Origin of the sequence: Lacrimispora amygdalina (assembly GCF_003432035.1) — a bacterium.
In the GTDB taxonomy this organism is placed as follows: domain Bacteria; phylum Bacillota; class Clostridia; order Lachnospirales; family Lachnospiraceae; genus Lacrimispora; species Lacrimispora amygdalina.
In genome coordinates this window covers 1-115343 of record NZ_QOHO01000012.1, presented here as the reverse complement: position 1 = coordinate 115343, position 115343 = coordinate 1, and the positions used below count along the sequence as shown (strand labels likewise).

Genomic DNA, 115343 nt, shown 5'->3' with positions numbered 1-115343 from the left:
TGCTACACTGGCAAGAATCTGTGCATGTTCCGTTTTGAGATTCTCAAGCACCTGGTCTTTATAATTTAAAACAGTATCAAGAGGAAAATTGAATTTTTTCATCTTCAGCCTTCTTTCACAGAGTTTACTTTAAAATTGCTCTCATCTTCTCAAGTATTTCTTCATAGCTGTCATTCTCATTGATCCCCTGACACAAAAAATTATTGATCTTCTCTATCTTAGCTATGGCAACATCCAGTTTCGGATTGGTTCCCGACTTATAGGCGCCAATGGAAATTAAATCTTCATTCTTTTCATACAGGCTCAAAATATCTCTGATTTCAGAGGCCATCTTTCTGTGCTCATCAGATACAATATTGGTCATAAGACGTGATATACTGGCACTTACATCGATTGCCGGAAAATGATTGGCATTCGCCAGCTTTCTGCTCAGTACAATATGGCCGTCTACAATACCACGCACGGTATCGGCAATGGGTTCGTTGGTGTCATCACCTTCTACCAGAACTGTATAAATTCCGGTAATGGAACCTTCTTTAAAATTACCGCTTCGTTCCAGAAGTTTTGGAAATTCAGCATATATGGAAGGGGTATAACCTCTTGCTACCGGAGGTTCACCGATGGCAAGACCAATCTCTCTCTGAGCCATCGCAAAACGTGTGAGAGAATCCATCATAAGGAGTACGTCTTTCCCCTGGTTTTTGAAATACTCTGCAATCGTGGTAGCAACCAGCGGGCATTTCATGCGAAGCATAGCCGGCTGGTCCGAAGTCGCCACTATCAAAACAGATCGTTTCATTCCTTCCGGACCCAAGTCCTTTTCAATAAACTCTCTTACCTCACGGCCACGCTCTCCAACCAGTGCCACAACATTGATATCTGCCTTGACATTTCTGGCGATCATTCCAAGCAAAGTACTTTTTCCAACACCGCTGCCTGCAAAGATACCGATACGCTGGCCCTTACCGATGGTATTCATACCATCGATTGCCTTGACACCGAATTCCAGCGGATCTGTAATGGGAGGGCGGGTCATGGGATTGATATAAGGATTCTCAACATAATAATACTTGGGATTTTCAAAAGGTCCTTTCCCATCCATGGGTTCTCCCTTGGCATCTATAATCCGGCCTCTTAAAAAATCTCCCACAGGGATCTTCAAACGTCTTCTTGTATTTCTTACAAAGCTTCCTGCTGCTATTCCGCTCATGTTTTCATAGGCCATAAGCTGAATCTTATCATCTTTAAATCCAACCACTTCCACAGGGATCTGTTCTTTCCTGTCCTCATTGTAAATATAAGCGATATCCCCAATGCTGGCCTTTCCTCCGGATGCTTCCATAGACATACCAACAATATTTTCAATCTTGCCGATATGGTCAATGGTCTCTGTTTTCATGATTAAGTCCGATAAATCTTTGAACATACGGATTCCTCCTGCTACAGTCTTGCGTTATTAAGAATTCCCTTAATATTTTCTATCTGGGTATTTACGCTGACATCAATAATCTCCTCCGGAAGTTCAATGATGCATGTCCCTTCTTCTGAATGGTCCATGGCAATAATCTTGATATTTCCGGATATATGGGAGAGCTCATTTAACAGTCCCACATCTCCCTGGATCATCATTCCGGCATCCTTTTGGGACACGTAAATTTTCACCCACTGAGTTTTTTTCAGTTTTCCTGCAGCAGCGACTATCATTCTTTTAATAATCTCACCGCTTGATTTCAAGCTGGTCTGTATCACCTTTTCCGCTATGGTTAAAGTGACCCGTTTTAAATCATCAATGTAGGTTTCCAGAATCCTGTTTTTTTCTTCTGTAACACTTTCTATGGTTGATTTAATGGTTTCACGGAATTCCTTCATCCGCATATCCAGTTCTTCCTTATGCTCTTCGTACGCAATCTCGCGTCCTTCCTGCAATCCGGCTTCATAACCGTCATGATAACCGTTTTCTCTGGCATCTGCGAGTATCTTCTCAGCTTCTTCCTTTGCCTGCCTTACAATCTCCTCTGCCCTGCCAGACGCTTTTTCAAAAATCTCGGCGACCTGAAGATACTCATCTTCCTCATCCGGCTCAAACTGTTCTGCTTCGGGACCGGCTGCTTCTTTTTTCACCAATATATCTTCAAATTTTTCTTTAAATCCATATTCCAGAACCCGATCCGCAGCCTCAGGACCCTTGATAATATTAGGCAATGATATCATCCTTTCCGCCCTTGCTGATTATCAGCTCGCCCTCTTCTTCCAGACGTCTGATAATGCCAACAATTCTCTGCTGTGCCTCTTCTACATCTTTCAGACGTACATTAACTGTAACTTCCATGTCGGACTGAATGCTTTCTTTCATACGGGTTGACATATTGTTGAAAATAACATCTGTAATCTGCTTATTAGCATTCTTAAGCGCATAAACCATATCCTTCATATCGCATTCGCGGATAAAACGCTGAATGGATCTGTCGTCCATTGTAATAATGTCTTCGAAAACGAACATCTTCTTGCGGATGGTATCTGCCAGTTCTGCATCTTTTCTTCCCAATTCGTCGAAGATAAGTTTTTCGTTTCCTCTGTCCATATGGTTCATTACGTTTGCTATGTAATCGATACCGCCAACGGTTGTGTAATCCGTTGTAAGTATACCGGAGAATTTCTTCTTAATCTCATTCTCTACAATCTTAATGGCTTCCGGAGAAGCGCTTTCCATTCTGGCAATGGATTCCACTACCTGAAGGCGCTTCTCAGGAGAAAGCTCAGAGATCAGCTGTGCCGTCATCTCTTCATTGGTATAGGATAAAACCAGCGCGATGGTCTGTGCTCTCTCATGCTGTAGAATAGAGAAAAGATTCTTGGAATCACTCTTCCGGATAAAGCCAAAGGATCTGGATTTAAGGGACTGGGTTACTTTCTGAAGCAGGCTGTTGGCTGTACTCTCTCCAAATGCCTTTTCCAGAACAGTTCTTGCATATTCCAGTCCGCCGTCTGTTACCACCTTTTGAGTTAAACAGGTTTTATAGAACTCATCCAATACGGCATGGGTAGTATCTGACTCAACATGTCCGAGTTTTGCAACTTCGACGGTTAATTTTTCAATCTCCTCTTCACTCAGATACTTATATATTTTGGAAGCCTTATCCACGCCGAGTGAAACAATAACTGTTGCCGCTTTCTGTTCCGGCGTTAGATTAGTCGTCATTATTGTTTCCTCCATTTAACCAGGTCTTTAATAGCTGTGCTGAAATCTCAGGATTCTGTTCTGCAAATTCACGGACGCTTTCACGCAGTTCCGCAACTTTGTCTTCTTCAGGAGCAAGGACCTCAATCTCCTTTTCCTCTGTATCAGGCATCTGCGGAAGAATCGGCATATCCTCCTGGCTGTCTTCCAGCTCCTCAGCAAGCGCTCTTTTCCTTCTTCTGCGCCGAATAATAAGAATAATAATAACCAGAAGAAGCAGTACTCCAGCCAATGCCCCGATGAGAATCCACTGATTAATCAGAATACCATTGGTGCTCGCCTCTGCAGGCTGATCAGGCTCTTTCGGCACTTCAATTGTGTAGAATGGCGCTGCTACAGCAGTAATCTTTTCCGCCCGGTCTGCCTGGGCAATTCCCGCAGCATTTCCTGCAAGATTACGTATATCATCAACAGACAGTGAACCAAAGTCATTGCCATTGACTACCACAGAAACGGTAAGGTTCTCGATACTTCCCGGATTAACCTGTCCCTGTTCCTTGATCTGGTTTAATAAGTATTTTCTGTCTAAGCTGCTGGACCCATATGCATTATCGGAGTTCTGTCCACCCGCATTATACTGGGGAATATCAGCATTGGCCTCTGAACCGGCAACTCCTGATGCAGTCTGTCCGTCTCCGGAATATTCCTTGAAAATGGATTCCTCAGAAGTAAGACCCGTTTTATCCTTCTCATCAATCTTTTCCGGTGTATTATAGACGATACTTTCCCTGATCAGCTTTTCCATGTTGACTGTGCCTTTAACGGATACCCGCACATTGCCGTTTCCGTATACCGGTCCCAGTACATTCATAACCTTAGCAGAGATCTGGTCTTCGATCAGTTTTGATATCTCATCGGCTGCTTTTCCGGAATCTGCATCACTGTCATTGGAATTGGTTGATACCTCACGTCCGTTGCCGTCAAACACGGAAACATTATCGATTACCATTCCGGGAATACTTTTTGAAATTAATAGCTGAATGGATTTCGCCTGTTCTTCCGTCGGCGATCCACCGTCCTTCATAACGACAACAGCTTGGGCACTCGCTTCCTTGGCGCTGTCTTCAGACAGTGCATATTTAGAAGTTTCTCCCAGGGCTATTGTAACGTATGCTTCTTTTACTCCATCAAAAATCTGAATCGTAGATCCAATTCTTGTCTCCAGATCATACAGTTTAAATGTCTGACGATCTGAATCTGTAGTCATAAGATTAACATTGTTTCTGAAAACGTCATATGTAAAACCGCTCTTGGGATATCCTTCTGACACCAGCTTTGCTCTTGTGGTGTCCATCTTCTCAGTAGGAACTTTTATATCACCGTTGTCGTACTGATAATCGACCCCGTCTTCCTGCAGTTTTCCAATAATCTGTTTTGCTTCTTCACTACTCACCCCGGTAAACATAACTTCATACGGTTTCTGCCGCATGGACAGTGCTGCAACGACCGCACCGCTGATCACCAATACGCCAATTACTCCCGCAATAATAATCTTTTTCGTCTTATCACTTAGTTTACCCAATAAATCCTTAATTTTTTCCATCATCGCGTACGTCCGCCCTGTTATCTGTTTTAAATACTAATACGAATAATTTCCGTATAAGCTTCCAATGCCTTATTCCTAAGTGCTGTTAAAAGTTCTACGGATAACTGGGCCTTTGCCGCTGCAGCAGGCACTGTATGTGCGTCATCAATCTGTCCGGTGGACAAAAGATACTGCTGTCTGGTTAAGTCTGATTCCGTTGTATTTACATTCTCAACTGCCTCTTTAAAAATATCCTGAAATGAAGGGCCTCCATTCTGGCCGGATACCACCTTTTTATCTGCTCCTATATCCCCAATGGAATCCAATGAGCGAATGGGCGTTATGAACATCTGTTCCATCTTATGTGCCTCCCGTTTTAACCTTTAATAATTGTACGAAGTCTGCTGATATCACTGTTTAAAGAATTCAGTTCATATTGATACTGCAGGGTAGTCCTTGCAAGTTCCACATTCTCCACATCTGTATTGACATTATTGCCATCTAATCTTGCAGATTCATCATTGGTGTTTCGCACATAGTATCTGGAGCCATTGATAATCTTACCGATTTCCGCAGAAGTACCTCTCCTCGCTGCCGACAGCCTGTTGCGAAATTCGTCTTCGAAGGTCACATACTTGGCCTTATAGCCGGGGGTTTCACCATTCGCGATATTATTAAGTGTCGTCTGCTGCTTTGACCACAAATAATCCAGAGATTTTTCCGCCATGGAAATGCTGTTCCCAAAAATTGCATTCATCGGATTGTTCCTCACTTTCATTTCTACCGGCAATCTGCCATTATGACGTATTCGGACTGTTACAAAATGGAAAAAATAGTTAAATTTTAACAGTCAGATGCAAAATCATTCATTTTTTGTAATTTTCTTACTCCATTTTACATTTTATTACAAATAATGTCAAGAAAGTTCTAAGAATTCGACACGGTTTTTCGTAAGGAAAAATTAGGAAATAGCAGAAAACCCCGTATTTACGGGGTTTTCTGGGATTGGGAGAGCTAAATTTTACTATATTTTTTAAGGTGGGGTGGGTAAATGTGGGTTAATTCTTTGGTAATTTTTGCGCATTTCGTTCGTTTTTCAGTTACCAGTTCTAAGTTTATAATATTGTTTTATTCATATATGTAACAATTTTACTATATAATTACGATAGAACTACTCGTATAATAAATCTTTGATATTGTATAGATAATTTCTGCAAAAATTTTTAAGTCAAATTTTTAGAGAAATATTTTTAATCGGCAAATCATGTCGTAAATCATCATCTCAATATCCAGAACTTCTGGTTGAGTATCTTCCGTGGTCAAAAGAACTGCCTTACAGATGCCAGCTTACATTAAAACATAAAAAATGCTTCAAAAAATGATGCCTTCAGCTTAGCATAAATAATGTAAACCGAATAGTACACCATCTTTTGAAGCACTTAAACACTTTTTCGCATTTTGCTTAGCAATCGATCACCCAATCACACATTGGTACATTAATTTTTCCACGTGCTGTCCAAGGGACAGTTTCGATTTTTCGATCAGGGTTACAGTATCTGCATGCCTCATGCGGTTTATCTAGTATATTATTTAGCTCCCATCCATCAAGCTTAGTATTGTGCAAGTCAATCCTGAGTTTTGATACTTCGGTATCGAAATACTGCCTCGTTTTCACCCCATAACAATCTTCAAATATGTAATTTAGTGCACCAGAACCACAAGGATATAGGTAACCATCACGCAAAAAATTACATAATATAGTTGAGCCGCATTTTCTACGTGTCCACGAATCAGCAGGATCTCCAATATACGATTCATTCAGTATAACGGACTTGTTGAAGGATTGTATTGGGATAGTATCACCGCTCCACCCCCAATATACACCATGCTTTTTTAGAAGGGCAGCAACTTGTTCACGTTTTTCATAGATCGGAGGATATGCCGAGATATGAAATACACAGCGACAGTTTCTCATAACTTCAAATAACGGAGCCAGATGCTCGCCAAGAAGCAATCCATTCGTAACAACAGACAAATCGGCTGCCGGAAACACCTCGCGTGTAACCTTAATCCATTCTGGCAGCTCAGGATTCAGTAATGGCTCACCACCCATGAGCCTTAACCTTGATACATTCCACCAAAGATCACCCAGCTTCCGTACATCCTTATGATACTGTTCCAGATCGCACATTTTAGGTTCTTTAATTAAATTACAATAGTGACTACAGGCCTTGCAATTTAGGTTGCAATGATCTACAACGTGTGTCTCATAGTATTTTAAATCCGGCTTATTGACATCTACTCTAATCAGTTCACTTGCCAAATCACCTTTTTCAACGTGGCGCATGTAATAAAACTGGTTTACTACATAGAATTCAGGAACTCCAAGTAAACGAAGCGCATTTTGTATCGCTCGATATGCATTACAAACATTAGCAATAATAATAGTGTCAATTTCCAGATTTTTATACATTTGAGTAAGAACTTCTAATGATACTATTTTCTTGTTATCTAAATACTTATCTATACTTTTCCCTGTCTCATCACAGAAAACGATAAGGTTATATTCATCACCACTTTGGTCAATTCTCTGTTTAAGGAACATTCCATAATCATTTACGCCTATAATAGCTACTTTTTGGGGATGACGAGACATAATTGATTCTAATTTATAGTTAATGGAAGCCACCTCAGAATCCTGCGGTATTAATTCTCTAAGTTCTTTTATATATGTATTAGCTTCCCCGTAGCGTTTATTTTCCACCAAAAATTGCACACGAATTTTTTTGAACGATATCCATGCATCTGAAGTTTCCGTTATTGCAGCTGCGATTTCTCCAATAGCACAATAACGCTCAACCTGCTCATCCGACACTTCCTCACGCGAGAGCAACCAATCCCTCAAAGCAACAAATATCCGGTTACGTTTTGCGGTCCATTGCTCATTTTGACCGAAATGCGTACCTAATTGCGATTCTGATGCTAATTTTCTTGAGGCTGGGCACATAAGAATCTCAAATAGAATGTCAATTTTTTCGGAATCCTTAATAGTTTTTGTCAGCAATGTTTGAAGTGTTTCTTCCATTCCGTTCATGTATAAATAGAGTAAAAACTCTATATTACGTGGGCAATCGGCTTTAATCTGCATAAGATAGTTGAAAACTTGTTCATAGCGAAGATTATCTTTATGAAAATTATCTAATTTTTCTGCGTTTGTGATTACTTCTGGGTTAGCATATTCATAATGCAATATTTTCGAAAAAAATCCAATACGTTGTGAGTTTTGAAACGCAGATGATACTTTTTCAAAATCATCTAAGTCTGTACAATTCCCTAGTGAATCTTTATTTTTCTCAATACATTTACTCCCTAACGTCGCCCTATATAGCTTTCCTTCAATAAACTTCATAAACTCAAAGTATTCAGTGAAATACGTGGAGAATTCTTCAGCTTTTAATACAAGTGTTTTGTCTACACTTACTGAGGAATTTACTTCTTCTGCGATACCGAACTTATCGCTACCGCAACATGCAATATCTAAATCATATTCAGACGCAAACTGCAACATCGTTTCTAGAAATATTGGATCGTATGCATGATTGACATCAAGAGTGCAGATATAATCATTTTCAGAAAATTTACGCGACAATATATTTTCTATATTTGAGCTATCATTATCATAAACCACACGGATTCGCTTGTCCTTTAATGCATAGTTACAAATCATTTGCCTTGTTTCATCTGTTGTTGCACAGTCTATAAGATAATACACAAAATCACTATATGATTGCCTAAGCACACTATCTACAGCTCGACTTAACATTTTTTTTGAGTTATGGGTTGTTGTAATTATATATATCATTTCATTTTCCTCTTTCTAGAAAGGCTATTTCTAACTGATATACTTATTATGACTCAGCATGAACCTTCAAACTTAAATAAAAAATTGGGTATAAGATATTTAAATTCTTTACCAGTCTACAATGTTTGAAGTAAAACGCAGTAATATCATTAATATCAAATTCGACAAGTTTTCGCCTAGGGCGTATCTGAAAACTATAAATTGAACAAAGATCAAGTTTTAGTTAAAATATAAAGAAAAAACTTAGATATTTTTAATATGGCACAAAAGCGTTTTGAAATATCAGAAGAACAATGGATACAAATTCAAAATTTATTTCCAGCTGCAAAGACAGGGCGTCCTCCTATTAGATAATCACCTTATGTTTAATACAATTCTATAGCTTGCAAGAAGTGGCCCTGCCTGGCGTGACCTCCCAGAGCGCTTTGGCTCATGGAAAACGGTATATAGCCGTTTTTGCAAATGGCGTGATGATGGAACATTATTGAAGATTTTTCAGTCTCTAAATGAAGATGCTGAATATAAAAATCTGAGTATAGACTCTACCTCTGTAAAAGTTCATCAGCATAGTACTGGTGCTAAAAAGTGTCAGTAAATCACGAATTTAATCAACACATCGGAAAAAGCCGGGGGGCGCATCCCTTAATGGCATATGATGCTTAAATTTATCTGCGTATGGATTCCCTTTGTGTAAACAAAGCAAATTCTCACCTCTGATTTTAAATCTTTCAGTCAAATAAAAATGGGATTATCTGATGTATTTCACAGCAGATTGTTTTATCCTACTTCCCTGTGGTATTATACCCCTGATACCAGAAAACAGCGATGGCAGGACCCGCCCCGACCAAAGTTTGGATTCCTGCCATAAACACACATACATACTTATACATTCTTCCTGCACTCTCACGCATTTGCTCAACTGCATACATGCTTATGATAACCTTATCCACTAATTTTTCAATCCCATATCCCAAGATTCTTATGATAACCTCATCGCGGACAACTTCCCTGCACTTACGCGCATTCCGGCTGATCTGTTTATGAAAGTCGGTAGCTCCAATCGCAAGATAGATATGCCCGCACAGCAGTAAAACGATTCAGCATTCTCTCACCAGCTTTTGCATCAGTTCTGCCAAGAATGGAATGTGTTGTGCGTCATTTACAAAAATTGAAAAGTCCTTCCAATTGACGATTATTTCGCGGCTGGCTGCACCAGTTTTCTTTTCTTTTGACGGATCATTGACCAGGACTTCAACAAATGTATCTTCCAGTAACACCAGTTGATAATCATATTGTGGAAGAATACCATTTTTAAAATGCATATGGAATGACGCCATCTTTTGAAGCACTTACATCTTAATTAGACTCTAATTTTTCTTTCATAGATAAAAGTTCATTGTCATCGGGTATCAATTCCAGAATATCGAACAATTTAATTTTCGCATCGTCTACACGCCCCATGTCAATTAGATATTCTATTAATATTTTGTTGAAAAACACCCAACCACTCGCATTCTCCACCACAGCACATATAAATTCGCCAACCTGACAAAAGTGCTCCATTTGCTCATCCTGCACTTCTTCACGTGCAAGTAACCAATCCATAACAATCTTAAATAAGTCTTTACGCTGTCCGGTAAATAAAGAAATACTACCGCACAATGCCCCGAGCTGATTGCGAGCTGCAAGTTGCTTTGTGTATTGATGTGAAAAGATATTAAGAACATTAACGAGTTTCTCCTCATCTGAAACATCTGAATTCAATAACACATTCAGCGTATCCTTAATTGCATTCATATAAACCAATAACAAAAATTCTTCATTATGAGATGTAACAATTCCACATCTATTCATTAGAAAATCATTTGCCATTTTATGAAGGATAACATCAGAATCTATGCGTTTTGAGTCCCATTTATATGATACAGATTTAGGTGAAATATAGTATTTATGCAAAGATTCGGCAAGGATTCCAACGCGTTCAGCTTGAGCCATAGTGTAAAAAGCAAACCATGTATCATTACCGTAACTTAACATATCGTTTCGTAAATAATCTTTTAAAAGAGACATCTTATATAACTTTCCCCAAACCGTCCGGAAGAACTGATGATACTCCGAAAAATATTCACTATATGCTTTTGCATCTGATAAAACTAAATTCTGTTGGATTTTTCTAATCCCCCCAATAGTATTCGTTTTTGAGTTTATAAAATCACTTCCAACCGCAACTATATCCAGACTATTTTCGTTCATAAAATAAAGTGCTTTTTCAATAAAGTCACATTTATACTCATCATCACTATCTAATAAACAAAAATAATTATCATCGCAAATGTCAAGTCCGGTTCTTCGGTAAAATCTATCCCAAATAGCATGTTCTTTATCATCGTTAGGACTGCAATTCTTATCAATATGATATATATTCAACTGAGGATTTTGTTCCGCATACTTAAGCAGGATCTGTAATGTGTCATCATTGCTACCATTGTCTAATATATCCCAGGTTATATCCCCTCTGTAAGTCTGATTCAATATACTTTTTACACAACGGTGAATTGTTGATTGTGCGTTATATGCGATTGTTTGAATGTAAATACGGCTCATTATCTCCTACCTAACTATTAAAATCAAACGATTCTTCTGTAATTGAGTTTTTTACGTATTGTGGAATATTTTGAAGTAACTTATTTTTTATGACATTTTCATCATCAACAAGTTTTTTAAAAGCATTTACTATATCAAAATCCCTTCGTAATTCTTTAACTGGTAGTACGTATTCCGATAAATCTAAATCTTTGGCTATCCCCTTAGATTTAACAGAATAACCTATTACTAACGTTGGAACATAGGATGAATATGCGGCAATGGACGCGTGAGTCCGAAGTGTAACAGAAAATCTCGCACCACCGATAATGTATTTTAACTGCGATGCTGAATAACGTTCAGATATAAGGCGAATACGTGGTGAATTATGTGTATTAATCTGTGACATCATTTCAATATCACTATCTGTTTTACAAATAACGTGGGGTACTAAAGCTATATTCAGGTCCGTTTCAGCAAGTATGTAATCCACTAAATTCTGAAAACAGTGTAAAGCTATTCCACTAACCTTTTCTTTTTTTGCAGCAAGCGGACCAAATGTTATACTGACATAATTGTCAAGTTCAAATGGAACTGCACTCGGCGCAAGCCGAAACGCGATGTCGGATACTTTTACGACTTGTTTTATTCCACGTTCTATTAATGCTTTATAAGTTACATCTTCTCTTGCAGTAATTAAATGATGCGTTCTTAATGCTTCAAGCATATCCTTATCTATTTTATCCGGATCTACTGAACAACTCCATAATATACTTTTAGCACCTTTTTCAATAGCCCTATAGTGAATATTGGCGTATCTCATCCAATTAGAATAGCAATAATTATCACCACCAAGATGAATACAAATTGTATCTGAAGTTATTCGATCTATTGTTGACTTATATATTTTGTCATTATTCTCAATCGAATATTTAGAACTGATTTCAGAAGACAAATAAGTCTCATCACGCCCTACTACTTCATCAGCAGGCAGATGGAATTCATGGTCTTGATCCGGATTATGTGAAGAAACTATAATGTGACAATCTGGAAAACGTTCGCGCAAAACCTCTATTCCGCACAGCGCTAATGCTTCTCCACCATGGTTATAACAACCTCCATGACCATATATGAGGAATCTTTGTTTCATAAATTTCTCTCCTCCCACGCGCGAATTAATTTATTATATAATTCTTCTGCATGATCGTCTAACAAATCCGATTCAAAAGCAAAATCATCTTTTAATGTGCAGTCTTTGCAATAGGAATTTAACCCATCGGTTTTTTCTTTTAACACACCTAACAGCATATTGTGACGTTCCTCACTATTCCATATATCGAAAAGACTCCTGTTTTTAATATTAAAGTCAGGAAAAGTCAAACCATTATATAACCTGCATGCAGATACCTGACCATCTGCCTTCACTGCGAATCTAAAAAATGGTGAAGCGCAAACTCTCACCTCTTCATTCCGCATATCATATCGACTTAACACTTTATTATCATCACTTATCATATTGTCGTATGAAACTTCATGAAAAACCTTGATTGTTTTTTCAATACTCATAGTATCACAAATATTTTTAAACATTTCATAAAAAACATTTTCATCTTCACCAATACAAGTATCCATAGTTTTACAGGCGATTTCGGCTCCGCCTTTGTGATGGTAAAAATATTCAATTTGTTCAAGATACTTATCAAAATCAACTTCCGCTGCACAATTTTTTCTAAAATCCTCTTCTGAAATTCCGTTGACTGAAATCTTAATATGGTCTAATCCCGCGTTTATTAAATCATCTGTAAGTTGATGAGACAACGCAATACCATTTGTTGTTATTGTTATTCTTTGAATACCCGCATACTTTTTTAACTTTTCAATCATAAAAGGCAGTTTTTTATGTAATAATGGTTCTCCCATCCCAGCAAACCCAATTTGTTTTATCCGATTGGGGAACTCATTAATTTGTTTTAACATGAGATCAAATAATTCATCGCTCATATACTCAAACTTATGACCACTGTCTAATATTTCTTTCTTTGGAAGCGAATGCAGGCAGTACTTACATTTAATATTGCAATAACTTACAGGTTCCACTTCAATTACAAATGGAGTGTCCAGTGGTATTACGGTCCAAAGCTGAACCCGCTTCTTATGATAAATGTTACTGATTTGTGCCATTATAAATAATCCTCCATTTCACGCTTCAACCAACTGAACTTGTTAGTCAGCTAACAAAATCTTTCAAAAAATATATTGATATCAGTAAAACAGTCTGAGTTTGCTTTTAACGTAAGTTCATCCCAGTCCCACCATCTCACTCGTTGGAGTATATCGATTTGGGGTTTGCTAAAACGATACTTCTTTACTTTTCCCGGTACTCCTGCTACAACTGCATAAGCTGGAACATCTTCAAGCACAACTGCTCCAGAACCAATGATAGCTCCATTACCAATGCTTTTTACTCGTGAAGCGTTAATAATCACATTTGCGCCTATCCAGACATCATTTCCTATTGTTAAGCTGTGTGTCATTGCAGGAGGAGCAGCACTCATGCAGGAAGAAATTGTAAGATGTTGTATATTATGGTCAGCTACGACTTGAACAGTGCGATTTATTGATGAATAATGCCCAATAGAGTTTACCAATGAACTCCAGCCCAAAATAGCATCGTACGAACTTACCCTTTTACCAATAGTCATATTTTTATATACTAAATTACGATTAGAGAGTTCCGTCCATGAGGAATAATCCTGTTCTTTATATCCAATTTCTTTTAACTCAGAAATTATTGAACTCACTACACTATCGGTTATCTGAAATATAAAAGCATAATGCTCATCACGATTAATCGAACAATACGGCATTACCTTAAAACCAGTCTGATATTCAAAAAATTTCCGATTACTGTAATCTGCATCAACAAAAAAGCTTATTTCAATTCCAAGTTCTATTAACAAACGCATATTAACAGAAGTAAATGTCCCTGCACCAATTACAACGATTTTTCTACCGTTTGCCTTTTGTATCAGTTGTTCTGCGAGTTTACGCATATTTGCATACCCACTCTCTTTCATATTCAAGTATCCATGGCGCATTTATAAATTTTTCACGATGTCTCGAAAGCTCCTGTTGCATTTCGTTAAGGTGAATTGTACAACCCGTAAGGTCATTTTTAATGATTTTATTCACCATAGAGATCATAAATGACCATTCAAAATAACACCAATAATAAGTGTTAGACGGGAATCGTTCACAGAGCCAAATTGTCCGTTCACGATAAGCTGCGCGGTAATCACAAAGGTACTGTGAAGTAATCATTCTGTCTTGTGAAGTTGCAGCAGAATTATTTCCCTCATGACGATAAACATGATATTTTACTATTCCATATGAAACTATAGAATTTGCAGCTGCTATCGCCTTATACATTAAGTGAATATCATCATAAAGCCCGGTTTCTGGAAAACGAAGTTCTGATAGCAGGGAACTTTTAAACAGCTTTGTAGGAAATCCGTTATTAAAACGTTTACGCCACATTAATTCAATTATTGCCTCTTCAGCATTAAGCACAACCTTTTCCTCAATGCCAATAAGTGAATGTCGACCATTTTCCTCCTTTTCTGCCCCGCAAATTGCTATATCAGCATTATTTTCCATGGCCAAATCTATCAGAAATTCAAGGAAATCTGGCTCACACCAATCATCATCGTCAACAAAAGCAATCCATTCACCATTTGCAATATCGAGGCCCGTATTGCGTCCGGAACCAATATTACCACGTTCCCTATGAATGACTCGAATACGGCTGTCTTTGGCAGCATATGAATCAGCTATTACACCGCTTAGATCCGTAGAGCCATTATCGACAATTATAAACTCAAAATCACGAAAGGTCTGATTTAATATACTCTCTATAGCTCTGCTAACCAACTTTCCCCGGTTATATGTAAGCATAATCACGGAAATCTTCAATCTCGCCACACCTCCCATGGCAAATTGCCATTTATTTACAATGAACTAATTTATCATCATCATTAAATTTTTATAACAAACCCAATCCCATATGTACATAAAAACACTTTCTACGTCGACCTTATCCTTTATTGCAAAATATATTTCGACATATATTGATATTTTCTTAATATTCATCACCTTAAAAACCAAAGGCTCTTTCCTATTGACTATTATCCAGTATACTTTTTTCTTCTACTGAGAACAATCCATAAATCCGTCTTTCCAATGCAGAAAAATCTGCTAATTCCGCTGCTTTCAACAAAAACAACTTATTTTTCAGCGAAGTTGGATTATATAATTTTAAAAGAAAATTAAAAGTTGACTCTCCAGTAAGGATTTCTCCCTTTTCAGTCTTTAAAAGACAAATAATATCTTTAAGTATCGGCATTAAGTACAAATCCATCCTTAGCGCCAATACACCATACCTTATCATTTCAGAAACCTGTCCAAATTCCCTATATATATAAAACAGAATTTGGTATATTTCAATTAATGCACCAGATATATCTAAAAAACTAGTTCCATGGTATTGATCAAGTAATTGCAGTGCTCTTTCAAAATATAAAACAGCTTTCTTTTTATCCTCTTTTTTATAGTACCAGTAACCAAACCAACATTCCAAATCCGGAGATGTACACCCAATGGCTTTTGCTTTCTCATAAATATCACAAAGTTCTTCTTCTATCCCCGAATCATTTAGATATTTCAACTTAAAATAATTGCAGAATACTGCTTCCTTTCTTCCCTCCGAAAGGACTCTGTCCCCATTGGCTATTACATGTAAATAAGCCTCTTCTGCTTCGTCATAAGATTCCATCGCAAACAGAGAATCCCCTAAATAAGACCATGCATTATAATCATCAGAGTGCTCCGCTACTTCGCTTCGAAGCATTCGAACATTTCGTTCTAGTTTGCCGGTTTCTTGATAAATTTGTTTTGTATAACCAGTATGGTAAATAATCAGCTCTCTTGATGCGTCTACGACAAGCATTTCACTACCATCTGAAATATATAACGATTCATGTATTCGATTCTGATAACGCAATGTAGGCATATTGCAAAATATTCTGTCTTGTATCCCAGTTGAAAAAACCTGTCCCTTATCATCCAAATTCAACAATGAACTCCTCACTGCATGAGGTCTTTTGGCTTCATAGATACCATTTTCTATTTGCTCCAGGATGGGAATTAACTTTGTAGTACTTTCCGCTGAATAATACTCATCTGCATCCAAAAATACAATCCAAGAGCCTTTAGCTTTACTGATTGCAAAATTCTTTGCTGCTGAAAAATCATCAATCCATGGAAAATGAAAAACTTTCGCTCCCATCTCTTTGGCAATCTCAACAGTACGGTCATCTGAACCTGTATCAACAACAATCTGTTCAAAAACAGTACCTTTCCCCCACTCCAAAGCTTTCCTGATGTTTTTTTCCTCATTTTTGACAATCATACATTGAGACAATCGTACAGAATGTAACATATCAGTTACCTCACTAATTCTATAGAATATCCCCCGAAAAGATCTATGCTTTTCGAGGGACAATTAGTTTTAAATAAGTTAGAAAATTATATTATTTTAATAACTGTAATACACCCTGAGGAAGCTGATTTGCCTGAGCCAACATAGCCTGAGAAGACTGAACCAGAATGTTATTCTTGGTATAGTTCATCATCTCTTTTGCCATATCTACGTCACGAATACGGCTCTCAGCTGCAGACATGTTCTCTGTTGTTACACCTAAGTTGTTAATTGTATGCTCAAGACGATTCTGTAAAGCTCCTAAATCACCACGAGTAGAAGAAACTGTATTAATTGCATCTTTAATTGTCTTAATAGCAGCTTTAGCACCACTCTGAGTGCTGACATCTACGGTATCAAGACCAAGAGCTTTTGAACTCATGGAACCAACGCTCACTGTCAGTGCATTAAAGTCTTCACCTGAATCCCCAATCTGCAATGCCAGACCAGAACCTACAGTTGATCCTACAGGTGCTGTTCCTTGACCTGAAATTGCACTTGCTAAACCAGTTGCAAGAGATGCTGCATCTGCACCTGCTCCAGCACCTGTAATCTCAATTCTACCAAGACCTACACTTGATAGATCGATGCTTGCTGTTTCACCTATTTTTAAAGCATTAGCACCAGAACCCAATGCCTGTCCTGCATTTGCTCCATTCGTACGAGTGGTAACTTCTGCCAAATCAATAACTGAAGTCTTGGAAGATCCATCAGCATTATTAGTAACTGTTACTGTAATCTTGCCTGCGTTAGCAGTGATTCCAACCGTCTGAGATTCATTTACAGCAGCGGTTGCAGGATCATTAACAGAAAGAGACGCACCTGATGCCTTTGTTACTATAGCAGTAGCTCCAATGGTACTTCCAGTTGCAACCATGGTATTTGGTGCTCCAGTTGTCTTACCAAGGCTACCATCTAACAGGTTGATTCCATTGAAGTTTGTACCTTCAGAAATACGGTTAATTTCACTCTTTAAAGAGTCAACCTCTTTCTTAAGGTTCTCACGGTCAACATTATCCTGATAGGTTCCGTTTGCAGACTGTGTAGCCAGCTCAACCATACGGTTTAACATGGAGTGAACTTCTGTTAAAGCACCTTCAGCGGTCTGAACTAAGGAAATACCGTCGTTTGCGTTCTTAGAAGCTGTCTCAAGACCTGTGATCTGTGCTCTCATCTTCTCAGAAATAGCAAGACCAGCTGCGTCATCACCTGCGCGGTTGATTCTGTAACCAGAAGATAATTTCTCAAGGTTCTTAGATACGGAACCATTGTTGCTTCCTAACTGTCTGTAAGAGTTTAAAGCTGCGATATTGTGCTGAATTCTCATGTGTTTTTCCTCCTTGAATATGTATCAGGGAAATCCTTTTCCCTGGATGATAGGACGCTTTCTGGTTTTCCAGATAAAGCGTTAAGAAGTTTGAAACCTCTGCGGGGTACCAGCCGCGTTACGGGTTTCGTAAAAATCTGACACTTGTGTCTGCAAGAAGCGTGTACAATGAACTGCCCTGCAAAATCAGGTTAAAACAGCTTTGCAGAAGAAAATCATCTTCATCTTCCTTTCACATACTTTATCGAGTCGGAGGCTTAAAAAGTTAAGTCATTTTTTGTAGAAAATTAAAATATTTTTTCAGGATTCAAAGAACCCGGACAGTAGCCATATAATAAAGTGATACCTGCATACCTGGCAGCGTCATTCACACGTTTCTCTATACCTGACACTGCCTTTCATTAAGAAGGAATCTATTATGACACACAAATTTCTAACCTTAAATACAGCATCTGCCGATGACCCAATAAATTTCTGGAAACGGATAATTCAAAGCCAGAATTTTCTATTGCATATAGCCACAACCCTACTTCCAACAATACCCCATCAGGAAGACCGCCTACTAATCAGCCAGCTGAAAATCATGGAATCCCTGATCACTGACTTAGAACCTGCATTGATTCATCCTGCAATACAAAATATACCAGCCTCTTTCCAAGCTATGTACCACAACGTGAGCTGGACTGTTGAACAGCTTACATCACTAATTTTAAGTAAAAATCCTGAAAAAGCCGCCGCACTTACAGAATATCAGCTGATTCCATTTCTTCAGGACTGGCTGGAAGACACCTATTTCTGGACGCTCATCTATCCTGATAAAGAGAAAATGGAGGAATACTATCAAACCGAATTTGCAGAGAACCACAAAAACACCTACAGCAACAGGGGTGAAAAATATCTTATTTCCATTATGATACCTGTTTTCAACAAGCTGGAATATACGAAAAGATGTCTGGAGAGCCTCTTCCGAAATACAGATCTGGCCAAATACCCCTGTGAACTAATACTGCTAAATGACGGTTCCACCGATGGGACGGAAGAATACTTTGAAAGCCTTGGCATAACAAAGGTTATAACTTTAAAACAAAATGTAAAAACAATGATCTTTTCTCTGCTATACCGGGTTTGTGAAGGAAAATATGCAGCATTTGTCAATAACGACACCATTCTTACAGAACACTGGCTGGATAATCTGCTCACCTGCCTGCAGTTTTACCCAAACGCAGTCATGTCTGTCCCCAGTACACCAAACACCAGCAACCGTCAGGGTATGATTGCCGAATTCACACCGGGAAACGCAGAAGAAGTAGCAAAAGATCATAACCGCCCCTGTCCATACCTTTGGGAAGAGCGGTGCAGACTCATGCCTGTAATCGCATTGTATGATGTGGAGAAGGTGAATACCTTTGGATTCGCGGACCGCTATTTCCACACCATGGAATTCTGGGATGATGATTTCAGTCTGCGCGCGAGAAGAGCCGGCTTTCAGCAGATTCTCTGTTTAGATACCTGGTGTTATCATTATGGAAGTATTTCCGGTAAGGCTGACCAGATCAAAAACAGAACCCTTTTCAACGGCAGAGTGCTGTTTCAGACAAAATATGGCATTGATCCCTGGGGAAATAACTTTTGTTATGATCCCTACCAATTATCTCACATTGAGCCTACCATCCCACAGCAGCCTGTGGATGTTTCCATGCTGGCCATTGATCCCGGATTTGGTGCAGATGTGCTGAAGTTTAAAACACAGCTTAGAAGGAGGGAGAAAAAGAGTTCATTTTCATTCCTGATCAATGACGCTGGTCTGAAAGACGACTTAAATCCGTTTAACAGCACTATCATTGTGTCTCCTTCTATCTTAGAGACACATAAGCATATTCCGGAAGGCACTTACAACTATATAAGTCTGGGTAAAGATTTATCCGTTTATCCTGATTACAAAGAATTGCTTAAGGAATGCTCGGCACATCTTAGAACAGGAGGTTTCATATATTTTTATGTATCAAATCCCTATGCTTACCATCTGAAACGGGAACTTTCCGAAGAACGGATATTGAACGGGAAAGCCTCCCTTACACTCATTAATATCCAGGAACTTTTGCCTCTCCTTATCAGTCTCAATTTAAAACCACAGTTAAGAGCGATTCTGGAAACTGCACCACCTGCTGAGCAAAAAGGCGGTTATACGGAACACCTGGACCGTTATTTTTTGATTTGTGAAAAACAAAGTAACCTTTAACTTTCCATGCATACAAAAAAGTTAAGGAGCAAAACCAATAAACTGGTTCAGCTCCTTAACTTTTTCTCTTACGCTCTTACATCAACATACTGTCCTAAACCAGTTGTCTTAATCTGGTTTGGCACTGCCGCATCCATCATCTTTAAAAGATCGGCTGCCTGCGCTTCCTGGTTATCCATTGCCTTTTTGGTAACGCTTAAGCTGGCACTCTGTTGAATTTTAGCAGAACTTAACTGCATACTCATTGCTGCAATATCCATATCTTTCTCCTTTCACATAACATGTCATAAGAAATCATGGTCCAACACTATTTATATCGGCTATTATCATTGAACGCATAAGTGATTATTCCTGTTCCTGATAACAATCCAGAGTAAACCAGAATTCGACTCCGCCTTCTACATTGCGTACTCCACAGGACTTATTGTGAGAGTCAATAATAGCTTTTACAATGGAAAGACCTATGCCGCTGCCTCCATACTCCCGTGTATGTGCCTTATCCACTTTGAAAAACTTCGTCCACAACTTTGGTAAATCTTCTTCCGGTATACTCTGTCCCGTATTAAATACAGTTACAAGTGCCTCTTTTCCATTCTCTTCAGCGGTAATAATAATCTCCCGCTCTCCGCCCAGATGATTAAGTGCATTATTTAAATAATTGGTGATCACTTCTTCTATTTTAAATTCATCAGCATAGACACGGATGGTATCAAAGGTCTCCAATTTCACATTCGCTTCCTTTTGCTGAATCAAAATGCCTGCAGATCCAATCACTCCACGAATGAGTTCCGTTAAATCAAAGCTTTCCAACTGCAGATCATCATTTCCGAATTCAAGAGCCGTGAGATTTAACAGCTGCCGGACCATTTTATTCATCTTATTGGCCTCATCCATTATCACCTCACAGTAATAATCCCTGCTCTCCGGATCTTCTGCCATTCCCTCCGTTAAACCTTCCGCATACCCCTGAATGAGAGCTATAGGTGTTTTTAACTCATGGGAAACATTGGCAATGAAATCCTTTCGCATTTCATCGATCTTTACTTTCTCTGCAATATCCTTCTGCAATTCCTCATTGGCACTCCGAAGTTTTCCGATTGTATCCTTAAGTTTGTCAGACAGCTGATTCATGCTGTTGCCCAAAACACCAATTTCATCTTTTTCATTACCGGTATATTTCGCTTCAAAGTCCAGACTGGACATCTTCTCGGATAAATTTGCCAGCTGAAGGATTGGGGTCGTGATCCGCTTGGTCGTAAAATAGATAAACAAACTGCCTATAAACAATGCCATAGACCCTACATATGCCAGGAAACGGTTTGACAAAGCCACACTGTCCCGGATGCTCGACAACGGAATTGAAATAAGAAAAATGGTTTTATTATCAGAAAAATATCCCCAGCTTTCCAGATAATAGGAATCTGAACGTTTATCATAGGTTTTTTGAACAATATAATTGTCATGCTTTTTCAAAACGCTGGCCTGGGGCATATCTTTGCCGAAAATGTAATCTTCCACCCTGTTTTTTAAGAACTGCCGGTCACCGCTTGTAGACATCAGGTATTCGTCAGTTGAACTGTCGATTAAAATCATCATCAAATTGTATTTTTCGCCCATCGTCCGGAACATCTTCTGTATGGGTCCCTCATTTTTAAAATCGGGGTCATAGGAATCATGGTAATACTCGATAATTCCTTTTCCGCTTTCATTGGCCTGGGCGACTACCTGGTCAATCTCTGTATAGGCCATTTCCAGTATATGGACCTTGGCTCTGGTATAAAATCCCTCTAAAAACCAGTTGTTCACGCACCATGTGGTCAAAAGAACAAATGCCATCAGACAGACAAATATCATGGCAAAACGCGCCTTTATGGAATGTTTCATTCACTCACCTCTAATGATTATGTCACTTCAAATTTATATCCCATTCCCCAGATAGTCCTGATGTAATCTCCCTTTTCTCCCATCTTGCTTCTTAATTTCTTCACATGAGTGTCAATGGTTCTCGCATCACCAAAATAATCATAGTTCCATACATTATTTAGAATTTTCTCTCTGGAAAGAGCTATTCCCTGATTTTCCAGGAAATATGCCAGAAGCTCAAATTCTTTATAGCTTAATTCAATATCCTTTCCATCGATTGTTACCTGATGTGCCACCTTATCAATGCAGATACCTCCGATCTCCACGGAATCCGTATTAACGGCATTACTGCGTCTTAATATAGCCTCTACTCGTGCAACAAGGATCTTGGGGCTGAATGGCTTTGCAATGTATTCGTCCACGCCTAAATCAAAGCCCTGAAGCTCATCCCGTTCTTCTGTTCTGGCAGTCAGCATGATAATCGGAACCTGAGAATATTTGCGGATGGTCTTACAAGTCTCCCATCCATCCATCTTCGGCATCATAACATCCAGTATAATCAGCACTATGTCTTTCTGTTCAAAAAACAGATCAACTGCTTCCTCTCCATTTGATGCTTCCACAACCGTAAATCCTTTTACACTGAGGAAATCTTTTACCAGCTTTCTCATTCTCGCTTCGTCATCTACCACTAATATTTTTAACTGTTCCATAAAAACCTCCCGAAATCAGATCTCAACTATTTTCTTATATTTCTGAAACATATTGTACCAAATTGCAGGAAGGATATCTACATTTTCACAGAGATTTCACACCATTTCCGTATTTACTTCCGAAAATGCAAAAAACAGGCAGATGCCCACAAAAAGCATCTGCCTGTCCAATCTTTTCTTATCTTAATTCTGTTGTAGGAATGGTGTCCATATCATCAAACGCCTGGTTCTCACCGCCCATTGCCCAGATGAAGGTATAATTGCTTGTACCTGCTCCGGAATGGATGCTCCAGGATGGGCTGATAACCGCCTGCTCATTCTGCATAACGATGTGTCTGGTCTCATTGCCTTCGCCCATCATGTGGAATACCACGTTGTTCTCCGGAATCTCAAAGTACATATAGATTTCCATACGTCTTTCATGAGTATGAGACGGCATGGTGTTCCATACACTGCCCGGATCAAGAACTGTCATTCCCATGGATAACTGGCAGGTCTCAAGTACATCCGGATGAATGAACTGGTTGATCACGCGCTTATTGGAAGTCTCCATCGCGCCCAGCGGCTTCTTCGCAGCCTTCTCAATCGGAATAAAGGTAGTCTTGCATGCCTTGTGAGCAGGAGCACTTACCATATAAAACTTAGCCGGATTCTTTGCATCATCACTGGAGAATAAAACTTCTTTGGTTCCCTTTGTGATGTATAAGCAGTCCTTATAACCCATGGTGAATTCTTCTCCATCAGCTTTGATCTTTCCTGATCCTCCGATGTTGAAAATACCGATCTCACGTCTCTCAAGGAAAAAGCCTGTACCAAAGTTTTTCCAGATATCAATTCCCTTGTCAATGGAAACGGTTTCTGTTGTTGGCATACAGCCCAGTGTTACCATACGGTCTACATGGGAGTAAACAGCTACCACTTCATTGGCAACGTATAAGTTCTCAATTAAAAATTCGTTTCTGGTTTCTTCTGTTGTGTAACGCTTGAAATCTTTCTGATTAGCAGAGTAACGAATATCCATTTATAAAAAGCCTCCTTATTTGTATTTGAAATAACTGACCATCTCCATGGTATCATAAGGCAGTTTTTAATTCAACATCTTATTGGATTATTTTAAATTTATCCACTTCTTTCCGAAGGAGAGCTGCCTGAGCGGATAATTCCTCACTGGAAGCGGAGCTTTCTTCTGCCGTAGCCGCATTGCTCTGGACTACGTAAGAGATTTCATTGATTCCCTCGCTGACATTAACCATGGCAATGGTCTGCTCCCTGGATGCCTGCTCCACAGATTCCATGAGTCCTCTGGCACGGTTTGCCTGCTCCCTTACATCAGCCAGAATTTCCGCATTTTCTTTTGCAGTCCCCATACCCTCAGTCACTGCGCGGGCAGCATTTTCAACAAGCAGGGCTGTCCGTTTGGCAGCTTCTGCAGATTTGGCAGCCAGACTGCGGACTTCGTCTGCGACCACTGCAAATCCTTTGCCTGCTTCTCCTGCACGGGCCGCTTCCACAGCTGCATTCAGTGCCAGAAGGTTCGTCTGGGAGGCAATTGCATCCACATCTTTTGTGATCTTTCCGATTTCATCGGAAGTGTTCTTAATCTCATCCATTGCCATAAGCATCTGTCTCATTTTTTGGTTGCTGTCTTCCACACGGGCTACCGTCTGTTTGGCATACCCGGCGGCCTGTCCGATCTGGGCTGAGCTTTGCTCCGCCTTCTCCGTAATCTCTGTTATGGAAGAAGAAAGCTGGTCAATGGTTCCCGCCTGTTCCGCCGCTCCTGCTGCCAGCGCAGATGCCGCGTCAGCAATCTGGGATGAACCTGCATTCACCTGCTCGGCGGACTGCCGGATCATGCCTATTGTTCGGTTCAACTGCTTATAAATCAATATTAGTGAATCATGGATGGAGGAAAAATCACCGGCATACTCCCTGGTTACGGGAAGTGTCATGTCTCCCTCTGCCATATGTTTTAAGTGGACCGTAATATCTCCTACCACCTCTTTCATCTGAACGATCAGTTCATCTGTCGCCTGGGAGAGCACCTGCATCTCGTCTCCGCTCTTAACAACCAAAACGGGAGGCGTATGGACATCTCCGTCAGAGAGAAGCTTCAGCCTTTCGGCAATGGGGCTTAAAGGCGCCGTTATCCGGTGCAGGAACCTGTTAAGAATAAACAGACCCGTTAAACATATTACCATGGATACAACCGCCAGCAGTATAATATTGAGTATTTTTTCCCTTTGATATCCCGCAACAGCCCGGTCAATATCGTCTATGTAATTTCCTGTGCTGATATACCAGTCATAAGGCTCAAATTTTAAGGTATAGGCCCGTTTTGCATATGTTCCTTCCTGGCCTGGCTTTGTAAAATAGTAATTGGTAAATCCACCACCTGCCTGGGATCCGTTTTTAATAAAATTGCGGATATAGTAATCGCCTGCCAGATCCTTCTCGTCATAACGCTCTTTTCCTTCATATTCCGGATTCATATGAACTGCACAAAGACCAGTGGAAGTGTCGGCCCAGAAATAACCGTTTCCATCGTTATACCGCGTATTGCGGACAATGGCCTTGGCATTGTCAAGGGCCTCTTTTTCTGTAATTTCACCAGACTGATACCGTTCATAATTAACATTCAGAACACTTACCAGATTTTCAGCAGCCGTTTTGATATTTAAATCATAATTCTGGTAGATCAATCCAGTTTTGATAAACCCGGTCCAGACTGGTATAAAAAATGGCTGTCAGTGTGAATATAATCAGCATCACCATAACACTCACAAATAAAACCAGCTTCCCTGTTACCTGCAATCTCTTACTCCTTCGTATCTTCATGTAATACCCCTTTCTGATTGCAAATTAATACAATATGGATTAGCATACACGGTATTTTCAAATCCTGCAACTGATGTTTACAGAAAGTTCATTAAATTTTCGTAAAATATTTGTCAAATTTTAAACAATTAAAAAAATTCCAGAAAAAAGATACAAATTTGGGGTTTTGAAACCTGCATCTTTCTTCCGGAATACTATTCTTATTCTTTCTGGACTGCCTGTATCAGTTTTAAATTACTTTTCAGCCGTTCATGATTGGGAGCAAAATGAAGAGCTGCTTTTGCATGTTCCAGGGATTCATGAAACAAACCCAGCCGGTAAGCCGCAATTGCACATAAGTCATCCGGTGTATAATCCCAGGAATAGCCCATATTGACAAAGGTCCTTGACTTCTCTTTCACCTTCAGAGCTTCCAGTGTCAGATAATAAACCATCGGCCAGTCACTTTGCTCATAGCAGATTTTGGCAAATTCCACATAAGGATCCCGCATGCCGGGAACCTCTGCAATCGCTTTGAAATACCACTGATACGCTTCTTTTATATTTCCCAGTCTATAGTACGATCTGGCAATCCAGCGCATGGCTGCACACCGCTCATCACACCATTTTGCATTTGGAAGCAGCAGATACTCCTTCAGGGTATTGATGCTTTCCTGCCACTTGCCCTTATACATATACTCTCTGCCCAGATAGTACCGCATCCGCTCATCTCCCGGCGCCTCTTTCACTGCCAGCTCCAGCAGCGGCAGATAAGAACCTCTGGATTTGGTGGGATCCGGGTAATGGTTTAATACCATTCCATCAATATATACTGTCTCAAGAGGCAGACTTCCGAAGTACTGGACAAATTCATGAACCGGGCATTTCCACCGGAAATCCTTACGCTCATGCACCTTAAAATAATAGAACTGTATGTCCGGAGTCCCGTCTTCCTTTAAACTCCAGTTATAAAGATAACGGCCGGTTTTTACAATAGCTCCCTTATTGCGGGGTTTATGGTTCAGCCATGCTTCTTCCAGGCGGCTTCTCCAGCCTGGATCAAACCTTTCATCAAGATCTGTACAGACACAGATATCCACATCTTCCGGTACGTGATCCAGAGAGATATTTCTTGCCACATCAAATCTCCATGGCTTTACAACATCCACATATACTACGGCGCCCCGTTCTTTCAGCTTTTCTACTGTATCATCCTCTGATCCGGTGTCTGTGACAACAATAAGATCCGCCTCTTTCATGGAATCCATCCATTTATCTACAAATGCCTCTTCATTTTTACAGATTGCATAAACACAGATTTTCAGACCGCTCATAAGGATTCCTCCTTAGTCGTCTGCTTTTTGCTTTTCTGCTGTATCAGCGCAAGATTGCTTTGAAGCCTTTTATTTTCCGGATCCGTCTTTAATGCCTGGGACGCGTAATCTTCGGCTGTTTCATTCATACCCAGCCGGTAAGCGCTGATTGCTGCATAATCGTATAATGCATATCCCCAGCATGCAGGGTCCGCCAGGTAGCTTCCTGTGCTTTCCTTAATTTGCAGCCCCTTTTGAGCCATGGCAAAGCTTAAGGCCCAGTTGGATTCCAGATAACCGAATTTTGCTAACGCAAGGTAAGGCTCTCTCACATCCGGACATTCAGCAAGAGCCCGGTACAGCCAGACCAGTTCTTCCCTTTTATTTCCCTTTTCTGCGTAAGCGTGAGCGATAAACCGCATGGAGGCGCTTCGTTCCTCTGCCCATCTGGCAGCCGGCATGGAAAGATGTTTATTTAGTGTCTGGATAGCCTGGTCAAATTTTCCGTGGAATACATATTCTCTTCCAAGCCAGAACATAGCTCTGTCATCAGAGGGATTTTCTTTCACTGATAATTCCAGAAGGGGCAGATACTGACTTCTCGGTTTTGAATTATCCGGGTAATGATTTAATACAAGCCCGTTCACCCAGCCCGATTTTTCCGGCTCTGATCCGCTGTATTCCAATATCTCATGAACCGGATGAATCCAGCGGTAGCCATGGCGTTTATGAATCTTCTCCATGGGGTACTGCTTCTTTGGTGTTCCGTCCGGATTCATGGAAAATGTGAACAAATACCTGGCTCGGGTCTGGTCCGGTTTCCAGGCAGATTCTAAGATATTCCTCCAGCCGGGTATAAATACTTCATCTAAATCATTGGATACGCAGATATCCGCATCCTCCGGCACATGACTGAGAGCTGCATTGCGGGCTGTGTCAAACCTCCATGGGGAAATGGTGTCCTCATATACGGTCGCCCCTCTTGCTCTTAGTTTTTCAACTGTACCGTCTGTAGAGCCTGTATCTGCCACAATTACTTCATCAGCCTCAGATACCGCATCCATCCACCGGTCCACAAACTGCTCCTCATTTTTACTGATTGCATAAACGCATATCTTATATCGGTTCAATCAAACCAACTCCTTTTAGAATATTCTGATTGCTAGATACAATATATGCAAAAACAGCCTGTCCCGTGATAAAAATAAGACAATCCGGTTTCTTTATGAATGACTGACTCCGTATACTATTTTATAAATCTCTTTCTTGTAGGGCAGAAATGCCGCTTCAGAGATTGGTGCTCCATAGCTGGTGACCCATAACTGCATCGGACTGTCCTGTGGCTTTAAGGGCATCTGCTCATAGTAAAAATGATTGACATAAAATCCCAGCCGCTCATAAAATACCGCCCGTTTTCCTGTTGTGGGGTTTTCCCGGGTCACTGGCTCTATTTCCAGAAATATGGGTTTTTCTGTTTCTCCGACCGCTTCTTCTATCAGAAGCCTGCCATAGCCCTTCCCCCTTGAAACCTTTGCCGTAGCCAGGTGCTCAAAAAAGACGCACCCTGGCAAATCCCAGTATCCAAGAAACGCCATAATCTTTCCGTCTTCTTCCACTGCCCGGATCTGATAGGCCGGATTGTCAGTCACATTCCTTTGGCCTTCCTTCGTGCGCCTTTCCTGATCCGGAAATGATTCCTCGTAAATGGCATATATTTCTTCAAAGCGGTTCTGTGGTTTTCTGATTAACATTTTTTATCTCCTGTGGTTCTTTTTAATACTATTTTTTAAACTATCCTTATAATTGTATCATAGATTTTCCGTATTTGCAGACAAATACGCCCTGCCCGGGTCTCTCCTGTATTCAGACAGGAGATTTACCCGGGCAGGGCGCAGATTTTAGAATTTGCTGTTTCCGTTCATTACTTAATGGTGATTCTTCCCTGTCCTGCCGGATTTGCATAGTCAGCGCCTACATTGCCGCCTAAGTTGCTGCGGACAAAAGCAGACAGAATATCCACATCTGTCATTACATCATCACGGATCACCTTGCTGTTTTTAAACATAGTCATACCGTCACCTGCCATTTTTAACATGTAATTATGAGAAGCTACGGTATATACTTTGGCAGTATCAAGAGGAGAATCTCCTACCATGATATCTGCTACCCGGTATGCTCCGGCTACTTTTACAAAGTTGCCTTTTTCATCTACCTGCACACTGGATGGAACGGAAGTCTTAATGGTATATTTTAAACCGGATACCTGTAAAAATCCGCCGTTTTCCTTTGGATAGTTACGGGAAGCCATCTCTAAAGCATCCTTAATCTGCTGTCCTGTGACCTCAACAACACATCCCATATTGCCAAATGGGTGTACGGTAAGGGTGTCGTTGTATGTAATATTTCCAGGTTTGATACCTGCACGGACACCGCCTCCGTTAACAATACCGATGTCTGCTCCTAGCACCTGACGGTATGCATCAGCACAAAGATCACCTAAATTGGTTTCTCCGCTTCTGACTGCCCGCTCTCCGGTTGCAGGATTGTTAATGGTCAGTTCTACATCTGTGTGACCCAGCACTACCTTTAAGGATTCATTATACTGGGCCTGGATATTCTTAATATACTGGTCTGTATCATAATCCAGGGCTTTTCCATCCTTGGATACTGCCGTTCTTCCCGGAATTACAAGCTGGCTACCCAGGGTAAGAACGTTTGGATCTTTAATCTTGTCCCGGTTTGCATTATAAATTTCTTTCCAGCGGTCATAAGAACCTAATTCTCTCTTTGCAATACGGCTGAGAGAATCACCTTTCTTTACGGTGTAGGTACTGGATACTGCAGCCGCAGGTACCTGGTTAACCATTTCATTGGCAAGAGTTCCATCTTTGCGGATAGTCAGCTTACCGATGTTCTTTAACTTGGTTCCTGTCTGGGTAAGGAGCACGTCCTTCCCATCCTTATTTTTTAAATATTTCGTATACTCTTCATGAGAATGACCGTCAATTAACGCATCAATTCCATTTGTATTCTTAATAACATTATCAGAGGTCCACCGGTCAGTTGTGCCGTTCTCCCCTAAATGGCCCACTAAAATTACATACTGGGCGCCCTCTGTTCTGGCACTGTTTACCGACTGCTGGATCTGATCGTATAGTTTCTTACCGGTTTCATCTTCACAGAAGCCGTAAATGTAATTGCCGCTTCCGTCCTGGAAATAGGCAGGTGTTGATTTGGTAAAGCTTTCCGGTGTGGTCGCTCCAACCAGGGCAACCTTTGTGCTGCCGTATGTAAATATCTTATAAGGAGCAAATACAGGGGTATTGGTCTTTAAATCCATAAAGTTGCTGGAATAATATCCGCAGCTTAATTTGCCTGCCAGCTCTAAAAATCGTGGCATACCGTAATCATATTCATGATTGCCCGGTACGGCAAAATCATATCCCACCTGATTCATGATGTCAATGATATATCCGCCGTCTGAAAGTGTTCCGATGGGAGCTCCCTGAATGGCATCGCCTGCATCAACAAGAGTCACGTAGGGTGTCTGAGCCTGCATCTCTTTCTTATAAAGAGAAAGACCTGCATACCCGATTTTGTCATCAATGCCGCAGTGAACGTCGTTGGTATACAGAATCACAATATCCTGATCTGCAGCCCTGGCCGGAAACGAAAGGCCTGTGACAAGGGACAAAACCATGAGCATGGACAGGCAAAGAGACAGAAACCTTCTTTTTGTACTTCCTTTCATTGCTTGAATCCTCCTTTAACATGTGCTTTTTCCTATATTATATCAGATCAATGTAAAATTTCCATATTATTTTGTTAATATTTTCCATTTATCTGATTCTTTATTCCATAAAAAAACCTCTCTGTCTTCGCTTTTCTGCTTACAGAGAGGTCTTCCTATTTTTATCAGGATTCTGTTTCTTCGCTCACTTTAATTCCAAGATCTTCCAGCTGTCTTGGGTCTACTGGAGCCGGCGCCTCAGACATTAAGCAGGAGGCGTCCTTTACCTTGGGGAATGCAATCACGTCGCGGATGCTGTCTGCTCCTACCATCAGCATGACGACCCGGTCAAGACCATAAGCCAGTCCTGCGTGAGGAGGCACGCCGAAACGGAATGCATCTAAAAGGAAACCGAACTGTTCATTTGCCTGCTCTTTGGTAAAGCCCAGTACCTCAAACATCTTGGACTGAATATCGCCCTGATGGATACGGACAGATCCGCCGCCCAGCTCCGTACCGTTGAGTACAATATCGTAAGCTTTGGCACGTACCGCACCCGGATCGGTGTCGATCAGCGCCCAGTCTTCTTCCATCGGCATGGTAAATGGGTGGTGCATGGCTGTAAAACGTCCCTGTTCCTCGGAATACTCAAGTAACGGGAATTCTGTCACCCATAAGAATTTAAAATCATCTTTCTTTAAAAGCTCCAGCTGCCTTGCCAGTTCCAGACGAAGGTTGCCAAGTACATCAAATACAACCTTATCTCTGTCTGCCGCAAATAAAAGGAGATCTCCCGGCTGTCCATCCATGGCTTTCGCCAGTGTTTCAAGTTCTTCTTCCGACATAAATTTGGAGAAGGAACATTTGTAGGTTCCGTCTTCATTCACTGCCAGATAAGCAAGTCCCTTCGCGCCGAAGCCCTTTGCATATTCCACAAGAGCATCGATCTTTTTCCTTGGCATGGCTGCCTGTCCCTTTGCGTTAATGCCGCGGACAGATCCGCCGTTTTCCAAAGCTCCCTTAAATACTGCAAACTCCGTATTTTTTACCACATCTGATACATTCTTCAGTTCCATTCCAAAACGCATATCCGGTTTATCGGAACCAAAACGGTCCATCGCTTCTCTCCACGTCATGCGTGTGATCGGCAGTTCAACGTCGAAGTTGCAGATTTCCTTAAACAGTTTTTTAAGAAGTCTTTCATTCACTGCCAGTACATCTTCCACATCTACAAAGGACAGCTCCATATCGATCTGTGTGAATTCCGGCTGTCTGTCTGCACGTAAATCTTCATCTCGGTAACATCTTGCCAGCTGGAAATAACGGTCATAACCGGAGCACATAAGAAGCTGCTTAAAGAGCTGGGGAGACTGGGGAAGCGCATAAAAGGAACCGGGATGAACTCGGCTTGGTACCAGATAATCTCTTGCACCTTCCGGTGTGCTCTTAATCAGTGTGGGAGTTTCAATCTCTAAAAATCCCTCTTCTGCCAGAAATGCTCTTGTTAATGTGGCAACCTGGCTTCTGATCATGATATTTTTCTGAATGTCCGGTCTTCTTAAATCCAGATAACGGAATTTTAATCTCAGTTCTTCTTTTGTCTTGCTGTTTTCCTCAACCGGGAACGGGGGAGTTTCAGACTCGGAAAGAATACGCAGTCCATTGGCCCGGACTTCGATAGCGCCGGTCGCCAGGTTCTCATTGACACCGCCTGCTCTGTTCTCCACAACACCGGTAACAGCGATAACAAACTCACTTCTCAGTTTCTCCGCTTTTGCAAAATTCTCCGCCCCGCAGTCGCTTTCTTCGAAGATGATCTGCAGAATACCGGAACGGTCTCTTAAATCAACGAAAATAATTCCGCCCTTGTTTCTGCTTTTCTGAACCCAGCCCATTACTGTGACTTCTTTTCCTGCACAGGCTGCTGTAACTTCCGTACATCTATGGGATCTTTTTAAACCCAACATTGACTCTGCCATAATTTCCTCCTAATTTGTTTCCTTCAGTGCTTCTTTATAAAATTCCTTAAACTGGGAATATCCTTCTTTCTGAAGGCTTTCCTTCTGGAACTTTTTATTTTTATTCATCTGGGATACCAGTACGGTCTTACCCTTGGCACGCTCACTCATGGCCTCTTTTACGGCCTCATTCATGACCCCATCGCTCACTCCCTTTTCAATCAGGAATGCAATCCTCTCCTCACTTCCAGGTACAGTAAATCCCTCTTCCATGAGAATGGTGATAATCCGCTCAAAGCCAATGGAAAAGCCGCATGCAGGCGTATCTATTCCGGTAAATTTGCCGATCATCTTATCATAACGCCCGCCTCCGCCGACGGAACCGGGGAAACCGTCTACCAGGATCTCAAAGATGGTTCCGGTATAGTAGGACATACCACGTACCAGGGTGGGGTCGAATTCGATCTTAAACTGGCTGGTGGTAATCTCGCTTACACTGTCAATGATAGCCGCCAGATTCTCTGCCTGCTCCGGGTCCATGGCATCGTTTAATACTTCCTTTAAACTTCTTACACCGGCTGCATCCCTGGTCACTGTCTCAAACAGGGCTAAATATTTTTTGATATTCTCTTCCGGATAACCAGCTTCTTTTAACTCTCCTGCCACACCATCCATGCCGATCTTGTCCATCTTATCCAGAATGATAAAGACCTGATCGTATGACTCCTCGGAAAATCCGCAGTGTGCTGCCATTCCCTTTAAAATGTTCCGGTCGTTAATTCTCACGGTATATCCCTTAAATCCTACCTTGCCAAGCAGGGTGGTGGTCGCAAGAATCAGTTCGATCTCCGCCAGTCTGGTGGGATCTCCCAGGATATCAATGTCACACTGGACGAACTGTCTGAAACGTCCTCTCTGGGGGCGGTCTGCTCTCCAGACGCTTCCCATCTGAAGTGATTTAAATGGAGATGGAAGAACCGCCGCATTGTTGGAATAATATCTGGAAAGGGGGACGGTAAGATCGTAGCGCAGACCGCTGTCTACCAGATCATTCTCCATCTGCGCTGTTTCCAGATTCAGCTTTTCTCCCCGCTTCATAATCTTGAAAATCAGCTTTTCATTGTCGCCGCCCTGCTTGCTGGTCAGGTTCTCGATGTGTTCCACGCAGGGAGTTTCAATTGAATTAAATCCAAATCCGCCGTATGTCTCCCGAATCTGGTTCATTACATATTCCCGCACCTGCATTTCAGCAGGAAGTATGTCCTTCATTCCGGTAACCGGTTTCTTTTTTAATGACATTTTTTTCACTCCGTTTATTATATTTTCTGTCTTTCATGGAAATCGCAAATCATGCTTTCTATTTTAAATTACATTTCTGATTTTGCAAGCATTTTTTCTTTTCTTTCTATCATTTCATCGATTCGGGCGATGTACTGTTCCACATCCTTGACATTTTCCACCCTCTCTAACCGATTCTCGGAAGGAAATACCACTTTCGTCGTAGTTCCCGCTCCGCAGGCTGCTATGGTCTGCTTTTCCTCCATAATCAGAATGTTGTAGATACAGGCTTTTCCGGGAACTGAGTATCCCACATTCTCAAAGTTACCGGCCATGTTTTTCTGGCGGTAGAGATAATAGGGCTCCTGCCTCATGCTTCGGGCATAGGAAGCTGTTAGATCAATCATTTCCTGAGTTCCCGTGATTTTTAAATCTCCGTACTGTTCCTTATACATATTAAGGCGGGCTGCCCGCTTAATCGCCAGAGTGTGAACCGTGATGCCGTCAGGTCCCAGGGACTTAATTTCCTCCATGGTCCTTCTCACATCTTCTAAATCTTCTCCAGGCAGTCCGATAATTAAATCCATATTAATATTATCAAATCCCAATGATCTGGCTGACCGGAACCGGTCCTTTACCATCTCCACCGTATGACGGCGGCCGATTATCTTAAGTGTCTCTTCTTTCATTGTCTGGGGATTAATGGAAATACGGGTCACACCGTATTTCTTTAATACCTTTAATTTCTCTTCTGTAATGCTGTCCGGCCTTCCCGCTTCCACGGTAAATTCCTTTACACTTCTAAAATCAAAGGTTTCCTTCAGCTTTTCCATCAGCTTTTCCAAATGCTCTGCACTGAGTGATGTAGGTGTTCCGCCTCCCACATACACCGTGTCCAGAATTTTTCCTTCCATTCGCCTGGCTGTAAACTCCATCTCTTTAAACAAGGCTTCCAGATAATCATCCATTCGCTTTTCCCACTGACTGATGGGAAATGATGTGAAAGAACAATACAGACAGGTGGTTGGGCAGAACGGAATTCCGATATAAAGGCTGTATCCGTTTTCATAGTCAATGGAAGACAGCAGATTTAACTCTCTTTTTGCAATATCCAGACTTAGATCCACTTTCTGATCACTGGTTAAATACGTCTCCTTCATATATCCGTAAACTTCCTCTTCTTTGCTGCCGGAAAGAAGCTTTGTCATGGCTATTTTAACCGGGCGGATTCCGGTAAGGGTTCCCCAGGGAAGTTTTCTGCCAGTCAGCTCTCCTGCCATCCCATAAAGCATCCGCTTGATCCTGTTTTTCGTTTCAAAGCGGTCCGAAAAGTCTGCTTCAGTTGTAGAAGTTTTCGTTATTCCAAGCTCCTTATCCTCAAGACTCAGCCGGAAGAAATCCTCTCCCGTCACTCCACGTACAAGAAGCCGGAACTCTTCATCGGGATTCTCCTCATGAAGGAACCTCTCCCCCGGATAAAATGCCATAAGCAGTTCCCTGATGTCCTGTTCAAAGGATTGATCATCTAATAATAATCCTATCATTTTTATTCCCTATCCTCTGTATGATGCCACCGGATTATACGATTTTTCATGGCCGATGGTAGTTACGCTCCCGTGTCCCGGATAAACCATGGTGTCACCAGGGAGGGGAAACAGCTTTTGCCGAATGGAGTTTATGATCTTAAACTGGTCTCCGGTAGGCAGATCCGTACGTCCAAGGGATTCCAGAAAAAGTGTGTCTCCGCTGATTAAAACATCTTCCTCTTTCATATAGTAGCAGACGCACCCTTCCGTATGACCTGGAGTGGCAATCACATGAGCCAGAATCCCTGCGGCTTCTAAAGTCTCCCCGTCAGTCACATACCGGTCTGCATTAAAGGAGCAGGGTCTGCCGATGTTGGCAGAAAGATTCACAGACGGATCTGTAAGCAGAACTTTTTCCTTTTCTCCGGCATAAACAACTACCTCCGGAAACGCCCGTTTGATCTCCTCAACCCCCATAATATGATCAAAATGACCATGGGTTAATAAAATAACTTCCGGGGTAACAGAAAGCTTCCTGCACTGTTCCAGGATATTTGCCCCCTCATCGCCGGGGTCCACAATAATTGCCTTATTGAATTGTTCCCGGAAAATAATATAACAGTTGGTCCCAATCTGCCCTACCGGGTATGTTTTAATTCTGAAATCACTCATATTCTTATCTCCTGTTTCAATCGTTTACTTTGATCTGTCAGTTAAATGGTAAATACCGGAATATCCGTCCCATACAAAAGCTTTGCCTGATAATAATCTGCATACTCCATAAAAAGAATATTGTCTTCACTTCTTGTGGTGACAAAATAATCGGCTGCTGCAAATAAACATCTTACATCATCTTCCATTGTTCCCAATTTCACCATAATCTCTTTGCCGCATTCTTTAAGGTTCTTTGCAGCCCCGGAAACCTCCCGGTATCCTTCTTCACCCGCAGACGGACTGATGTAAATAAAAAGCCTGGTAAAGTCAGGGGCTGACGCAGCAAATTCCGTTAAAATCCTCTTCCAGAGGGAAAATGGCCTGTAAACATCTGCAATAAGCAGAATCGTCTTCCTGTCAGTTGAGGGAATCACCGGTTCTATCTGATCCCACTCTTCTCTCCGGTCAAATTTTTCTATAAAAGCTTCCACAGGCAGCAGAAACTCCTTCTGATTCTTAACAAGCTTTTCCTCCGGCCAGTTCCACCAGCCAATCCGGTTTAAAGCTTTTCTCTGTTCCTCGTCAAACCGGTAACCGATGATCTTAGCCGGATTGCCTGCTGCCATGGCATAGGGAGGCACTGATTTAGTCACCACGCTCTCCGCTCCGATCACAGCCCCGTTATGGATGGAAACACCGCTCATAATCGTTGCTCCATTGCCGATCCACACATCATTTCCAATCAGCAGGGAGCCTTTTCTTCTGGTCCTTTCAGGAACCGGCATCGTCATAAAAGACGGACTTCCCTGAAAAACGGCTTTGTAATTATGATTTAAATTAATAAGAAATGTAATTTTATCAGCCAGGGCGCAGTACTTCCCGATCTGTATACAGTGAACCCCCTCCGCAACGTTAAAGTTTAATCCTGACTGTATTTCCGCTCCCACGATATAGCTGTCTTTATCGATCTGCATAAAGGGAAAACGATCCTCGAAGCCTGCAACAGGCATGGTAAGTCTGGTTAAGCTTTTCACTGTCTGTGGAAGATATTTTACAGGATATACCACGATCTGCAACACCTTTCCGATTAAAAAGAGAAAAACTGCGTTATCCCGCAGTCCTCTCAATGTCAATTACACCTTCGATTTGTCTCAGTTTATCAACCAGTTTTCCAAGTTCTTCCACCCCATGAGTCTCGAAGGTCATGGTAATGGTTGCTTTTCCCTGTTTGTTGGTTCTGGAATTCATGGAAGTGATATCAATCTGCCTCTCAGTAAATACCTTGGAAATGTCAACAAACATACCGATCCTGTTATTGGCAAAAATTTTGATTTCCGTAGAATAACGTTCTTTTGTGCTGTCCCCTTCCGACTCCTGCCACTCTGCATCGATTAAGCGGTTTCTTTCATCTTCCGGTAGATTTAAAACATTGACACAGTCTGTTCTGTGAATGGAAATACCTCTTCCTCTTGTTACAAATCCCACAATCTCGTCACCCGGTACCGGAGAACAGCATTTGGAGAAACGGACTGCAAGATCGTGAATTCCCTTTACAACGATTCCGCTGCCGGAACGTCTCTTAATGGGCAGTCTGCTGCCCATATCCTCAATGTCATTTAGTATGGTGGTGTCGGTTACATCCTTCTTTAATTTCTTATCCCTCTCATCCACCATCTTATTGATGACCTGGCCTTCTTTTAAACCGCCGTGGCCGATGGAGGCGAGTACAGAATCCCAGTCGCGGAAGGCATAGCGCTTCATAACCTTTCCCTGATATTCCGGCTTGTTGATCTCAGAATAATTAATTCCTTTGGCCTTACAGTAGCGGTCCACCATCTCCTTGCCTCGGAGAATATTATCTTCTTTCAGCTCTGTCTTAAACCATTGGTTGATCTTATTTTTTGCCTGAGTGCTTTTGACCACATTGAGCCAGTCGCGGCTGGGGCCTTTGCTGTTCTGGGAGGTGATGATCTCCACCTGGTCGCCGTTTTCAATGACATACTCAATGTTCACCAGCTTGCCATTGACTCTGGCCCCAACCATCTTGTTTCCAACTGCACTGTGTATGGAGTATGCAAAATCAATGGGAGTGGAGCCGCTGGGAAGATTCTTCACGTCACCTGACGGAGTAAAGCAGTAAACACTGTCGGAGAACAAGTCTAAGTCACCCTTAACCATGTTTAAGAATTCCTTGTTGTCGGACATGTCCTTCTGCCATTCTAAAATCTGGCGGAGCCAGCTTAACTTCTCCTGCTCTTTGCCGGCTGCAACCTGACCGCTTCCGCTCTCCTTATACTTCCAGTGTGCCGCAATTCCGTATTCTGCAGTACGGTGCATCTCATACGTACGGATCTGAATCTCAAAGGGCTGGCCATTGTTGCCGATCAGTGTCGTATGAAGAGACTGATACATGTTGGGCTTCGGCATGGCGATATAATCCTTGAAACGCCCTGGAATGGGCTTATACAGTTCATGTATCACACCAAGGGCAGCGTAACAGTCCTTTACATTGTCAACAATAATACGCACTGCAAACAAGTCATAGATCTGATCCAGTGTCTTATTCTGGTTGACCATTTTTTTATAGATGCTGAAGAAATGTTTGACACGTCCGTCCACTCTTGCTTCTATTCCAGCTTCCTTTAAATGATCCTCCACCTCATCAACAATGCTCTTTACAAAGTATTCCCTGGCATCTTTTTTTAGTGATATTTTTTCGGCCAGCTCATAATAGGTGTCCGGCTCTAAGTATTTTAAAGACAGATCGTCAAGCTCGATCTTAATTTTGGAAATACCAAGGCGGTGGGCGATGGGAGCATAAATCTCCATGGTCTCCTTGGCTTTTTCCTTTTGCTTTTCAGGTCTCATGTACTGAAGCGTCCGCATATTGTGAAGGCGGTCCGACAGCTTGATAATAATGACACGAATGTCCTTAGCCATCGCTAAGAACATCTTTCTCAGATTCTCTGCCTGGATCTCCATCTTATCCATAGACCAGGAGATCTGGGTCAGCTTGGTGACTCCGTCAACTAAAAGAGCCACCTCTTCCCCGAATTCCGCCTTCAGTTCATCTAAGGACATAATGGTATCCTCTACCACATCATGGAGGATCCCTGCGGCTATGGTCTCTTTGTCCATCTCCAAATCAGCCAGAATGATGGCAACACAAAGAGGATGAATGATGTAGGGCTCTCCGGATTTGCGTACCTGGTCCTTATGGGCTTCAGCCGCGATATGATAGGCTTTTTCTATCATGGAAATATCATCGGAAGGATGATATCTCTTTATGCTCGCAACCAGTTCTTCATAGAGCGCCTGCGGACTTGTAAAATCAGCGGGCGCCTCCAGATCAATGTCTACTTTCTTCATTTCTTTATGCTCTTTATCATATTCAGTCAACTTGTGTTTCTCCATCATTGGATTATCTGCCATATGCCGTCACCTTTTTTGTAACATTCCTGTTTTCACCGATTTTTAAACGTAGTTATCATACATTATACGTATTATTGTCGAAAAAAGCAATTATTTTTTCTTTCTCCTCCGCTTCGATAAAAGCGGCTTCCAGCGCATAGCGGTTCATCTGCCTTAAGTCTGCTTCTGTAAATCCCATATACTTCTGAATCAGCTCCGCCTCTTTTTCCAGAGTCGTATCCGATACCGTCATGTTATCCGTATTATAGGTTACCGGTATCCCCCAGTCGTAAAACGCTTTTAACGGATGTTTTTCGATGGAGGGAACCGCTTTCGTCTGAAGGTTGCTGATCACACACATCTCTAAGGTAATTTTTTCCTTTTTTAAGAGGTCCATACAGGACTGGGACTGAATTGCCGCACAACCGTGTCCGATTCTCTTTGCTCCATAGGAGACGGCTTTTATAATATTCTCACAGTCTCCGCATTCTCCTGCATGTATGGTAAATGGAATATTCTTCTGCCCGGCTCTTCTAAAAAGAGGCTCAAAATGAGCCATTGGGACAAGGCCTTCCGGACCTGCAATATCAACGCCCGCAACGCCCTTGCCAAGATAGGAAGAAGCCAGTTCAAAGGTCTCCTCATTTTCCTTATCCGATCCGTTTACCATAGCGCACAGCAGAAGCCCTGCTTTCAGTGCGGTGCCTTCCATTCCTTTATTCATTCCCTTTATAACGGCTTCCAGAACCTTTTCTTTCGAAAGTCCTTTTCTCATATGAAGCTGAGGCGCAAAACGGATTTCACTGTAAATAAGTCCCTGGTCAGCAAGTCGTCTGGTTAAATCCTCACATGCCAGTGTAAGAGCTTCTTCTGTCTGCAGAAGCTGCCCTGGTAAATCGAAACATTTCAGATAATCCACAAGGCTTTCACAGTTTTCCCCCACTGAAACACTGTCCTTTATATCCTGTCCTTCAAAATCATATCCGATCTGCGCTGCTAAAAGCCTTACCACATCAATAGATAAGGACCCGTCAAGGTGCAGATGGAGGTCAGTTTCCGGTCGCTTCATAATTGATCCCTCCTTCATTCGATGGAAACATTCTACCATATAATAAGGAAAGCAACAATTATTTATTTTGGTATCAGATCCCTCTTTTCGTAAAAACCGGCCGCCAGGGAACAGCCTGCCAGAATAATCCCCATGGATAGGAGGATATAAAAAGGATCTAATCCCTTTTCTGATATGGATACCACATTAAAATATCCAACCGGTGTCAGCATGTTTAAGAGATTCCCATTGCCGGTATAATCAAGGGCAAAGCGGATCATATAAAACAATGCTACCGTAAGCATTGTAAAAAGGCTTGCGGTTTTATAGTTTTTGGAAAGGCTGGAAATGAAAAGCCCGGTAGTGAAAAGCACTAATTGTGTAAGAAATATTCCAGCGGTAGTGATGATATGGATGCCGGTAATACTGGTATCTCCCAGTGGCAGGATGATAAACAAATACGACATGATCCCCACAGTGATGGAAAACACACCAAGATTTGTTACTGCCGCTCCGATTTTCGCCCAGATGATGGCGGAACGTTTATAAGGTTTTGTGAACAGGAACTCGCTGGTGCCAAACATTACCTCCCTGGAAACAGCAAATACCCCTGTAAATCCGGCATAAAAGAAGGCCAGTAAGTCAGTCCAGAATACCATGCACTGATAGGCTCCCAGGGGAGTATCAATTCTTATCCCATTCAGTCCGAACAAAATCAATATGATCTTGGGGAAGCCTTCTGCCAACTTTGCAATTTCCCCCATTGCTTCCTTTAGCACTACAAATTCTATTGCAGCAAATCCTGTAAGCATTACGACCAGCACCAGCCATATCATCAACAGCTTTCTTGTCAATTTCAGCTCTTTAAAGTATATCGTCTTCATGTTCAGCCTCCAAATACAACATCTTTTTTTAGGTATACACTGCAGCTGACATACAACAGCCCACCGGCCAGGATTACATACCACACCACATAATTCCACTGGTAAAATCCGGTTTCAGCAATGCTCATAGGATCAAAGAAAGCAAAAGGGGTAAAATATCCCAGCACCGGTTCATGGATTTTCTTTGACATGGAGCTTAAACAAAATAAGGCAAACATGACGCAGGAGGATAGGAGCACAGGCGTCCGCACATTGGGAAAAAACGTACCTGCAGCTGTCCCCAAAACCACAAACATCAGCTCCACCAGCACAAGGGATTTCCCTATGAGCAGGAATGCCCTCCAATCAACGGAGATTCCTTTTACGGTCAGAAGGGCGAGTGCAGCTCCCGTGATATAGACTGTTCCCACAATCAGGCTGCCTGCCGTACAGGCAAGAAACTTACAAAAGAAAACCCTTTTCCTGGAATGAGGCTTCGTCAGCAAAAATTCTGCCGATTTGTTCAAATATTCTTTGGTATGGGAGGAAAAGGCAATGCTCATACCATGAATCGCCGCCGCTGCCATTGCAAAGCTGTTTAAAAAGCTGAACATACCAAGAGGGGTCATTACAAAGGCTGCACTGACTCCAAATGCTTCAAACATAGGGTTATTATTAATGGCCTCTGCTATCATATCATCTGTCCCTGAGATGAAACCAAGGTAAGTGGGCAGCATGAGAAAGATCAGACCACCCATGGACAGGGACCAGATAATGATATTTTTCTTTAGCTGTTTCAATTCGTATTTAAATACAGTCATCCCCTTCTCCTCACCTGTAATAGTGCATGAAAATTTCTTCCAGCGCCGGTTCTTCGATAAAAAGGTCATGGACCTCTAATGCGGATAGTTTTGCCAGGATTTCTCCCATATTCCCCATAAACATGAATGAGGCACCATTGCCTTCCTGATGATAATTGGTAATTCCTCCAAGATCAAAAAAACCTGCCGGTATTTTTTCTGCCGTGACACTGATTTTTTTATGGCTGTTGGCCCGAAGCTCACTGATTTTTTGTACACCGACCATCTTTCCTTCTTTTAAAATTGCCACACGGTCGCAGATCTTCTGCACCTCCGACAGGACGTGGGATGAAAAGAATATCGTTGCACCACGCTTATTTTCTTCTTTTAAAATTGTAAAAAACTCCTGCTGGACCAGCGGGTCTAAGCCGCTGGTGGGTTCGTCTAATATGATGAGCCTGGGAGAGTGTAGCAAAGCGCACAGGATCCCTGCTTTCTTTTTGTTACCAAGGGATAAATCGGCCATTTTACGGGACAAGTCAAGGCTTAAGCGTCTGGAAAGCTCTTTTATTTTGTCATCGTTCTTTACACCGTATAAATCCGCCGCATAATTAACCAGCTCCCGGACCGTCATATTATCATAATACACGGACTCGCCGGGCAGATATCCCACATCCTTTGCGATCTCTGCGGCCTGTCTGATACAGTCCATGCCAAATATCTGCGCACTGCCGGAGGTGGGACGGATCAGTGACAGAAGCGTGCGGATGGTAGTGGATTTACCTGCCCCGTTTGGCCCGATAAATCCGAAAATCTCTCCTTCTTCTACAGAAAAACTCACATCTTCAATGCCCCTGTGATCCCCATAGTTCTTGGTCAGGTTTTTAATATGAATTGCTTTCACTGGAGAACCTCCTTTCTCATTTCAAAAACTCAACGTAACCCATATTGCCGTTTATACGGATCCAGTCACCATCCTTTATGTGCTTTGTAGCATCGGTCACGCCCACCACCGCAGGCAGCCCGTATTCCCGTGTGATGACCGCTCCGTGGGTTGCCATTCCGCCAACCTCCGTGACAAGTCCGCTCACAGAAATAAATGCCGGGGTCCAGCTGGGGTCGGTGAATTTTGTTACCAGAATATCACCTTTTTCTATTTTTCCAGCTTCCTTTATGTCCAGGATGACCCTGGCCCGGCCCTCTGTTATACCGCCTGATACGGCAAGCCCTGGAAGCGCCCCGTCAGGAACCTTGCGTTTGTATTCCCCTTCCACCACTTCTCCGTCAGAGAAGATGAGGCGGGGCGGTGTCAGAGACGCGTACTTTTCATAATCTGCACGTATTGCATCGATTTTTTTATAATCGGGTTCCTGCTCTTTGTTATATAAACCGGCCAGCTCCGGAAGGCTTAAATAGAAAACATCATCGACTCTTCTTAGCCTGCCTGTTTCCACAAGCTTTTCAGATTCCCGGATGACCGCCTGTTTATATTCCCAATAGCGTTTCATCCAGTAATATTTCGGGGATTCCCTCAGGCCTAAGAAATTCCGGTAAAAGGAAAGCTGTTTTGCCAGCTTCCTGGCCTTCTTTATTCCCCATTTCTTTTTGGCAGCCAGAACCATGGCTTTTACCGCCTCCCTGCTTTCCCGCTGTCCCTGAAGGTACCTTTGCTCTGCGTGGCCCTTGGGGAGTCTTACATCGGCCAATACGGTAGGAAGGATTTTCCCTGGTGCTTCGGCAAAACGGAGCTTTGCAATATCTATTTCCCCTGGACAGCGCATACCGTACCGGGAGAAAAATTCTTCAAAGGCTTTCGCAGCTTTCTCTCCGCCCTGCTGTCTTTTTAAGTCATCAATGCAAAACCGGTCCCCGGCTGTTTCAAGGTATTTTACAGCCTCCGGATAATCTCTGACTGCGTCTGCAATACGGCTGACGTAAAATCCCATTTCTGAGGTGATGTTCCCCTTTATGGATTTTGACACATCAACGCTTATATTGTCCCTCCCAAGGAGGAGTTTTCCCGCTTTATCTATAGGCTTTGTGAGAAAGAAAGCGATCATAAGAGGCCCAAGGCCTTCCGGGTCAAACAGGCTTTTCATGAGATTGTCCGTGTCGTTTACAATGTAATCGATCACTGCCTTGCCGGTCAGATGATCAAGTTCTTTTTTTGTTTTCCGGATTAACGCTTCCATGCGTCGGTTATAGCCGTCAATGATGGCGGGATCGTTTTTCCGGTAGATTCTGAATCCGGCAGTAATGCACCTGGCCACATCCTTTGGTATTGCAAAGTCGCTCTTCTGACCTTTGGGAATGGATTTAATATAATCCTTTCTTTCCAGAACCTGATTAAATGCGCTGTTCATAAGTTCATCGGAATTGGAAAGCTTTTGCCTCACCAGGATCTTGCCTGCCGGACTGTTTAGATTGTGGGTAATCTCCATATAGGGCCGCCCGCCCACTTCCGTGATCTTTACAGTTTTTGACATCAATTTCCAAAGAGACATGCCAAGGGGCAGCATGGTGTCGGTCATCATCTGTAAGTGGCCGACAGAAATAAAACAGCGTTTGAAACCATCAGGAGATGGGGGACATGGAAAAAGAGTGGTGATTGCCCGGGACTGAACGATGTAGAACTTCTCCCCGTCAAAACACCATTCAATATCCTGTGGACAGCCAAATACCTTTTCAATTTTTTTCCCTATGTCAGAAAGGGCGGTTACCAATGATTCCGTAAGACATGGTTCCCCACCGCTTCTTTTCTTAACAATTCCTCCCTTGACCGTCCATGTAACCGGAGTCTTACGACCGGACACCAGCTCTTCCCCAAGACCTTCAACTGCTTCAATGGCTGTTGTAAAACGGTCTGAGGTTATGGGATCAGCGGTAAACATGACCCCTGCCGCCTTTGCTTGCACCATTTTTTGTACGACTACGGCCATTTGGACTTCGCTTTCGTCAAATCCATTTTTTGCCCGGTAGGAAACTGCCCCCTGGTTATACAGAGAGGCAAAACAGTTGATGACTGCTTTTGTTACTGCTTCCATACCGGAAACATTTAAAAAGGTGTCCTGCTGGCCTGCAAAAGAAGCATCCGGCAGATCCTCGGCTGTGGCGGAGGATCGGACTGCAACGGAAATATTATCTCCCAGGCCGTCATAGGCGGTTTGAATTAACTTTACTGCTTCGTCGGGCAGCGTAAGTCCGGCAACGGCAGATTTTATATCACCCTGGGCATGGATGACGGCAGGCTGGATATAGTTCTTAAAAAACTCTGTTGTAATAATAAAGCCACCCGGAACTTTCTCAGAAAAATGCCGGGTAAGTCTGGAAAGACTGGCTCCCTTGCCACCGGATATCCTGACGGAACCGGCCTCTTTATCCTGAATATTCAGTATATACATCACAGGTATTCCTCCTTATATAGATTGTTTTTCAGCATGTGCATGGTTTTTTCCAGTTCTTCAGTAATCTTTTCAAGATCACACCGGCCATCGGACATTTCGTGGGCGTATCCTTCCGCCATAAGGAACAGCAGACGCATGACCGCATCAATGTCCACACCTTCCTTAAATTTGGCCGCGTCCTCCTTTTTCACCACCAGATCATAAGAAAACCGCTGAGCTTCCGGCATGATCTTTTTTGTGATATCAATTACCTCTTCATCCGTTTCTTCAAACATGCTGATAATAAATCTCAGTATTTGCGGATACTTTACCAGTATGCCCATTTTCATTCTTGAAGCTGCAGTGATGCGCTCAAACAAATCGCAGCAAACATCTATTTCATTCCGTTTGTAAGCGTCAACCATAACATTTCTTACGTATTCTGACAGGTAAAGGTATAAATCTCTTTTTGTGCCAAAATAATGGAACAGCATGGGTTTGGATACTCCGCTGCTCTTGGCAATATCACCCATGGATGCCTTCTTGTATCCATGCTTTCCAAAACACTTTAACGCTGCCTCAATAATGGGCTGCAGCTTTTCTTCTGATAGTTCTCTATATTTTTCCATATTTTCACCTTCTGAAACGTTATTGACCGAATCGGTCTATATCTTGATTGTAACACTATGAACCGATTCGGTCAACATTTATTTCTCTCTCATAAAAATCCCAACAATTTTTAGTATCGTAAAACAAAAAATACCCTGATAGTAAAACACAGCCTCTTTTTCTGTGTTTTACTATCAGGGCACCGTTTACGCCTTTCATGGCCCGTTCAATTATAAAACCATGCACCACAAAGGGATCGTCACCAGGGACAGCAGGGTAGTTACCACCACGCATTTGGTGGCAAATATATAATCTCCGTCGTACTTTGCCGCCAGTATGGCTGTGGTGCTTCCTGCCGGCATACCCGTCAGCAGCACCGATACGCCGGATATCATCGGACTCACGGGAAAGAGTCGGCAGCATATAAAAACCAGAAAGGGAATAAAAAACAGACGGATAAATGTATACTTCATAATCCCCTTATCAAAAATACTGCCCGCTTTCACCTCCGCAAGAATTGTTCCGATTAAAACCATGGATACAGTTGTAGTACAACCGCCCACATTTCGAATGGTATTTTCTAAAAATACTGGCATTGATATCTGGGTAATCATAAAAAACAGACCGATATATACTGCAACAATACAAGGGTGGGTAAGAACCTTCTTCACCACTGTCTTCTTATCCGGACTTTCTGTAAAATAAGAGACTCCTGCAGACCACATCACAATTCTCTGGGGAACGAGAAAGATGGACGCATACATCAGTCCCTCTGCCCCGTAAACCCCTTCTGCAATTGGATTTCCCATAAAACCGGCATTGGAGCAGACCGTTCCATACTGAAGCACCTTCTTACGCCGCTCCGGTTCCTTTTTATAAAAGGTATTGGCTATTATCAGACAGCCAAACTGAATCAGTGTGGCAATCACCAGAATAACCGCAAAACCTTTTAAAATATCCATATTAAATTCAATGAGAAAGGAACTGATAATATTGCACGGCAGGATGAGATCAATAACCAGATCTGTCAGCACCTGTTTTGCACTGTCCGGAAGGATTCCCAGTTTCCTTAAAACCACTCCGGAGGCAACCAGCAAAAACAGCATACCCTGGAGGTTTATGAGACTGCTATTAATCATAATTTTCACACTTCTTTTGTTTTCATATATTCATCCATGGCTTCTGCCACTGTTTTTGAATAGGCCACAGCCTCAACGACTGTTCTTGCTCCAAGCACCACATCACCTGAAGCAAATATGCCTGGTATGGTTGTCTGCCCATTGTCGTCTGTCATAAGCAGGCCGTTCTGGCTGGCTTTTAAGCCCTCGGTGGTATTCACCAGTTTGCTCTTTGGCCCCTGGCTGACAGAAATTATGGTGGAATCGGCGAAGATCTGCTCCCGCTCCTCACCCAGTCCTGTCTGTTTTCCCTCTTCATCGTAACGAACCTTTACAAATACCGGACCATCATCCGTTATCTCCGCAATCTGCATTCCGAATTGAAATTCAGCACCGTCCAGTCTGGCATAGGCTGTTTCATGTTCACTGGCATTACTTGCCATACCTCTAGCATAAAGAGTCACTTTCCTCGCGCCGTGGCGAATGGCAGTTCTGGCCACATCCATGGCGGAATTGCCCATTCCTATGATGGCAATGGTATCTCCCAGATGATAGGCGTCCGGATTTGCCAGATAGTCAATGGCATAATGGACATTACCCAGAGATTCTCCCTTTACTCCAAGAGTTTTTGGTCTCCATACACCGGTTCCGATAAAGATGCTCTGATATCCATCCCGGATCAGATCTTTTATTTCCAGCGCTGTACCAATGGCTGTATTCGGACGTATCTTCACACCGATTTCCAGCAGCTTTTTCTTATAACGTTCCAGTATGGATTTGGGAAGACGGAATTCAGGAATACCGTACTGTAACACTCCTCCAACTTTATCTCTGGCATCAAAAATGGTCACACTGTAGCCCTTTTTTGTAAGCAGGATAGCAATGGTGATACCGGCCGGTCCTGCACCAATTACCGCCACCTTCTTCCCGTTTGCAGGCAGACATTCAATCTTCATCTGGTCAAAAATTGTATCAGAAATATAGTTTTCAATACTGCTGATATGGACTGGCTGCCCCTTTTTCCCTAATATACAGTGGCCTTCACACTGCTTCTCATGGTTGCAGACTAGAGAACAAACCAGAGACATGGGATTATTTTCAAATACCATCTCTCCAGCTTTATTTAAATTCCCCTCTTTAAATGCCTGAATCATCTGGGGAATGTTAGTCTGTATGGGACACCCCTGCCGGCATAATGGTTTTTTGCAGTTTAAGCATCTGTTTGCTTCATCAATTACATGTACAGCCATAATTTATTATCCTTTCGTTTTTGCTCTCTATTATTTTTTCCGGTTTTTAAATTGTTCTTATGTTGCACATTGTATACAATCCAATGTGCTGGACACATCATATCACACTCAAAATCAGAAAATCAATAGGCTGCATGCATGTTCAAAAAAAAATAAATTATGACAAAAAAATATCGATTTATCAGGGATTCTTATTGAAAAAAAGAGAATTCAAAGCCTTTGTGCAGCCATGAAAACGGGCGGCAAAAAGCCTTAAATTCTCTAACCAATTGATTATTTACCCTCGTAGGAAATCATCGCTTCCACATCATATCCGGTAAGTCTGTCTCTTCCGTTTAATCCGGCAAGCTCCATGATAAAACAGATCTTAACCACTTCACCGCCAAGTTCTTCCACCAGCTTAATGATGGCTTCAATGGTTCCTCCGGTTGCAATCAGGTCATCTATAATAACCACCTTCTGTCCCGGTTTAATGGAATCTTTGTGTATCTCTACGGTTGCCTTGCCATATTCCAGTTCATAATCAGCAGAAAGAACCTCTCTGGGAAGCTTTCCCTTTTTCCGCACAGGTATAAATCCCTTGTGCTCTGCATAGGCTACCGGCACACCAAAAATAAAGCCTCTGGACTCAGGCCCGATTACAGAATCATATTCCACTCCTTTTAACATCTGGCGGATGCCATCCACAGCCATGGATAGTCCGTCCGGGTCTTCCAGAATGGTAGTCACATCGCGGAATACAATTCCTGCTTCCGGAAAATCCGGAATGCTTGTGACATAATCTTCTAATTTCTTCATCTTTTATCCCTCATAATCATAAAATTTTCCTGCAGCTTTTCACGCCGACTCACCTATTATAGCGCAAAGAGTCTTCACAGGCAAATATTGTTTTATATTCTTCTATATTATATTCCGGTTAACTTCTCGGGTGCGCTCCTGCGTAATTACGCCGCACAGTTTCTTTCTGGGCGTAGTTCATATACATCTGTGTGGTAGCCATATCAGAATGACCAAGCATGGCCTGTACCGCATGAATATCCGCACCGTTGCGAAGCAGATGGGCCGCGAAAGAATGTCTTAACGTATGAGGGGTAATATCGGACTGAATGCCCGCCTTATCACCGTAATATTTAATGATCTTCCAGAAGCCCTGACGGCTCATGGGTTTTCCGCTGCAGTTAGTAAACAGCCAGTCCGATTCCTGTCCCTTTAAAAGAGTCTGCCTGCCCCGCTCCATATAAGCGGAAAGAGCCAGCTTTGCCACCTTGCCAAAGGGTATCATACGCTCCTTATGCTCGTCCCGGCATGTGATATATCCCACGGTAAGATTCACATCCCTGCTCTCTAAATGAATCAGCTCCGACACCCTGATTCCTGTTGCATAAAGAAGCTCCAGCATGGCGCGGTCTCTCAGCTCTTTGGGAGAGTCCCCGTTTGGCTGGCTTAAGAGGCAGTTGACTTCATCGACGGTCAATATGGTAGGTGCCTTCTTCTCAACCCTGGGCGCCTTTAAAAGCTCTGCCGGATCTCTGGATATCAGACCTTCCCTGCATTCATAATGGAAAAATGCCTTCATGGAAGCCAGACAGCGTGAAATGGTAGTAGTCGCTCTGCCTTCTTTTTCCAGAAACAGGATATAGGAGTTTAAACTTGTCTTCGTCACCTTGTCCACTTCCATAATTCCCTGCTTCCCTAAAAAAGAAGCCATTTGAATTAAATCTCTCTGGTATGACACCTCAGTGTTTTTTGATGTTTTTTTTATCTCTCTTAAATAAATTATAAAATGATTAATATCGGCTACCATTTCAATATCCCCTGACCTTCCGGTTTCAAAAAATGGCCTAAAATAAGGCTTCTTCCTAACATTATATAGACTATTTTCGATAAAATCAAACACATTTTTTGAACGGAAAAAGCACTTTACATAACATATACCAGATATTGGTGGCATGCTCCGTTATTTCGCAAGATATGGTGAATTTTAATCAATCATTTTATATTATTTTTTTAAATAATCCCCTGTTTATAAGACAAATTTCAAAAAAACAGGATTAATCCAGGTCTCCAGAGCACTTCCCAGTACAGACAGAAGAAGAATGAAAAAAAGTACGGCAGCCCGAAAACGTTTCCCCTTCTGCAGGCCCCAGTACAGCAAAAGAATCCACAGCGGCAGATAGCAAAGCCACTGAGGCATGACTGTCATGAAAAAAAACGGCAGTCCCATTAATCCCTTCTGTACGGTAATGACAGACATGACAAATCCCATGGAAAAACCCAGTCCTGCAGTGAGCAGACAGTATAAAAAAACCGCATACGCAGTCATCCCGATCAGCCAGGCGATAAAGATCTGAACCAGTCTCTGTCTTACGACTTCCAAGAAAAGCCCCATGCTCTCCTGCCCGACTGCGCTCCTGTTTCTGTCTAAAAGCCCCAGATAATAAACTGCTTCATTTTCAAAAGAAGAATACCAGAAGTTGGCAATGACTGTTCCTGCCATCAGACCGATGAAAAAACAGACCAGATACCGGTCATCCGCTCTGACTTTCGTTGATACGGGAATATATCCGCTGCTTAAAGCTCTCCTCTTTAGTCCGTATTTCAATCGCATCAGATAATCAGCCATAAAAATCCCCCTACAGGTCTTGTCATAATTTATGCCTGCAGAGGGTCTGTTTATTCCCTTATTTTACATCATACTTCCTGGCATATGCCAGAATCGCCCCAATGGTCTTTCCGTCTGTAATCTCTCCCTGATAGATCTTTTCTTCCAGATCTTTTACTGTCCATTCTTCCACTTCAATATATTCATCTTCATCTAAATTTTGTCTGGACGGCTCTAAATCCCGTGCCACAAAAATATCAATTACTTCATCACAGAATGCAACCGTAGTGTTGACTCTTATGAGAAATTCCAGCTTCTCTTTTTCTGTCTTAAATCCGGTCTCTTCCTCCAGTTCTCTATGGGCACAGTCAATCTTCGGCTCCTCCGGATAATTCAGTGCTCCCGCCGGGACTTCCAGAGTATAGCGGTCCAGTGCATTGCGGTACTGCCTGACCATAAGTATGGTTCCATCTTTTGTGACCGGAACTACTGCTGCCGCCCCAATATGATGAATAAAATCCCAGTGCGCCAGATGTCCGTTTGCATCCACTGTATCTTCGTAAATTTTCAAAATGCTCCCCTGATATTTAAAGGTTCTGTTTAATCGTTTTACCGGAAGCTGATCCATGATAGCTTCTCCTTTCCTGTCATCGTCCTATATCTTCTCACATTTCTTAAAACAGGCATCGGATGCCTTTATCACCGCATTGCGGAAACCATATTCCTCTAAAGCAGAGACTGCGGCAATGGTGGTTCCTCCCGGGGAACAGACCTTGTCTTTGAGTGCTCCCGGATGCTCCCCTGTTTCCAGCACCATTCTGGCACTTCCTGCTACTGCCTGTGCTGCCATCTCATAGGCTGCATCCCTTGGCAGGCCATACTTTACTGCGCTGTCAGCCAGAGCCTCAATAAACATATAGACATAAGCAGGAGAACTGCCGCTGACACAGACCACTGCATTCATCAGCCGCTCTTCCACGATCCTCATCTTGCCCAGGGAACTGAAAATTCCGGCAATGGCAGTTTTCTCTTCCTCTGTGAAAACCTTATCATCATAGCAGACTCCGGTCATGCCTTCGCCCAGCAGCGCAGGAGTATTGGGCATGGCACGAACCACTCGTTTTCCCTCTCCCAGCTTTTCCTTTAACTGGTCCGTGGTGATTCCGGGTGCAATGGACATCATAACATTTTTTTCTGTTACCACATCACGAAGTTCTGCCAATACCGGATCCATATACTGGGGTTTTACCGCAAGAACGATATATTTTGCAAGACCCGCACATTCCTGGTTAGATTCCGCCCAGTCAATTCCAAGTTCTTCTGCTACTTCCCTGCAGCGGTCCTGATTTACATCAGTAAAAACAATGTCCTCTTTCTCATATTGTTTCAGCAAGCCTTTTGCGATTGCATATCCCATATTTCCTATTCCAATGATTCCTATTTTCGCCATCTGATATCCTCCTGCTTTTTTTACTGCTATCAATTAGCACCATTCTAACACCATTTTTTCAAATGTCAATGACGTGAAAACGAAAGAAGATATTGATTGACAAAATTGAGATAATAATATATAATTAAGCAGTTATAGTGTGTTACTGATTAATCAGGCATTAACTATGCATGAATATTTTTGGAATGTTTATGCTGGTTAGTGCTTTTTTTGTGTCCGGAAACGAAAAAGCTTCATGATAAGCATTTCAAAATCAAAGATAATTATAATTAAGAAGTTGAAAGGAGTCTTATTAATGAAGGACAAGATTTTTGGAGTATTACAAAGAATTGGCAGATCATTTATGTTACCAATAGCAATTTTACCGGTTGCTGGTCTGCTGCTTGGAATAGGTGGTTCTTTTACTAATAAAACCATGTTAGACGCCTATGGGCTTACAACGTTCATGGGCGAAGGAACCGTTCTCAATGCATTGTTACAGATCATGAATAGTGCAGGTAATATAGTATTTTCAAATTTACCAATTATCTTTGCAATAGGCGTTGCGATCGGTATGGCAAATAAAGAGAAGGAAGTTGCAGCTTTGGCTGCGACAATTGCATTTTTTATTATGCATGCTTCTATCAGCTCATTAATCAGTATTCATGATAATGGAGAAGGTCTTTTAGCAGGTGCTACAACTTCCGTTTGCGGTATTCCATCATTGCAGATGGGTGTTTTTGGAGGCATTATTGTAGGTTTAGGAGTAGCAGCACTTCATAATAAATTTTATAAGATACAGCTTCCGCAGGTTCTGTCATTTTTTGGCGGAACACGATTTGTACCGATTATTTCGGGAGTGGTATATGTTTTTGTAGGTATTCTCATGTATTATGTCTGGCCGGTTGTTCAGATGGGAATATTTGAAGTAGGAAACATTGTTTTAAATAGTGGTTATGCCGGAACATGGGTTTATGGGTTTATGGAAAGGCTTCTGATACCATTTGGTCTTCATCATGTATTTTACCTGCCATTCTGGCAGACAAGTATTGGTGGAAGGTTAGAGGTTTCAGGTAAAATGATCGAAGGTGCGCAGAATATTTTCTTTGCCCAGCTTACAGATCCCACTGTAAAACATTTTGCGGTTTCGGCTACACGTTTTATGTCAGGAAAATTCCCGCTTATGATTTTTGGACTTCCAGGAGCAGCACTTGCCATGTACCATACTGCAAGACCCGAAAACAAAAAGGTTGTTGGAGGATTATTATTGTCAGCAGCACTTACCTCAATGCTTACAGGTATCACGGAGCCTCTTGAATTTACGTTCTTATTTGTTGCTCCGTTACTTTACGGGATTCATTGTGTTTTGGCAGGAGCAGCTTATATGATCATGCATATGTGTGGAGTTGGTGTAGGCATGACCTTTTCCGGCGGATTTATTGATATGTTCTTATTTGGTATCCTTCAGGGAAATGCAAAGACCAGCTGGATATGGATTGTAATAGTAGGGATTGGATATTTCCTCTTTTATTATATTCTCTTCTCATACTTAATCAGGAAATTTGATTTAAAGACACCAGGCCGTGATAAGCAGGAAGAAATAAAGCTGTATACAAGAGCCGATGTAAATGCTCAAAAAAATGGAAACAATGAGCCCCCGCAGGACGTTGTTTCAGCAGGCATCTTAAAAGGCCTTGGAGGAAAGAAGAATATAACTTCAGTGGATTGTTGTGCGACAAGACTCCGCTGCACAGTAACAGACGGAAATCTTGTTAACGATGATGTGTTAAAGGCAACAGGTGCCAGCGGAGTCGTGCATAAAGGAAACGGCGTACAGATTATATATGGTCCGAGAGTGACCATTATCAAGTCAAATTTTGAGGACTATTTAGAGACTGCACCAGAGGAGGCAGACTTTGATTATACAGAAAACCACGATTCGTCAGAAAGCGTAAAATCGAAAAAAGATAAAAAGGTGATCAGTTCCATAATCATTTCCAGCCCGATTACAGGAGAGGCTGCAGATCTAACCACTGCACCCGACGAAGGATTTGCTGGAAAAATGATGGGAGATGGTGCAGTCGTTACACCAACAGAAGAAATAGTTACTGCACCCGAAGATGGAGAAGTCTGCTTCGTATTTGAGACTAAACATGCGATAGGTTATCAAACGGACCTTGGTGTCACAATGATTATCCATGTAGGAATCGATACGGTCAAACTTGCTGGAAAAGGTTTTCAAGTATTTGTGGAAAATGGACAGAAGGTAAAGAAAGGGGATAAGCTCCTTAAAATTGATTTGGAGTACTTAAAAACAGCAGCACCATCTATATGCTCTCCTGTCATCTGCACAGAACTTAAGGATAATCAGGAGATTAGACTAATTGCAAATGGTAAGGTTAAAGCAGGCGAACCATTATTTGCTGTGGATACTTTTGAATAAGTATTTGTGAAATGCATATTGTAATTGTCTATTCTTTCGGTTTTATTCATGATAAAATGGAAAACAATTCATACAGAGAGGATGGCGTTTACGATATGTACCGCATAAGTAAGATATTAAATCACAACAGTATAATCGCAATTGATATGACTGATAATAAAGAATATATTTTATTGGGAAAAGGAATTGGATTTGGGAAAAAGGTATCGGAACGCTTTGAGGCACCAGAGGATTGCTCTGTTTACTCTTTACAGGAAAAGTCAGAACGAGGTACGAACAGAGAACTGGTTAAGAGCGTTTCACCTGAATACTTTGAATATGCCAATGCAATTTTAGATGAGGCAGAGAAAAGGGTTGGAAATCTTGACCGGAGCATCCTGTTTCCAATGGCGGATCATATTTCATTTGCGGTACAGAGAATTCAGAATGGGGAGCAGATATATAATCCTCTCACAGAAGATATAAAGGCTTTATTCCATAGCGAATTTAAGGCAGCATTGATTTTACGGGATATTTTAAAAAAAGAAAAGAACATTGATATAGATGATGATGAGATCGGATATGTTTCCCTGCACATTCATGCAGCTAAAGAGGATGTTCACACTTCAATCTCGATAAAGATGGCTGAGGCGGTAAGAAGATGTATCAACATCATTGAAAATAAAAAAAATTGTAAGATCGATGTAATGTCTCTGTCTTATAACAGGCTTATGAACCATGTAAAATATATGGTAGCCAGAATCGTAAAGAACGAAGAATTAAAGTTGAATATCAATGACTATCTGGAATTTAAAATTCCGGAGTCCTTTACGATAGCAACTACAATCTGTGACGAGTTAAGCATCGCATTAAAACTGGAAATAAAAGAAGTGGAAATCGGTTATTTAGCCATGCACATAGAAAGGGTAATAATGAGTGAAGAATAAACACTTGTGTTTTGCCTCCTGTCGATTGATGTGTTGATCTGAATAAATTAAATTTCAAATAACGTATTGACATTTTCATTTTAATCTCATATACTGTAGCAAAGCAAAGTAATAAACTGTTGAGCAGGAGTAAGTAAGATCTCTTCATCATGCACAGAGAGCTTCCGGTTGGTGAAAGGAAGCGTTGATGTCTGGTCTGAATGGACCTGCGAGGGCGGCTTGAAACCGGTGTTTATCTCCGGTAGTAGATGCTGACGGGTTTCCTATCCGTTATCAAGGGGAGGCACATGTTGGTGTGTTATAAGCGGGAGAAGTCTATCTTCTCCAATCAGGGTGGTACCGCGGAACGAGTCACTACAAGCTTCCGTCCCTCTTATCCATAGAATTATGGAAGAGGGACGGGAGCTTTTTTTATTAAAAAAATTCTTATTCAGGAAAGGAGCCAGTATTATGACTATCACACCGGATTGCAGGGAGATCGAAGCGCTTGGCGCTTCCTACCCTGTCATACCAGTCTGCCGGGAAATTTTTGCAGACATTGTAACCCCCATCACTCTGCTGAGAAAAATCGGGGCATTAAGCAGAAAACACTTTCTGTTAGAAAGCATTGAGGGCGGCGAAACCTGGGGACGCTACTCCTTTCTTGGTTATGACCCTGTCATGAAGGTCAGCTGCCAGGACCATGTGGTCACCATACGCCGTTACGACAGCATCACGGGAGCTGCTCAGGATGAGGTTTTTAGATCGGACACTCCCTTTGAGGTTCTTAGGGAACTGCTAAAGGAATACCGTTCCCCTAAGATTCCCGGACTCCCACCCTTTACCGGAGGCTTCGTCGGTTATTTCGCTTACAGCATGATTGGATATGCTGAGCCTGTCCTGTCCATCAAAAAAGGCGACTGCAGCGACTTTGATCTGATGCTGTTTGACACAGTGATTGCCTATGATCATCTGAAACAGAAAATATGCATCGTGGTAAATATGAAGACCGACCGGATTATGGAAAACTATGGAACCGCCTGTGCAAGACTGGAAAATATCGCACGCATGATCGGGGAAAATACTCCCCTGAAACAATCAGCCGTACAGGGCAGGCCGGATTTTTACTGCAACGTTTCCAAAGAGGAATACTGCCATATGGTGGAAAAAGCTAAGGAATACATTGTGGACGGTGACATTTTTCAGGCTGTCTTATCCAGACAGTTTAAAAGCGAATATCACGACAGCCTCTTAAATGCTTACCGGGTGCTGCGGACCACAAACCCTTCCCCTTACATGGTTTATCTCCACATGGATGAGACAGAGATTATCAGCACTTCTCCGGAGACATTAGTCCGTCTGAAGGACGGCAGACTGACTACCTTCCCGGTTGCCGGCTCCAGACCCAGGGGAAGCAGTGATGAGGAAGACAGACAGCTGGAAGAAGAGCTGCTTGCCGATGAAAAGGAACTGTCCGAACACAACATGCTTGTGGATTTAGGGCGGAATGATCTGGGAAAAATTGCAAAGTTTTCCACAGTTGAAGTCACCGGATACAAGATGATCCACCGGTTCTCCCGGATTATGCACATCTGTTCCCAGGTAGAGGCCGACATACGGCCAGACTGTGACGGATTCTCCGCAATCGAGGCGGTACTGCCCGCCGGTACACTCTCCGGTGCACCAAAGATACGTGCCTGTGAGATCATCGAGGAGCTGGAGATGGAGCCGCGAGGCATCTACGGAGGTGCGCTTGGGTACATTGATTTTACCGGAAACATGGATACCTGCATTGCCATACGAATGGCTGTGAAGAAAAATGGAACAGTAACCGTTCAGGCCGGCGGCGGGATTGTGGCTGACAGTGTTCCGGAGCTGGAATATGAAGAATCAGGAAACAAGGCAAAGGCTGTAATCCACGCAATTGAAACGGCTGGGGAGGTGAATGACTGATGATACTGCTGATTGATAATTATGACAGCTTCTCCTATAATCTGGTCCAGCTGTTCGGTTCCATTGAACCGGATATTAAAGTCATAAGAAATGACGAACTGACTGTGGAGGAAATCCGCCTCTTGCACCCTTCCCATATCATACTCTCTCCAGGTCCGGGATATCCAAAGGATGCCGGTGTGTGCGAGACAGTGGTAAAGGAGCTTGCCGGAACCGTTCCAATTCTTGGTGTCTGTCTGGGGCACCAGGGGATCTGTGAGGTTTACGGGGCAAATATCTCCCACGCAAAAAAACTGATGCACGGGAAGCAGAGTCTGATTGATATTGATACCTCAGATCCCATTTTTAAAGGACTTCCAGATACGATACCTGCTGCCAGATACCATTCTCTGATAGCAGAAAAGGAATCCCTTCCTGAGAGCCTGTCAGTGATCGGAACTGACTCCATCGGTGAAGTCATGGCAGTCAAACATAAAGAGTATGCAGTCTATGGACTGCAGTTTCACCCCGAATCCATACTCACACCAGATGGAATGACCATATTAAAAAATTTTCTGACCATTATATAAAGGAGGCAAACCCAATGATTCAAGAAGCAATCCACGATGTAATTGAAGGGCAGGACTTGAGCTTTCAGGCTGCAAGAGAGGTTATGAATGAAATTATGAGCGGGGAAACCACTCCGGCCCAGATGGCGGCATTTTTAACGGCTCTGCGTATGAAGGGCGAAACCATTGACGAGATCACGGCCTGCGCCACAGTTATGCGGGAAAAAGCACTGAAACTTGCACCTGATTTTCCGGTTATTGATATTGTTGGCACAGGAGGCGATGAGGTGGGAACCTTTAACATCTCCACCACCAGCGCCTTTGTAGTGGCTGCAGGAGGTGTCCCGGTTGCAAAGCACGGGAACAGAAGCGTTTCCAGCAAAAGCGGCGCTGCAGACGTTTTGGAGCAGCTGGGTGTCAACTTAAATCTTACGGCAGAACAGTCTGGTAAGGTTTTAAAAGAGACGGGAATGTGTTTTCTCTTTGCACAGGTCCATCATTCTTCCATGAAATATGCAGGTCCTGTCAGAAAAGAGCTTGGAGTCCGTACCATCTTTAACATACTCGGACCTTTATCAAACCCGGCAGGCGCCACCATGCAGCTTTTAGGTGTATACGATAAAAAGCTGGTGGAACCCCTTGCCCAGGTATTAAGCAACTTAGGAGTAAAACGGGGGCTGGTTGTCTGCGGATCAGACGGACTGGATGAAGCAACCGTAACGGGTCCAACCCATGTCTGTGAAATCCGTTTCGGGGAACTGATTCCGTATGAAATTACTCCGGAGCAGTTTTCCTTAACCCGCAGCAGCCTTTCCGACTTACTGGGCGGAACCCCTTCCGATAATGCCAAAATTACAAAGGAAATTTTAGAGGGAACACTTCGCGGTCCAAAACGGGATATCGTGGTTTTAAATTCCGCCCTCAGTCTTTATCTTGGCATTGACAACTGCACCATATCCGACTGCATTCAAACTGCTTCCGACTTAATTGATTCCGGAAAAGCTGCTGCAAAACTGGAAGAATTTGTAAAAGCGGTGAATGAGGTGGCTTTATGATCCTTGATACCCTGGCCGCAGCCTCAAAAAAGCGGGCGGAGGAAGCGAAAAAAACGATTCCGCTCAGTAAGATGGAGAAGATGGCATACCGTGCCTTTGACACTGGGCAGAGGGAATCTGATTTCTCATTTGAGAGGGTGATCTCCTCTCCCGGAATCTCCTTTATCTGTGAAGTAAAGCGTGCCTCTCCCTCAAAGGGAATGATCGCACCGGATTTTCCTTACAGGGAAATTGCCATGGAGTATGAAGCAGCCGGCGCAGACGCCGTTTCCGTACTGACAGAGCCGGAATACTTTCTGGGAAAAGGGGAATATTTAACCGAAATCAGCCAGTGTGTTTCCCTCCCTCTGTTAAGAAAGGATTTTACCGTAGATCCTTATCAGATACTGGAAGCCAAGGTGCTTGGCGCCTCGGCAGTTCTTCTTATCTGTGCTCTTCTTAATACCGGACAGCTGAAAGAATACATCAAAATCTGTGACAGCCTTGGACTCAGCGCACTTGTGGAAGCTCACGATGAAGAAGAAATCTACAGCGCACTTTGTGCAGGAGCCCGCCTGATCGGAGTCAATAACCGGAACTTAAAGACATTTCAGGTTGACTTTGAAAATTCTATCCGTTTAAGGAGCCTGGTGCCTGCAGGAACCGCATTCATTGCTGAAAGCGGGATACAGAACGCCGATGATGTAAAGCGGCTGTATCAGGCAGGTGTAAACGGAGTCTTGATCGGAGAAAGCCTGATGCGCTCTCCTGACAAGAAAAAGATTCTGCAGGAAATGAGGAACGCTGCCAATGATGAATTCTAATAAGAAAATCAAGATATGCGGCCTCACACGAAAAGAGGATGTGCTTGCTGTCAACTGCTATAAGCCGGATTACATCGGGTTTGTTTTTGCCCCGGGAAAGCGGCAGCTTAATTTCAGGCAGGCTGAGCTTTTAAGAAATGACCTTCTTCCTGAAATACCGGCTGTAGGAGTCTTCGTAAACAGCCCTGCAGACGAGATCATTTCCCTGGTAAAAAGTAATGTAATTCAGATGATTCAGCTTCATGGGGAGGAACGTGAGCCGGATATTCTGGAACTGAAAAACAGATTAGACCGTCCGGTCCCCATTATGAAAGCAATCCGTGTCCGGTCCGCGGCTGATATTTCTGAAGCGGAAAAGCTTTCTGCGGACTACCTTCTTCTGGACTCCTATGTAAAGGGAATTCAGGGAGGCAGCGGAACATGTTTTGACTGGTCCATGATTCCGGCGATTAAGAAACCCTGGTTTCTGGCAGGGGGCATCGGCATGGAAAACATAGAGGAAGCGCTTAAAACGAAAGCATTCTGTCTGGATGTCAGCAGTCTGGCTGAAACAAACGGCAGAAAAGACCCGGAAAAAATCAAAAAAATCATACAAACAGTAAGGAGTGGAAAATTATGTCAAAAGGAAGATTTGGACAGCACGGCGGACAATTTATCCCCGAAACGCTGATGAATGCAGTGACGGAACTGGAGAAAGCCTACAATGCCTGTATGCAGGATGAAGAATTTCTGGCAGAGTTAAAGACACTGCATGAAACCTACACAGGAAGGCCTTCTCTGCTTTACTACGCAGAGAAAATGACAGAGGATCTTGGAGGTGCAAAGATTTATCTAAAACGGGAAGATTTAAACCACACCGGATCCCACAAAATCAACAATGCACTGGGCCAGGTTCTTCTTGCAAAAAAAATGGGAAAAACCCGTGTCATCGCAGAAACCGGTGCCGGCCAGCACGGAGTGGCTACTGCTACTGCCGCAGCCTTAATGGGGATGGAATGTGAAATCTTCATGGGAAAAGAGGATACGGACCGGCAGGCATTAAATGTATTCCGTATGGAGCTTCTGGGTGCAAAGGTTCATCCGGTTACCAGCGGTACGCAGACCTTAAAGGATGCGGTAAATGAAACTCTTAGGGAATGGACCAACCGGGTGGAGGACACCCACTATGTCCTGGGTTCCGTCATGGGGCCTCACCCATTTCCCACTATTGTGCGGGATTTCCAGAGCATCATCGGAAAGGAAGTCAGGGAGCAGATCTTAAAAGCTGAGGGAAAGCTTCCCGACATGCTGATCGCCTGTGTGGGCGGTGGAAGCAATGCCATGGGCCTGTTTTATGATTTTATTGGAGATACCTCTGTTAAGCTGGTGGGCTGTGAGGCTGCCGGTCACGGCATTGATACAGATAAAAATGCTGCCACCATTTCCACCGGAACCGTAGGAATCTTCCACGGTATGAAATCCTACTTCTGCCAGGATGAATACGGACAGATCGCTCCGGTTTACTCCATCTCAGCAGGACTTGACTATCCGGGAATCGGACCGGAGCACGCCGCACTGTTTGATACCGGAAGGGCCGATTATGTTCCTGTCACCGACGATGAGGCGGTGGACGCATTTGAATATTTATCCCGGAAGGAAGGAATCATCCCTGCCATTGAAAGCGCCCATGCGGTGGCTTATGCCAGAAAGGCTGCACCTTCCATGGGAAAAGACCAGGTCATCGTCATTAACTTATCCGGCCGCGGAGACAAGGATGTGGCCGCAATTGCACGTTACAAGGGGGTAGAAATCTATGAGTAGAATCAGTGAAGCATTTGCAAAAGGAAAAGCATTTATCCCGTTTATTACAGCCGGTGACCCGGACCTTGCAATTACAGAGCAGCTGGTTCCTGCCATGGCTAAAGCAGGTGCCGATATCATAGAACTGGGAATTCCTTTTTCTGATCCGGTTGCAGAGGGAATCGTGATTCAGGAAGCAGACCAGCGCGCTCTTGCATCCGGCACTACCGCAGATAAAATTTTTGAAACCGTCACCCGTATTCGGCAAAAAACGAATGTGCCCCTGGCATTTATGACTTATATTAACCCCATATTTGTATATGGAAGCGAGCGTTTCATTAAAAATGCGGCAGAATGCGGCATTGATGCTCTTATCGTACCCGATATGCCGTTTGAAGAAAAGGATGAACTTCATCCCATCTGCCAAAAGTACGGAATTGACTTAATTTCCCTGATCGCTCCCACGTCTAAGGAACGAATTACGGCCATTGCTTCGGAAGCAGAGGGATTTGTTTACTGTGTTTCTTCCATGGGCGTAACAGGTGTGAGAAAGGAAATCACCTCTGACATCAAAGATATGGTTTCTCTTGTAAAGGATTCCAAAGATATTCCCTGTGCCATAGGCTTTGGAATTTCCACACCGGAACAGGCGAAAGAGTTAAGTAACTATGCAGATGGTATTATCGTGGGAAGCGCCATTGTAAAGCTGGCTGCCATGCATGGAAAAGACTGTGTGGAACCAATTTGCAGCTACATAAGACAGATGAAATCTGCAATAACCGGTTGATCCCCCACTTGGATTAAGCAAATTCCACTTGACATCCATTTAGACCGGTGCTACACTAGTGCCACAAGAGGGAGCTCGTATGCGGGCTGAGAGGAAGTTATCAAACTTCGACCTTTATAACCTGATTTGGGTAATGCCAACGTAGGGATTTATACGAGACGGATGTATTGATCTGGGCCTGTACCTGTTGGTATGGGCTCTTTTTTTGTCCAGAGCCGTAAATCCCTCCAAATAATGAAGGAGGACTACATATGAATTACACCACACAGATGGATGCCGCAAGAAAAGGCATTCTGACGCGGGAAATGGAAATCACAGCGAAAAAAGAAGGGATTAAACCGGAGGAGCTTATACAGCTGATTGCACAAGGTAAGGCAGTTATTCCTGCCAACAAACACCATACCTGCCTGGAGCCAAATGCCATCGGTTCCATGCTGAAAACAAAAATTAATGTAAATCTTGGAACTTCCAGAGATTTAAATGACATGGATCTGGAATTAAAAAAGGTAGAGGATGCGGTTTCACTGGGAGCTGAATCCATCATGGATTTAAGTTCCTTTGGAGATACCAGGAAATTCAGGAAACGGCTGACAGAAGAATGCCCGGCCATGATTGGAACGGTGCCCATTTACGATGCCGTTGTTTATTATCATAAGCCACTTAAGGAGATAACGTCTGAGGAGTGGATTCAGATTGTGGAAATGCATGCCCTTGACGGGGTGGATTTCATGACCATTCACGTAGGCATCAACAAGCAGACAGCACACCGTTTTAAAGAGGCAAAACGCCTGACTAATATCGTATCCAGAGGCGGTTCCATCATTTTTGCCTGGATGGAGATGACTGGAAATGAAAATCCATTCTATGAGCATTTTGACCGTATTCTGGAAATCTGCCGGGAACATGATGTGACATTAAGCCTTGGAGACGCCTGCCGTCCTGGCTGTATTGCGGATGCTTCCGATATTTCACAGATTGAAGAGCTGGTTACCCTTGGGGAACTGACCCGCCGTGCCTGGGAAAAGGATGTACAGGTAATTATAGAAGGACCAGGACATATGCCCCTGGACCAGATCGCCGCCAATATGAAAATCCAGGAGACCATCTGCAAGGGTGCACCTTTCTATGTACTGGGGCCGCTCGTCACTGACATTGCTCCTGGATATGATCACATTACCGCAGCTATCGGAGGGGCCATAGCTGCTGCTGCCGGAGCTTCTTTCCTCTGCTACGTAACGCCCGCGGAACACTTAAGGCTTCCCGATGCAGATGATGTGAAGGAAGGCATTATCTCTGCACGGATTGCAGCCCATGCTGCTGATCTGGCAAAAGGCATTAAGGGTGCGAAAGACTGGGATTACCAGATGAGTGACGCAAGAAAACGGCTGGACTGGGAAGCTATGTTTGATCTGGCCATTGATCCGGAAAAAGCAAGAAGATATCGTGCATCTTCCAAACCGGAAAAAGAAGATACCTGTTCCATGTGCGGTAATTTCTGCGCAATGAAAAATATGAACCGGATATTAGACGGGGAAATTGTCAACATCTATGATGAATGATATTGACTTATAAGGAGGAAAAAACATGAATTCCAAAACAAATTTAAACAAAGCAGCTGTCTCTCACACCTCTGCAGGAGTTTACATAAAAAAACTTGCAGCCGGCGGAATGCTTGTGGCGCTCACCGTTTCACTTTCCGGCTTTTCCATTCCCATTGGAGCCTCTAAATGCTTTCCGATTCAGCACCTGGTTAATGTCCTTGCAGGAGTATTTCTAGGCCCTGCCTACGGTGTTGCCATGGCATTTGCCTCATCTCTCATCAGAAACTTATCCGGTACCGGAACGCTTCTTGCCTTCCCCGGAAGCATGGTGGGGGCTTACCTTAGTGCGCTGCTGTTTCAAAAAACCGGAAAACTTCTTTTGGCCTATGTGGGTGAAATTACAGGAACCGGGCTGATCGGCGCTCTTCTCAGCTATCCGGTTGCAGTGCTGATATTGGGAAAGGAAGTTGCAGTTTTCTTTTTTGTAGTTCCTTTTCTCATGAGCACAGTATGCGGAACTTTATTCGCCGCCTTTTTATTAGAAACCCTTCGCAGGCTGGGTCTGCTTTCCTATCTCCGCCAGCTGATTAACTGATGATCTATCATTGACAAAACGTGTATCCTGCAATAAGATTAAAAGGTAAAAATAATAAAAAGAGGTGAAGAAAATCCGGTGTATCAGATGTTATAAATTCACTGACATGGATATAGCTGGAAAAGAGTAAAAAAATCAATGGAACAGACGAAAATTAAAAGCTGAATTGTCAGCCTAATTTTTGTGCCTGCTTTTTGATTTTATTTACTCTCAGTCTTTTCTTTATCGATTAAGAACAGCCGCGGAGTAATGTCCGCGGCTGTTTATTTTACCAATTTATAAGGAGGCGCTCACTATGCTGTATGAAATCAAAGATTTATTAAAACGTCCTGAATTATATCAGGAAACCAGTATTCCTTTCTGGGAAGATGAATACATTTCCAAACAAATGCTGAAGGCCCATCTGGATCCGGAATTTAGCGGTGCCAGCCGAAAGATGGATTTTATTCAAAAATCAGCGGAATGGATTGCCAGAACTGTTCCGCCCAAAGACTATCCCCTGCTGCTGGATTTAGGGTGCGGTCCCGGAATTTATGGAGAATTCTTTGCAAAATCCGGATTTCAGGTAACCGGAGTGGATTTTTCCTCACGTTCCATTGATTATGCAAAAAAATCAGCAGCTAAAAAAAGTTAAACATCAATTATACCTGCCAGAACTATCTTTCCCTTGAATTAAACCATACGTTTGATTTTGCAGTAATGATTTACTGTGATTATGGTGCTCTTTCCCCTGAGAAAAGAAAAACCGTTTTAAAACAGGTTTACGATCATTTAAAACCCGGTGGTAAATTTTTGTTTGATGTTTTTTCCTTAAATGAATACGACAGCTTCCAGGAAAAACAGATATGGGATATTCTTCAAAGCAACGGTTTCTGGCGGGAGGATGAATATGCTGAATTAAAGAGATGCTGCAAGTATCCGGAACATGTAACACTGGATCAATACGTTATTATTTCAAAAACAGAAGCTTCAGTTTATTATCTCTGGAATACCTGTTATTCAGAAGAGGCTCTGATAAAAGAGGCGGAAGAATCAGGCTTTAAAGTCTGTGGTACATATGCAGACGTATCTGGTACTCCATGGAATAAGGAAAGCCCCACAATTGCAGTAATTTTAGAAAAATAGTTTGAGGGGAGGTGCTCATGCATCTCCCCTGTCTTTCATATTTTGGTATTTCGTATTTATTTCACGGAACCGTTCCGCTTACTTCCGGGCACCATCTTAAACTCAAATGTAAACTCTTCTTCCACAAACATAAATTCTTTCCGAAGTTCCGGTCCGCAGCTTTCCGATCCGATTCCGTTCTGCCGGTAGTCCACACAGAATTCTGTAAAACCGGAGGGAGTCAGTTCGTAATTATGAGATTTCTCCGTCAGTTCCTCCTGTGTATATTCTGATGCATGGAAAGAAAATGCCTTATCTGCAGCTACAGTGATTGACAGACTGCCTCCCTCTATGGTTACAAAGTCACAATCACTGCGGCTTCCATTTTCCTGAGGTCTTAAATAGTCCTCATGCATCTCTTTTACACTGGAAGAAAACAGACCATGATAGCTGGCATTTTTCTTATCTATATAGTTTTCAACAGGGCCAAGTCCGAAATAGGTCACCTGATCCATCTGTTCTGAGAGGAACAGTCTGAGACCAAACCGGGGAAGTTCCGGAAACTCCTTATCTCTCTTTACATCCAGCTTTCCGCTTAAAGTGCCGTCTGCTCCGATCGTCCATAATGCATCAATCATTAAAATCCGCTGAACGGGAGCTGCTACCATAGACATCACAGTGGATATTTCGATACAGCCTTCTTTTTCTTCCCATCTGGTTTCATATCCCCTGGAAGAGGCACGGTGATAATGAGCTTCCATCCATTTATTTTTAATATCACTGTCATTATCCGTAGGTGCTCTCCAGATGTTAATTTCCATAGGACGTTCCAGAATGGAGTGGTTTTCAAAATTCATTTTCCGGAATGTTCCTGTTAATTTACTGTAGGTGTAGAAAAAGCTTTTCCCATTAATATGAATATAACGGTCATCTTCACATACCTCAAATAGTCCGTCTTTTTCCTTCGCATCTAAGAATGCTGCTGCCGTCTGGTTTCTCATATCTTCGTTTTTCAGCAGAATCTCATCAAATCCAAGGAGGCTTCCTGCTTCCAAAAGAGCACTGCTTTCTTTCAGATAATAACTTACTTTTAAATAACATTTACCTGCTTGCGGAACCTCAAAGTTCAGCGGCAGTCTGCATTCCTGCCCGGGCACAAGCTCCGGCATATCAGCTTCCCCCACAACTCCCTTTGACTTTAACTCTCCGTCGCAGGTCACCTCATAAGCGATATATCCATATTCTTTAAAATTAGTGAAATGAAGGTAATTATGAAGCGTCAGCTCTTTTTTCTCCTGGTCAAAGGAGACTGCACGTACCGGACGGTTTACATTCTTAAACTCCATCAGACCAGTATGCGGTCTTCTGTCCGGATATACAAGACCATCCATACAGAAATTGCCGTCATGAGGATATTCCCCATGATCTCCTCCGTAAAGGTACATGGGCTTTCCGTCAATCGTTCTGCCCTGGTAAATGGCATGATCGCACCATTCCCATACAAAACCGCCGCACACCCGGTCATGCTGTTCAAATACCTGGAAGTAACCTTCTAAATCTCCAGGACCATTCCCCATGGCATGACTGTATTCACACAGGATAAATGGCTTTGCAGTCTCCCGTTTCGTGTATTCGATAATTTCTTCCAGGCTGGGGTACATACGGCTGAATAAATCAATATTGGAAAAATCATAAGTTTTATCCACAGCCCGGTATCTGGCTCCTTCATAGTGAGTAAGCCTGGTGGGATCATAAGACTTTGTCCAGGAAAGTGCAGCTTCAAAGGTGCAGCCGTAAGCGCATTCATTTCCCATAGACCAGATCACTACGCAGGGACGGTTCTTATCCCGCTCAACCAGGAGTTTTGTCCTGTCAACGGTCGCTTCCGTAAATTCCGGATTATCTGCAATGGCACGGTTCCAGCGGTCACGCCATATCTCTGTGGTACGGGTCTCCATATAAATGTAGCCGGTACCATGGCTTTCATTATCTGCCTCATCGATGACATAGAATCCATATTCATCACAAAGCTGATAGAACTGAGGCGCATTGGGATAATGGCTGGTTCGGATGGCATTGACATTATGCCGCTTCATAAGTCGCAGATCACGCTTCATCTGGTCCAGGCTGATAGTAAATCCGGTAACCGGATCGCTGTCGTGGCGGTTTACACCATGAAATTTAATTTTCTCACCGTTTAAAAATACCACACCATCACGAATGGCAATTTCCCTGATTCCCATACGGTCAACAATTGCTTCCTGACCTGTCTCAAATATAACGGTATATAGATATGGGTTTTCTGCATTCCAGAGCACAGGATTTTCTATATCAAATTCTATCTTTCCTTCTGCAGGATATCCCTCTTTTCTGGCAACGGTACTCCCGTTTCTGTCTGTTACTGTTACTGTCACAGGAATTTCTTTACCGCTAAAGGTAATCGCAGCCTCTACATGAGCCTGGCCATTTCTCACAGATGTAGTGAGGAAGTAATCAAAAATTCCTTCCTCCGGTCTCTTCAACAGATATACGTCCCGGAAAATTCCGGTCATACGGAATTTATCCTGATCTTCCAGATAGCTTCCGTCACACCATTTTAGGACGAGAACGGAAAGAGTATTGTCCCCCTCCCGAATCACTCCTGTGACATCAAATTCGCTGGTTCCGTGAGAAACCTGGCTGTATCCCACATAACTGCCGTTTAACCACACATAGAAACAGGAATCCACTCCCTCAAAGTTTAAGTAAGCTCTGGGTGCCTCATCCTCTCTCTTATAGACAAAATGATGGACATATGCGCCGCATGGATTCTCAGCCGGAACATAGGGAGGGTCCATGGGGAATGGATATTTTGTATTGGTATACTGGTGCTTGTCGTAGCCATAACTCTGAAAACAGCCGGGTACCGGAATCTCATTAAACTTAGACGTATCAAAGCCTTCCAGATAAAACTCTTCTTTAACGTCATAAATGCTGTCATAATAGCGAAACTTCCAGTTTCCGTTTAAGAGACAGAAGCGGTCTGAATTCTCCCTTTTATCCGTCAAATCAAACTGTGCTGTGGAAGCCGGGATATAATAAGCTCTGTGTGGCATGGTGTTTTCATGAAGCAGATGCAGATTTTCATAATGTCTGGGTACGATCATAGTCGACTCCTCCTTCTTTTCTTATCTCTTATTATAAAAGGACAGAGTCAAAAATCCATATCTTTGTTTAGACAAAACATGCACAAAATGATACTCCGAATCTTATATTTCATCGGGATTAAATGTCATACGTTCTTTCAGCGAGGCATTCATGATTTTTTTCCTGGATGAAATCCACAAAATCACTCCAACAGTACAGGCGATTATTTCAGAGGCTGTCATAGACCATATTACCCCGTTTAATTGAAACAGATTGTTTCCAATAATAATAATGGGGATTAGGGCAACTCCTCTGGCCACGGACATAATGTTAGACTGAACGCCTTCTCCAAACGCCTGATACATACTGGTAAAAAAACCTGATATGCCTGCAAACAAGGTAGAGACCAATAAAGCTGCAAGAATAGTCGTGCCAACAGTTATAACGGCTTCATCAGTGCTGAACATTTCAAGAACCTGAGTGCGGAATACAAATAATACAGCTGCAATAACCAGAATAATGCTGACGAGATAGAGCAATGTTGTTTTTAAGACTTTGTATAATCGTTCCATATTGTTAGAAGAGTAAGAAAACGCAATCAGCGGAATAACGCCCATATATATACCCATACCTATAAAATCAGATATTTGGCATATACGGTTTGCAACGCCAAAAGCCGCAACAACATAGTCGCCATACATGACTGCGTAATTGTTAAACATAAGGCTTGATACAATTAAGAAGCCAGACAGCAGAAAAGCGGACATACCAATCTTAAAAATGCTAAAGATTATTTCTTTTGTAGGTTTAAAATCTTTAACGCTGACGCTCTGAACAGGACTTTTACTTTTGAGGTAGTAAATATAATATGCAACGGCACATGTATTGCCGATAACAGTTGCTACAGCCGCCCCCATCACATCCATATGAAAAAGAAAAATGAATATCGGGTCAAGAATGATATTAACAACTACGCTGATAATCATTCCAATCATAGATTCGGTTGAAGCACCTTCACCCCTGACCGTTTGCGCCAGTGTAAAATTGGTGGTTACAAACGGACTTCCGATTACGAAAGTAAGGATATAGTCTTTTGTGTGGAACAGCGTTTCTCCGGTAGCTCCTAACACTTTCAATACATGGGATAATGCAGGGAGGCAAATTAGCATAAATACTACTCCTGAAAGTAGAGAAAGATAAAGGTTTACTGACGAAGCTTTTTTTACGCCCTCAATGTTTTTCTCTCCTAGCAATCTAGAAATATATGTACTGCCTCCTGTTCCAAAAACTTCTCCAAGCGCCATAAGAATGGTTGTAAACGGCAAAGCAAGTGTAATGGAGGCCAGCATGGATGTACTTCCCAACCTTCCAATAAAGTAAGCGTCTGTAATGTTATAAATCATATTGACAACCATGCCTAAAATCATGGGTATTGCCATGTGGGCGATTGCTTTCGGTACGGGTGCCTTTTCAAGATAATATAGTGAGTCTTTTTTTGAGTTTTCCATTTAGTAATTTCCTCCTTTAATCATAGGTTGAATTCTACCTATTTGCCGGCTGTTTATTCAATATTTATCCATTCAATTTGGCGTATATTATGTAGAATTCTACTTACATTTCAAAAAATAAGGTGCTGTTTTATATGTGTGATTCTATACCTAAATTATCATAAGTTCGTTTTAAAAACTTTAAGTAGACAACTTTCTCCTCCTCTGAAAATCCAGCCAGCAATTCATCCGCTATTGCATTGAGAATGCCGGACATTTCATAAAGAAGCACCTTCGCCTTTTCAGTAAGTTCTATCAATATAGTCCTGCCATCCTCATTACCTGAACGTCGTATAATAAATCCATTCTTTTCTAAACTGTTGAGTAAACTGGTCACAGATGGACCGGAAATCTGCATGGCTCCACTCAAGTATCTGCGGCTAATTTCCTGCCCTGATCTTTGCGCTCCATCAATGTGCCCCAAAAGGCGTGCTTGTGGTTCGGTAATATCATATGCTGCCAGCTTTTGGTCGTTTTTATAACGTAACACATGAGCTATATTTTTAATATAAAAATCGTGGGGAATCATATCATCACGTTTCATTGCATTCACCCCTTTCATAATAGGTTTGCTTCTACCTTTATATTATAATGGTAGACTTCTACCTTGTCAACACTGAATTTTTAATTCAGTGTTGACAAGCAAAATACACATGACTACGTTTTAAATTGGTATTCCAGTATTCATTCACGACCTAATAATATACATCTTAAATTATTAGTATGATCAGACATATAAAAGGTAACCAAATATCTGGCTGTGTCTGCTCTGCAATCTTTTGTAATTTTCTCAATCCATCATATAATTCAGGCATATCTTTGATCAAATTTCATATAATTTACAAATTTATACTTTTGAGGCAAAAATGTTAAACTACAATAATGCTACTTCCAACAACCCAGATAACGCCTACTTTAGATCTCCATCTTTGGTGCCTACCGATTACGGACCATATCCTTTCACTATTGATATTAGCAAGGCTACCGTGAATAATGACACTTTTCGCACTGCCTTATGGACAGGTGAGCATTTACAACTCACCTTAATGAGCATCCAGGTTGGTGGCGAAATAGGATTAGAGATTCATCCGGATGATGATCAATTTTTGTATATTGAATCCGGTCACGGTGTAGTTCAAATGGGTAATCAAAAGGATTGTTTATATTTTCAACAGCCCATTTTTACTGGCAGTGCTATTTTTATTCCCGCAAGAATCTGGCACAATGTGTTTAATACCGGCGAGGTTCCTTTAAAATTATTCTCTATTTATGCACCTCCACATCACCCTTGGGGCACTATTCACCAAACAAAAGCTGTTGCAGAAGCAGATGTAAATCATTATTAATGATTGCCCGTCAGTTCTTTTTAAGGATTGGCGGGGTTTTTGTTATCTCTCAGCAGCCATATAAATTGATTCTGGATAATTTTTTCTCTTTCCTCCTTCTGGCACTAAAAAATTACCAGCTTATACTGATAGTTAATAGTTTTGTGTATATAGAATAGAGTTATCTGTTAATCTTCACTTTTCATCAATTTTTCTAATTGGCTTAGACGTTCCTCTTGATTTCGAATCTCTCTTTTCAACGAATTAATTTCGTTAAACGCCAGAAGTCCAACAACGCACATCAACACAACTGTATAATATCCCATTTTTTCTCCCCGTATAATATTCACTAAAAGTGATATCGGCTCACTAACTATCAATATTAAGTTATCAACGTGCTATATTCCTTTCACAATCTCTTCAGGCAAATCTAAGCTGCTGCTGACTATCATATATTCTCATATTCAAAGTGCGCCCGCCACATTAGACAAAAGATGGATAAAATGATACAATACAGCTGAAAGGAGATTCCCTTCATGTACACAAATACTGGCTATATGAATTTAACGGATGATGAACTGGAAAATACAAAAATCCCCTTAAGGGTCAACAGCTGCGGAGTATACCGTCTGGTTTCTCTCCCTGTTATGTCAACCTTTCGTCCTCTCGGCCGTTCAGACTATCAACTGCTTTATATTGCGGCAGGAAAAGCTTTTTTTACCATTGACGGAACCGCCACTGAAGTTTCAGAAGGCAGTATGGTTTTATATCTCCCCCATACTCCCCAGCAGTATGCCTACTATATAAACGACAAACCGGAAGTTTACTGGCTCCACTTCACAGGCAGCGAGGCAGCATCTCTTACCAGGGAAGCCGGTTTTACCGAAAACCAGGTTCTGTATACCGGAATATCTTCCAAATACCAGGAACTGTTCCTGTCCGTAATCCGGGAAGTACAGCTTACTCGTCCCTCCTTCGAGGAACTGTCAGCACTTTATTTAAAGCAGCTTTTTCTCCTTCTGAAACGAATCAGAGAAGAAGGCGGCTTTAAGAAAACAGAAATTCAGAAAGAAATGGAAAAAGCAGTCCGTTTTTTTCATGAGAATCTGGCGAAGAATATCGAAGTTGAAGCGTATGCAAAACAGCTTCATATGAGCACCTGCTGGTTTATCCGAAGCTTCAAGGAATATGCAGGAATGCCTCCCGGAAGATATTTAACCGATATACGGATCAGGAAGGCCAAGGAACTTTTAGAAAGCACGGATTACAGCATCGGTGAAATAGGCGGAATTGTTGGCTATGAAAATCCCCTCTATTTCAGCCGTATTTTTAAAAAGACAGCCGGAATCTCTCCCGCAGAATACAGAAAAGCGGCAAGGTAAGTTCATCTCCCTGCCGCCGCCTTCTACCGTTCGATAACACTATAGGTCTGCCGGTATTCCTTTGCTGTCATACTCATATATTTTTTAAAAATTCTTCTGAAGTAATCCACATCTTCATATCCGCACCGGTAAGCGATCTCACTGCCGGTTAAGTTTGTCTCAATCAACATTCTGCATGCCTTATTAAGCCGGGCTTCATGGATTCCTTCCGTCAGAGTCTTACCATAAACAGAATGATACGTCCGCCCTAAATAATCCGGGCTGCATTCCAGATGTTCCGCTAATATGGAAGCCGATAATGGTTCCTTTAAGTGGTTTCTGATATACTGCGCCGCCTGATTGGCCAGAAGCACCTTCTGCCCGTTTATCTCCATCGGAGAAAGTGAATCGCTCAACTCGCACAGAAGCTCCAAAAGGACCAGATTTAATATGGTTCTGTCTTCCCTGCATACGTTCTGTCTCTTGATAAACCGGCGGAACAGTTCTTCAAACTGCTGCGGCTTTCCAATCCGAATGAGCTGGGGAAGAGACATAATGTCTGTTCCTGTTTCTTCTGCCTTCTCCTCCAAATGAAAATGGAGCCAGTAAAAATTTAAGTCTTTATCAAACTCCCTGGTCCCCCAGTGATGTCTTCCCGGAAAGAGAATCAGGGCTTCCCCCTCCTCCACTTCATATTCCACATCCTCTTCCGCAATTCCAAGCACACCGGAATTGACATAGATGATTTCAAAGGAATCCATGACACGGTCTGCGTGCCGTCCCTTCCCCCCCGTAACCAGATATCCTGCATTTAATGCCCTCACCGGAAGAACTGCCTTTAGATGTAAGTAATGTTCCATGTGTCGCCCCCCTGTCGTCTTCAAGTCGGAATCATCCAGTTTTTCGCTTCTTTTTCCTCTTGTAACCTTTGACTCAAACTGGCAATATAGAGAAAGTATTTTCATTTCTTTAAAAAGGATAGCAGATTTACGAATAAAAGAAAAGGGGAACACGGCAGATTTGCCGTTTCGATAATATGGTTACAGATTTGATCAGAAAAAAATCCGCGTTTTCCAGCCAGGAAATACCACCCATGACAGCCGCAGATTTTTCAAAAGGAAGAAATTTTTTTATTGCCGAAGGATGCTGTGCCAATGGCATCGTTACGCTCACCACAGGTGCGTTCCTCTCCGGATACGCCAGTTCACTGGGAGCCGATGACTCCTTAAACGGCATCATTGGTTCCATTCCCATTCTTCTGTGCAGCCTCCAGATGTTTTCTTCCATTCTCTTAGAAAGCCTCAGAAGAAAAAAAGGACTGATTGTAAGCTTTTCCTTTGTTCACAGACTGCTTCTCTCTCTGATGTTCTTTCTGCCGCTGTTTATCACACAGCCGGTGATTCGTCTGACAGCAGTGGTTATTCTTTATGGTATCGCTCACTTTTTCGGTGCGTCCATTGGTACCGGAACCGGCAACTGGATTCTCCAGCTGGTTCCGCAGAATATCAGAGGAGATTATCTGGGAAGAAAGGATTCCTTCGCTTTTGCATTCTCCACAATATTAAGCCTTATTATGGGTCGGATCATGGACTGGTTTCGTAACAGCGGCATGGAACAAACCGGATTTTTTGTGGTCGGAGCTACCGTTCTTCTCATTGCCTGTACAGATTTCTGGTGCCTGTCAACTATCAGGGAACCGGAAAGTACTCCGCACAGGCAGAAATTAAAGGATGTCCTTCTTGCGCCACTTGCCGACTTAAAATACCGGAAGGTTATGTTCACTTATATATTCTGGAATCTGGCACTGCAGATCGCCGGTCCTTTTTTCAGCGTATACATGGTTACCGGACTGAAGATGGATTATACTTATATTACATTCCTTGGACTGATTTCATCCACCGTCCGGATTCTGGCCGCCTGGCTTTGGGGAAAACTGGCAGATGCCACCTCCTGGCTTCTTGCAGGAAGGCTATCCATGGGACTGCTGGGTTTTATCCATATAAGCTGGCTTTTTATGACTCCTGATACCTGCTACGCCCTTCAGCCGGTTTTGCAGGCCTTATCCGGCGCGGCATGGGGCGGAATTGCAATATCCGTATTTAACCTGCAATATCATTATGCACCGGAAGAAAAAAGGGTTTTATATGTCAGCGCCAATTCATCCTATGCAGGGCTTTGCGGCTTCTTCTCCACACTTTTGGGTGCCAGTCTGCTGACCATACTCCCTTCCTTTCAGATCGGAGACCTTCCAGTCAGCGGAATGCAGATTCTCTTCCTGCTGTCCGGGTCCCTGATCTTAGGCTGTGTTTTTTACATGGGAAAGCTGAAGAAATACTGAACGGTTACCTGCCCTTTCTCCGGTCTTTGCAGGACTCCCGGATTACAAGCTCCGGCTTTAATACCCGTTCCACCCGGCTCTCCTCGTCCGGAATTCCATGGATCTTTTCCAAAAGCAGCTCTGCCGCCATTGCACCAAGCCGTTCCTGGGGGTGGGCAATGGTGGTCAGCTTCACCATACCGTTTTCTGCGATAAAGGAATTGTCATACCCGGTAACAGAGATCTCATCAGGCACAGAAATCCCTTCTTTCTCTATGGTCTTAATGACCTCAAAAGCAATCTGGTCGTTGTAGCACACAATCCCGTCAACAGGGACCTTTTCCTCCAGCATGATCTTTAAAACCTCCGATGGCTTGGCAGACCGGTCCTCTGTATGGTACCAGATTACCATGTCCGGATCATAGGAAAACCCGCTTTCCTGGAGAGCGTTTACGAAGCCTTTGTGCCTGTCTCTTCCCTGGCTGTCATCTGCCTTAAAAATTCCCAGTATATGTTCATGCCCAAGATCAAGAAGATACTTCGTCACCAGATATCCGCCCAGACAGTCATCAAGCCTGATATGGGGCTTGTTCTTCATCTGGGTGTAATAGCCCTGTATAAACACATAAGGTATTTTATAAAAATCCAGCTTGTCATACAGTCCCCTGTGGCCGCAGAGAATCTCACTCTTACTTGGTTCAATAATGAGTCCGTCCACGTCCTTTTCCAGTATTTCTTCTAAACATCTGCTCTCTTTTAATCTGCTGTTCCCCGTATTTTTAATAATGATACTGTAACCGTTTTCCGTCAGCACCTGGTCGATTCCCTGAATCAGCCGCGGGAAAATATAGTCGGACAAATAGGTGGTAATCACCGCTATATTGCCCGACCCTTTTTTCCTTCCCGCTTTTCTGGACACAAAGGTACCTCTGCCATGTTCCGCTTCAATGTAGCCTTCCTGTTCCAGTATGGACAGGGCTTTTCTCACCGTATGACGGCTGATATGGAAGACCTCCGAAAGCTGATTCTCCGAAGGAAGGCGGTCTCCCGGCTTCTTCTCTCCGGAGATAATTTCTTTTTTCAGTTCTTCCATTAATACGTAATACTTTGTTTTTCCGCTGTCCGACACTGTAAGGACTCCTTGTTATTTTTTCTGCCCATAATAGGCATCCGGTCCGTGCTTTCTCATAAAATGTTTATCCTGCATGGACTGGGGTGCTGGTTTTACTGCTGGATTTAACAGCTCTGTCATTAAATTCATTTTGGCAATCTCTTCTAACACTACTGCATTGTGAACTGCATTGGCCGCATCCGTTCCCCAGGTAAACGGGCCATGATTTTTGCACAATACCGCCGGAACATGCATGGGGTCAAGTCCTTGAAAAGTCTCTATGATCACAGTTCCCGTATTTTTTTCATAACCTTCATCAATCTCTTCCTGAGTTAAATTCCTTGCGCATGGAATCTCTCCATAGAAATAATCCGCATGGGTGGTGCCATAGCAGGGCAGTGCTCTGCCTGCCTGGGCCCAGGAGGTTGCCATTGGGGAATGGGTATGTACAATCCCGCCTATCTTATCAAATGCCCGGTACAGTTCCAGATGGGTGGCGGTATCAGAGGAAGGATTTAGCTCCCCCTCCACCTGATTGCCGTCTAAATCCATGACTACCATATCCTCCGGTTTCAGCTTATCATAATCCACTCCGCTTGGTTTAATGACAAACAAACCCTTTTCCCGGTCAATGCCGCTGACATTTCCCCAGGTGTAAGTAATCAGCCCTCTCCGGGGCAGTTCCATATTTGCTTCATATACACTTAATTTCAGTTCTTCCAGCATCTTATCGCCTAAATCCTTTCCCTATGAGTATAAGCTGTCCACAGCTGCACGTTCAATTGCAAGCCCATTTTTATACCGTTCCATAAATGACTGAAATCCTGCTGCATCTTCCGGATCCGGTTCCATGGTTTCACCCGCCATATCCTTAAATACACGTTCTGAAAGGTACTGATCCAAAGTCTCCCCTTCCTTCTTACGAAGGAGATAGGAGGCAAGCAGTGCTGCTCCCCAGGCTCCGCCTTCTCCGGCTGTTTCCATTACAGAAACAGGAACTCCTACAGCCGCCGCCATGATCCTCTGCCCCGTTTCTCTGGTCTTAAACAGACCTCCGTGGCCAAGAAGCACATCCAGCTTCACACCCTCTTTAAACAGAATCTCCATTCCCATATTTAAGGCTCCTAAAGCGGTGTAAAGGTGGACTCTCATAAAATTCGCCAGATTAAATCTGCTGTTGGGAGTGCGAACAAATAACGGCCTTCCCTCTTCAAAATGAGTGATGTGTTCTCCTGACAAATACCCGTAGGACAAAAGTCCGCCGCCATCTTTCTCCCCCTCTAACGCTTTCCTGTAAAGAGCGGTAAAGAGTTCATTCTTATCCGGCTTCATGCCCATGGTCCCGGCAAATTCCTCAAATAAGGATACCCATGCATTCAAGTCGGAAGTACAGTTATTGCAGTGGACCATGGCAACAGCATCCCCTGCCGGTGTGGTAACGAGGTCAAGTTCTTCATAAACTCTGGAAAGTTCCTTTTCCAGAACCACCATGGCAAAAACACTGGTTCCTGCAGATACATTTCCAGTTCTCCTTGCAACAGAGTTGGTAGCTGTCATTCCTGTTCCTGCATCACCTTCCGGCGGGCAGAGAGGAATGCCGGGTTTTAAGTTCCCGCTTACATCAAGTAGTGCTGCTCCCTCTGGTGTCAGCACACCTGCCGCTTCACCTGCAGTCAGAACTTCAGGCATAATATCCCTCAGCTTCCACGGCAGGTTCCTGTCAGAGATAAGTTCATCAAACTGGCTGATCATGTGCTTATTAAAATCTTTTGTCTGGCTGTCCACAGGAAACATTCCGGCGCAGTCACCAATGCCTAAAACTCTCTTTCCGGTCAGCTTCCAGTGGACATACCCTTCCAGAGTAATCAGGTAATCAATATCAGAGACATGGTCCTCACCATTTAAAACAGCCTGGTATAAATGGGCAATGCTCCATCTTTGAGGAATGTGGAAAGAAAAAAGCTCCGTCAGCTGGCTGGCCGCCTCTTCCGTCATGGTATTTCTCCATGTCCGGAATGGAACCAGTAAGTCCCCATTTTTATCAAATGCCATATAACCGTGCATCATGGCAGAAAATCCAATGGCTCCAATGGAAGTAAGGGTTACCCCATATTTTTCTTTTACTTCTCTGGCCATCTTTTTATAGCTGTCCTGAACACCTTCCCATATATCTGTGATGCCATAGGTCCAGATTCCGTTTTCGTAGCGGTTCTCCCAGTCATGGCCGCCGGTGGCGATGGGATTATGGTTCTCATCTACCAGAACTGCTTTGATTCTGGTGGACCCAAGTTCGATTCCCAGTGCAGTATTTCCTTCCCGGATTGCTGCGATTAATGTTTCGTTATCCATAGAAACCCCCTCAAACTTTCTATCAGCATCAGCGGTATGCCGCCAAATTCCATCTCAGTTCATTTTTAAAATCCCGGACATTTGTATTCTCGTCAATGTATACAGCTTCAATTCCCATGGCTTCGGCCCAGTCACCCAGCTGCTCTGCAGTCAGATCGTAAGTAAATGCCGTATGATGGGCACCACCAGCTAAAATCCAGCATTCCGCACCGGTTATTAAATTTGGCTCCGGAGTCCAGAATGCAGTTGCAACCGGAAGCTTTGGCATGGGCTTTTCTACCTTTTTACAGTTGACAGTATTAATAATAAGACGGAACCGGGTTCCTAAATCAATGAGGGAAGCTGCAACTCCTCTGCCCTCTTTTGCAGTAAATACAAGTCTTGCAGGGTCTTCCCTGTCACCCATGGACAGGGGGTTTACTTTGATGCCTGCTCTTCCCTCTGCAATGGATGGGCAGACTTCCAGCATATGAGCCTGAAGAATCCCTTCTTTTCCCGGAACCAGATTATAAGTATAATCCTCCATGAAAGAAGTTCCCTTCGCATCCTTTGTGCCCTCCGTCATCAGCTTCATTAAGCGCACCATAGCTGCTGTTTTCCAGTCTCCTTCTCCGCCGAAGCCGTACCCCTTTTCCATCAGACGCTGGATTGCAAGGCCTGGAAGCTGTTTTAAGGACCCTAAATCGCCGAAATGGGTAACAATCGCCTGATAATCCTTTTCTCTTAAGAACGCCTCAAATCCAAGCTCAATCTGTGCCTGAACTGCCACATGTTTTTTAAACTCCTCAGGATCTCTTCCTTCCAGCAATATGTCATAGCGGTCATAGTACTCTTCCACAAGTGCAGACACATCTCCCGCTTTTACATCCTGAACATAATCTGCAGCTTCAGTAACCGGATAAGCATCGATCTCCCAGCCGAATTTCACCTGAGCCTCTACCTTATCTCCTTCCGTTACTGCTACATTCCTCATATTGTCTGCAAAACGCACCACACGGATATGGCTGCTTTCCACAATTCCCACTGCAGTCCTCATCCAGGACGCAATTCTTCTTTTTACCGAATCATCATCCCAGAAACCGGCAATCACCTTTCTTACCAGTCCCATCCTGGTCACCATATGTCCGAATTCCCGGTCTCCATGGGCGGACTGGTTCTCGTTCATGAAATCCATATCAATGGAATCATAAGGAATTTCCTGGTTAAACTGGGTATGTAAATGAAGCAGGGGTTTTCTGTATTCCTGCAGACCTAAGATCCATGACTTTGCCGGAGAAAAGGTGTGCATCCAGGTGATGACACCTGCGCAGTTCTCATCGTCATTTGCCTGCCGGAACAGAGACCGTATGGATGCATTATCAATGAGTACAGGCTTTAAAACCACTTCATAGGGAAGGATTCCGGAAGCGTTAAGCCTCCCGGTTATAATCCCTGCATGTTCTGCTACATCCCTTAAGCAGGCTTCTCCGTAAAGATCCTGAGAGCCTGTTGCAAACCAGAATTGATACGCTTTTTGTTTCATATGTATAACCCCCTCCTGTTTGATTTATTTACCCAGACGAATTACATTCCAGGATGCCCTGTGTAACATACTGGTTACCATACCTCCGTCTAAAGAAGACTGGCTGGTCTGTTTTGGTGCCACCTTTTCGTTAAAAGGTCCGTTTACGGCAAGCAGATCATCGCTTTCTAATACGATGTGCTCCAGAATACGGTAACCTTCAAAACTTCTAACATCAATGGTCATTTCTGCGTCGTCCTTAATGGAACGGTTCACTGCGAAAATGGTCACTTCATCCTTTTCCCCGTTATAAACAGGCACCGCTTCCACTGCTGTCACATCTTCATGTCTGGACGTGTCAAATTTCGGTGTGCTGATAACCGGAAGGAGCGCGGTTCCCCTGCCAAAAGCAGATGCGTGCATAAATGGATAGAAAATTGTCTGCTTCCAGACTGCTCCGCCGCCTGCCTCTGTCATAATAGGTGCAATCACGTTAACCAGCTGTGCAAGACATGCCATCTTCACCCGGTCAGCATGCTTTAACAGGGTGATCAGCATCAGTCCCACTAAAAGCGCATCTTCAAAATTATAGATGTCCTCTAACATAGGCGGCGCTACCTTCCATGGATGGTTTTCCGTTATATCATTGTCAGCAGCATTGGAATGGTACCATACATTCCACTCATCAAAGCTGATTTTAATATCTTTTTTGCCCCTCTTTTTCGCCTTCACATAATCGCAGGTGGCAATTACCGTGCGGATAAACTGATCCATGTCATCGGAGCAGGCCAGGAAGTCTTCACTGTCGCCCTTCTCATTGCCATAATACTGGTGCATGGAAACATAATCCACGTGATCATAGGTATGCTGGAGGGTAACCGCTTCCCAATCCGGGAAGGTGGGCATGGTGAGCGAAGAGCTTCCGCAGGAAACCAGCTCAATGGAAGGATCGATAATCTTCATGGCTCTTGCTGTCTCTTCCGCAAGTCTGCCATATTCCTCCATGGTCTTATGTCCCAGCTGCCATGGTCCATCCATCTCATTGCCAAGACACCAGGTTTTGATATTATGCGGTTCCTTATATCCATGGCTGATTCTCAAATCGCTGTATTTGGTATTGCCGGGGTGATTGCAGTATTCCAGAATGTTGCATGCATCGGCAATCCCTCTTGTCCCCAGGTTAACCGCCATCATAACATCAGATCCTGCACTTCTTGCCCATTTGGTAAATTCATTTAATCCAACTTTATTCTCTTCAATGCTCTTCCAGGCAAGTTCCAGCCTTCTTGGACGCTCACTCACCGGGCCCACACTGTCTTCCCAGTTAAAGCTGGAAACGAAGTTTCCGCCTGGATACCGGATAATGGGAACATTTAAATCTCTGATCATTTCCTTTACGTCGCTGCGGAATCCATATTCATCTGCCGTGGGATGCTCCGGACAATAAATACCGTCATAAACCGCTCTGCCAAGATGTTCAATAAAAGAACCGTAAATCCTTTCATCAATCTCCGAAATACGGAATTCTTTGTCAATCACCATTTTTACTTTGTTACATGCCATTAGTCGTGTCCAACCTTTCTAAACGATAATAAGTTTTATTCTCCGAATACCTTACGGTAATCATCCTGAAATTTCTTAATTCCCTGATCCGTTAACGGATGTCTGGTCATCTGTTCTAACACCGGATAAGGTACGGTAGCGATGTCCGCGCCTGCTTTGGCACAGTCAATCACATGGATGGGATTGCGTATGCTGGCAGCTATGATCTCTGTCTCAATCTCATGAATTGAAAATATTTCAGTGATCTCTTCAATCAGATCAATTCCAGGCATTGAAATATCATCAAGTCTTCCTAAGAAAGGAGACACATAGGTGGCTCCTGCCCTTGCTGCCAGAAGAGCCTGGGCTGCTGAAAATACCAGAGTCACATTGGTCTTTATGCCTGCCCCTGTCAGCACTTTAACTGCCTTTAATCCTTCTGAAGTCATGGGGATCTTAACAACCATATTGGGATGAATGGCTGCAATCTGCCTTCCCTCTTCTATCATCCCTGCTGCATCTGCAGTAGTTGCTTTCACTTCGCCGCTGATGGGTCCATCCACGATGGATGCAATCTCTTCTATCACCTGTTTAAAATCCCTTCCTTCTTTGGCAATCAAAGACGGATTGGTGGTAACCCCGCAGATAATTCCCATCTCATTGGCTTTTCTGATTTCTTCAATGTTCGCCGTGTCTACAAAAAACCTCATTGATTTCTACCTCCTGATTTTTCCATGAGAGTGAACCAGTCATCCTCTTACTTACAATTTATAACTTGTACGCACCATTGCACAAGTTGTTTTTATATATTTTACCATACCAGCCCTGTTTTTTCCAAATAATTCATTTACGCATAAGACGGTATATAGCACAAGAGATCCGGACATTCCTATATAAATCTATGTTTTTTCCACAATCCCATGAATAAAGCAAGATAATATGCACAATTTTATTTTTTAATTTTGTTAATGTTTGTTAACACTTTTAAAGAAATATGGGGTATATTATTACATGTAACCCCCCCCCAATACATTATATAGTTTTTGCTACACCCCATAAGAAACGAAATACCTTCTCCGAAAAAAGACCAGCTTCCCCAGCTGGTCTTTTTCATTTTCTTATTTTGTTTTTTTCTTATTATTTCTGCGTTCATTTAAAATGCGTTCGAAGTCCTCCGCATCGCCTTCTTCCTTAAGGCGGCGTCTTCGTTCTTCTCTCCGGAGTGCAATTTCTTTGGACTCTTTTCTTTTCTTCTTCACTGCAAATGCTGTCCCTGCTGCTATAGCAAAAGCTGCGGCGGCAATGGAAAGAGTTCCAAAAACTCCAAATCCCTTTTTTGAATTGTTAGTTGCGTCCGCCTTTGTATCTTCCTCATGTTCCCCGGAAGACTCTTTCGCAGGCGGTTCACTCTGGGACTCCTCTTCGGCCTTTGCAAATAAGTACGCCTGTCCAACTGCCCTGTCATTATAAGTATAGCGGATGAGAGCCACCGCGCCTTTTGGGCTCCCGGCCGGCAAGTCCGTGACCAGTTCCCTGTCAATCTCAGAAAACTCTGCCCCCTTGGGTACGGTAACTGCCGCGTCTGGCTCCAGTTCAAGGTCCGAAGGCTGATAACTTTTCGTTCCAATGGAAACAGGGGCATCCCCGGCGGTATATTCCGTTTCATTGCCTGTTACCGGAAGATTTTCAAACTGGGTAAATCCAAATTCAAGGAGGTTCTTTCCATCAATAAAATACTGCCTTGGACTGCCTTTTAAGATGACGGAAATCAGTCTTCTCCCATCTTTTTCCGCATAAGTCACAAGGGTATTGCCGGCTTTAATCAGATAGCCGGTTTTTCCTGCAACAGCCGCTGGATAATAAAATTCGCTGGATTCATCCGTGGTCTTTACCAGCCTGTGTTCATTATAAATGGTCAGTCCCTCCGGATTATTGGCAGTGGGAGGAATGTTATGGCTGACGGCAGAACTGATCTCCACCAGTTTTTTATTATTATAAGCAGCACGGGCGATCAGTGCCATATCATATGCAGTCACATACTGGGTGTCTCCATTCAATCCTGATGGATTTTCAAAATGGCTTTCTGTGCATCCAAGCTCCGCCAGTTTGTCATTCATCATTTTGACAAATCCTTCTCTGCTTCCTCCCACATGCTCCGCCAGAGCATTGGCAGCCTGGTTGCAGGAATGCAGTATAAGAGAATACAGGCAATCCTCTACAGACAGCGTATCCCCATTGGTGACATTCAGTTTATTCCCGCTTCCTTCTTCCACATTGTAGACAGAGTCCTTTGAAAATGTCACCATATCGGTCAGATCACTGTTTTCCAGGACTATTAAAGCAGTCAGTATCTTCGTAATACTTGCCGGCGGATAAGCGGCGTGTATATTTTGTCCAAAGATAACGGTGCCTGTATCTGCATCAATCACAATTCCCGCTTCTGCCTGAATCCCCGTATCAGACGGCCAATCCGGTTTTGCATAAACGGTCATAAGAAACAGCTGGCAAATCAGTACGCAGCTTAACAGTACTTTTATCCGACGTTTCACGTATCATCCTCCTGACATGAAATATGCCCTAAAGCCGCACCAGAATAAGTATACGGTTTTAGGGCACTATTTTACTTCGCGTAATCTGTAACTCTGGACTCCCGGATCACGTTAACCTTAATCTGTCCCGGATACTCTAAGGAATCTTCAATCTTCTTAGAAATATCACGGGCCAAAAGTACCATATCATCATCGTTAATCTGATCAGGAACTACCATAATCCGAACTTCGCGTCCTGCCTGAATGGCAAAGGACTTGTCCACTCCCTTAAAGGAGTTGGTGATATCTTCTAACTGTTTTAATCTGTTTGTATATGTTTCCAGAGTCTCCCTTCTGGCACCAGGTCTTGCAGCAGAAATGGTATCTGCAGCCTGAACGATGCATGCAATCAGACTCTGTGGTTCTACATCTCCATGATGTGATTCCACGGTGTTCAATACGATTGCGGATTCTTTGTATTTCTTACATAACTCCAGACCCAGCTGAATATGAGAACCTTCCATCTCATGATCCACAGCTTTTCCAATATCATGTAATAAACCGGCACGTTTTGCCATACGGATATCAAGACCGATCTCTCCGGCTAACAGCCCGGATAACTGAGCGACCTCAATGGAATGCTTTAATGCATTCTGTCCATAGCTTGTTCTGTATTTCAGCTTGCCAAGCAAACGTATGAGTTCGGGATGAAGCCCGTGAATGCCTACTTCAAGAGCGGCAGCTTCTCCTTCCTCACGCATATTGGTCTCAACTTCTTTTTGCGCCTTCTCCACCATCTCCTCGATTCTGGCTGGGTGAATACGTCCATCCACAATGAGGCGTTCCAACGCGATTCTCGCTACTTCTCTACGAACCGGATCAAATCCGGATAAAACAACTGCCTCCGGGGTATCATCAATAATTAATTCCACACCCGTCAGGGTTTCTAACGTACGGATATTACGGCCTTCTCTACCGATAATACGGCCTTTCATCTCGTCATTGGGAAGCTGAACAACTGAAACGGTTGTCTCTGCCACATGGTCAGCCGCACATCTTTGAATGGCAGTAACCACATATTCTTTTGCTTTCTTATCAGCTTCTTCTTTTGCTTTGTTTTCCAGTTCCTTAATTAATTTCGCAGTGTCATGTTTAACATCATCTTCAACAGATTTTAAAAGATATTCTTTTGCCTGTTCGGAGGTAAGTCCGGAAATTTTTTCCAGTTCCTGAATGCCTTTTTCATAAAGAGATTCCACTTCGGAATTTCTCTTATTCAGGGCTTCCTCTCGAGCAGCAAGACCTGCTTCTCGTTTTTCCATAGTCTCAGACTTCTTGTCCAAGTTTTCTTCCTTGCTTAATACTCGTCTTTCATAACGTTGAAGCTCAGCTCTTCTCTCCCTGGTTACCTTTTCCAGTTCGTTCTTAGTCTTTAAAGACTCTTCTTTCGCCTCAAGGAGAGCTTCACGCTTCTTTGTCTCAGCGGTCTTTAATGCTTCATCTATTATTTCCCGGGATTTTTCTTCTGCAGAGCCAATTTTGCTTTCGTAAGTGTTCTTACGATATGCGGTCGCAGCAGACCAGGCAATAAAAGCAACTACTACTGATGCAATGATCGAAATCAATGCAGCCGTGAATACTGATACTGACACAGGAGCACCTCCTTATTTTATTTTCATTGTACAACAATACAACACTACAATTTTAAACTGTTTTATACATTATGTCAAGTATTTCGCCTCTGTTTCCGGTATACTTATACACATTTTCACTATTGTCAGTCATCGACAAAAATTTCACCTAAAACCCGGCTTACCGCTTCATAAGAGAAACCTTTTCTGCCAAGAGATGCCATCACTTTGCTCTTCTCCCTGGCGTCCATCTGTTCCGGAAATAAACGCTTTTTCCTGATATATTCTCTGACTATGGCAGCCTCATCTACGGGCTGCTCCTTTAGAGTATCTCCAATCATTTCCTTGTCCAGACCTTTTCTCTGAAGTTCAAACTGAATCTGTCTTTCACTCTTTCTTCTGGAATTAAATTCCACATATCTTCTTGCATACTCCTGATCATTGATGAAGCGATGCTCCTTTAGGAAATCAATGGCATAATCAATGGCTTCCTGGGGATAATATCCTTCCTTTAACTTTCTTCTCAGTTCCTGCTCCGTCTTATCGGATGATTTTAAAAGAAACAGAACCCGTTCCCTGGCTCTCTTACACAGAATTTCCTTAACAATCTCCTGATAAACCTCTCCCGGGATCTCATTTCCTACCTCTATGGAATATCGCTTTAATTCCCCTCTATAAAGAACAAGAGTAAAGTCATCATCAAGAATGACTTTACTCCTGCGTTTATCGACGGGCAAAATCTCTGTTACTGTCATATATGCCCCTTATCCTTTTGATCATTCTGTCTCTGTCCTGTCCCCTGCACTTCCCTGTCAGAAGAGGGAACAGACTTCGAAGTATTATTCTTTCCCTGCTCCGGTCTTATCTTCCTCAGGCTTAATCCGCTTGCTTTCCTTTTCCGGGGCACGGTCCCCTGCAATTGCTTTTTCCTCTGCCAGACCATACTTAACGCGGACCTTGTTCTCGATCTCCAGACAAACGGCTGGATTGTCCTGAAGATAAATCTTGGAATTTTCTCTTCCCTGGCCGATCTTTACGTTATTATAAGCGAACCATGCACCGCTTTTTTCTACAATGTTTTCTTTTACAGCTAAATCCAGAATATCTCCTTCTTTGGAAATTCCCTTTCCGAACATGATATCAAATTCAGCCTCTTTAAATGGCGGAGCAATCTTGTTCTTCACCACCTTCACCCGGGCTCTGTTACCTACCATGTCGCCACCCTGCTTTAAGGTCTCAATCTTACGGATATCCATACGGACGGAGGCGTAGAATTTAAGAGCGCGGCCGCCTGTGGTTGTCTCAGGACTGCCAAACATAACTCCAACCTTCTCACGAAGCTGGTTAATGAATAAAACAATACAGTTGGACTTACTGATAACAGCAGTAAGTTTTCTGAGAGCCTGTGACATCAGTCTTGCCTGGAGACCTACGTGGGAATCTCCCATGTCTCCCTCAATCTCAGCTTTGGGCACGAGGGCTGCTACAGAGTCTACAATGATAATATCCACGGCTCCGGACCGGACCATGGTTTCCGTAATCTCAAGAGCCTGCTCTCCGTTATCCGGCTGGGAAATATATAAATTGTCTATATCGACACCTATATTCTTTGCATAAACGGGGTCAAGTGCGTGTTCCGCATCGATAAAGCCTGCGATGCCTCCCCGCTTCTGAACCTCTGCTACCATATGAAGAGCAACTGTGGTCTTACCACTGGATTCCGGTCCATAGATCTCCACGACTCTTCCCTTTGGAATTCCGCCAAGACCAAGTGCAATGTCCAGGCTTAACGCTCCGGTAGGTATGGTCTCCACATTCATATTCGTTCCTGAATCCCCCAGCTTCATGACAGATCCTTTTCCATATGCTTTCTCTATCTGGGTAAGTGCGGCATCCAGTGCTTTCAGCTTATCATCTTTATTCATCTTTTCCTCCAACACGAACAAACGTTCTTTTTCTATTTATAATGATAGTATACTTCCAGGCAAATGTCAACCTGTATTTTCATCCTTCTTCAATCATACGCATCACACTCCTGTCTTAGCGGTCAACTTATTATGGTTACTTTGGAAATTAGGGCGAAACGCCTGAATGGAGAATAAAAAAAGGCAGACTGCCTTACGACTTCTGTTTTACTATAGCACAGAGATTTGGGCTTAGCAAGTTTTTTCTTTCTCAAAACCGGATACGGACCGCCCTTATATAAAAGGCGGTTCGTATCCGGTTTTTACAGCAGCAGTTTTTCCACATCAAGCATACCCCAGCCCTGCTGATTCATGGGAAGCCCGATATCCACAGCCCGTTCTCTTAACATGAGCTTCACATCCCGGTTGCTCATATATGGATATTTCTGCAGCAGAAGTGCAATGGCCCCTGAGACCAGGGGAGTGGACATGGAGGTTCCGCTTTTGGTCTGATACTGCCCCGGTTCATTGGAGCAGCTTATAATTCCGGCTCCAGGCGCAATGATCTCCGGTTTACAGATACAGGCTCCGGTGGGACCTCTGCCGGAATAGTCAATCATCCGGTTTCCCATCACATTTACCTCTTTATAGTCATCGGAACACCCTACCGTAATCACCTTACGGCTAATCCCCGGTGTTGTGATGGTATTCGTACCGGGTCCCATGTTTCCTGCTGCCACACATACCACCAGCCCGTCATCCCAGGCTGCATTCACACCTCTCACCAGAACCGAATTTTCTGTCATTCCTTTTTTTGAAAAGGAACCAACCGATATATTTACAATCCGGATTCCGTACCTCTCCCTGTTGTCACGGATCCACTTCAGCCCGGAAAGCACATCTGAAGCGTAACCATTTCCTTTTTTGTCCAATACTTTCAGCATAATAATGTGGCTCTCCGGGGCAACCCCCATATAAAGTCCATTGGAGGCTCTGCCCTCTCCTGCAATAATTCCGGATATATGAGTACCATGGCCATTGTCATCGTAGGGCTCCCGCCTGCGGTGAACAATATCCACAAAAGCTGCCAATCTATGTTCAAGATCCTCATGAAGGTAAATTCCCGTATCAAGAACTGCAATACCAATACCACGCCCGGTTAGTCCCATGCGGATGGCACTGTCACAGTGTATCACTTCTCTTACCTGATTCACAGTCCGCTACCTGATTCCTTTTTTTATTAAGATATTCCGGTACGCTTCCCATGGTTTCTTTTCCAGACTAAATGCAGGCAGGAATTTTAATCATAACTATAAAATATAATAATAAGGACAAATATCTTCATAATGACCATCTTTCATGTGAAATCCTCCCGGAATTGTCCCAAGTTGTATAAAACCGAGCCGTTCATATAAATGCCTTGCACGAGTATTTGTTGAAACCACAGCATTGAATTGCATTATTTTAAATCCATGCTGCCTGGCTTTTATAAGGCAGTCTGTTACTAACTTTTCTCCAATATGTAATCCTCTGCTCTCAGAGCTTACCGCGTAACTGGCATTACAAATATGCCCGCATCTTCCTACATTGTTTGGGTGAAGGATATAAAGGCCATATATCTTACTGATTTCGATGTCTTCTGCCACACAACAACACGTTTGTGATTTAAAAAAGGCGCAGCCGGTTTCCCATGTCAGCAGATCTTCCTGCGGAAAAGCAATTCCCTCCTCAACAACTTCATTCCATATATGAATCATGGCATTGACATCATCAGCATTGTATTCTCTTACTTTAATCTTCAACTGTACCCGCTCCTTGTTATTCTTTAATATTTTCATCTTATTAGTAAAATATCACCAAATTAACTGATAATCAATATTAATTTCAACTTCACCCATACTTAAATGATAAGGTCTCAATCACATCTGACTTTTATGTAAATCATTAAAGTTAAGAAAATCTTCATAATCTATTCAAACAATATACAAACTTTTCCAGAACTGGTGTGATATACTTAACACATAAGAAATGCACAACGTAACAATTATCCTTTCACCCTTTTTGAAAATCCGAAAATCCTAAGAAAAATCCCTGTGTCTGTGACATGGGGATTTTTCTGTATTACGGAATAAAATCCCGTTCTCAGATATCTGAAAACGGGACCTCATCCTCTTTTATTTCATACTATTATTCGTATTTCACATTCTTAAGCACATCAAAGCAGTCAAATGTTGCAAAATAATCCCTGGGAGTCTCTGCCCTGCGGATCAGCTCCACAGATCCATCCGCTTTCAGCAGCAGCTCTGCAGACTTTAATTTTCCATTGTAATTATATCCCATGGCATACCCATGAGCGCCTGTATCATGGATAAAAAGCAGGTCTCCTCTGGTAATCTCCGGCAGCATGCGGTCAATGGCAAACTTGTCATTGTTCTCACAAAGAGATCCCACCACATCATACTTATGGCTGCAGGGGGCGTCCTCTTTTCCCATAACCGTTATGTGATGGTAAGCACCGTACATGGCAGGTCTCATAAGATTTACCGCACAGGCATCTACTCCCACATATTCCTTATGGGTGTGTTTTTCATGAATTGCCCTGGTTACCAGTGCGCCGTAAGGTCCTAACATAAAGCGTCCAAGCTCTGTATAGATTGCCACGTCTCCCATGCCTTCCGGAATCAGCACTTCTTCAAATACCTTTCTTACTCCCTCGCCTATGGCCAGAATGTCATTGGGTTCCTGACCGGGATGATAAGGGATTCCGATTCCTCCGGAAAGATTGATAAACGTAACCTCTGCTCCTGTTTCCTTCTTTAACTTTACTGCAAGTTCAAATAGCACTTTTGCAAGAAGAGGATAATACTCCGTAGTCACCGTGTTGCTTGCAAGGAACGCATGAATTCCGAATTTCTTCGCCCCCCTGCTTTTTAAAATACGAAATGCCTCAAAGATCTGTTCTGTTGTCATACCATACTTGGCATCTCCGGGATTGTCCATAATATCATTGCTGATCTTAAAAATTCCGCCCGGATTGTAACGGCAGCTGATGGTTTCCGGAATATGTCCAATGGCTTTTTCAAGAAAATCAATATGGGTGATATCATCCAGATTGATGATGCCTCCGATCCGGTCTGCAAACTGAAATTCCTCTGCAGGCGTGTCATTGGATGAAAACATGATGTCGGAACCGGAAAATCCAATGGCTTCAGACATCATAAGCTCCGTCATAGAGGAACAGTCCGCTCCGCATCCAAACTCTTTTAATATATTTAAAATAAACGGGTTGGGAGTTGCCTTCACCGCAAAATATTCCCGGTATCCCTTATTCCAGGCAAACGCGTCTTTTAATTTCTGCGCATTCTCCCTGATGCCCTTTTCATCGTATAAATGAAAGGGAGTTGGATATTCTTTCACAATTTCTTCTAATTGCTCTCTGGTTACAAATGGTCTTTTCTCCATCGTTTTCCTCTCCTCTCATAACGTTACCATATGCAGAAAAGAGCCCTCTCCGGCACATCTGCTGGTAAGCTACATTGTACCGGGGATAGACTCTTTTGTCTACACTTTTTTGTATAAATATTCAGAAATACTGTAAAAAACCATTAATCTACAGTTACAACACGCATGATATTGGTATGTGCTGCAGGCTCATGCTTTCTTGCAGGGCTCACAACACCTGCGGTTACAACCACAATGTCATCTTCCTTAATAATCTCTTTTGATTTTAACAGTTCCAGTGAGGAATAGATTAAAACGTCAGTAGACTCGGCACGTCTTGCCTGAACCGGTACGACTCCCCAGTAAAGCTGCATCTGGCGAAGAGCTGACGCACTGGGAGATAAACCGATAATTAAGTTTTCAGGTCTCCACTTGGATAAAAGTCTTGTGGTAAAACCGGTAATACTTGGGGCAACTATCACCTTTGCGCCTAAATCATGAGCGGTGGATACAGAAGAGTAGCACACTGCATTGGATACATTCTGCTTATTGACTGCTGATACCTTACGCTCTCTGTATCCGGTATAATCTAAGTGCTTCTCTGTCTCCTCAACGATGGAAGCCATCATGGAAAGTGCCTCTACCGGATATTTTCCCATAGCGGTTTCGCCGGAAAGCATAACTGCATCGGTTCCGTCATAAACTGCATTGGCTACGTCAGTTACTTCTGCTCTGGTCGGACGCGGATTGCGGATCATGGAATCCAGCATCTGGGTTGCAGTAATAACCGGTTTGCAGGCTTCATTGCATTTTTCTATAATGCTCTTCTGGATAAACGGAACTTCCTGTGCAGGAATTTCAACTCCCATGTCACCGCGTGCTACCATGATTCCATCGCTGACTTCAATGATTTCATCCAGGTTTTCAATTCCTTCCGCATTCTCAATCTTTGCAATAACTGCAATATCAGAACCATGCTCTGCCAGAATATCCTTGATTTCACGCACAGCATCTGCCGTACGTACAAAGGAAGCAGCAATAAAGTCAAAGCCCTGTTCGATACCAAAACGGATATCTGCTTTGTCCTTATCGGTAAGAGCCGGAAGTTTTATCTTAACATTGGGAACGTTCACTCCCTTTCTCTCACCCAGTTCGCCGCCGTTTACAATTCTGCAGATGATTTCGCAGCCCTTAACGTCTAAGACCTCAAGTTCAATCAGACCATCATCAATCAGAATGCGGTTTCCGGCAGTCACATCATCATTCAATCCGTCGTAATTGATATGACCTTTCGTCTCATCTCCGACAATCTCTTCTGTTGTGAGAACATAGGTATCGCCTTCTTTTAAGGTTACCTTTTTACCATCTTTTAAAAGCCCGGTACGAATCTCCGGTCCTTTTGTATCGAGAAGAGCTGCGATCGGAAGACCTAATTCCTCACGAATACTCTTTAACATATCAAGACGTGCTTTCTGTTCCTCATAATCACCATGTGAGAAGTTAAATCTGGCAATATCCATTCCGTGCTCAGCAAGTGCTTTCATCAGTGCGCGGTCATTTGTGTTTGGTCCCATCGTGCAAATAATTTTGGTTCTCTTCATTATTATCCTCCGTAGCTAGTTGGTCGTATCACCGGTTGTGGGGTTGTCCGATGTTACATGTTTATGTGTATACAAATGCTCGGAACAGTACTCAAGACTGCCTTCACATTTTGAACAATACCGGAATTCCAGGTTCGGAGAATCTTTTTCGGTCCGTCCGCAGACGGCGCACTTATGATGGGTTCCTCCCTGGGGCATTATTTTCATCTGACGGTGAAAATTCTGCTTTCTTTTTATTTCCCTCGGATTAATCCGGTTTAAATCCCGGGTCAGAAGGAAAAACACAAAAAAGTTAATCAGCGACATGACAATCGTAACCCTGGTTGCCATATTTCCCATAATAAACTCATAGAGGAAATAGATTCCATTAAACATTGCCATCCATTTGGCCTTAATGGGAATCACAAAAAACAGAAGAAATTCCAGGTCGGGGAATGTCGCAGCAAAAGCAAAAAACAGAGAATAATTTAAAAATTCCGTTGTCAGATAAATTCTCTGTCTGAAAAAGATGTAAACAACCAAAGCGGCTGCCACATGACCAATTACTCCCATAAAGAAGTATACGTTAAACCGGAAGGCCCCCCAGATTCTCTCTAAATTAACTCCCAGCATATAATAAAGATACATGCCGATCAGACTTCCGAAAAGACTTCCACCGCCCGGCGGATAAATGATAAAGGTAACAACTCTCCAAACCTGACCGCTTAGAATCTTTTGTGCATCGAGAGCTAAATACTGCAAATAAAATTCCGGCGCGAAAAGCTGTAAAAACAGTCCGGTTCCATACATGCCGATGATATAGTACATGAGATTCGGAATGGCATATTTTCTGAATCTGCGTTCCAGATTATAAAAAAATTTCATGCGTTCAACCTTCCTAAGCTAAAACAAATCCTTTTTGGAAAAAATCCAGGCAACACTCAATGTAAGTATCAATGTAAGACCCAAAACAATCCAGAAACCATATGGGCTGTCCGCAAACGGCACACCGGCAGGATTCACATTCATGCCATAAAAGCTTGCAACCATAGTCGGTATGGACATAACAATGGTAATCGTTGCCAGAAATTTCATAACAATATTTAAGTTGTTGGAAATAACGGAAGCAAATGCATCCATGGTTCCGCTTAGTATTCCGCTGTAGATATTGGCCATCTCAATCGCCTGTTTATTCTCAACAATGACATCCTCAAGAAGTTCCGTATCCTCCGGATATTTCTTGATCTTCTCATTCCTCATGAGCTTTTCCAGCACCACTTCATTGGAACGTAAGGATGTGGTAAAATACACCAGACTCTTTTCCAGTTCCAAAAGCTCAATCAGCTCCCGGTTCTTGGTGGACTTATGAAGTTTCTCTTCTACAACAGCACTTTTTTTATCAATTACTCTTAAATACTGTAAGTATAACGATGCGTTCTTATAAAGAATCTGGAGAATAAAACGGGTCTTCATATAAGTGTGAAAATCCCTGACTCTTCCATCCATAAAGGCGTTTAACACCGTGGTTTCTTCCAGGCACACCGTTATGATCGCTTCATCAGTGGTAATGATTCCCATAGGTATTGTCACATACCAGTCTTTTCCGCCCCTTTCCTCAATGGTAGGGACGTCAACAAGAATCAATGTGTAATTATTCTCTGTCTCAATACGGGAACGCTCTTCCTCATCAAGAGGAGCCCTTAAATCATCCGGATCGATACGGTAGGTATCAGCGATTTCCAGTATCTCCGTAGCTGTAGGATTGGTTAGTGCTATCCAGCACCCCGGAGAAAGCTCATCCTTTTGATGAATCAGGCCGTCTTCTGTTTTATAAATCTGAATCATGGCTTTTCCCCCTTCTACGGACTTTTCTGCATACTTTGGCGGACTTTGACTTATACATTATAATTTCCCAAATCATTTTTGTCAAACGAAAAGCCACCTCAATTTGTGAACTTACACAAATTTTACTAAGTTTAACATATTTTTAGCATGCCCAGACAATTGTTTTATTTCTTATTTTATGTTAAACTGATGTCCGGTGAGTCAGCAACTTACTTTTACGTAAAAGGAGGCAGGGGTTAACCCCGCACATATGAATACATACAATACTTTAGGAATCGATATCGGTTCCACTACCGTAAAGATTGCTATTTTAGACAAAGATGAGCAGCTATTGTTCGCTGATTACGAGCGGCATTTTGCAAACATACAGGAAACACTTGCAGGCCTTCTAAAGAAGGCCTACGATCAGTTAGGGCCCATGGATCTTCTCCCGGCCATAACCGGATCCGGCGGTCTTACACTGTCCAGACATTTAAAAACCCCGTTCATACAGGAAGTGGTGGCAGTAGCCGCCTCCCTTAAGGATTATGCCCCGCAGACCGACGTAGCAATCGAGCTGGGGGGAGAAGATGCTAAAATTATTTATTTTACCGGCGGCATTGACCAGAGAATGAACGGAATCTGTGCCGGAGGCACCGGTTCCTTTATCGATCAGATGGCCGCACTGTTGCAGACGGATGCCAAAGGTCTTGATGAATATGCTGCGAACTACAAGGCCATCTATCCAATCGCTGCACGATGCGGCGTATTTGCCAAAACGGATATTCAGCCTCTTATTAATGAGGGAGCTACCAGAGAGGATCTGGCAGCATCTATTTTTCAGGCAGTGGTAAACCAGACTATAAGCGGCCTGGCATGCGGTAAGCCCATCAGAGGCAACGTGGCGTTCTTAGGAGGCCCCCTTCACTTTCTTCCTGAACTGCGGGGAGCCTTTATCCGCACTTTAAATCTTACAGGAGACGCGATTATTGCTCCCGATCATTCCCATCTCTTTGCTGCCATCGGCGCTGCCATGAGCACTGAAGGAAAGACTGATGCAAAAATCTCTCTTGAAGATATGATTTCCCGATTGTCAAATGGTATTCAGATGGATTTTGAAGTGAAACGAATGGAACCATTGTTTGCCGGTCAGGAAGATTACGATAGATTTATCAGCCGCCACAACAGTCACTGCGTGAAAAAGAGCGAGTTATCCGCCTATCACGGCAAGTGCTTTTTGGGAATTGATGCAGGTTCCACCACCACAAAGGTTGCAGTGGTTGGAGAAGACGGAACCCTGCTTTACAGCTTTTACAGCAGCAACAACGGATCCCCGCTGTCAACTGCCGTCCGCGCCATGAAAGAAATAAAGGAACAGATGACGTCAGACAGCCAGATAGTCTGGTCCTGCTCAACCGGATACGGAGAGGCTTTATTAAAGGCTGCTTTTCTTCTTGACGAGGGAGAAGTTGAGACTATTTCCCACTACTATGCGGCAGCATTTTTTGAGCCGGACGTGGATTGTATTTTAGATATCGGCGGACAGGATATGAAGTGCATTCGGATTAAGAATAACACGGTAGACAGCGTCCAGTTAAATGAGGCCTGTTCTTCCGGATGCGGCTCCTTTATTGAAACTTTTGCCAATTCCTTAAACTATAAAGTGGAGGATTTTGCAACCGAGGCACTGTTTGCCAAAAACCCCACAGACTTAGGAACCAGATGTACTGTTTTTATGAATTCCAATGTGAAACAGGCTCAGAAAGAAGGGGCTGAAGTTTCTGATATTTCAGCCGGACTTGCGTATTCGGTTATTAAAAACGCATTATTTAAGGTAATTAAAATAACAAGCGCCTCCGATCTGGGAAAACATGTGGTGGTTCAGGGCGGTACATTTTATAACAACGCAGTACTCCGCAGTTTTGAAAAAATCTCCGGCTGTGAGGCTGTAAGGCCCGACATCGCCGGAATTATGGGAGCATTCGGAGCTGCCTTAATTGCAAGAGAGCGTTATGACGGGACTGAAAAAACCTCCATGCTGGATCTTGACAAGATTCTGGCTCTCCACTACGAAACTTCAATGAGCCGGTGCAGGGGCTGCACCAACAACTGCGTCCTTACCATAAACCGGTTTGACGGTGGACGCCAGTTTATCTCCGGAAACCGCTGTGAGCGGGGACTTGGGAAGGAAAAAACAAGGAGGGAGATCCCCAACCTGTTCGATTATAAAAACCACCGTATGTTTGATTATGAGCCGTTAAGTGCGGATCTTGCCACACGGGGAGTTATCGGAATACCCAGGGTTTTAAACCTGTATGAGAATTACCCCTTCTGGGCAGTATTTTTCCATACGTTAAAGTTCAGGACCATACTGTCCCCCCAGTCCACCAGAAAGATCTATGAACTGGGAATTGAGTCCATCCCCAGTGAATCAGAATGTTATCCGGCGAAAATCGCCCATGGTCATGTGGAATGGCTGATTAAGCAGGGAATCAAAACCATTTTTTATCCCTGCATACCATACGAGAGGAACGAAAGTCCGGATGCGGGCAATCACTTTAACTGCCCCATTGTCACCTCCTACGCGGAAAACATTAAAAATAACGTAGAAGGAATTAAAACAGAATCGGTCCGTTTCTTAAATCCATTTATGGCTTTTACCAATGAAGAAGTATTAACCAGACGCTTAACGGAATTCTTTACCAGGGAATTTGGCATCCCTGCATCGGAAGTTGCTGACGCTTCCCATAGGGCCTGGCTGGAACTCATGGCATCCCGTACGGATATGGAGAAAAAAGGGGAGGAAACCTTACAGTGGTTAAAGGAGAATAACAGGCACGGCATCGTACTGGCCGGCAGGCCTTATCACGTTGACCCGGAAATCAATCACGGAATTCCGGAACTGATTACCTCCTATGGATTTGCAGTGCTGACTGAGGATTCCATCTCTCATCTTGCTGACATTGAACGGCCGCTGGTGGTAACGGACCAGTGGATGTATCATACCCGGCTTTACCGGGCTGCCAGCCTGGTGAAAAAAGAAGACAACTTAGACTTAATACAGCTTAATTCCTTTGGCTGTGGTCTGGATGCCGTTACCACGGATCAGGTTAATGATATCCTGACCGGTTCCGGTAAAATTTATACGGTATTAAAAATAGACGAAGTAAATAACTTAGGTGCTGCAAGAATCCGTGTCCGTTCACTTATCGCAGCCCTAAAGGTCCGTGACAAGCGGCATTTTGAGCATAAAGTGGTCTCCAGCGCTTATAACAGAGTCGTGTTTACCAGGGAGATGAAAAAAGAATATACCATTCTTTGCCCTCAGATGTCTCCTCTGCATTTTGACCTTTTACAGCCCGCGATCCGGGCATTCGGCTACCGCGTTGAGGTTCTGCAGAATGATAACCGTTCTGCCATTGATACAGGCTTAAAATACGTAAATAACGATGCCTGCTACCCCTCCCTCATCGTAGTCGGCCAGATCATGGAAGCACTTCTTTCCGGCAAATATGATTTAGACCGGACTGCCGTGTTTATGAGCCAGACCGGAGGCGGCTGCCGTGCTTCCAACTATATCGGATTTATCCGAAGAGCGCTTGATAAGTCAGGCATGAGCCAGGTACCTGTAATTTCAGTCAATGCGGGCAATATGGAGTCCAATCCCGGCTTTACCATCTCACTGCCGCTGCTGACGAAAGCGATGCAGGCAGTGGTATACGGAGATGTGTTTATGAGAGTGCTGTATGCCACACGGCCATACGAAAAAATACCTGGTTCAGCTAACTCCCTTCATGAAAAATGGAAAGAGCGCTGTATTGTATCCCTGTCAAAGAAGTCCGCTGATATGATGGAGTTCTCACGTAACATTAAGGGCATCATCAGAGATTTTGACAATCTGCCAAGAACCTCCGTGAAAAAGCCAAAGGTTGGTATCGTGGGTGAGATTCTGGTGAAGTTTTCTCCTCTTGCCAATAACCGGATTGTAGAACTGCTGGAGGCAGAAGGTGCAGAGGCCGTTATGCCGGATTTAATGGACTTTTTACTGTACTGCTTTTATAACACAAACTTTAAGGCAGATTTTCTGGGAGGGAAAAAATCCACTGCATTTCTGTCTAATATGGGAATTTCCCTTTTGGAATTCTTCCGCAAGACTGCCAAACGGGAGCTGGAAAAGAGTAAGAACTTTACTGCTCCGGCTCATATCGGAAACCTTGCTGATATGGCTGACGGCTTTGTCTCCATCGGCAATCAGACCGGAGAGGGCTGGTTTTTAACCGGAGAGATGCTGGAACTGATCCATACCGGCACCAATAATATTGTGTGCACCCAGCCTTTTGGCTGCCTCCCCAATCATATTGTGGGAAAAGGCGTGATCAAGGAGTTAAGAAAAGCATATCCTGATTCCAACATCATTGCTGTGGATTATGATCCGGGTGCCAGTGAGGTAAATCAGTTAAACCGTATTAAGCTCATGCTTTCAACTGCACAGAAGAATCTTTTAAAAGAACAGAATTCTGCTCACGGACATGAATAATGCTCCGTTTATGTAAAAAATATACCGGAAGCCTTCCTAAAGGGCATTCCGGTATATTTTTAACTGTGTTCCACTGCCAGTACTGTCTGAAGGCAGTGATAGTTTCGTGCGTGCTTTAATTCAAAGCTGTAATTTCTCATATCCTCTTTTAAATAATTTCCCAGTTCTTTATTACCCTCATATGCAAAGTCCATCAGTTCATCCACGTATCTCTTTAAATGCTCCTCTAAATCCTCTCTTGTGTTTCCACTGATAAAATTCTCAAGACGTGTCATTTCCTCCTGGGAATATCCAATTAAATCAATGGGTTTTCCTGCTATCCGGCAGCCTATTATATTTCTTAACACAATGGATGCCAGATTCATAATCAGTTCTTCATAATCACCGGAATAGGCATTCAGCACATATCGGATATACTCTTCAGGCAGTTTTCCCAAAAACTTCTGTTCCATATATGCGCAGTTTACATAAACTTCCATAAGATCAGCTCCACACCGGGATTCTAACGGAACCAGCACCGGATAATCCAGCGTTAATATATGGTTCACAGGATCAAAACGCGGATCGTAATACAGGAAAAATCCAGGTAAGCCTTTTTGAAAGGTATCATAACAGCACCGGTTACCATAATGCCGAAACTCCTTCATCATGAGGTTATAATTCTGCCTGATTTCAGCAACCTTATTTAGGAGTATTTCATAACCCTGCCTGTAGACCGTATCTGCAGACAGGGAAGAATGTGCTGCAACAAGTCCCTCATCGCCGGCCCCTGCTTTCTCATATACTTCAATACAATAAATTACGGCTCCCATCAGCTGACGGGCCTTTTCATAAGTAACTGACGTACTTTCATTCCCTGTATAGCGTGCTGCCAGCTTTGCCACAACAGGCATAAGTTCCTCTTTGCTATATCTCATCATCATCTTCTTCCCTGCTGTCATGCAGACCAAATCTGGACTTCCGGGCAAATACCTCCAAAGAGGTATCTTCCAGATAATCCACAGACCCCTGACAGGGACCGTCAAACTGCTCTTTCATGAATTCAATCAGTTCATCGTCGGGTATTTCGTCCAGAGTTTCATTTTTATACAAATAAAATATCTCCTGAAGACGCCCCAGGGTATCCGTATAGTTATCCTGATAAATATACGGCGAATCACAGAAGGCAAAGATAAGCTTCGGCAGAATCCCTTCACCAAATTCCACCCTCTCCTGTTTTTTTAAAATATTTTTTCTTTCGGTTAAAAGCAGTGCTGCATCTTCCTCTGACAGCTTAAGACCAAACTGTCCGGTATATTCATTTGCAGCATTTAATTTTGCCAGTGATGCCCTGTCATCTCCCGGTAACAGCCATTTATCATGATCCATAATCGTACTCCTTTCTGATAAATTCACAGTTTACGCCTGTCGCAGGGGAATTACAAGACTTGAAAAAAAGTTGTTTTTGTGGTATTATATTACCATCAGATAAAGCAATTATTCTTATTTTTTCGGGAATTTCATTTTCATCATATAGCTGCTGTCGTGGCTGCTCACTTCCTCTCCAATTTATCCATCATTGATTTTATTTTATTAACTGCCATTTTTGTGTGACATCCCTCTCCTCTTTCACTTGATAAGTTTATTATGAGCAGAAAATCTTAATGGCTTCTAAATGGCTTAATTACATTTGATCATTTTATCACCAAATCTACATATTTTTTATATCTTTCTCTCAGACAATCTGATAAGATAATAAAAAGTAAAGAGACAGGTGGATGGTATGAATTTATTAATTATTATAATCAGCTTGCATTTGCTGCTATATATCGTGCGATTTATGATGGCAAAGAGCTACTATTACAGTCAGCAGATAACAGGAACCTTAAAAGAGAACGGGGATGAGTTTTCTGTAATTCAGCCAATTGTATCAGGTGATTGTAATCTGGAATATTGCCTGAAGACAAATGTTAAAAATGGAGGAAAAGCAAATTTTATCTGGATCGTAGATGAAAACGATCAGGAAGCCGGCAGAATTGTTAAAAATATAAAAGAAGAAACAGGGAAAGATATAAAAATTATCACTGCAAAAGATATACCCAAAGAAAAAAACGAAAAAGTATTTAAACAAAAGTTAGCACTTTCTTATGCAAGAGAATTTTTTATTGCAGCAGATGATGATGTGATTCTTTCATTTAACCAGCTTTATAAATTAAAAGATAAGCTTAACAGGCAGGATTGTGTGATTACTGGACTGCCGTATTACCGTATGGGATATGATTTCTTGACAAATTTAGTTGTGGGATTTGTTAATGGGAATACCTTATTAACGTATCTGGTAATAGCAGGTCTGGGTGCTGTAGGCAGTTTAAATGGCATGTTTTATATGGCTAAAAAAGATACGTTTATTCATTTAAATATTTTTGAAAAAATTGAGGACAAACTATCAGATGAGTATGAAATAGCAAAAATATTGCGTAATAAGAATATTCAAATTATTCAGAGCACATGCCCCTGTTCTGTTGGAACCACTATTGAGAACTTCAGTCATTACATGAATCTGATGAGACGATGGATGGTATTTGCCAATGTATATATGGCAGAAAAACTCCAGTTATCCACATTGTTAACAATTGTAGTACCAACTGCTTTACCCTTACTTATTTTCATATATACATTAATAATCAGGAATTTCAGGATTCTTCCAATTATTTTTGGTATTCAGGTGCTGATTGCTTTTCTAAATTATTATCAGCGGCGCCAATACTTCAAAATAAAGGAACCTTTAAAAATAATACTATTTGAAATAATAAGTGCTTATTTACAGCCCCTCCATTATATAAATAGCCTGATTAAGCCTGGAATGGTCATTTGGAGAAACAATAAGGTCATGATAAATAAAGATGGTTCGGTCAGATATGAAAAAGTTGGAGGAACATCATTATGAGAGTTTGCGTTACAGGCGCCACTGGATTTTTAGGAAAGTATGTTGTGGAATTATTGACAGAAAAAGGCTATACAGTAACTGCATTTGGAAGAAATGCAGTTAAGGGAGCCGAACTTGAAAATGATAACGTAACATTTATTAAGGGAAACTTAGAAAGCCTGCGTGATGTTTTATCTGCGGTAAGGGGCTGCGAATATGTAGTCCATGCAGGCGCCTTATCTTCTGCCTGGGGGTATGAAAAGGACTTTTATAATGCAAATGTGAAAGGGACGCAACATGTATTAAACGCATGTGAAAGATATAAAGTAAAGCGATTAGTCTTTATTTCTTCCCCCAGCATTTATACAAGAAATAAAGACCAGCATTTTATTAAAGAAACCCAGGTTGCCTGGAATAGTGAGTTGAATTATTATATTCAGACGAAAATTCTTGCAGAAAGAGCTATCAGTGATTTTAAGACCAGTACCTTTGAAAAAGTTATAATCCGCCCACGGGGACTGTTTGGTATAGGTGATACAAGTATTATTCCCAGATTAATGCGTGCAAATAAAGTAATAGGTATTCCTGTCTTTAATAACGGAGATAACCTCGTAGATATTACTTACGTTGAAAACGCTGCTCATAGTATTTGGCTGGCCATGACTGTAAACGGTATTGACGGTGCCGTTTATAACATAACCAATGATGAGCCTATGGCTTTCAAAAAAATTCTATCGATATTTTTAAAAGAACTTGGACAAAATCCAAGGTTTCTAAAATTAAATTATTCTGCTATGTCTAAAATAGTAGGGATCATTGAATGGTTCTACAAAATAATGAAGATAAAAAGAGAACCGGTTTTTACGAGGTATACATTAATGACTTTGGGTTTTAGCCAGACCTTAAATATAGAAAAGGCCAAAAATGAACTGGAATATAAACCGGTTTATACCATTGAGGAAGGTATTAAAAAGTATGCAAAATGGTATCGAGAGCAAAATTACAAGCATTAAGTTCTACAACTGCGGATATTGTATGAATGATTTAAAGCGGATGTATAAAGAGATAAAAAAGCATAAAAAAGTGATCTTTCGGGCCAGGGTCATGCTAATAGACCATAAGACATACGGTAAGATTCTTGTAGATACAGGTTATAGTCATAGAATATACGAAAATGGACTTACTTCCAAGCTATATCATTTGATTAATCCAACTTATTATACAAAAAAAGACCATATTTTATATCAGTTAAGGAAAGACGGCATTAAACCAGGTGATTTATCCATGATTATTTTAACACATCTTCATCCAGACCATATCGGCGGACTTCATGATATAAAAAATACCTTAATAATCATGAGCGATAAATGCAGAAAAAAAATAACTGGTGCCAGATACAAAGAACTGGTATTTCCAAATCAAATTGGAAAATGTATGGAAAATCAAATTATGTCAGTAAGTGTTAATAATAAATCCCCTTTAAAGGGCTTTAAAGGCAAGGATCTTTTTGGAGATGGTTCTGTCTGGCTTATGGAGTTAGAAGGCCATGCGTATGGACAGATCGGTATATATATTCCGGAAAAAAAGCTTTTTTATGTAGCTGATGCTGTATGGGGAACAGATTTTTTAAAATACAGACTGCGTATGATACCAAGACTTATTCAGAATGATTATATGGCCTACGTACAGACGGTAAAAAAATTAACAGCTTTAAAGGGAGTTTCAATTATTTCCGCCCATGGAGAAGAGGTATATAATGACGCACAATAAGTTTAGGATCATTTTTAGTTACTTAAAATACAGAAATTCAAAAAAATTCAGAAGCCGGGAAGCAATTCATAAATATCAAAAAAAGGAGATAAAAAATTTATTAAAGCATATTAAAAAATATTCTCTGTATTACAGAACTATACTGAAAGATAATGATAATCTGTTTTCTTTACCCATAATAAATAAGTCCGTCATGATGGAGAATTTTGATGAGCTGGTGTGTGTAGATATAAAAAAAGAAGAAGCCTTAAAGTTTGCGGTATCTGCTGAAAAGGGCAGAAACTTTAATAATAAGTTAAATGGTCTTACTGTAGGGTTATCCTCTGGAACTTCAGGACATCAGGGGATTTTTATTGCAAGCCAGAAAGAAGCTGATATATGGACAGGTGCAATTTTAGGCCGATTTTTACCCTATACCATAGGTAAGCAGGAAATTGCTTTTTTCTTAAGGGCAAACAGTACACTGTACGAAAATGTGAAAACAAGAAAAATTAGCTTTACCTATTATGATATTTATAAACCATTGGAACAACATATCCATAATCTAAACCAGTCAAATACCAGTATACTAATTGCCCCTCCATCGGTACTAATTCTGTTAGCTGAAGCTGTACAGGAAGGTAAGCTTCATATGAATTTAAAAAAAGTCATATCTGTTGCCGAGGTTCTGGAAAAAACGGATGAGGAATACTTTAAAAGTGTATTTGGGCAAAATGTCATCCATCAGGTATATCAATGCACCGAAGGCTTTTTGGGTTTCACTTGTGAATATGGTACGTTGCATATTAATGAAGATATTGTATTCATAGAAGAAGAAAAAATAGATGAAAACCGTTTTATTCCTGTTATTACTGATTTTACAAGAAGATCCCAGCCGATTGTAAGATACCGTTTAAATGATGTTTTATTGCATAAAAAAGAAAAGTGTCCTTGCGGAAGTCATTTTATGGCTCTTGAGAAGATTGAAGGCCGTGAAGATGATGTATTTATTTTTGAAAATAAGAATGGCAATGATACGAAAGTATTTTCTGATATTATCAGCCGTTGTATCTTATATGTCAATGGTATAAAGCAATATCAGGTAATACAGGAAAATAAAAAGGCTATAAGGATTTTATTAGAATATGAAAAGAATATCGATCAGCAATCAGTACAAAAACAAATTAAGACAGAGTTTTCAAATACATTATCACGATTAGGCTGCATGGATATAGACATGACATTTGATAGATATACACATACAACTGATAAAAAGTTAAAGAGGGTTATTAGATTATGAAGAATTTAAGAATTATCGGATATGGAAAAGACAAAGGAAATAAAATTATACGATTTGACAATAATATACGTCATAGAATGGATGACACACAAAGTCATTACACAATGTCGGTCAATGCTGTTGAAAAGGCGCTTCTGTCTGCAGAATGTGCTATAGATGATATGGATTTAATTGTTTATGCAAGTGCTGTCGGTTATCAGCCTATTCCCTGTTCAGCAGCACTTATCTTAGATAAACTCGAACCTTCAGGGCCAATTCCCTGTATGGACATTAATACAACCTGTACCAGCTTCATTACAGCGCTTGATACAATCTCTTACATGGTACATGAAGGACGGTATAACAGAGTATTGATCCTGTCGGCGGAAACAGCTTCCCTTGGTATTAATCCGGAACAAAAGGAGAGCTATGAATTATTTAGTGATGGGGCGGCTGCAGTTATTGTTGAAAAAGACGAAAGCGCTGAATCAGGAGTAATGTTTGGTGTTTGGAAGACATGGACCCAGGGTGTCCATGACACAGAAATACGGGGAGGACTCAGCAGTCTTCACCCAAGGCACTATACGGAAGAAAATAAAAATGAATATTTATTTGATATGAACGGACCTAAGGTATTGAGACTGGTTGCTAAAAAAATCCCGGAGTTTGTAGAACAATTGGAAAAAGAAAGTGGTATGTCTTTAGGAGATATAGATTTGATCATCCCTCATCAGGCAAGCCGTGCGTTGCCTTTAATTATGGAAAAGTTAGGTATTAAGGAAGGGAAATATATGAATCATGTTGAAGATTATGGAAATATGATTGCCGCTTCTATTCCTTACATGTTATGTTTAGCCTTAGAAGAGAAAAGAATCAAAAAAGGAAATACCATTCTTCTGTTCGGAACAGCAGCCGGAATGACAATCAGCGGATTAATTATGAGAATATAGGCAGTTGATACTTAATGGTAAAATATGGATAATAGCCAGACGAGCGTTTACAAATTGACAACATAAATGGTATTATATATAATATCCTTTATAGTGTTATGATGTAAACTGTTACTGTTTTAAATTATGAAATAATTGAGGAGATTAATTATGAAAAAATTTTTAGCTTTAGTTTTATGTACAATTTTGACTGGTGGCGTATTATTAACAGGCTGCGGTTCCCCTGAGAAGAAGGATACTGCAAAAGAAACATCTGTAAAAGCAGATGAAACAACAAAGACTTCTGACGGCTCAGCAAATGACAAAATATGGATTATTGCTACCGATACTGTTTTCAAACCATTTGAATATACCAATGAAAAGAACGAATTTGTAGGAATTGATGTTGATTTGCTTGCTGCTATTGCAGAAGACCAGGGATTTAAGTATGAATTACAGAGCCTTGGCTGGGATGCAGCAGTTGCTGCTGTTCAGTCCGGTCAGGCAGATGGTCTTATTGCAGGTGCCACAATTAAACAGGAACGTATTGATTCCGGGTGGATTTTTTCTGAAGGATATTATAATGCCTCCCAGACATTTGTAGTAGGTGAAGGAAGTGACATTAAGAGCTTTGAAGATCTTAAGGGTAAGAATGTTGCAGTTAAAAACGGTACTGCTGGTGCTGATTTTGCAAACAGCCTGAAAGAAAAGTATGGTTTTACAGTAACTGTCTTTGATGATTCACCAACTATGTATCAGGATGTAATACTTGGTAACAGTGCGGCATGTGTGGAAGATTCACCAATTATGAAAGCTTCCATTAAAGAAGGCGGACTTAAGCTTATGATTCCTGAAGGAATGGAAAGTGAAGGTGCTCCTTACGGATTTGCAATTATGAATAAAGATAAGCAGGAATTACTGGATAAGTTCAATGCAGGGCTTGCTAATATTAAAGCAAATGGAAAATATGACGAAATTATCAATAAGTATTTAAAATAGTTATAATTTCGGGGAACTTTACAAAAGGATAGGAAAGTTGATTACGAACGTGAGAGACTGTAACAGGAATCTCACGTTCTTGTTATCATCCTTTGTTTAATAAAGAATACGGAGGTTAAGTTATGATTACGATCATTCAAACGTATGGTCCTATGCTCCTGCAGGCATTGGGGAAAACGTTACTGCTTACGTTGTTATCGTTGGTTTTCGCCATGATAATCGGTCTGGTTTTTTCATTGATGAATGTTGGGAAAAATCGCATTTTTAATTTTATTGGTATCGCATATGTTGATGGGGTTCGTGGTGTTCCGCTTATTGTTCTGGCCTATTTCATATATTTTGGCGTACCAACCGGAATAAAAATGATGGGAATACAGGATTTCAGATTAACAGCTCTTCAGGCAGGTACGATTGCTCTGGCCATGAACTGCGGCGCTTATATGGCTGAGATTATCCGGGCAGGTATTGAAAGTGTAGATAAAGGACAGATGGAAGCCAGCCGGAGTCTTGGTTTAAACTATGCAAAAAGTATGCGGCTGGTGGTGCTTCCCCAGGCAGTCCGTACAATGATTCCGTCTATCATCAATCAGTTCATCATTACTTTAAAAGACACCTCTATTCTTTCTGTCATTGGATTCCCGGAACTTACTAATATGGGTAAAACAATCAGTGGAAATACATTTAAGAGTCTGGAAACCTGGGCAATTGTAGGCATTATGTATATGGTTGTAATTATTACTCTCAGTAAAGTTGCAAAAAGAGTTGAAAGGAGGGTCAACCGTGGAAGATAGAAAGATTAAAATTCATGTTGAGAATTTAAAGAAAAATTTCGGAGCATTAGAAGTTCTGAAAGACATGAGTATTGATATTTTTGAAGGAGAGGTCGTGGTTTTATTAGGGCCTTCCGGAAGCGGTAAATCTACGTTTCTACGGTGCTTAAATCAGCTTGAGGCGGCCACGGCCGGCAGCATCACCGTGGATGGAAAGAATATTACAGACAAACATACCGATATAAATAAAGTACGTGAGAATATTGGCATGGTATTCCAGCACTTCAATCTTTTTCCTCATAAAACTGTTTTAGAGAATATCATGCTTGCTCCGGTGGAACTAAAGCTTATGACTAAGACAGAGGCGAAAGAAAAGGGCATGCAATTATTAAACCGTGTCGGATTGGATGCGAAAGCAGATGCGTACCCCTCCCAGCTTTCAGGAGGACAGAAGCAGCGTATCGCAATTGCAAGATCACTGGCCATGAATCCTGATATTATGCTTTTTGATGAACCCACCTCAGCACTGGACCCTGAAATGGTGGGGGAAGTTCTGGCTGTTATGAAAGAGCTTGCAGCGGAAGGTATGACCATGGTTGTTGTCACACATGAAATAGGTTTTGCAAAAGAAGTTGCGGACAGAATTGTATTTATGGACGATGGTTATATTGTAGAACAGGGGACCGCCCAGGAAGTTATTATGAACCCGCAAGAACCCAGAACCATTGATTTTCTAAATAAAGTGTTATAGTCTGTTTTGAAGGAGTAATCTATGAAAAAGATTATTACAATCAGTCGTGAGTTTGGAGCTGGCGGAGGAGAAATCGGAAGAAAAGTAGCCAGTATTATGAAGTATGAATTTTACGATAAAGAGTTAATTCTGAAAGCGGCAAGAGAATCTAACGTAGATGTTGAAAGCTTGCTGAAATGGGATGAACAGGTACCCATCAACTTCGGATTTGCACAAAGCCTCTTTGATTTTTACAATAAGCCGCTGAGCGAAAAGCTTTTTAATGCCCAGAGTCATATTATCAAAAAAGTTGCTGAAAAAGGAAACTGCGTAATCGTTGGCCGAAACGCAAATACCATATTAAAGGAATATGATTATACTTTACACGTATTTGTTCACGCAGATTCTCACTGGCGCTTAAAGCGCATGAAGGATAAAATGCCTGATGCGACTGAAGCTAAAATTAAAGAACAGATATCCATCATTGATAAAATGAGAAGAAAAAATTGTGCATATTATACCAATACAGAATTTGGCGGGGCAGATTATTATGATATCAGTTTCAATACATCGAAATTAGGAATTGATGCCTGTGTAGAGACGATCTGTAATTTAGCAAAACAGTAAATGGGAAAATTTTTATAGAGAAAGGGTGTAAATTATTCTGTTTTCCGGAATAATTTACACCTTTCCTGCAATTAATTATTAAAATCCATTAAAACCGCTCTTACAGGTGCTGCTTCTGCACCTTCAATATTAACCGGTAATGCAAACAGCAGATATTCACCTTCCTCAATCTCTTTCAGGCGTAAGCCTTCCAGAATATGAATTCCTTTTTCCATTAACTGAAGGTGGGTTTCATGGCTTGGCTGGGCACGTTCAATGCCAAGAGCATCGATTCCGACTCCCTTAATTCTGTGATTTACCAAATACTCCGCACCGGATTGCTCCAGATAGATAAAATCACCTTCCAAAACCTTTTCGTAGGAATTTCTTGTCTTTAAAAGAATAAAATCCCCATCGGCAATGTCCTTGCTGCTAAGATCCTTCGCTGTTATTTTGTTCTTTACAGAAGTTAAATCAAGCACCTTACATTTCGTGATCAGTTCCTTAAAATCTAATGTCTCAATGGTATTTCCTTCAGGTATCATATGGAGCGTCCGGTCTAAATGAGTGCCGGTATGCAGATTCATTTCAAGTTTACTTTCATACACGGTTCCGGAAGCAAAGTCACTGACTGGTTTAAGAAGAGGACGTTTTTCTTCCTTTCCTTTGTAAACCGGCATGTCATGATTGATTAACATGGATATATCGTATAGTTTGTCATAATTTATTTTCATAAGTTCCTCCTTAAATATTCCACCATTTTCGTCCGTCCTTAGCCAGAAGCTCAAAAGAAGCATCCGGTCCCATGGACCCCGCAGCATAATTGGGAAAATGTATTTTTGCCTGTTCTCTGTATTGAATCAACTGGTCTGCCACCATCCATGCGGACTCAACCTCATCCCATCTGGAGAAAAGGGAAGCATCTCCCCTGAGGATGTCATAAATGAGCCGTTCATAAGCTTCGGGGGTATTCCCCTGAATGGGATTATGGGTACTTGTATCCATTTTAGCCGGTATAATTCCACTATGTGCATGATAATCCTTTGTATTGAACTGAAAGTAGACACCTACATTTGGCTGAATGCGAAGGATCAAGAGGTTGGGTTCCTGAATATCCTTATCCTTAAAGTAAAGAATATTTGGCATGGTTTTAAATTGAACCACTATTTCAGCTGTTCCATTTGCAAGCCGTTTGCCGGTCCTGACATAGAACGGGGTACCTGCCCATCGAAAGTTATTGATATGAAGCTTTATGGCTGCAAAGGTTTCCGTGTCAGAATTGTCTGATACATTTTTCTCTTCCCGGTATGCCGGTACATCTTTTCCCTCAATTATACCCTTCCCATATTGTCCGAATATCACATTATTCTTTAGAAACTCCGGCGATATGTCTTCAATTGCTGCAAGAACTTTCTGCTTTTCTGAACGAATGGAATCCATCTGAAGATTAATTGGCGGCTCCATGGCAATCAGAGTCAGTATTTGAAAAATATGATTCTGTATCATATCCCTCATGGCACCGGACCGCTCATAATATCCGCCTCTTGAGCCAACCCCCAGTGTTTCTGTCAGGGATATCTGAATATTATCCACATACTTATTATTCCAGACTGCTTCAAAAACAGAGTTAGCAAAGCGAAGTACCATGATATTCTGAATCATTTCTTTACCCAGGTAATGATCGATTCGATAGATGCTGGTTTCCGGATATACCTCTAATATCTTATTGTTCAGATTTCTTGCCGTTGTTAGGTCTTTGCCAAAGGGTTTTTCTATAACAAGCCTGTTAAAATCCCTGGAACAGCATGACATATTACTGTTCTTAAGTCCTTGTACAATCGTTTCAAAATATTCTGGTGCAACAGCCAGATAAAAAACCCTGTTTCCATTTGTCTGAAATTTCTGATCCAGATCCTGCAAATAGCTGTTAAGCGCATGATATCCGTATATATCGGTAAAATCAAACGGATAATAATGGATCATGGCCTGTAATTGATTCCAGATTACATCATCCATTTTTTTTCTTGAGTACTTATTGACAGCTGTATAAATATCCCGCTTATATTCTTCCTGGGACATGCCCCTTCTCCCTATGGTTACAATGGCAAAATGTTCGGGGATCAATTTGTCCCGCACCAGATTATAGAAAGCCGGAATCAGTTTACGATGTGTCAGATCACCAGTACCGCCAAAAATCACAAAAATGGAGGATAAGTTATCATTGGCCAGATGTAATTCTTCTTTCATTTTAAACTCTCCTCTCCCACTTTTTTCCTTACTCTTCCCATTGTGTATGGAAGATGCCCTCTTTATCCTTACGCTCGTAGGTATGCGCCCCAAAGAAATCTCTCTGTGCCTGTAACAGATTTATTGGCAGTTCAGCTGAACGGTAACTGTCATAATATGCTAATGAACTTGAAAAACCCGGGACCGGGATACCATAGTTTATGGCTGTTGTTATCGTCTCTCTCCATTCCTTCTGGTAATTATTCAGGATACCGCTAAAATAATCTTCAAATAACAGGTTTTTCAGTTCAGGATTTTTTTCATAAGCCAGGGTAATCTGATTCAGAAACTGCGCTCTGATAATACAGCCCCCCCGGAAAATTTTTGCAATTTCACTATAGGATAAGTTCCAATGATACAGACTGGAGGCATTTTTTAATAATCCAAAGCCCTGTGCATAAGCGCAGATTTTACTTGCATACAGAGCCTTTCGTATTGATTCAATTAACTCTTCTGGTTTTTGTTTCAGGGTATCCGCCCCCCGAAGCAGCCTGTTTGCTGTTACTCGTTCCTCTTTCATGGCAGAAAGATATCTTTCATATACTGCTGCAGTAATCGTGGGCGTAGGTGCACCCAGATCAAGAGATATCTGCCCCGTCCATTTGCCCGTACCTTTCTGTCCTGCCACATCCAGTATCTTATCCACCAGATAACCCCCGCCCGGTTCATCCTTTTTCTGGAATATTTTTGCTGTAATAGCAATAAGATAACTGTTCAATTCTCCCTGATTCCACTGGTCAAAGATATCATGCAGCTGCTCCGGTGATAATCCCAGGACATGCTTCATAATGGAGTAAGCCTCGCTGATTAATTGCATATCCGCGTATTCTATTCCGTTGTGAACCATTTTTACAAAATGTCCCGCGCCGTTTTCACCAATATAAGTACTGCAGGCATCCTGCCCTACCTTAGCAGAGATTGCAGTCAAAACCGGTTCAAACCGGTCATAGGCTTCCCTGGCTCCTCCTGACATAATGGCAGGTCCTTTTCTGGCTCCTTCCTCTCCTCCGGAGATTCCGGTTCCAAGATAATAAAATCCCTTTTCCTCCAGTTCCTTACTTCTTCGCATGGTATCCAGATAATAGGAATTGCCTCCATCCATGAGGATATCTCCTTTATCCAGATAAGGAAGCAGCTTATGAATGGTATCATCTACTGCTTCACCGGCTTTCACCATCAATATTATTCTTCGGGGTGTATCAAGGGAGTTAGCAAATTCTTTCAGGGAGTTGAAACCCATGATGTCTTTATCCCCATACTCCTTGGATAATTCATTTGTTTTGTCTGGTGTCCTGTTATATACTGCTACTGAGTAACCGTGATCAGCAATGTTTAATGCAAGGTTCTTTCCCATTACTGCAAGACCGATTACCCCTATCTGCTGTTTTTTCATATATATCTCTCCTTTTTGTGTCAGTTAGTGGCTTCTTATTATGTTTTTTTATTATATATACAGTTGGTTTAATCTTCTGTAATTAAGTTACATAAGGAACAGGTCCAGGGAAATTTTCTAATACTTCTTGTCAAATACTCCTTTATCGTTTAACGTTATAAGGAGTAATGATTGTCATCGTTATAAATGTAAAAGAAAGGAAACGTGTGATATCTGGCTTCAAAATATCATAGAAAAAAAATATGAACAGGAATCGATTTTTTATTCTGACTGCCATCTTTATGCTGCTGACCGGTTGTACAAGATCTTCTTTCCTCCCTCTTCCTTCCACCTATGTGACCACACCGGACCGGGCTGCTTCGCCTTCCCAGACTTCCCCAGCCTCACAGGAATCAAAGGCGGAAACGAACAGGCTTCCGGAAGGTATCAGCGAAGATTTTATGGCTTTTATTAAATCCCAATATGGAACCAGTGTCTATGACAGACTCACAGCCTCTTTTCAACCGGACTCTGATGGCGGCGGACTATGGCATGAACTGACAGGAAGCTCCCTTTCTGTTTTAAAAGACCGCTATTCGGGCATTCTCAATTCGCCTGACACCGCACGCTCCCACCGGATCTGGCTGAAGGAATCTTCCGATCCCAACCAGGTGGTATTGTCCTTTGCAGGAGATATAAGCTTTGCCGACGGATACGCCAATATGTCTGCGTACCATACAAGAGGCGGCATTGATTCCTGCATTCTTCCCAATGTAAGGGCACGAATGGCTGCAGCAGATATTATGATGATTAACAACGAATTTTGTTACAGCAGGAGAGGAGCCCCTCTGACCGGAAAATCCTTCACCTTCCGTGCGGACCCTTCCATGGTTCAGAATTTAAATTCACTGTCAGCCGATCTGGTGTCTCTTGCTAATAATCATGTTTATGATTACGGACCGGAAGCTCTTTTGGATACACTTGACACATTATCCGGTGCAGGCATTCCATATGCAGGTGCGGGAAGAAACATTGAGGAGGCAAAAGAACCTGTTTATTTCATATCCGGCGGTATGAAAATTTCCTTTGTATGCGCCACACAGATAGAACGTTCCATACGTTTTACAAAGGAAGCCGGTACAGACAGTCCCGGGGTTTTAAGAACAGATAATCCTGATCTTTACTTGGCTGCTGTGGAAAAAGCCAAGTCAGACAGCGATTTTGTAGTGGCCTTTATTCATTGGGGAACGGAAGGCACCAATTACTTTGAGGAGGACCAGCAGCATCTCGCCCGTCAGCTCATTAACCATGGTGCAGGACTAGTCATTGGCTGCCATCCTCATGTTCTCCAGGGAATTGAATATTATCAGGGCGTTCCCATTGTATACAGCCTGGGTAATTTCTGGTTTAACAGCAGAACCATACCTACCGGTCTTATGGAGGCTGTAATTACTCCCAGTGGTCTTAATAAACTGCAGTTTATCCCCTGCATTCAGGAAAACTGCAGCACCGATCTGGTTGTTTCCCCTGATAAAAAGCAGAAAGCTTTCCAGTTTATGGAACAGCTCTCTTCCTCAATTACCATAGATACTGAGGGAATCATTCATCCGCTTCCAGAATAAGGCAAGATTACAATTCTATTAACAAATCGCCGTTTTCTTACGTATTCTTACGCCTTTTTAACTTTCCTTGACCTTGTACTTACTCCATGGTTTAAAGTCTCCCTATCAGCCGATGCGAGCTGAATATGCCCTCAAAAATGGGCGGGAGAGATGAACACCCTACGGGTATCCCTTTATGCCCAAAATTCATGGGCGGGAGAGATGAACACCCTACGGGTATCCCTTTATGCCCAAAATTCATGGGCGGGAGAGATGAAAGGAGAATTAGTGTGAAAGAAAGTAGA

At 42.4% G+C, this 115343-nt stretch carries 100 protein-coding genes, 1 pseudogene, 1 riboswitch and 1 other annotated feature (1 of these 103 running past the window's edge); of the genes and pseudogenes, 29 read left to right on the top strand and 72 right to left on the bottom strand.

The features are described from left to right. The 8 genes from fliJ to DS742_RS03620 form a co-directional block, all read right to left on the bottom strand. On the bottom strand, nt 1-102 hold the 5' portion of the coding sequence (gene fliJ / locus DS742_RS03655; RefSeq protein ID WP_117415672.1) for a flagellar export protein FliJ. Its footprint begins 348 nt before the window's first position; only the first 102 of its 450 coding nucleotides appear in the window; its start codon is at nt 100-102; its stop codon lies beyond the left edge, outside the window. A gap of 22 nt (nt 103-124) precedes the next feature. Then, a complete protein-coding gene (gene fliI / locus DS742_RS03650) occupies nt 125-1426 on the bottom strand; it encodes a flagellar protein export ATPase FliI (RefSeq protein WP_117415671.1) in 1302 nt (433 codons plus the stop codon). Between the two features lie 14 nt (nt 1427-1440). Further along, nucleotides 1441-2211, bottom strand: a complete 771-nt coding sequence (locus tag DS742_RS03645) for a FliH/SctL family protein (RefSeq protein WP_117415670.1) — start codon at nt 2209-2211, stop codon at nt 1441-1443. Next, nucleotides 2195-3199, bottom strand: a complete 1005-nt coding sequence (gene fliG / locus DS742_RS03640) for a flagellar motor switch protein FliG (protein WP_117415669.1) — start codon at nt 3197-3199, stop codon at nt 2195-2197. Before fliG ends, DS742_RS03645 begins: the two co-directional genes overlap by 17 nt. Continuing rightward, nucleotides 3189-4784, bottom strand: a complete 1596-nt coding sequence (fliF, locus tag DS742_RS03635; RefSeq protein WP_117415668.1) for a flagellar basal-body MS-ring/collar protein FliF — start codon at nt 4782-4784, stop codon at nt 3189-3191. The genes fliG and fliF overlap by 11 nt, the downstream gene beginning before the upstream one ends. 26 nt (nt 4785-4810) lie before the next feature. Next, entirely contained in the window at nt 4811-5122 is a 312-nt protein-coding gene (gene fliE / locus DS742_RS03630; RefSeq protein ID WP_117415667.1) for a flagellar hook-basal body complex protein FliE, read from the bottom strand. A 17-nt stretch (nt 5123-5139) separates the two neighbouring features. After that, entirely contained in the window at nt 5140-5520 is a 381-nt protein-coding gene (gene flgB, locus DS742_RS03625) for a flagellar basal body rod protein FlgB (RefSeq protein WP_117415666.1), read from the bottom strand. Nucleotides 5521-6225: 705 nt separating this feature from the next. Beyond that, on the bottom strand, nt 6226-8625 hold the full coding sequence (locus tag DS742_RS03620) for a glycosyltransferase (RefSeq protein WP_117415665.1): 2400 nt from the start codon (nt 8623-8625) through the stop codon (nt 6226-6228). A 397-nt stretch (nt 8626-9022) separates the two neighbouring features. Here DS742_RS03620 and DS742_RS29970 point away from each other — a divergent pair. After that, nucleotides 9023-9220: pseudogene (locus DS742_RS29970) on the top strand (transposase); the annotation flags it as partial. A 187-nt stretch (nt 9221-9407) separates the two neighbouring features. Here the strand turns inward: DS742_RS29970 and DS742_RS03610 are convergent. The 9 genes from DS742_RS03610 to DS742_RS03570 form a co-directional block, all read right to left on the bottom strand. Continuing rightward, nucleotides 9408-9599, bottom strand: a complete 192-nt coding sequence (locus tag DS742_RS03610) for a hypothetical protein (RefSeq protein WP_117415663.1) — start codon at nt 9597-9599, stop codon at nt 9408-9410. A 123-nt stretch (nt 9600-9722) separates the two neighbouring features. After that, on the bottom strand, nt 9723-9947 hold the full coding sequence (locus tag DS742_RS03605; protein WP_117415662.1) for a hypothetical protein: 225 nt from the start codon (nt 9945-9947) through the stop codon (nt 9723-9725). 34 nt (nt 9948-9981) lie between these two features. Beyond that, nucleotides 9982-11229 (bottom strand): glycosyltransferase family 2 protein, encoded by a 1248-nt coding sequence (locus DS742_RS03600; protein WP_117415661.1) that lies wholly within the window; start codon nt 11227-11229, stop codon nt 9982-9984. Nucleotides 11230-11239: 10 nt separating this feature from the next. Then, nucleotides 11240-12358, bottom strand: a complete 1119-nt coding sequence (locus tag DS742_RS03595) for a polysaccharide pyruvyl transferase family protein (RefSeq protein ID WP_117415660.1) — start codon at nt 12356-12358, stop codon at nt 11240-11242. After that, nucleotides 12355-13389, bottom strand: a complete 1035-nt coding sequence (locus tag DS742_RS03590) for a radical SAM/SPASM domain-containing protein (RefSeq protein ID WP_117415659.1) — start codon at nt 13387-13389, stop codon at nt 12355-12357. The genes DS742_RS03595 and DS742_RS03590 overlap by 4 nt, the downstream gene beginning before the upstream one ends. Nucleotides 13390-13439: 50 nt before the next feature. Then, a complete protein-coding gene (locus tag DS742_RS30120) occupies nt 13440-14285 on the bottom strand; it encodes a CatB-related O-acetyltransferase (protein WP_117415658.1) in 846 nt (281 codons plus the stop codon). Further along, on the bottom strand, nt 14254-15180 hold the full coding sequence (locus DS742_RS03580; RefSeq protein ID WP_367575492.1) for a glycosyltransferase family 2 protein: 927 nt from the start codon (nt 15178-15180) through the stop codon (nt 14254-14256). The genes DS742_RS30120 and DS742_RS03580 overlap by 32 nt, the downstream gene beginning before the upstream one ends. Nucleotides 15181-15382: 202 nt before the next feature. Continuing rightward, complete coding sequence (locus tag DS742_RS03575; RefSeq protein ID WP_117415656.1) at nt 15383-16705, bottom strand: glycosyltransferase family 2 protein; 1323 nt, start codon at nt 16703-16705, stop codon at nt 15383-15385. Nucleotides 16706-16796: 91 nt separating this feature from the next. Next, complete coding sequence (locus tag DS742_RS03570; RefSeq protein ID WP_117415655.1) at nt 16797-18071, bottom strand: flagellin N-terminal helical domain-containing protein; 1275 nt, start codon at nt 18069-18071, stop codon at nt 16797-16799. A 418-nt stretch (nt 18072-18489) separates the two neighbouring features. Between DS742_RS03570 and DS742_RS03565 the strand changes: the two genes are divergently transcribed. Beyond that, on the top strand, nt 18490-20310 hold the full coding sequence (locus DS742_RS03565; protein ID WP_117415654.1) for a glycosyltransferase family 2 protein: 1821 nt from the start codon (nt 18490-18492) through the stop codon (nt 20308-20310). Nucleotides 20311-20378: 68 nt separating this feature from the next. On the opposite strand, the gene DS742_RS03560 is transcribed toward DS742_RS03565, so the two are convergent. The 29 genes from DS742_RS03560 to proC all read right to left on the bottom strand — a co-directional run bounded on the left by DS742_RS03560 (nt 20379) and on the right by proC (nt 52696). Beyond that, entirely contained in the window at nt 20379-20570 is a 192-nt protein-coding gene (locus DS742_RS03560; protein ID WP_117415653.1) for a YjfB family protein, read from the bottom strand. Between the two features lie 85 nt (nt 20571-20655). Continuing rightward, entirely contained in the window at nt 20656-22194 is a 1539-nt protein-coding gene (locus DS742_RS03555) for a sensor histidine kinase (RefSeq protein ID WP_117415652.1), read from the bottom strand. 17 nt (nt 22195-22211) lie between these two features. After that, nucleotides 22212-22886 carry a response regulator transcription factor gene (locus tag DS742_RS03550; RefSeq protein WP_117415651.1) on the bottom strand — a complete coding sequence of 225 codons (675 nt, stop codon included), beginning with the start codon at nt 22884-22886 and terminating at the stop codon, nt 22212-22214. A 178-nt stretch (nt 22887-23064) separates the two neighbouring features. Next, nucleotides 23065-23907: a 5-dehydro-4-deoxy-D-glucuronate isomerase gene (gene kduI / locus DS742_RS03545; protein WP_117415650.1), complete on the bottom strand. Its 843-nt coding sequence runs from the start codon at nt 23905-23907 to the stop codon at nt 23065-23067. A gap of 79 nt (nt 23908-23986) precedes the next feature. After that, the gene (locus DS742_RS03540; protein ID WP_170313352.1) at nt 23987-25588 is read right to left on the bottom strand and encodes a methyl-accepting chemotaxis protein; all 1602 of its coding nucleotides are present in this window, start codon (nt 25586-25588) and stop codon (nt 23987-23989) included. Next, complete coding sequence (locus DS742_RS28695) at nt 25569-25724, bottom strand: hypothetical protein (protein WP_170313351.1); 156 nt, start codon at nt 25722-25724, stop codon at nt 25569-25571. The genes DS742_RS03540 and DS742_RS28695 overlap by 20 nt, the downstream gene beginning before the upstream one ends. A gap of 200 nt (nt 25725-25924) precedes the next feature. Next, nucleotides 25925-27037: a tetratricopeptide repeat-containing glycosyltransferase gene (locus tag DS742_RS03535; protein ID WP_117415648.1), complete on the bottom strand. Its 1113-nt coding sequence runs from the start codon at nt 27035-27037 to the stop codon at nt 25925-25927. Next, the gene (locus tag DS742_RS03530; protein ID WP_117415647.1) at nt 27034-28146 is read right to left on the bottom strand and encodes a tetratricopeptide repeat-containing glycosyltransferase; all 1113 of its coding nucleotides are present in this window, start codon (nt 28144-28146) and stop codon (nt 27034-27036) included. Before DS742_RS03530 ends, DS742_RS03535 begins: the two co-directional genes overlap by 4 nt. A gap of 93 nt (nt 28147-28239) precedes the next feature. Beyond that, on the bottom strand, nt 28240-28767 hold the full coding sequence (locus tag DS742_RS03525; RefSeq protein ID WP_117415646.1) for a GNAT family N-acetyltransferase: 528 nt from the start codon (nt 28765-28767) through the stop codon (nt 28240-28242). 170 nt (nt 28768-28937) lie between these two features. After that, nucleotides 28938-30767, bottom strand: a complete 1830-nt coding sequence (locus tag DS742_RS03520; RefSeq protein ID WP_117415645.1) for a bifunctional metallophosphatase/5'-nucleotidase — start codon at nt 30765-30767, stop codon at nt 28938-28940. A 164-nt stretch (nt 30768-30931) separates the two neighbouring features. Beyond that, nucleotides 30932-32725 carry an aspartate--tRNA ligase gene (aspS, locus tag DS742_RS03515; RefSeq protein WP_117415644.1) on the bottom strand — a complete coding sequence of 598 codons (1794 nt, stop codon included), beginning with the start codon at nt 32723-32725 and terminating at the stop codon, nt 30932-30934. Nucleotides 32726-32734: 9 nt separating this feature from the next. Continuing rightward, the gene (gene hisS, locus DS742_RS03510) at nt 32735-34003 is read right to left on the bottom strand and encodes a histidine--tRNA ligase (protein WP_117415643.1); all 1269 of its coding nucleotides are present in this window, start codon (nt 34001-34003) and stop codon (nt 32735-32737) included. 68 nt (nt 34004-34071) lie between these two features. Then, a complete protein-coding gene (gene hemZ / locus DS742_RS03505; RefSeq protein WP_117415642.1) occupies nt 34072-35526 on the bottom strand; it encodes a coproporphyrinogen dehydrogenase HemZ in 1455 nt (484 codons plus the stop codon). Nucleotides 35527-35535: 9 nt separating this feature from the next. Then, nucleotides 35536-36180 (bottom strand): MBL fold metallo-hydrolase, encoded by a 645-nt coding sequence (locus tag DS742_RS03500; protein ID WP_117415641.1) that lies wholly within the window; start codon nt 36178-36180, stop codon nt 35536-35538. A gap of 41 nt (nt 36181-36221) precedes the next feature. Beyond that, nucleotides 36222-37295, bottom strand: coding sequence for a CatB-related O-acetyltransferase (locus DS742_RS03495; RefSeq protein ID WP_147325719.1), 1074 nt, complete (start codon nt 37293-37295; stop codon nt 36222-36224). After that, nucleotides 37270-39576, bottom strand: a complete 2307-nt coding sequence (locus DS742_RS03490; RefSeq protein ID WP_117415726.1) for a RelA/SpoT family protein — start codon at nt 39574-39576, stop codon at nt 37270-37272. Before DS742_RS03490 ends, DS742_RS03495 begins: the two co-directional genes overlap by 26 nt. A 73-nt stretch (nt 39577-39649) precedes the next feature. After that, complete coding sequence (gene add, locus DS742_RS03485) at nt 39650-40642, bottom strand: adenosine deaminase (protein WP_117415639.1); 993 nt, start codon at nt 40640-40642, stop codon at nt 39650-39652. 62 nt (nt 40643-40704) lie between these two features. Continuing rightward, on the bottom strand, nt 40705-41505 hold the full coding sequence (locus tag DS742_RS03480; protein ID WP_117415638.1) for an ABC transporter permease: 801 nt from the start codon (nt 41503-41505) through the stop codon (nt 40705-40707). 2 nt (nt 41506-41507) lie between these two features. Further along, nucleotides 41508-42305 carry an ABC transporter permease subunit gene (locus DS742_RS03475; protein WP_170313350.1) on the bottom strand — a complete coding sequence of 266 codons (798 nt, stop codon included), beginning with the start codon at nt 42303-42305 and terminating at the stop codon, nt 41508-41510. Between the two features lie 10 nt (nt 42306-42315). After that, the gene (locus DS742_RS03470; RefSeq protein WP_117415636.1) at nt 42316-43188 is read right to left on the bottom strand and encodes an ABC transporter ATP-binding protein; all 873 of its coding nucleotides are present in this window, start codon (nt 43186-43188) and stop codon (nt 42316-42318) included. A 16-nt stretch (nt 43189-43204) separates the two neighbouring features. After that, the gene (locus DS742_RS03465) at nt 43205-45685 is read right to left on the bottom strand and encodes a phosphoenolpyruvate synthase (protein ID WP_242996383.1); all 2481 of its coding nucleotides are present in this window, start codon (nt 45683-45685) and stop codon (nt 43205-43207) included. After that, nucleotides 45685-46296: a TetR/AcrR family transcriptional regulator gene (locus DS742_RS03460; RefSeq protein ID WP_117415634.1), complete on the bottom strand. Its 612-nt coding sequence runs from the start codon at nt 46294-46296 to the stop codon at nt 45685-45687. The genes DS742_RS03465 and DS742_RS03460 overlap by 1 nt, the downstream gene beginning before the upstream one ends. Nucleotides 46297-46506: 210 nt before the next feature. Next, a complete protein-coding gene (locus tag DS742_RS03455) occupies nt 46507-47415 on the bottom strand; it encodes an AEC family transporter (protein WP_242996379.1) in 909 nt (302 codons plus the stop codon). Nucleotides 47416-47420: 5 nt separating this feature from the next. After that, on the bottom strand, nt 47421-48644 hold the full coding sequence (locus tag DS742_RS03450; protein WP_117415633.1) for an NAD(P)-dependent oxidoreductase: 1224 nt from the start codon (nt 48642-48644) through the stop codon (nt 47421-47423). A gap of 273 nt (nt 48645-48917) precedes the next feature. After that, on the bottom strand, nt 48918-49442 hold the full coding sequence (locus DS742_RS03445) for an adenine phosphoribosyltransferase (RefSeq protein ID WP_117415632.1): 525 nt from the start codon (nt 49440-49442) through the stop codon (nt 48918-48920). 118 nt (nt 49443-49560) lie between these two features. After that, nucleotides 49561-50448, bottom strand: a complete 888-nt coding sequence (locus tag DS742_RS03440) for a site-specific tyrosine recombinase (protein WP_117415631.1) — start codon at nt 50446-50448, stop codon at nt 49561-49563. A 219-nt stretch (nt 50449-50667) separates the two neighbouring features. Next, nucleotides 50668-51267, bottom strand: coding sequence for a stage II sporulation protein M (locus DS742_RS03435; RefSeq protein ID WP_117415630.1), 600 nt, complete (start codon nt 51265-51267; stop codon nt 50668-50670). A 58-nt stretch (nt 51268-51325) separates the two neighbouring features. After that, nucleotides 51326-51874 (bottom strand): NUDIX hydrolase, encoded by a 549-nt coding sequence (locus DS742_RS03430; protein WP_117415629.1) that lies wholly within the window; start codon nt 51872-51874, stop codon nt 51326-51328. A 27-nt stretch (nt 51875-51901) separates the two neighbouring features. Further along, nucleotides 51902-52696, bottom strand: coding sequence for a pyrroline-5-carboxylate reductase (gene proC / locus DS742_RS03425; RefSeq protein WP_117415628.1), 795 nt, complete (start codon nt 52694-52696; stop codon nt 51902-51904). A gap of 295 nt (nt 52697-52991) precedes the next feature. Here proC and DS742_RS03420 point away from each other — a divergent pair, with 295 nt between their 5' ends. The 13 genes from DS742_RS03420 (at nt 52992) to DS742_RS29865 (ending at nt 66209) form a co-directional block, all read left to right on the top strand. Beyond that, a complete protein-coding gene (locus DS742_RS03420) occupies nt 52992-55118 on the top strand; it encodes a PTS sugar transporter subunit IIABC (RefSeq protein WP_117415627.1) in 2127 nt (708 codons plus the stop codon). A gap of 95 nt (nt 55119-55213) precedes the next feature. After that, nucleotides 55214-56044 (top strand): PRD domain-containing protein, encoded by an 831-nt coding sequence (locus tag DS742_RS03415; RefSeq protein WP_117415724.1) that lies wholly within the window; start codon nt 55214-55216, stop codon nt 56042-56044. Nucleotides 56045-56154: 110 nt separating this feature from the next. Continuing rightward, nucleotides 56155-56419, top strand: a binding site (T-box leader). Between the two features lie 75 nt (nt 56420-56494). After that, nucleotides 56495-57976 carry an anthranilate synthase component I family protein gene (locus DS742_RS03410; protein WP_117415626.1) on the top strand — a complete coding sequence of 494 codons (1482 nt, stop codon included), beginning with the start codon at nt 56495-56497 and terminating at the stop codon, nt 57974-57976. Continuing rightward, the gene (locus tag DS742_RS03405; RefSeq protein ID WP_117415625.1) at nt 57976-58545 is read left to right on the top strand and encodes an anthranilate synthase component II; all 570 of its coding nucleotides are present in this window, start codon (nt 57976-57978) and stop codon (nt 58543-58545) included. Before DS742_RS03410 ends, DS742_RS03405 begins: the two co-directional genes overlap by 1 nt. Before the next feature lie 14 nt (nt 58546-58559). Further along, entirely contained in the window at nt 58560-59579 is a 1020-nt protein-coding gene (gene trpD / locus DS742_RS03400) for an anthranilate phosphoribosyltransferase (protein WP_117415624.1), read from the top strand. Continuing rightward, nucleotides 59576-60382: an indole-3-glycerol phosphate synthase TrpC gene (gene trpC / locus DS742_RS03395; RefSeq protein ID WP_117415623.1), complete on the top strand. Its 807-nt coding sequence runs from the start codon at nt 59576-59578 to the stop codon at nt 60380-60382. Before trpD ends, trpC begins: the two co-directional genes overlap by 4 nt. Then, entirely contained in the window at nt 60369-61052 is a 684-nt protein-coding gene (locus tag DS742_RS03390; RefSeq protein ID WP_117415622.1) for a phosphoribosylanthranilate isomerase, read from the top strand. Before trpC ends, DS742_RS03390 begins: the two co-directional genes overlap by 14 nt. After that, on the top strand, nt 60998-62182 hold the full coding sequence (trpB, locus tag DS742_RS03385) for a tryptophan synthase subunit beta (RefSeq protein ID WP_117415621.1): 1185 nt from the start codon (nt 60998-61000) through the stop codon (nt 62180-62182). Before DS742_RS03390 ends, trpB begins: the two co-directional genes overlap by 55 nt. Beyond that, complete coding sequence (gene trpA, locus DS742_RS03380; protein ID WP_117415620.1) at nt 62175-62948, top strand: tryptophan synthase subunit alpha; 774 nt, start codon at nt 62175-62177, stop codon at nt 62946-62948. The genes trpB and trpA overlap by 8 nt, the downstream gene beginning before the upstream one ends. A gap of 57 nt (nt 62949-63005) precedes the next feature. Continuing rightward, nucleotides 63006-63114, top strand: a riboswitch (TPP riboswitch). A gap of 85 nt (nt 63115-63199) precedes the next feature. Next, complete coding sequence (thiC, locus tag DS742_RS03375) at nt 63200-64507, top strand: phosphomethylpyrimidine synthase ThiC (RefSeq protein WP_117415619.1); 1308 nt, start codon at nt 63200-63202, stop codon at nt 64505-64507. 25 nt (nt 64508-64532) lie between these two features. Then, nucleotides 64533-65084, top strand: a complete 552-nt coding sequence (thiW, locus tag DS742_RS03370) for an energy coupling factor transporter S component ThiW (RefSeq protein ID WP_117415618.1) — start codon at nt 64533-64535, stop codon at nt 65082-65084. A gap of 295 nt (nt 65085-65379) precedes the next feature. Further along, entirely contained in the window at nt 65380-65718 is a 339-nt protein-coding gene (locus tag DS742_RS29870) for a class I SAM-dependent methyltransferase (RefSeq protein ID WP_341457599.1), read from the top strand. Nucleotides 65719-65783: 65 nt separating this feature from the next. Beyond that, nucleotides 65784-66209, top strand: coding sequence for a hypothetical protein (locus tag DS742_RS29865; protein WP_341457598.1), 426 nt, complete (start codon nt 65784-65786; stop codon nt 66207-66209). A gap of 56 nt (nt 66210-66265) precedes the next feature. Here the strand turns inward: DS742_RS29865 and DS742_RS03360 are convergent, their stop codons facing one another. From DS742_RS03360 to DS742_RS03350, 3 genes are all read right to left on the bottom strand, one after another. Beyond that, complete coding sequence (locus DS742_RS03360) at nt 66266-69334, bottom strand: glycoside hydrolase family 2 TIM barrel-domain containing protein (RefSeq protein WP_117415617.1); 3069 nt, start codon at nt 69332-69334, stop codon at nt 66266-66268. Nucleotides 69335-69436: 102 nt separating this feature from the next. Then, nucleotides 69437-70822 carry an MATE family efflux transporter gene (locus tag DS742_RS03355; protein ID WP_117415616.1) on the bottom strand — a complete coding sequence of 462 codons (1386 nt, stop codon included), beginning with the start codon at nt 70820-70822 and terminating at the stop codon, nt 69437-69439. Nucleotides 70823-70952: 130 nt separating this feature from the next. Then, nucleotides 70953-71405, bottom strand: a complete 453-nt coding sequence (locus tag DS742_RS03350) for a MarR family winged helix-turn-helix transcriptional regulator (protein ID WP_242996378.1) — start codon at nt 71403-71405, stop codon at nt 70953-70955. A gap of 322 nt (nt 71406-71727) precedes the next feature. On the opposite strand from DS742_RS03350, the gene DS742_RS03345 reads away from it, so the two are divergent. Then, a complete protein-coding gene (locus DS742_RS03345) occupies nt 71728-72207 on the top strand; it encodes a cupin domain-containing protein (RefSeq protein WP_117415615.1) in 480 nt (159 codons plus the stop codon). Between the two features lie 167 nt (nt 72208-72374). Here the strand turns inward: DS742_RS03345 and DS742_RS28690 are convergent, their stop codons facing one another. Continuing rightward, entirely contained in the window at nt 72375-72512 is a 138-nt protein-coding gene (locus DS742_RS28690; protein ID WP_170313349.1) for a hypothetical protein, read from the bottom strand. Between the two features lie 210 nt (nt 72513-72722). On the opposite strand from DS742_RS28690, the gene DS742_RS03340 reads away from it, so the two are divergent. Further along, nucleotides 72723-73568 carry an AraC family transcriptional regulator gene (locus DS742_RS03340; protein ID WP_117415614.1) on the top strand — a complete coding sequence of 282 codons (846 nt, stop codon included), beginning with the start codon at nt 72723-72725 and terminating at the stop codon, nt 73566-73568. Between the two features lie 23 nt (nt 73569-73591). On the opposite strand, the gene DS742_RS03335 is transcribed toward DS742_RS03340, so the two are convergent. Further along, on the bottom strand, nt 73592-74407 hold the full coding sequence (locus tag DS742_RS03335; protein WP_117415613.1) for a helix-turn-helix transcriptional regulator: 816 nt from the start codon (nt 74405-74407) through the stop codon (nt 73592-73594). Nucleotides 74408-74640: 233 nt separating this feature from the next. On the opposite strand from DS742_RS03335, the gene DS742_RS03330 reads away from it, so the two are divergent. Continuing rightward, entirely contained in the window at nt 74641-75885 is a 1245-nt protein-coding gene (locus DS742_RS03330) for an MFS transporter (protein WP_242996377.1), read from the top strand. Nucleotides 75886-75889: 4 nt separating this feature from the next. Here the strand turns inward: DS742_RS03330 and DS742_RS03325 are convergent, their stop codons facing one another. The 16 genes from DS742_RS03325 to DS742_RS03245 all read right to left on the bottom strand — a co-directional run bounded on the left by DS742_RS03325 (nt 75890) and on the right by DS742_RS03245 (nt 95296). After that, entirely contained in the window at nt 75890-76957 is a 1068-nt protein-coding gene (locus DS742_RS03325) for a GntR family transcriptional regulator (protein WP_117415722.1), read from the bottom strand. A 51-nt stretch (nt 76958-77008) separates the two neighbouring features. Next, the gene (locus DS742_RS03320) at nt 77009-77701 is read right to left on the bottom strand and encodes an L-ribulose-5-phosphate 4-epimerase (RefSeq protein WP_117415611.1); all 693 of its coding nucleotides are present in this window, start codon (nt 77699-77701) and stop codon (nt 77009-77011) included. A 21-nt stretch (nt 77702-77722) separates the two neighbouring features. Then, a complete protein-coding gene (locus DS742_RS03315) occupies nt 77723-79324 on the bottom strand; it encodes a xylulokinase (protein ID WP_117415610.1) in 1602 nt (533 codons plus the stop codon). 28 nt (nt 79325-79352) lie between these two features. Continuing rightward, a complete protein-coding gene (araA, locus tag DS742_RS03310; protein WP_117415609.1) occupies nt 79353-80846 on the bottom strand; it encodes an L-arabinose isomerase in 1494 nt (497 codons plus the stop codon). 24 nt (nt 80847-80870) lie between these two features. Further along, nucleotides 80871-82388, bottom strand: a complete 1518-nt coding sequence (gene arfA, locus DS742_RS03305; RefSeq protein ID WP_242996376.1) for an arabinosylfuranosidase ArfA — start codon at nt 82386-82388, stop codon at nt 80871-80873. 35 nt (nt 82389-82423) lie between these two features. Continuing rightward, nucleotides 82424-83077, bottom strand: a complete 654-nt coding sequence (gene fsa / locus DS742_RS03300; protein WP_117415608.1) for a fructose-6-phosphate aldolase — start codon at nt 83075-83077, stop codon at nt 82424-82426. Nucleotides 83078-83485: 408 nt separating this feature from the next. Continuing rightward, nucleotides 83486-84916: a D-alanyl-D-alanine carboxypeptidase family protein gene (locus tag DS742_RS03290; RefSeq protein ID WP_117415606.1), complete on the bottom strand. Its 1431-nt coding sequence runs from the start codon at nt 84914-84916 to the stop codon at nt 83486-83488. Nucleotides 84917-84987: 71 nt separating this feature from the next. Further along, entirely contained in the window at nt 84988-86547 is a 1560-nt protein-coding gene (gene rny / locus DS742_RS03285; protein WP_117415605.1) for a ribonuclease Y, read from the bottom strand. A 125-nt stretch (nt 86548-86672) separates the two neighbouring features. After that, entirely contained in the window at nt 86673-87281 is a 609-nt protein-coding gene (locus tag DS742_RS03280; protein WP_117415604.1) for a regulatory protein RecX, read from the bottom strand. 84 nt (nt 87282-87365) lie between these two features. Next, nucleotides 87366-88451, bottom strand: coding sequence for a recombinase RecA (gene recA / locus DS742_RS03275; protein ID WP_117415603.1), 1086 nt, complete (start codon nt 88449-88451; stop codon nt 87366-87368). A 302-nt stretch (nt 88452-88753) separates the two neighbouring features. Continuing rightward, nucleotides 88754-89644 (bottom strand): S8 family peptidase, encoded by an 891-nt coding sequence (locus tag DS742_RS03270; RefSeq protein WP_117415602.1) that lies wholly within the window; start codon nt 89642-89644, stop codon nt 88754-88756. 96 nt (nt 89645-89740) lie between these two features. Then, the gene (locus DS742_RS03265) at nt 89741-90232 is read right to left on the bottom strand and encodes a GNAT family N-acetyltransferase (protein WP_117415601.1); all 492 of its coding nucleotides are present in this window, start codon (nt 90230-90232) and stop codon (nt 89741-89743) included. 385 nt (nt 90233-90617) lie between these two features. Continuing rightward, a complete protein-coding gene (locus tag DS742_RS03260; RefSeq protein ID WP_117415600.1) occupies nt 90618-91892 on the bottom strand; it encodes a diaminopimelate decarboxylase in 1275 nt (424 codons plus the stop codon). Nucleotides 91893-92035: 143 nt separating this feature from the next. After that, a complete protein-coding gene (pyk, locus tag DS742_RS03255) occupies nt 92036-93472 on the bottom strand; it encodes a pyruvate kinase (RefSeq protein ID WP_117415599.1) in 1437 nt (478 codons plus the stop codon). A gap of 15 nt (nt 93473-93487) precedes the next feature. Further along, a complete protein-coding gene (locus DS742_RS03250; RefSeq protein ID WP_117415598.1) occupies nt 93488-94336 on the bottom strand; it encodes a DUF1751 domain-containing protein in 849 nt (282 codons plus the stop codon). Nucleotides 94337-94354: 18 nt separating this feature from the next. Then, nucleotides 94355-95296, bottom strand: a complete 942-nt coding sequence (locus DS742_RS03245) for a magnesium transporter CorA family protein (protein WP_117415597.1) — start codon at nt 95294-95296, stop codon at nt 94355-94357. A gap of 250 nt (nt 95297-95546) precedes the next feature. Here DS742_RS03245 and DS742_RS03240 point away from each other — a divergent pair, with 250 nt between their 5' ends. Further along, nucleotides 95547-99812 carry a 2-hydroxyacyl-CoA dehydratase gene (locus tag DS742_RS03240; RefSeq protein WP_117415596.1) on the top strand — a complete coding sequence of 1422 codons (4266 nt, stop codon included), beginning with the start codon at nt 95547-95549 and terminating at the stop codon, nt 99810-99812. 59 nt (nt 99813-99871) lie between these two features. Here the strand turns inward: DS742_RS03240 and DS742_RS03235 are convergent, their stop codons facing one another. After that, complete coding sequence (locus DS742_RS03235) at nt 99872-100735, bottom strand: DUF6179 domain-containing protein (RefSeq protein ID WP_117415595.1); 864 nt, start codon at nt 100733-100735, stop codon at nt 99872-99874. Beyond that, nucleotides 100719-101180: a DUF6323 family protein gene (locus DS742_RS03230; RefSeq protein WP_117415594.1), complete on the bottom strand. Its 462-nt coding sequence runs from the start codon at nt 101178-101180 to the stop codon at nt 100719-100721. The genes DS742_RS03235 and DS742_RS03230 overlap by 17 nt, the downstream gene beginning before the upstream one ends. A gap of 394 nt (nt 101181-101574) precedes the next feature. Here DS742_RS03230 and DS742_RS03225 point away from each other — a divergent pair, with 394 nt between their 5' ends. The 9 genes from DS742_RS03225 (at nt 101575) to DS742_RS03185 (ending at nt 109800) form a co-directional block, all read left to right on the top strand. Then, nucleotides 101575-102738, top strand: a complete 1164-nt coding sequence (locus DS742_RS03225) for a glycosyltransferase (protein WP_117415593.1) — start codon at nt 101575-101577, stop codon at nt 102736-102738. Further along, nucleotides 102735-103730: an NAD-dependent epimerase/dehydratase family protein gene (locus DS742_RS03220; protein ID WP_117415592.1), complete on the top strand. Its 996-nt coding sequence runs from the start codon at nt 102735-102737 to the stop codon at nt 103728-103730. Before DS742_RS03225 ends, DS742_RS03220 begins: the two co-directional genes overlap by 4 nt. Continuing rightward, the gene (locus DS742_RS03215) at nt 103693-104487 is read left to right on the top strand and encodes an MBL fold metallo-hydrolase (RefSeq protein ID WP_170313348.1); all 795 of its coding nucleotides are present in this window, start codon (nt 103693-103695) and stop codon (nt 104485-104487) included. The genes DS742_RS03220 and DS742_RS03215 overlap by 38 nt, the downstream gene beginning before the upstream one ends. Continuing rightward, nucleotides 104474-105766, top strand: coding sequence for a F390 synthetase-related protein (locus tag DS742_RS03210; protein WP_170313347.1), 1293 nt, complete (start codon nt 104474-104476; stop codon nt 105764-105766). The genes DS742_RS03215 and DS742_RS03210 overlap by 14 nt, the downstream gene beginning before the upstream one ends. Next, nucleotides 105763-106695 carry a 3-oxoacyl-[acyl-carrier-protein] synthase III C-terminal domain-containing protein gene (locus tag DS742_RS03205; RefSeq protein WP_117415589.1) on the top strand — a complete coding sequence of 311 codons (933 nt, stop codon included), beginning with the start codon at nt 105763-105765 and terminating at the stop codon, nt 106693-106695. The genes DS742_RS03210 and DS742_RS03205 overlap by 4 nt, the downstream gene beginning before the upstream one ends. 150 nt (nt 106696-106845) lie before the next feature. Beyond that, nucleotides 106846-107673, top strand: coding sequence for a transporter substrate-binding domain-containing protein (locus DS742_RS03200; protein ID WP_117415588.1), 828 nt, complete (start codon nt 106846-106848; stop codon nt 107671-107673). Nucleotides 107674-107795: 122 nt separating this feature from the next. After that, a complete protein-coding gene (locus DS742_RS03195; protein ID WP_117415587.1) occupies nt 107796-108464 on the top strand; it encodes an amino acid ABC transporter permease in 669 nt (222 codons plus the stop codon). Nucleotides 108465-108528: 64 nt separating this feature from the next. Continuing rightward, nucleotides 108529-109194 (top strand): amino acid ABC transporter ATP-binding protein, encoded by a 666-nt coding sequence (locus DS742_RS03190; protein ID WP_117415720.1) that lies wholly within the window; start codon nt 108529-108531, stop codon nt 109192-109194. Between the two features lie 21 nt (nt 109195-109215). Continuing rightward, entirely contained in the window at nt 109216-109800 is a 585-nt protein-coding gene (locus tag DS742_RS03185) for a cytidylate kinase-like family protein (protein WP_117415586.1), read from the top strand. Nucleotides 109801-109871: 71 nt separating this feature from the next. Here the strand turns inward: DS742_RS03185 and DS742_RS03180 are convergent, their stop codons facing one another. The 3 genes from DS742_RS03180 to gnd are packed head-to-tail and all read right to left on the bottom strand — an operon-like array spanning nt 109872 to nt 113458. Further along, a complete protein-coding gene (locus DS742_RS03180) occupies nt 109872-110513 on the bottom strand; it encodes a cyclase family protein (protein ID WP_117415585.1) in 642 nt (213 codons plus the stop codon). 10 nt (nt 110514-110523) lie between these two features. Continuing rightward, nucleotides 110524-112026, bottom strand: a complete 1503-nt coding sequence (zwf, locus tag DS742_RS03175; protein WP_205692729.1) for a glucose-6-phosphate dehydrogenase — start codon at nt 112024-112026, stop codon at nt 110524-110526. A 28-nt stretch (nt 112027-112054) separates the two neighbouring features. Continuing rightward, the gene (gene gnd / locus DS742_RS03170; protein WP_117415584.1) at nt 112055-113458 is read right to left on the bottom strand and encodes an NADP-dependent phosphogluconate dehydrogenase; all 1404 of its coding nucleotides are present in this window, start codon (nt 113456-113458) and stop codon (nt 112055-112057) included. Between the two features lie 242 nt (nt 113459-113700). Between gnd and DS742_RS03165 the strand changes: the two genes are divergently transcribed. Continuing rightward, nucleotides 113701-115059 carry a CapA family protein gene (locus tag DS742_RS03165; RefSeq protein WP_117415583.1) on the top strand — a complete coding sequence of 453 codons (1359 nt, stop codon included), beginning with the start codon at nt 113701-113703 and terminating at the stop codon, nt 115057-115059. Nucleotides 115060-115343 lie beyond the last annotated feature (284 nt).

Coding starts and splice junctions, on each gene's coding strand:
- DS742_RS03350 (WP_242996378.1), bottom strand. CDS start 71,405: ATGAAACGTGATGATATGATTCCCCACGATTTTTATATTAAAAATATA.
- fliI (WP_117415671.1), bottom strand. CDS start 1,426: ATGTTCAAAGATTTATCGGACTTAATCATGAAAACAGAGACCATTGAC.
- DS742_RS03460 (WP_117415634.1), bottom strand. CDS start 46,296: ATGGAAAAATATAGAGAACTATCAGAAGAAAAGCTGCAGCCCATTATT.
- DS742_RS03520 (WP_117415645.1), bottom strand. CDS start 30,767: ATGAAAGGAAGTACAAAAAGAAGGTTTCTGTCTCTTTGCCTGTCCATG.
- DS742_RS03205 (WP_117415589.1), top strand. CDS start 105,763: ATGAAGAATTTAAGAATTATCGGATATGGAAAAGACAAAGGAAATAAA.
- DS742_RS03240 (WP_117415596.1), top strand. CDS start 95,547: ATGAATACATACAATACTTTAGGAATCGATATCGGTTCCACTACCGTA.
- DS742_RS03280 (WP_117415604.1), bottom strand. CDS start 87,281: ATGACAGTAACAGAGATTTTGCCCGTCGATAAACGCAGGAGTAAAGTC.
- DS742_RS03315 (WP_117415610.1), bottom strand. CDS start 79,324: ATGGATAACGAAACATTAATCGCAGCAATCCGGGAAGGAAATACTGCA.
- DS742_RS03430 (WP_117415629.1), bottom strand. CDS start 51,874: ATGGATCAGCTTCCGGTAAAACGATTAAACAGAACCTTTAAATATCAG.
- DS742_RS03195 (WP_117415587.1), top strand. CDS start 107,796: ATGATTACGATCATTCAAACGTATGGTCCTATGCTCCTGCAGGCATTG.
- DS742_RS03420 (WP_117415627.1), top strand. CDS start 52,992: ATGAAGGACAAGATTTTTGGAGTATTACAAAGAATTGGCAGATCATTT.
- DS742_RS03415 (WP_117415724.1), top strand. CDS start 55,214: ATGTACCGCATAAGTAAGATATTAAATCACAACAGTATAATCGCAATT.
- DS742_RS03230 (WP_117415594.1), bottom strand. CDS start 101,180: ATGGATCATGATAAATGGCTGTTACCGGGAGATGACAGGGCATCACTG.
- DS742_RS03355 (WP_117415616.1), bottom strand. CDS start 70,822: ATGGAAAACTCAAAAAAAGACTCACTATATTATCTTGAAAAGGCACCC.
- DS742_RS03245 (WP_117415597.1), bottom strand. CDS start 95,296: ATGATTCAGATTTATAAAACAGAAGACGGCCTGATTCATCAAAAGGAT.
- hisS (WP_117415643.1), bottom strand. CDS start 34,003: ATGTCATTAAAAAAGAAACCGGTTACCGGAATGAAGGACATACTTCCT.
- flgB (WP_117415666.1), bottom strand. CDS start 5,520: ATGAATGCAATTTTTGGGAACAGCATTTCCATGGCGGAAAAATCTCTG.
- DS742_RS03235 (WP_117415595.1), bottom strand. CDS start 100,735: ATGATGATGAGATATAGCAAAGAGGAACTTATGCCTGTTGTGGCAAAG.
- DS742_RS03500 (WP_117415641.1), bottom strand. CDS start 36,180: ATGAGTGATTTCAGAATTAAAACATACCCGGTAGGGCAGATTGGGACC.
- pyk (WP_117415599.1), bottom strand. CDS start 93,472: ATGAAGAGAACCAAAATTATTTGCACGATGGGACCAAACACAAATGAC.
- DS742_RS03405 (WP_117415625.1), top strand. CDS start 57,976: ATGATACTGCTGATTGATAATTATGACAGCTTCTCCTATAATCTGGTC.
- DS742_RS03215 (WP_170313348.1), top strand. CDS start 103,693: ATGCAAAATGGTATCGAGAGCAAAATTACAAGCATTAAGTTCTACAAC.
- araA (WP_117415609.1), bottom strand. CDS start 80,846: ATGAAACAAAAAGCGTATCAATTCTGGTTTGCAACAGGCTCTCAGGAT.
- fsa (WP_117415608.1), bottom strand. CDS start 83,077: ATGAGGTTTTTTGTAGACACGGCGAACATTGAAGAAATCAGAAAAGCC.
- DS742_RS29870 (WP_341457599.1), top strand. CDS start 65,380: ATGCTGTATGAAATCAAAGATTTATTAAAACGTCCTGAATTATATCAG.
- DS742_RS03595 (WP_117415660.1), bottom strand. CDS start 12,358: ATGAAACAAAGATTCCTCATATATGGTCATGGAGGTTGTTATAACCAT.
- DS742_RS03410 (WP_117415626.1), top strand. CDS start 56,495: ATGACTATCACACCGGATTGCAGGGAGATCGAAGCGCTTGGCGCTTCC.
- DS742_RS03185 (WP_117415586.1), top strand. CDS start 109,216: ATGAAAAAGATTATTACAATCAGTCGTGAGTTTGGAGCTGGCGGAGGA.
- DS742_RS03345 (WP_117415615.1), top strand. CDS start 71,728: ATGTTAAACTACAATAATGCTACTTCCAACAACCCAGATAACGCCTAC.
- DS742_RS03600 (WP_117415661.1), bottom strand. CDS start 11,229: ATGAGCCGTATTTACATTCAAACAATCGCATATAACGCACAATCAACA.
- DS742_RS03390 (WP_117415622.1), top strand. CDS start 60,369: ATGATGAATTCTAATAAGAAAATCAAGATATGCGGCCTCACACGAAAA.
- DS742_RS03360 (WP_117415617.1), bottom strand. CDS start 69,334: ATGATCGTACCCAGACATTATGAAAATCTGCATCTGCTTCATGAAAAC.
- aspS (WP_117415644.1), bottom strand. CDS start 32,725: ATGGCAGAGTCAATGTTGGGTTTAAAAAGATCCCATAGATGTACGGAA.
- DS742_RS03435 (WP_117415630.1), bottom strand. CDS start 51,267: ATGGCTGATTATCTGATGCGATTGAAATACGGACTAAAGAGGAGAGCT.
- DS742_RS03180 (WP_117415585.1), bottom strand. CDS start 110,513: ATGAAAATAAATTATGACAAACTATACGATATATCCATGTTAATCAAT.
- DS742_RS03620 (WP_117415665.1), bottom strand. CDS start 8,625: ATGATATATATAATTACAACAACCCATAACTCAAAAAAAATGTTAAGT.
- gnd (WP_117415584.1), bottom strand. CDS start 113,458: ATGAAAAAACAGCAGATAGGGGTAATCGGTCTTGCAGTAATGGGAAAG.
- DS742_RS03200 (WP_117415588.1), top strand. CDS start 106,846: ATGAAAAAATTTTTAGCTTTAGTTTTATGTACAATTTTGACTGGTGGC.
- DS742_RS03260 (WP_117415600.1), bottom strand. CDS start 91,892: ATGGAGAAAAGACCATTTGTAACCAGAGAGCAATTAGAAGAAATTGTG.
- DS742_RS03480 (WP_117415638.1), bottom strand. CDS start 41,505: ATGAAGACGATATACTTTAAAGAGCTGAAATTGACAAGAAAGCTGTTG.
- DS742_RS03490 (WP_117415726.1), bottom strand. CDS start 39,576: ATGGAGAAACACAAGTTGACTGAATATGATAAAGAGCATAAAGAAATG.
- DS742_RS03330 (WP_242996377.1), top strand. CDS start 74,641: ATGACAGCCGCAGATTTTTCAAAAGGAAGAAATTTTTTTATTGCCGAA.
- DS742_RS03645 (WP_117415670.1), bottom strand. CDS start 2,211: ATGATATCATTGCCTAATATTATCAAGGGTCCTGAGGCTGCGGATCGG.
- trpD (WP_117415624.1), top strand. CDS start 58,560: ATGATTCAAGAAGCAATCCACGATGTAATTGAAGGGCAGGACTTGAGC.
- DS742_RS03440 (WP_117415631.1), bottom strand. CDS start 50,448: ATGGTAGCCGATATTAATCATTTTATAATTTATTTAAGAGAGATAAAA.
- add (WP_117415639.1), bottom strand. CDS start 40,642: ATGAAGCGACCGGAAACTGACCTCCATCTGCACCTTGACGGGTCCTTA.
- DS742_RS03320 (WP_117415611.1), bottom strand. CDS start 77,701: ATGCTGGAAGAACTGAAATTAAGTGTATATGAAGCAAATATGGAACTG.
- trpB (WP_117415621.1), top strand. CDS start 60,998: ATGTCAAAAGGAAGATTTGGACAGCACGGCGGACAATTTATCCCCGAA.
- hemZ (WP_117415642.1), bottom strand. CDS start 35,526: ATGATAGGATTATTATTAGATGATCAATCCTTTGAACAGGACATCAGG.
- DS742_RS03565 (WP_117415654.1), top strand. CDS start 18,490: ATGACACACAAATTTCTAACCTTAAATACAGCATCTGCCGATGACCCA.
- kduI (WP_117415650.1), bottom strand. CDS start 23,907: ATGGATATTCGTTACTCTGCTAATCAGAAAGATTTCAAGCGTTACACA.
- recA (WP_117415603.1), bottom strand. CDS start 88,451: ATGAATAAAGATGATAAGCTGAAAGCACTGGATGCCGCACTTACCCAG.
- DS742_RS03550 (WP_117415651.1), bottom strand. CDS start 22,886: ATGGAACAGTTAAAAATATTAGTGGTAGATGACGAAGCGAGAATGAGA.
- DS742_RS03560 (WP_117415653.1), bottom strand. CDS start 20,570: ATGGATATTGCAGCAATGAGTATGCAGTTAAGTTCTGCTAAAATTCAA.
- DS742_RS03575 (WP_117415656.1), bottom strand. CDS start 16,705: ATGTTACATTCTGTACGATTGTCTCAATGTATGATTGTCAAAAATGAG.
- zwf (WP_205692729.1), bottom strand. CDS start 112,026: ATGAAAGAAGAATTACATCTGGCCAATGATAACTTATCCTCCATTTTT.
- DS742_RS03445 (WP_117415632.1), bottom strand. CDS start 49,442: ATGAAGAAATTAGAAGATTATGTCACAAGCATTCCGGATTTTCCGGAA.
- fliF (WP_117415668.1), bottom strand. CDS start 4,784: ATGATGGAAAAAATTAAGGATTTATTGGGTAAACTAAGTGATAAGACG.
- DS742_RS03570 (WP_117415655.1), bottom strand. CDS start 18,071: ATGAGAATTCAGCACAATATCGCAGCTTTAAACTCTTACAGACAGTTA.
- DS742_RS28690 (WP_170313349.1), bottom strand. CDS start 72,512: ATGGGATATTATACAGTTGTGTTGATGTGCGTTGTTGGACTTCTGGCG.
- DS742_RS29865 (WP_341457598.1), top strand. CDS start 65,784: ATGATTTACTGTGATTATGGTGCTCTTTCCCCTGAGAAAAGAAAAACC.
- DS742_RS03475 (WP_170313350.1), bottom strand. CDS start 42,305: ATGACTGTATTTAAATACGAATTGAAACAGCTAAAGAAAAATATCATT.
- fliE (WP_117415667.1), bottom strand. CDS start 5,122: ATGGAACAGATGTTCATAACGCCCATTCGCTCATTGGATTCCATTGGG.
- DS742_RS03335 (WP_117415613.1), bottom strand. CDS start 74,407: ATGGAACATTACTTACATCTAAAGGCAGTTCTTCCGGTGAGGGCATTA.
- DS742_RS03535 (WP_117415648.1), bottom strand. CDS start 27,037: ATGAGCGGTCTGAAAATCTGTGTTTATGCAATCTGTAAAAATGAAGAG.
- DS742_RS03225 (WP_117415593.1), top strand. CDS start 101,575: ATGAATTTATTAATTATTATAATCAGCTTGCATTTGCTGCTATATATC.
- proC (WP_117415628.1), bottom strand. CDS start 52,696: ATGGCGAAAATAGGAATCATTGGAATAGGAAATATGGGATATGCAATC.
- fliG (WP_117415669.1), bottom strand. CDS start 3,199: ATGACGACTAATCTAACGCCGGAACAGAAAGCGGCAACAGTTATTGTT.
- DS742_RS03450 (WP_117415633.1), bottom strand. CDS start 48,644: ATGGCTGTACATGTAATTGATGAAGCAAACAGATGCTTAAACTGCAAA.
- DS742_RS03250 (WP_117415598.1), bottom strand. CDS start 94,336: ATGAAATTTTTTTATAATCTGGAACGCAGATTCAGAAAATATGCCATT.
- DS742_RS03555 (WP_117415652.1), bottom strand. CDS start 22,194: ATGAAACATTCCATAAAGGCGCGTTTTGCCATGATATTTGTCTGTCTG.
- DS742_RS03465 (WP_242996383.1), bottom strand. CDS start 45,685: ATGTATATACTGAATATTCAGGATAAAGAGGCCGGTTCCGTCAGGATA.
- DS742_RS03525 (WP_117415646.1), bottom strand. CDS start 28,767: ATGTTAATCAGAAAACCACAGAACCGCTTTGAAGAAATATATGCCATT.
- DS742_RS03325 (WP_117415722.1), bottom strand. CDS start 76,957: ATGGAAGAACTGAAAAAAGAAATTATCTCCGGAGAGAAGAAGCCGGGA.
- trpA (WP_117415620.1), top strand. CDS start 62,175: ATGAGTAGAATCAGTGAAGCATTTGCAAAAGGAAAAGCATTTATCCCG.
- arfA (WP_242996376.1), bottom strand. CDS start 82,388: ATGGCATGTAACAAAGTAAAAATGGTGATTGACAAAGAATTCCGTATT.
- DS742_RS03455 (WP_242996379.1), bottom strand. CDS start 47,415: ATGATTAATAGCAGTCTCATAAACCTCCAGGGTATGCTGTTTTTGCTG.
- thiC (WP_117415619.1), top strand. CDS start 63,200: ATGAATTACACCACACAGATGGATGCCGCAAGAAAAGGCATTCTGACG.
- DS742_RS03210 (WP_170313347.1), top strand. CDS start 104,474: ATGACGCACAATAAGTTTAGGATCATTTTTAGTTACTTAAAATACAGA.
- trpC (WP_117415623.1), top strand. CDS start 59,576: ATGATCCTTGATACCCTGGCCGCAGCCTCAAAAAAGCGGGCGGAGGAA.
- DS742_RS03605 (WP_117415662.1), bottom strand. CDS start 9,947: ATGCATTTTAAAAATGGTATTCTTCCACAATATGATTATCAACTGGTG.
- DS742_RS28695 (WP_170313351.1), bottom strand. CDS start 25,724: ATGAAGATACGAAGGAGTAAGAGATTGCAGGTAACAGGGAAGCTGGTT.
- DS742_RS03590 (WP_117415659.1), bottom strand. CDS start 13,389: ATGGCACAAATCAGTAACATTTATCATAAGAAGCGGGTTCAGCTTTGG.
- thiW (WP_117415618.1), top strand. CDS start 64,533: ATGAATTCCAAAACAAATTTAAACAAAGCAGCTGTCTCTCACACCTCT.
- DS742_RS03220 (WP_117415592.1), top strand. CDS start 102,735: ATGAGAGTTTGCGTTACAGGCGCCACTGGATTTTTAGGAAAGTATGTT.
- DS742_RS03340 (WP_117415614.1), top strand. CDS start 72,723: ATGTACACAAATACTGGCTATATGAATTTAACGGATGATGAACTGGAA.
- DS742_RS03165 (WP_117415583.1), top strand. CDS start 113,701: ATGAACAGGAATCGATTTTTTATTCTGACTGCCATCTTTATGCTGCTG.
- DS742_RS03190 (WP_117415720.1), top strand. CDS start 108,529: ATGAGTATTGATATTTTTGAAGGAGAGGTCGTGGTTTTATTAGGGCCT.
- DS742_RS30120 (WP_117415658.1), bottom strand. CDS start 14,285: ATGAAAGAGAGTGGGTATGCAAATATGCGTAAACTCGCAGAACAACTG.